The sequence below is a fragment of the Chryseolinea lacunae genome (assembly GCF_016735595.1).
Lineage (GTDB): Bacteria > Bacteroidota > Bacteroidia > Cytophagales > Cyclobacteriaceae > Chryseolinea > Chryseolinea lacunae.
On record NZ_JAERRB010000007.1, the window covers coordinates 57,672 to 173,014 of the forward strand.

Annotated in this window: 99 protein-coding genes (2 of these 99 cut by a window edge); 60 read left to right on the forward strand and 39 right to left on the reverse strand. The window is 52.2% G+C overall.

What is annotated here, in order from left to right:
- The 12 genes from JI741_RS19725 to JI741_RS19780 all read left to right on the forward strand — a co-directional run.
- Positions 1–818 carry the 3' portion of an MFS transporter gene (locus JI741_RS19725; protein ID WP_202012821.1) on the forward strand. It extends 727 nt beyond the left edge of the window, so the window shows 818 of its 1,545 coding nt (coding positions 728–1,545); the start codon falls outside the window, past its left edge; its stop codon occupies positions 816–818.
- 68 nt (positions 819–886) lie between these two features.
- The gene (locus tag JI741_RS19730; protein WP_202012822.1) at positions 887–1,432 is read left to right on the forward strand and encodes a hypothetical protein; all 546 of its coding nucleotides are present in this window, start codon (positions 887–889) and stop codon (positions 1,430–1,432) included.
- Between the two features lie 306 nt (positions 1,433–1,738).
- Positions 1,739–2,302 carry a carboxymuconolactone decarboxylase family protein gene (locus tag JI741_RS19735; RefSeq protein WP_202012823.1) on the forward strand — a complete coding sequence of 188 codons (564 nt, stop codon included), beginning with the start codon at positions 1,739–1,741 and terminating at the stop codon, positions 2,300–2,302.
- A 35-nt stretch (positions 2,303–2,337) separates the two neighbouring features.
- Positions 2,338–5,097: a TonB-dependent receptor gene (locus JI741_RS19740; protein WP_202012824.1), complete on the forward strand. Its 2,760-nt coding sequence runs from the start codon at positions 2,338–2,340 to the stop codon at positions 5,095–5,097.
- Between the two features lie 21 nt (positions 5,098–5,118).
- Entirely contained in the window at positions 5,119–6,369 is a 1,251-nt protein-coding gene (locus JI741_RS19745) for an MFS transporter (protein WP_202012825.1), read from the forward strand.
- Positions 6,370–6,411: 42 nt separating this feature from the next.
- The gene (locus JI741_RS19750; protein ID WP_202012826.1) at positions 6,412–6,966 is read left to right on the forward strand and encodes a carboxymuconolactone decarboxylase family protein; all 555 of its coding nucleotides are present in this window, start codon (positions 6,412–6,414) and stop codon (positions 6,964–6,966) included.
- 2 nt (positions 6,967–6,968) lie between these two features.
- Positions 6,969–7,517, forward strand: a complete 549-nt coding sequence (locus tag JI741_RS19755) for a carboxymuconolactone decarboxylase family protein (RefSeq protein ID WP_202012827.1) — start codon at positions 6,969–6,971, stop codon at positions 7,515–7,517.
- A 156-nt stretch (positions 7,518–7,673) separates the two neighbouring features.
- Positions 7,674–8,402 (forward strand): DUF4184 family protein, encoded by a 729-nt coding sequence (locus JI741_RS19760; RefSeq protein WP_202012828.1) that lies wholly within the window; start codon positions 7,674–7,676, stop codon positions 8,400–8,402.
- Between the two features lie 12 nt (positions 8,403–8,414).
- Positions 8,415–10,757, forward strand: coding sequence for a non-homologous end-joining DNA ligase (gene ligD, locus JI741_RS19765; RefSeq protein WP_202012829.1), 2,343 nt, complete (start codon positions 8,415–8,417; stop codon positions 10,755–10,757).
- A 156-nt stretch (positions 10,758–10,913) separates the two neighbouring features.
- The gene (locus tag JI741_RS19770; RefSeq protein ID WP_369411833.1) at positions 10,914–11,360 is read left to right on the forward strand and encodes a suppressor of fused domain protein; all 447 of its coding nucleotides are present in this window, start codon (positions 10,914–10,916) and stop codon (positions 11,358–11,360) included.
- Positions 11,361–11,418: 58 nt separating this feature from the next.
- Positions 11,419–11,955 (forward strand): hypothetical protein, encoded by a 537-nt coding sequence (locus JI741_RS19775; protein ID WP_202012831.1) that lies wholly within the window; start codon positions 11,419–11,421, stop codon positions 11,953–11,955.
- 226 nt (positions 11,956–12,181) lie between these two features.
- On the forward strand, positions 12,182–12,874 hold the full coding sequence (locus JI741_RS19780; RefSeq protein ID WP_202012832.1) for a DNA-binding domain-containing protein: 693 nt from the start codon (positions 12,182–12,184) through the stop codon (positions 12,872–12,874).
- A gap of 127 nt (positions 12,875–13,001) precedes the next feature.
- On the opposite strand, the gene JI741_RS19785 is transcribed toward JI741_RS19780, so the two are convergent.
- Positions 13,002–13,487: a helix-turn-helix domain-containing protein gene (locus JI741_RS19785; protein WP_236676180.1), complete on the reverse strand. Its 486-nt coding sequence runs from the start codon at positions 13,485–13,487 to the stop codon at positions 13,002–13,004.
- A 116-nt stretch (positions 13,488–13,603) separates the two neighbouring features.
- Here JI741_RS19785 and JI741_RS19790 point away from each other — a divergent pair, with 116 nt between their 5' ends.
- The 3 genes from JI741_RS19790 (at position 13,604) to JI741_RS19800 (ending at position 15,860) form a co-directional block, all read left to right on the forward strand.
- Positions 13,604–13,879 (forward strand): hypothetical protein, encoded by a 276-nt coding sequence (locus JI741_RS19790; protein ID WP_202012833.1) that lies wholly within the window; start codon positions 13,604–13,606, stop codon positions 13,877–13,879.
- A 918-nt stretch (positions 13,880–14,797) separates the two neighbouring features.
- Entirely contained in the window at positions 14,798–15,355 is a 558-nt protein-coding gene (locus tag JI741_RS19795) for a hypothetical protein (RefSeq protein ID WP_202012834.1), read from the forward strand.
- A 55-nt stretch (positions 15,356–15,410) separates the two neighbouring features.
- Entirely contained in the window at positions 15,411–15,860 is a 450-nt protein-coding gene (locus tag JI741_RS19800; RefSeq protein ID WP_202012835.1) for a hypothetical protein, read from the forward strand.
- A 316-nt stretch (positions 15,861–16,176) separates the two neighbouring features.
- Here the strand turns inward: JI741_RS19800 and JI741_RS19805 are convergent, their stop codons facing one another.
- The 3 genes from JI741_RS19805 to JI741_RS19815 all read right to left on the reverse strand — a co-directional run bounded on the left by JI741_RS19805 (position 16,177) and on the right by JI741_RS19815 (position 18,124).
- Positions 16,177–16,674, reverse strand: a complete 498-nt coding sequence (locus JI741_RS19805) for an endonuclease V (RefSeq protein ID WP_202012836.1) — start codon at positions 16,672–16,674, stop codon at positions 16,177–16,179.
- 63 nt (positions 16,675–16,737) lie between these two features.
- Complete coding sequence (locus JI741_RS19810) at positions 16,738–16,914, reverse strand: hypothetical protein (RefSeq protein WP_202012837.1); 177 nt, start codon at positions 16,912–16,914, stop codon at positions 16,738–16,740.
- A 4-nt stretch (positions 16,915–16,918) separates the two neighbouring features.
- On the reverse strand, positions 16,919–18,124 hold the full coding sequence (locus JI741_RS19815) for a tetratricopeptide repeat protein (RefSeq protein WP_202012838.1): 1,206 nt from the start codon (positions 18,122–18,124) through the stop codon (positions 16,919–16,921).
- Between the two features lie 67 nt (positions 18,125–18,191).
- Between JI741_RS19815 and JI741_RS19820 the strand changes: the two genes are divergently transcribed.
- Positions 18,192–18,872 carry a TetR/AcrR family transcriptional regulator gene (locus JI741_RS19820; RefSeq protein ID WP_236676181.1) on the forward strand — a complete coding sequence of 227 codons (681 nt, stop codon included), beginning with the start codon at positions 18,192–18,194 and terminating at the stop codon, positions 18,870–18,872.
- A 12-nt stretch (positions 18,873–18,884) separates the two neighbouring features.
- The gene (locus JI741_RS19825; protein WP_202012840.1) at positions 18,885–20,177 is read left to right on the forward strand and encodes an ABC1 kinase family protein; all 1,293 of its coding nucleotides are present in this window, start codon (positions 18,885–18,887) and stop codon (positions 20,175–20,177) included.
- A 435-nt stretch (positions 20,178–20,612) separates the two neighbouring features.
- Here JI741_RS19825 and JI741_RS19830 read toward each other — a convergent pair whose 3' ends face one another.
- The gene (locus tag JI741_RS19830) at positions 20,613–20,867 is read right to left on the reverse strand and encodes a hypothetical protein (RefSeq protein ID WP_202012841.1); all 255 of its coding nucleotides are present in this window, start codon (positions 20,865–20,867) and stop codon (positions 20,613–20,615) included.
- Positions 20,868–21,520: 653 nt separating this feature from the next.
- Here JI741_RS19830 and JI741_RS19835 point away from each other — a divergent pair.
- The 11 genes from JI741_RS19835 (at position 21,521) to JI741_RS19885 (ending at position 32,109) form a co-directional block, all read left to right on the forward strand.
- Positions 21,521–23,581: a M13 family metallopeptidase gene (locus JI741_RS19835; RefSeq protein ID WP_202012842.1), complete on the forward strand. Its 2,061-nt coding sequence runs from the start codon at positions 21,521–21,523 to the stop codon at positions 23,579–23,581.
- Positions 23,582–23,734: 153 nt separating this feature from the next.
- Complete coding sequence (locus JI741_RS19840) at positions 23,735–23,923, forward strand: 30S ribosomal protein THX (protein ID WP_202012843.1); 189 nt, start codon at positions 23,735–23,737, stop codon at positions 23,921–23,923.
- Between the two features lie 156 nt (positions 23,924–24,079).
- Positions 24,080–25,486 (forward strand): anthranilate synthase component I family protein, encoded by a 1,407-nt coding sequence (locus JI741_RS19845; protein WP_202012844.1) that lies wholly within the window; start codon positions 24,080–24,082, stop codon positions 25,484–25,486.
- A gap of 42 nt (positions 25,487–25,528) precedes the next feature.
- Positions 25,529–26,095, forward strand: coding sequence for an anthranilate synthase component II (locus JI741_RS19850; RefSeq protein WP_202012845.1), 567 nt, complete (start codon positions 25,529–25,531; stop codon positions 26,093–26,095).
- 103 nt (positions 26,096–26,198) lie between these two features.
- Complete coding sequence (trpD, locus tag JI741_RS19855) at positions 26,199–27,185, forward strand: anthranilate phosphoribosyltransferase (protein WP_202012846.1); 987 nt, start codon at positions 26,199–26,201, stop codon at positions 27,183–27,185.
- A 21-nt stretch (positions 27,186–27,206) separates the two neighbouring features.
- Positions 27,207–28,010 (forward strand): indole-3-glycerol phosphate synthase TrpC, encoded by an 804-nt coding sequence (gene trpC / locus JI741_RS19860; RefSeq protein WP_202012847.1) that lies wholly within the window; start codon positions 27,207–27,209, stop codon positions 28,008–28,010.
- A complete protein-coding gene (locus tag JI741_RS19865) occupies positions 28,010–28,648 on the forward strand; it encodes a phosphoribosylanthranilate isomerase (protein ID WP_236676182.1) in 639 nt (212 codons plus the stop codon). Before trpC ends, JI741_RS19865 begins: the two co-directional genes overlap by 1 nt.
- Positions 28,649–28,688: 40 nt before the next feature.
- On the forward strand, positions 28,689–29,870 hold the full coding sequence (trpB, locus tag JI741_RS19870; protein ID WP_202012848.1) for a tryptophan synthase subunit beta: 1,182 nt from the start codon (positions 28,689–28,691) through the stop codon (positions 29,868–29,870).
- Positions 29,871–29,918: 48 nt separating this feature from the next.
- Positions 29,919–30,701, forward strand: coding sequence for a tryptophan synthase subunit alpha (gene trpA / locus JI741_RS19875; protein ID WP_202012849.1), 783 nt, complete (start codon positions 29,919–29,921; stop codon positions 30,699–30,701).
- Between the two features lie 4 nt (positions 30,702–30,705).
- Positions 30,706–31,716, forward strand: coding sequence for a bifunctional 3-deoxy-7-phosphoheptulonate synthase/chorismate mutase (locus tag JI741_RS19880; protein ID WP_202012850.1), 1,011 nt, complete (start codon positions 30,706–30,708; stop codon positions 31,714–31,716).
- 42 nt (positions 31,717–31,758) lie between these two features.
- The gene (locus JI741_RS19885; RefSeq protein WP_202012851.1) at positions 31,759–32,109 is read left to right on the forward strand and encodes an ArsC family reductase; all 351 of its coding nucleotides are present in this window, start codon (positions 31,759–31,761) and stop codon (positions 32,107–32,109) included.
- Positions 32,110–32,112: 3 nt separating this feature from the next.
- On the opposite strand, the gene JI741_RS19890 is transcribed toward JI741_RS19885, so the two are convergent.
- The gene (locus JI741_RS19890) at positions 32,113–33,675 is read right to left on the reverse strand and encodes a sensor histidine kinase (RefSeq protein WP_202012852.1); all 1,563 of its coding nucleotides are present in this window, start codon (positions 33,673–33,675) and stop codon (positions 32,113–32,115) included.
- 34 nt (positions 33,676–33,709) lie between these two features.
- Positions 33,710–34,618: an oxygen-dependent coproporphyrinogen oxidase gene (gene hemF, locus JI741_RS19895; RefSeq protein WP_202012853.1), complete on the reverse strand. Its 909-nt coding sequence runs from the start codon at positions 34,616–34,618 to the stop codon at positions 33,710–33,712.
- 253 nt (positions 34,619–34,871) lie between these two features.
- Between hemF and JI741_RS19900 the strand changes: the two genes are divergently transcribed.
- From JI741_RS19900 to JI741_RS19910, 3 genes are all read left to right on the forward strand, one after another.
- On the forward strand, positions 34,872–36,959 hold the full coding sequence (locus tag JI741_RS19900; RefSeq protein WP_202012854.1) for an alpha-ketoacid dehydrogenase subunit alpha/beta: 2,088 nt from the start codon (positions 34,872–34,874) through the stop codon (positions 36,957–36,959).
- Between the two features lie 137 nt (positions 36,960–37,096).
- The gene (locus JI741_RS19905; RefSeq protein ID WP_369411834.1) at positions 37,097–38,059 is read left to right on the forward strand and encodes a 3-keto-disaccharide hydrolase; all 963 of its coding nucleotides are present in this window, start codon (positions 37,097–37,099) and stop codon (positions 38,057–38,059) included.
- Positions 38,060–38,221: 162 nt separating this feature from the next.
- Entirely contained in the window at positions 38,222–38,590 is a 369-nt protein-coding gene (locus JI741_RS19910) for a hypothetical protein (protein WP_202012855.1), read from the forward strand.
- Between the two features lie 75 nt (positions 38,591–38,665).
- Here the strand turns inward: JI741_RS19910 and JI741_RS19915 are convergent, their stop codons facing one another.
- The 4 genes from JI741_RS19915 to JI741_RS19930 form a co-directional block, all read right to left on the reverse strand.
- Positions 38,666–39,118 carry a hypothetical protein gene (locus JI741_RS19915; protein WP_202012856.1) on the reverse strand — a complete coding sequence of 151 codons (453 nt, stop codon included), beginning with the start codon at positions 39,116–39,118 and terminating at the stop codon, positions 38,666–38,668.
- Between the two features lie 10 nt (positions 39,119–39,128).
- Positions 39,129–40,574: an alpha-L-fucosidase gene (locus JI741_RS19920; protein WP_202012857.1), complete on the reverse strand. Its 1,446-nt coding sequence runs from the start codon at positions 40,572–40,574 to the stop codon at positions 39,129–39,131.
- 61 nt (positions 40,575–40,635) lie between these two features.
- The gene (locus JI741_RS19925) at positions 40,636–42,651 is read right to left on the reverse strand and encodes a thioredoxin domain-containing protein (protein ID WP_202012858.1); all 2,016 of its coding nucleotides are present in this window, start codon (positions 42,649–42,651) and stop codon (positions 40,636–40,638) included.
- Between the two features lies 1 nt (position 42,652).
- Positions 42,653–43,633: a GSCFA domain-containing protein gene (locus tag JI741_RS19930; protein ID WP_202012859.1), complete on the reverse strand. Its 981-nt coding sequence runs from the start codon at positions 43,631–43,633 to the stop codon at positions 42,653–42,655.
- A gap of 91 nt (positions 43,634–43,724) precedes the next feature.
- Between JI741_RS19930 and nagB the strand changes: the two genes are divergently transcribed.
- On the forward strand, positions 43,725–45,629 hold the full coding sequence (nagB, locus tag JI741_RS19935) for a glucosamine-6-phosphate deaminase (RefSeq protein WP_202012860.1): 1,905 nt from the start codon (positions 43,725–43,727) through the stop codon (positions 45,627–45,629).
- A gap of 195 nt (positions 45,630–45,824) precedes the next feature.
- Here nagB and JI741_RS19940 read toward each other — a convergent pair whose 3' ends face one another.
- The 8 genes from JI741_RS19940 to rpsF all read right to left on the reverse strand — a co-directional run bounded on the left by JI741_RS19940 (position 45,825) and on the right by rpsF (position 54,798).
- On the reverse strand, positions 45,825–47,048 hold the full coding sequence (locus tag JI741_RS19940; RefSeq protein ID WP_202012861.1) for a PepSY-associated TM helix domain-containing protein: 1,224 nt from the start codon (positions 47,046–47,048) through the stop codon (positions 45,825–45,827).
- 7 nt (positions 47,049–47,055) lie between these two features.
- Positions 47,056–49,521, reverse strand: coding sequence for a TonB-dependent receptor (locus tag JI741_RS19945; RefSeq protein WP_202012862.1), 2,466 nt, complete (start codon positions 49,519–49,521; stop codon positions 47,056–47,058).
- 536 nt (positions 49,522–50,057) lie between these two features.
- The gene (locus JI741_RS19950; protein WP_202012863.1) at positions 50,058–51,008 is read right to left on the reverse strand and encodes a transglutaminase family protein; all 951 of its coding nucleotides are present in this window, start codon (positions 51,006–51,008) and stop codon (positions 50,058–50,060) included.
- 22 nt (positions 51,009–51,030) lie between these two features.
- Positions 51,031–51,966 (reverse strand): alpha-E domain-containing protein, encoded by a 936-nt coding sequence (locus JI741_RS19955; protein WP_202012864.1) that lies wholly within the window; start codon positions 51,964–51,966, stop codon positions 51,031–51,033.
- A gap of 46 nt (positions 51,967–52,012) precedes the next feature.
- Entirely contained in the window at positions 52,013–53,461 is a 1,449-nt protein-coding gene (locus JI741_RS19960; protein WP_202012865.1) for a circularly permuted type 2 ATP-grasp protein, read from the reverse strand.
- A gap of 238 nt (positions 53,462–53,699) precedes the next feature.
- Positions 53,700–54,143 (reverse strand): 50S ribosomal protein L9, encoded by a 444-nt coding sequence (gene rplI / locus JI741_RS19965; protein WP_202012866.1) that lies wholly within the window; start codon positions 54,141–54,143, stop codon positions 53,700–53,702.
- Between the two features lie 26 nt (positions 54,144–54,169).
- On the reverse strand, positions 54,170–54,421 hold the full coding sequence (gene rpsR / locus JI741_RS19970) for a 30S ribosomal protein S18 (protein ID WP_202012867.1): 252 nt from the start codon (positions 54,419–54,421) through the stop codon (positions 54,170–54,172).
- Positions 54,418–54,798: a 30S ribosomal protein S6 gene (rpsF, locus tag JI741_RS19975; RefSeq protein ID WP_202012868.1), complete on the reverse strand. Its 381-nt coding sequence runs from the start codon at positions 54,796–54,798 to the stop codon at positions 54,418–54,420. Before rpsF ends, rpsR begins: the two co-directional genes overlap by 4 nt.
- A 381-nt stretch (positions 54,799–55,179) precedes the next feature.
- On the opposite strand from rpsF, the gene JI741_RS19980 reads away from it, so the two are divergent.
- The 6 genes from JI741_RS19980 (at position 55,180) to JI741_RS20005 (ending at position 62,400) form a co-directional block, all read left to right on the forward strand.
- A complete protein-coding gene (locus tag JI741_RS19980; protein WP_202012869.1) occupies positions 55,180–55,377 on the forward strand; it encodes a hypothetical protein in 198 nt (65 codons plus the stop codon).
- Between the two features lie 172 nt (positions 55,378–55,549).
- Entirely contained in the window at positions 55,550–58,276 is a 2,727-nt protein-coding gene (locus tag JI741_RS19985; RefSeq protein WP_202012870.1) for a DUF1553 domain-containing protein, read from the forward strand.
- 2 nt (positions 58,277–58,278) lie between these two features.
- Positions 58,279–58,548 (forward strand): zinc ribbon domain-containing protein, encoded by a 270-nt coding sequence (locus tag JI741_RS19990; protein WP_202012871.1) that lies wholly within the window; start codon positions 58,279–58,281, stop codon positions 58,546–58,548.
- Entirely contained in the window at positions 58,541–60,019 is a 1,479-nt protein-coding gene (locus JI741_RS19995; RefSeq protein ID WP_202012872.1) for a DUF1501 domain-containing protein, read from the forward strand. Before JI741_RS19990 ends, JI741_RS19995 begins: the two co-directional genes overlap by 8 nt.
- Positions 60,020–60,058: 39 nt before the next feature.
- On the forward strand, positions 60,059–60,979 hold the full coding sequence (locus tag JI741_RS20000) for a sugar phosphate isomerase/epimerase family protein (protein WP_236676184.1): 921 nt from the start codon (positions 60,059–60,061) through the stop codon (positions 60,977–60,979).
- Positions 60,979–62,400, forward strand: coding sequence for a c-type cytochrome domain-containing protein (locus tag JI741_RS20005; RefSeq protein WP_202012873.1), 1,422 nt, complete (start codon positions 60,979–60,981; stop codon positions 62,398–62,400). The genes JI741_RS20000 and JI741_RS20005 overlap by 1 nt, the downstream gene beginning before the upstream one ends.
- Before the next feature lie 161 nt (positions 62,401–62,561).
- Here the strand turns inward: JI741_RS20005 and JI741_RS20010 are convergent, their stop codons facing one another.
- From JI741_RS20010 to apaG, 3 genes are all read right to left on the reverse strand, one after another.
- Entirely contained in the window at positions 62,562–63,485 is a 924-nt protein-coding gene (locus tag JI741_RS20010) for a DUF8428 domain-containing protein (protein WP_202012874.1), read from the reverse strand.
- A gap of 68 nt (positions 63,486–63,553) precedes the next feature.
- Positions 63,554–64,339, reverse strand: coding sequence for an O-methyltransferase (locus tag JI741_RS20015; RefSeq protein ID WP_202012875.1), 786 nt, complete (start codon positions 64,337–64,339; stop codon positions 63,554–63,556).
- A 10-nt stretch (positions 64,340–64,349) separates the two neighbouring features.
- Entirely contained in the window at positions 64,350–64,736 is a 387-nt protein-coding gene (gene apaG, locus JI741_RS20020; protein WP_202012876.1) for a Co2+/Mg2+ efflux facilitator ApaG/CorD, read from the reverse strand.
- 161 nt (positions 64,737–64,897) lie between these two features.
- Between apaG and ung the strand changes: the two genes are divergently transcribed.
- Positions 64,898–65,560: a uracil-DNA glycosylase gene (ung, locus tag JI741_RS20025; RefSeq protein ID WP_202012877.1), complete on the forward strand. Its 663-nt coding sequence runs from the start codon at positions 64,898–64,900 to the stop codon at positions 65,558–65,560.
- 120 nt (positions 65,561–65,680) lie between these two features.
- Here ung and lepB read toward each other — a convergent pair whose 3' ends face one another.
- The 5 genes from lepB to JI741_RS20050 all read right to left on the reverse strand — a co-directional run bounded on the left by lepB (position 65,681) and on the right by JI741_RS20050 (position 70,128).
- On the reverse strand, positions 65,681–66,841 hold the full coding sequence (gene lepB / locus JI741_RS20030) for a signal peptidase I (protein ID WP_202012878.1): 1,161 nt from the start codon (positions 66,839–66,841) through the stop codon (positions 65,681–65,683).
- Positions 66,842–66,956: 115 nt separating this feature from the next.
- Complete coding sequence (gene dapB, locus JI741_RS20035) at positions 66,957–67,664, reverse strand: 4-hydroxy-tetrahydrodipicolinate reductase (protein ID WP_202012879.1); 708 nt, start codon at positions 67,662–67,664, stop codon at positions 66,957–66,959.
- A 112-nt stretch (positions 67,665–67,776) separates the two neighbouring features.
- Positions 67,777–68,382: a DUF5683 domain-containing protein gene (locus tag JI741_RS20040; RefSeq protein ID WP_202012880.1), complete on the reverse strand. Its 606-nt coding sequence runs from the start codon at positions 68,380–68,382 to the stop codon at positions 67,777–67,779.
- Between the two features lie 19 nt (positions 68,383–68,401).
- The gene (locus tag JI741_RS20045; RefSeq protein ID WP_202012881.1) at positions 68,402–69,358 is read right to left on the reverse strand and encodes a ParB/RepB/Spo0J family partition protein; all 957 of its coding nucleotides are present in this window, start codon (positions 69,356–69,358) and stop codon (positions 68,402–68,404) included.
- Entirely contained in the window at positions 69,355–70,128 is a 774-nt protein-coding gene (locus JI741_RS20050) for a ParA family protein (RefSeq protein ID WP_202012882.1), read from the reverse strand. The genes JI741_RS20045 and JI741_RS20050 overlap by 4 nt, the downstream gene beginning before the upstream one ends.
- Before the next feature lie 567 nt (positions 70,129–70,695).
- Here JI741_RS20050 and JI741_RS20055 point away from each other — a divergent pair.
- A complete protein-coding gene (locus JI741_RS20055; protein ID WP_202012883.1) occupies positions 70,696–71,409 on the forward strand; it encodes a hypothetical protein in 714 nt (237 codons plus the stop codon).
- Between the two features lie 219 nt (positions 71,410–71,628).
- Here the strand turns inward: JI741_RS20055 and JI741_RS20060 are convergent, their stop codons facing one another.
- Positions 71,629–72,747 carry a Gfo/Idh/MocA family protein gene (locus tag JI741_RS20060; protein WP_202012884.1) on the reverse strand — a complete coding sequence of 373 codons (1,119 nt, stop codon included), beginning with the start codon at positions 72,745–72,747 and terminating at the stop codon, positions 71,629–71,631.
- Between the two features lie 1,164 nt (positions 72,748–73,911).
- On the opposite strand from JI741_RS20060, the gene JI741_RS20065 reads away from it, so the two are divergent.
- From JI741_RS20065 to JI741_RS20080, 4 genes are read left to right on the forward strand one after another with little or no spacing between them, the layout of a single operon-like run.
- On the forward strand, positions 73,912–75,234 hold the full coding sequence (locus tag JI741_RS20065; protein ID WP_202012885.1) for a hypothetical protein: 1,323 nt from the start codon (positions 73,912–73,914) through the stop codon (positions 75,232–75,234).
- A gap of 13 nt (positions 75,235–75,247) precedes the next feature.
- The gene (locus JI741_RS20070; protein ID WP_202012886.1) at positions 75,248–75,796 is read left to right on the forward strand and encodes a condensin complex protein MksE; all 549 of its coding nucleotides are present in this window, start codon (positions 75,248–75,250) and stop codon (positions 75,794–75,796) included.
- The gene (locus JI741_RS20075; protein WP_202012887.1) at positions 75,774–79,451 is read left to right on the forward strand and encodes an ATP-binding protein; all 3,678 of its coding nucleotides are present in this window, start codon (positions 75,774–75,776) and stop codon (positions 79,449–79,451) included. Before JI741_RS20070 ends, JI741_RS20075 begins: the two co-directional genes overlap by 23 nt.
- Positions 79,451–80,323 (forward strand): DUF7281 domain-containing protein, encoded by an 873-nt coding sequence (locus JI741_RS20080; RefSeq protein WP_202012888.1) that lies wholly within the window; start codon positions 79,451–79,453, stop codon positions 80,321–80,323. Before JI741_RS20075 ends, JI741_RS20080 begins: the two co-directional genes overlap by 1 nt.
- Positions 80,324–80,348: 25 nt before the next feature.
- On the opposite strand, the gene JI741_RS20085 is transcribed toward JI741_RS20080, so the two are convergent.
- From JI741_RS20085 to JI741_RS20095, 3 genes are read right to left on the reverse strand one after another with little or no spacing between them, the layout of a single operon-like run.
- Positions 80,349–81,038 (reverse strand): DUF2306 domain-containing protein, encoded by a 690-nt coding sequence (locus JI741_RS20085; RefSeq protein WP_202012889.1) that lies wholly within the window; start codon positions 81,036–81,038, stop codon positions 80,349–80,351.
- A 4-nt stretch (positions 81,039–81,042) separates the two neighbouring features.
- Complete coding sequence (locus JI741_RS20090; protein ID WP_202012890.1) at positions 81,043–81,675, reverse strand: response regulator; 633 nt, start codon at positions 81,673–81,675, stop codon at positions 81,043–81,045.
- A 58-nt stretch (positions 81,676–81,733) separates the two neighbouring features.
- Complete coding sequence (locus JI741_RS20095; protein ID WP_202012891.1) at positions 81,734–83,695, reverse strand: tetratricopeptide repeat protein; 1,962 nt, start codon at positions 83,693–83,695, stop codon at positions 81,734–81,736.
- Positions 83,696–83,885: 190 nt separating this feature from the next.
- On the opposite strand from JI741_RS20095, the gene JI741_RS20100 reads away from it, so the two are divergent.
- The 5 genes from JI741_RS20100 (at position 83,886) to JI741_RS20120 (ending at position 90,211) form a co-directional block, all read left to right on the forward strand.
- Entirely contained in the window at positions 83,886–84,617 is a 732-nt protein-coding gene (locus JI741_RS20100; protein ID WP_202012892.1) for an ImuA family protein, read from the forward strand.
- 1 nt (position 84,618) lies between these two features.
- Positions 84,619–86,118, forward strand: coding sequence for a Y-family DNA polymerase (locus JI741_RS20105; RefSeq protein WP_202012893.1), 1,500 nt, complete (start codon positions 84,619–84,621; stop codon positions 86,116–86,118).
- Between the two features lie 12 nt (positions 86,119–86,130).
- On the forward strand, positions 86,131–89,340 hold the full coding sequence (locus JI741_RS20110) for an error-prone DNA polymerase (RefSeq protein ID WP_202012894.1): 3,210 nt from the start codon (positions 86,131–86,133) through the stop codon (positions 89,338–89,340).
- Positions 89,341–89,511: 171 nt separating this feature from the next.
- The gene (locus JI741_RS20115) at positions 89,512–89,850 is read left to right on the forward strand and encodes a putative quinol monooxygenase (protein WP_369411837.1); all 339 of its coding nucleotides are present in this window, start codon (positions 89,512–89,514) and stop codon (positions 89,848–89,850) included.
- A gap of 169 nt (positions 89,851–90,019) precedes the next feature.
- Complete coding sequence (locus tag JI741_RS20120; RefSeq protein ID WP_202012896.1) at positions 90,020–90,211, forward strand: hypothetical protein; 192 nt, start codon at positions 90,020–90,022, stop codon at positions 90,209–90,211.
- 24 nt (positions 90,212–90,235) lie between these two features.
- On the opposite strand, the gene tamL is transcribed toward JI741_RS20120, so the two are convergent.
- On the reverse strand, positions 90,236–92,728 hold the full coding sequence (gene tamL, locus JI741_RS20125; RefSeq protein ID WP_202012897.1) for a translocation and assembly module lipoprotein TamL: 2,493 nt from the start codon (positions 92,726–92,728) through the stop codon (positions 90,236–90,238).
- 10 nt (positions 92,729–92,738) lie between these two features.
- Here tamL and JI741_RS20130 point away from each other — a divergent pair, with 10 nt between their 5' ends.
- Positions 92,739–93,467 (forward strand): TrmH family RNA methyltransferase, encoded by a 729-nt coding sequence (locus tag JI741_RS20130; RefSeq protein WP_202012898.1) that lies wholly within the window; start codon positions 92,739–92,741, stop codon positions 93,465–93,467.
- A gap of 279 nt (positions 93,468–93,746) precedes the next feature.
- On the opposite strand, the gene JI741_RS20135 is transcribed toward JI741_RS20130, so the two are convergent.
- Positions 93,747–94,460: a LytR/AlgR family response regulator transcription factor gene (locus JI741_RS20135; RefSeq protein ID WP_202012899.1), complete on the reverse strand. Its 714-nt coding sequence runs from the start codon at positions 94,458–94,460 to the stop codon at positions 93,747–93,749.
- Between the two features lie 13 nt (positions 94,461–94,473).
- The gene (locus JI741_RS20140) at positions 94,474–95,514 is read right to left on the reverse strand and encodes a sensor histidine kinase (protein ID WP_202012900.1); all 1,041 of its coding nucleotides are present in this window, start codon (positions 95,512–95,514) and stop codon (positions 94,474–94,476) included.
- A 273-nt stretch (positions 95,515–95,787) separates the two neighbouring features.
- On the opposite strand from JI741_RS20140, the gene JI741_RS20145 reads away from it, so the two are divergent.
- The gene (locus JI741_RS20145; protein WP_202012901.1) at positions 95,788–98,007 is read left to right on the forward strand and encodes a carbohydrate binding family 9 domain-containing protein; all 2,220 of its coding nucleotides are present in this window, start codon (positions 95,788–95,790) and stop codon (positions 98,005–98,007) included.
- A 67-nt stretch (positions 98,008–98,074) separates the two neighbouring features.
- On the opposite strand, the gene ggt is transcribed toward JI741_RS20145, so the two are convergent.
- The gene (gene ggt, locus JI741_RS20150; RefSeq protein WP_202012902.1) at positions 98,075–99,766 is read right to left on the reverse strand and encodes a gamma-glutamyltransferase; all 1,692 of its coding nucleotides are present in this window, start codon (positions 99,764–99,766) and stop codon (positions 98,075–98,077) included.
- A 77-nt stretch (positions 99,767–99,843) separates the two neighbouring features.
- Here ggt and JI741_RS20155 point away from each other — a divergent pair, with 77 nt between their 5' ends.
- The 6 genes from JI741_RS20155 to JI741_RS20180 all read left to right on the forward strand — a co-directional run bounded on the left by JI741_RS20155 (position 99,844) and on the right by JI741_RS20180 (position 105,933).
- Positions 99,844–100,473: a TetR/AcrR family transcriptional regulator gene (locus JI741_RS20155; RefSeq protein WP_202012903.1), complete on the forward strand. Its 630-nt coding sequence runs from the start codon at positions 99,844–99,846 to the stop codon at positions 100,471–100,473.
- Positions 100,474–100,882: 409 nt separating this feature from the next.
- Positions 100,883–102,322 (forward strand): caspase family protein, encoded by a 1,440-nt coding sequence (locus tag JI741_RS20160; RefSeq protein WP_202012904.1) that lies wholly within the window; start codon positions 100,883–100,885, stop codon positions 102,320–102,322.
- 92 nt (positions 102,323–102,414) lie between these two features.
- Positions 102,415–103,329, forward strand: a complete 915-nt coding sequence (locus JI741_RS20165) for a hypothetical protein (protein ID WP_202012905.1) — start codon at positions 102,415–102,417, stop codon at positions 103,327–103,329.
- 6 nt (positions 103,330–103,335) lie between these two features.
- Positions 103,336–104,844: a caspase family protein gene (locus tag JI741_RS20170; RefSeq protein WP_202012906.1), complete on the forward strand. Its 1,509-nt coding sequence runs from the start codon at positions 103,336–103,338 to the stop codon at positions 104,842–104,844.
- 120 nt (positions 104,845–104,964) lie between these two features.
- The gene (locus JI741_RS20175; protein ID WP_202012907.1) at positions 104,965–105,279 is read left to right on the forward strand and encodes a phosphoribosylpyrophosphate synthetase; all 315 of its coding nucleotides are present in this window, start codon (positions 104,965–104,967) and stop codon (positions 105,277–105,279) included.
- Positions 105,280–105,522: 243 nt separating this feature from the next.
- On the forward strand, positions 105,523–105,933 hold the full coding sequence (locus JI741_RS20180) for a hypothetical protein (protein ID WP_202012908.1): 411 nt from the start codon (positions 105,523–105,525) through the stop codon (positions 105,931–105,933).
- Positions 105,934–106,070: 137 nt separating this feature from the next.
- Here the strand turns inward: JI741_RS20180 and JI741_RS20185 are convergent, their stop codons facing one another.
- The 3 genes from JI741_RS20185 to JI741_RS20195 all read right to left on the reverse strand — a co-directional run bounded on the left by JI741_RS20185 (position 106,071) and on the right by JI741_RS20195 (position 108,129).
- Entirely contained in the window at positions 106,071–106,937 is an 867-nt protein-coding gene (locus JI741_RS20185; protein WP_202012909.1) for an alpha/beta fold hydrolase, read from the reverse strand.
- 66 nt (positions 106,938–107,003) lie between these two features.
- Positions 107,004–107,657: an NAD(P)-dependent oxidoreductase gene (locus JI741_RS20190; RefSeq protein WP_202012910.1), complete on the reverse strand. Its 654-nt coding sequence runs from the start codon at positions 107,655–107,657 to the stop codon at positions 107,004–107,006.
- A 61-nt stretch (positions 107,658–107,718) separates the two neighbouring features.
- Complete coding sequence (locus JI741_RS20195) at positions 107,719–108,129, reverse strand: RrF2 family transcriptional regulator (RefSeq protein WP_202012911.1); 411 nt, start codon at positions 108,127–108,129, stop codon at positions 107,719–107,721.
- A 133-nt stretch (positions 108,130–108,262) separates the two neighbouring features.
- Between JI741_RS20195 and JI741_RS20200 the strand changes: the two genes are divergently transcribed.
- The 3 genes from JI741_RS20200 (at position 108,263) to xrtN (ending at position 113,111) form a co-directional block, all read left to right on the forward strand.
- A complete protein-coding gene (locus JI741_RS20200) occupies positions 108,263–109,078 on the forward strand; it encodes a class I SAM-dependent methyltransferase (protein ID WP_202012912.1) in 816 nt (271 codons plus the stop codon).
- 128 nt (positions 109,079–109,206) lie between these two features.
- A complete protein-coding gene (locus JI741_RS20205) occupies positions 109,207–111,750 on the forward strand; it encodes an XrtN-dependent VIT domain-containing protein (RefSeq protein WP_202012913.1) in 2,544 nt (847 codons plus the stop codon).
- Entirely contained in the window at positions 111,747–113,111 is a 1,365-nt protein-coding gene (xrtN, locus tag JI741_RS20210; protein WP_202012914.1) for an exosortase N, read from the forward strand. The genes JI741_RS20205 and xrtN overlap by 4 nt, the downstream gene beginning before the upstream one ends.
- A gap of 35 nt (positions 113,112–113,146) precedes the next feature.
- Here xrtN and JI741_RS20215 read toward each other — a convergent pair whose 3' ends face one another.
- Positions 113,147–115,343 carry the 3' portion of an FtsX-like permease family protein gene (locus tag JI741_RS20215; RefSeq protein WP_202012915.1) on the reverse strand. The gene runs 434 nt beyond the window's last position, so 2,197 of the gene's 2,631 nt are visible here — the last part of the coding sequence; its start codon lies beyond the right edge, outside the window — the gene reads right to left on this strand; the stop codon is at positions 113,147–113,149.

A 115,343-nucleotide genomic window follows, 5' to 3' on the forward strand; every position in this document is an offset into this window, starting at 1 on the left:
AGCTGGTACTCATTGCGTTGTTTGGTGCCACGGCAGGGCAGGGGGTTGTGTGGTATACGGGCCAGTTCTATGCCATGACCTTTATTGAGAAGACCTGTAGCGTCGAGTTTGTGCAAACGCGCAACATCATTGCCGTGGCCTTGCTGATTGGAACGCCGTTGTTCATTTATTTTGGCTGGCTCTCTGACCGGATTGGCCGAAAGATGATCATGATGGTGGGGCTCCTTATGGCGGTGGTGCTCTACCGGCCTGTCTATATGCAGATGTATGCCTTGGCCGATGTGACGCATCAGAAAGAAGCCACGGCCGACAAGCGTATCCAACGTACCCGAACCATCACCGATGCCGGCGACTCGCTGCTCACGGTGCAGACCATCCGCACGTTCGAGGAAGGCAATCAACAGAAAGAAACGGCCACCCACTTCGTTCCCAAGGCCGGCAGCGACAAGAAAGCGAAGGACGACGTGAAGAAGGAGATTGTGCTGGGCGACTATGCCTTCTGGGCCATGGTGGTGCTGGTGCTTGTGCAGGTGGTGCTGGTGGCCATGGTCTATGGCCCCATTGCGGCGTTTCTGGTGGAGTTGTTCCCCACGCGCATCCGCTACACATCCATGTCGCTGCCCTACCACATTGGCAATGGCATTTTTGGGGGGCTGACGCCGTTCATTGCCACATCGCTCTATGAATCCAGCAAGGAGCATACCCCCGGGGGCGACCCGTTTGCTGGGCTTTGGTACCCGATCATTGTGGCGGCCGTGTGTTTTGTGGTGGGTATGATTTTCCTGAAAAACCGGAAAGTAGCCGACGTAATCGATTGAAATTTATCCGGCTAACCATTGTTATTTTGAATTTTTTCGCGAAATATGCCTTATGATCATTGCCTGAGTTGAAAAGAATATTCTCCATAGCGCTCCTTTTTGTCTTCCTCTTCCAGTTTGTGGGGTACTATTTTGTCTATCTCGGCCTGCGTCATCAAGCCCGCACAGAAATGATTTCCCGTCTCGATGCGCGCCAATATTCCTCCGAAGAAACCATCACCCTGAAGATTCCCTTCTCATTGCCCTACTGGATGGACAGCAAGGACTATGAACGTGTGGATGGCGAGTTTCAGCACGAAGGCCAGTTCTATAAACTGGTGGAACAAAAGCTGGAACAGGACACACTCTATGTAGTGTGCATTCGCGACAACCACGAAAAGAAACTGTTCGACACCATGTCGGACTATGCGAAACTTGCCAACGACCTTCCCACATCATCGCATCAAACCCTGAAGCTGTTAAGTGGTCTCATGAAAGACTACGTGCCCAGCTTTCAGTTGGAAATAGCATTATCCCTTGGATGGAGCCAGCCATGTTCCTTTGCTGACCCGTCTTACTCCCTCTTGTCACAGTCATTTCCGGTATCATCACCCCCTCCGGAAGCTCTTTGTTGAGATCCTTCGGCAAAGACTGAATTCCTTCCGTTACATTTATTTGCATCGCCATCGGAGCCCTTTACTCTGAGGTTTGATGTGTGCACAGTTCAGGTCATTTTGCCGTCGCGGTCTTGATTATCCCTTTGGTCATTCTCTAGGTTCTGCTTCCGGTACAATATGCGTTTGGTTGCGCATAGCGAAGCAAACATAGACTGTCTAAATGAAAGGATTGTCTGTCGGCTCGTTTGGGTTGCCGGCAGACACCTTTACCCCTCTCTCACCTCACGCTTGGAGCCAACGTCCTTTTTAATAACCTAACTACCTATGCCCTACATTCCTGTTGAAGAGCATTTGCCCGGCATCACCGGCTTGCTCGAGTATCGAAAAGATTCTGCGGAACCGATCCGCGACCTCACCCAGTTCTTATTGCGCGGCCCCAACACCTTAACAGAAGGCGAGCGCGAACTCATTGCCACCATTGTGTCGCACAACAACCAGTGCAAGTTCTGCACCACGGCCCACACGGCTGCGGCCGATCTGTATTATGGTGAAACCGACACCACCCAAAAAATCAAACATGATCTTGAGCATGCACCGCTCAGCGAAAAGATGAAAGCCCTGCTGGTCATCGCGCGCCAGGTGCAACAAAGCGGAAAGAACGTCACCACCGAATCGGTCGACCGTGCCAAGCAAGCCGGTGCCACCGATCTGGAGATCCACGACACCGTGCTGATCGCCGCCCTCTTCTGCCTCTACAACCGCTACGTCGACGGATTGGCAACCCTGGAACCGGCCGACCCTGCCTACTATGGCACGCTCGCCGACCGCCTTGTCAACCATGGCTATACTCGTTTGCCCAACGGCTACGACCACCTGAAGAAGAAGTAAAAACCAAACCAACCAAACCATATACCCCTTCGTCTATGAAAAAACTTTTACTACTAGTCTTTCTTTCCTTTCCCACCTTTCTCTTCGCCCAAACCAAAATATCAGGAACCATCACCGACGCCGACAGCAAGCCGGTGAGTGGTGCTTCGCTGGTGATTAAAGGAAAGCTTATCGGCACCACCACCGATGAGAATGGAAACTTCAGCCTCAACACGTCGGCCGCATTGCCGTTGACCCTGGTGGTTACCGGTGTGGGCTATCAAAAACAGGAAGTGGCCGTCAGCACTTCAGGCGAGTCTGTGAAGATCGGCCTCACGCCACAAACCGAACTGCTCAACGAAATGGTGGTGACTGCTTCGCGCGTGGAAGAAAGCATTCTGGAATCGCCGGTGAGCATCGAGAAGATGGACACACGTGCCATTCGCGAAACCCCGTCCATCAACTTCTATGATGGCTTGCAAAACATCAAGTCGGTAGAGATGGTGACGAGCGGTCTTACCTTCAAACAAATCAACACCCGCGGCTTCAACGGCACCGGCAATTCGCGCTTCCTGCAGCTGGTAGACGGTGTCGACAATCAGACACCCGGGCTCAACTTTGCCGTGGGCAATCTCTTTGGCTCTTCCGACCTCGACATGGAAAGCGCCGAGCTCATTCCCGGATCGGCATCGGCCCTCTATGGCCCGGTGGCTTTCAACGGTGTGTTGATGATGCGTACCAAAGATCCCTTTCAATATCAAGGCCTCAGCGCGCAGGTGCGTGTAGGGGTGAATCACATCAACGAGCAGTATGCCGACCCGCATGGTCTGTATGACTACGCGTTGCGTTATGCCAAAGCGTTCAACAATCGTTTTGCCTTCAAGATCAATGCATCCTATTTCACTGGTCTGGACTGGTATGCCACCAACTATACCGACGTTGACGCAGGCGCAACCCCCGAACAACGCGGCGACAACAACCCTGCACGCAATGGCCTCAACATCTATGGCGATGACGATGTGCGCACCCTCACCGGCGTAGGTCGCGTGTCGCGCACCGGCTATGAAGAACGTTTCCTCATGAACTACAACTCCTATAGCACAAAGCTGAACGGCGCGTTGCACTATCGCCTCACCGACAACATGGAGTTGATCTATCAATACAACTACAACCAGGGCCGCGCTGCCTACACCGGCAGTAACCGTTTTATGTTGAACGATTTTAACTTCCAGCAACACCGCGTGGAGTTGAAAGGTAGCAACTACTTTATCCGCGGCTATGCCAACCTCGAAGATTCGAAGAACTCCTACAACGGCAAAGGTCTTGGCCAGTTGATTAACAAAACCTGGGTGCGCGACCTGAACGGCAACGTGGTGAGCGAAGCCCAGGCCGACGACACCTGGTATGCACGCTATCAGGCGGCCTTCACCGGCAACGTGAACAACGTTACGGCAGCCGACCATGCTGCGGCCCGTGCGTTTGCCGACCAGGGAAGATTCCTGCCCGGCTCTACCGAGTTTGAAGATCAAAAGGCGAGACTCATCGCAAAACAAGGATCGGGCGGCGCTGGCATCCTCAGCCAAAGCAAGCTCTATCACGCGGAAGGACAATACGACTTCTCCGACAAAATCAAAGTGCTTGATGTGCTGGTAGGCGGAAACTTCCGCATGTACGACATGTTCACCAACGGCACCCTGTTCGACGACAAGAACAACAAGATCACGATCAAAGAAGGCGGTGCCTTTGCGCAAGCCTCCAAGCGACTGCTCAACGAAAAGTTGAAACTCACGGCCTCGCTGCGCTACGACAAGAACCAGAACTTCGATGGTCGCTTCACACCACGTGCTTCGGCCGTGTATACCGTGGCCACCAACCATCACTTTCGCACTTCGTTTCAAACCGGTTTCAGAAACCCTACACCGGGCGATCAGTATATCAAGCTCGACGCCGGTGTTATTACCGTGCTGGGCGGTGTGCCGGACAACAGCCGCGGCATGACGGTGTATCAGAACTCGGTGACTACGCCGTCGCTCGGTGCGTTCCAGGCTGCGTTTATGCAAGCCATGGCCGGAGGTGCTTCGCCACAAGATGCTGTGATGCAAACCAAAGACATCATCCAGAAATCGAACGTGGCCTACATCAAACCCGAGCGCGTGCAGACGTTCGAGATTGGCTACAAAGGGTTGGTGAACAACAACCTGTTGATCGACGCCAACTACTACTTCAGCAGCTACAACGACTTTATTCTGAACCAGGTGGTGATGGAAATGCAAAGCCCTGTGCTGGGCCCCGATGGAAAGATCAACCCGGCCATCGTTGGCGATTTGCAAAACGGAAAGACCAGACTCTATCAATTGTATACCAACGCCAGCGACCGCGTGACCTCGCAAGGTGCCACACTGGGCCTCACGTATCTGCTGCCTGGCAACTACACAGTAGGCGCAAATGGCACGTGGGCCGATTTCAACCTGCGCAATGCTAACGTGAACGACATCCCGGCTTTCAACACACCCAAGTATAGAACAACGGTTACGTTTGGCAACAGCGCCATCGCCAAGAACTTTGGCTTCAACGTGGCCTGGCGCTGGCAAGACACTTTTGAATGGACCAGCACCTTCAACGGCATGCGTCCCGGCACCATCAAGGCCTACTCGATTGTAGATGCGCAGGTGAGCTACAAGATGTCGCCCATCAAGTCGATTGTGAAATTCGGTGCAAACAACGTGTTCAATAACCAGGTGTATCAGGCCTATGGCTCGCCTTCGATCGGTGCTGTGTATTATGTGAGCATCGTGTTCGATCAGTTAATGAAATAAGAACAGCAGACTTTTCTTTCTATGAAATCAGAACTTGAACTACCCGCCACGCCCCTGGCCGCCACCGAGAGTGTTACGGCCGGGCTGTGGATCACGTTTGGCATTTGCTTGCTGAGCAACATCTTTGGCGGCACCGTGTCGACTTTGATGTCGGTATACTTGCCCGTGGTGGTAAAGGAAGTGATGGGCGAAGTGAGCCCGGAGCGCCTCGGACAGGTGAGCGCCTACATTAACGCCCTCTATATTTTAGGATGGGCCTTTGGTGGATTCACCTGGGGCATCATCAGCGATCGCATAGGTCGTTCGAAGGCGCTGGTGCTGGCGGTGGGCTTATACGGATTGCTTACCGTAGCCACAGGCTTCTCGCGCACGTGGGAAATGGTGGTGGCTTGTCGCCTGCTGGCGGGCTTTGGTGTGGGGGGTGTGCTGGTGATATCGGCCACGCTGCTCTCTGAAGTATGGCCTGCGCGCACGCGTTCCATTGCCATCGGCATTTTGTCGATAGGCTTTCCCATTGGCGTGTTCTCGGCCGGGCTGGTCAACTACATTGTGTCAGACTGGCGCCAGGGTTTTCTCATTGGCGCGTTGCCGGTGGCCGTTTCCATGCTGGCCTATTGGGTGGTGCAGGAATCTGAAAAGTGGCGACTCTCACAAATTGAACCTGCGGCCAACAGCATGCGCAAGAACGCTCAGCTGCACAGCAGCAACCTCGTGAAAGGCTCCCTCATTTTCGGCTCCATGCTCATTGGCCTGTGGGCCATCTTCTCGTGGCTGCCCACCTGGGTGCAAAGCCTGGTGACCACCGACGGCCAAACCGAACGCGGACTGGCCATGATGTTGCTGGGCGCCGGTGGTCTTAGCGGAGGTTTCTTTTCCGGTTGGATAGCCAAAGGGTTGGGTGTGCGTCGCGCCATGATGCTGTGCTTTGGAGGATGCTGCGTGTTGTCGGTGCTGCTGTTCAAACTCAACACCACATTCTCGCCCATCATCTATGCCGAGATTGGATGCCTTGCATTGTTCTTTGGCATCAGCCAGGGATTGTTGTCGGCCTACATCCCACAACTGTTCCCCATCGACATCCGCGCCACAGCCACAGGCTTTTGCTTCAACATAGGTCGCATCGTTACAGCCGCCGCAGTGTTCTTCATCGGCGCGCTGGTGTCGGCCCTGGGCGGCTATGGCAATGCCATCCTCACGTTCTCGGTTGTATTTCTGATTGGACTGGTCACACTGTCGTTGACAAAGGATGATGGTGTGAACGTGAAGTCATAAACTACTAAAGACTCTTTACTAACTACTAAAGACTAACTAAAAATGGCACACATAAACGTACCCGAAGGAGTTCCCGGCATTCGCAGTCTGGTGATGTTTCGTCCGGAAACCGGGAAGCCACTCTATGCGCTGGCGCAGGTGTTGCTGCGCGATCCGTCGCCGCTCACACCGGCCGAGCGCGAGCTTATTGCCACACACGTGTCGGCACGCAATCATTGCATGTTTTGCATGAGCAGTCACGCTGCCGCGGCGCGTGAGCTGTTTGGTGCCGAACAGGAAGTGGTGGACTGTGTGATCGAAGACCCGTCTACCGCGCCCGTCACCGACAAGATGCGGGCCTTGCTCAACATTGCAGGCAAAGTGCAGCAGAGCGGAAAGTCCGTCACGCCCGAAGATGTGGCCGAAGCCCGACGCTATGGCGCCGGCGACCGCGACATTCACGACACCGTGCTCATCGCCGCCACCTTCTCTATGTTTAACCGCTATGTGGACGGCCTGGCCAGTCTCACACCAACCGACCGCGAAGCCTATGTGCCCATGGGCAAACGTATGGCAACGCTCGGCTATGTATTACCTCAACCTCAACCTGCATCCTAAGCATGGCACACATCACTTTAGATCCACAACTGCCCGGCATTCGCGGCCCCATGGCCTTCCGACCGGAAACAGCAAGGCCTTTGAATGAATTGGCCGAGGTGCTGCTGCGTAGTGACAACTCGTTGTCGCGTGGCGATCGCGAACTCATTGCCACTTATGTGTCGTCGCTCAACGACTGTTTCTTTTGCCAGAATGCACACGGCGGTCTCGCCCAGCACTATCTGCAATGCGACATGAAGTTTGTCGACGATGTGAAGAAAGACTATGCGGCCATGCCCTTGTCCGACAAACTGAAATCGCTGTTGGCCATTGCCGGTAGTGTTCAGAAGGGTGGCAAGAATGTTACGCCCGCGCAGATTGAGAATGCCCGCAGCCATGGCGCCACCGACCGCGAGATTCACGACACCGTGCTGATCGCCGCCGCCTTCTGTATGTTCAATCGCTATGTGGACGGCCTGGGCACCTGGGCACCACAAGACCGCCAGGTCTATATCGACCGCGGACCGCGCCGGGCAGAAGAAGGTTATATCAATTTTGATCTGTATAAATGACACGTAGCGTCGGCTCCAATATCTTGACGGGAATTGAGATAACTGCCGAAAGCGCGTAGCACACGATCAAAATACAGGGGTGTTCCGGAGGGCATGATCTTTCGGAATGCTCCTGTTTTGTTTTCCGTCTTTTCCTACCTTGCCGTGCAAAAAGCTATGCCCTTCACCCCGGCACATCCCGCCGTTGTTCTTCCGTTTCTACGCTGGCGCTATGCCTCCGCCACCGGCCTCATTGTGGGTAGCATGGCGCCTGACTTTGAATACTTTTTCAAAATGAGCGTGAGCGGTGTTCATGGTCACACGCTGTGGGGCATCTTGTATTTCGATGCACCCGTGTCCGTGTTTCTGGCGCTGGTGTTCCACAACATCGCGAAGCGCAACCTCATCCGAAACCTGCCCGCCTTTGTGCAGCCCAAGCTACAGGCGCTGGTGGCACTTGATTTTAATGCCTATCTCCGAACCCACATCGTCATCTTTCTGATCTCGGCCATGGTGGGATCGGCCTCGCATATTCTGTGGGACGGCTTCACGCACAACGACGGCTACTTCGCCCAGCGGCTGGCCATCTACAAGGAAGTGTTTGTGCCGTTTGGCGGTGTGCGCTATCCGCTGTTTCATGTGTTGCAGCAGGTCAGCACGGTGGTGGGACTCTCGATTGTGTCGGCCTATGTGATTGCTAAAAAAGGAGAGGAGGGAGCCGTGTACACACCGCGGTTGGTCTATTGGCTGTTGGTGCTGCTGCTGGCCGCGGCGATTGTGGTGTTGAGGTTTGTGTTGATTCCCGACCGGATCATGCTGGGCAACCTGGTGGTGAGCAGCATGTCGGGGTTGATGCTGGCGGTGGTGTTGTGTGGATTTATTAACTTTAAGAATACAACAGCGTAAGGTTAGGGCCGCATGGCGAAAAAGAAAACACAATGGGCCCAGGTAGGCAAACGCGAGGTGGAGCTTTCGAACCTCGAGAAGGTGCTCTTCCCCGAAGACGGCATCGTGAAAGCCGAGGTGATTGAATACTACCTGAAGATTGCCCCAACCTTGCTCAACTATGCCAACGGCCGCGCCCTCACGCTTATCCGTTTCCCCGACGGCATCACCGGCGAAAGCTTCTACCAGAAGAACCGCCCCGAGTGGGCCCCGAAGTGGATCGAGTTTGTGACGCTGGGCAAAGAAAAGAAAGACTACATCGTGGCCACCGAACCCGCCCTGCTGGTGTGGCTGGCAAACCTCGCCTCGCTCGAACTTCACCAGCTGCACAGCCGCAAGCCCACGTTCGACATGCCCGACTACATGGTGTTTGACCTCGACCCACCGGAAGGCTACACGTTCACCAAAGTGATTCCCATTGCCAAGGCCCTTAAAGAAGTCATCGAGACCTATGGCTACACTCCCTTTGTGAAAACCACCGGCGGCAAGGGCCTGCACATCTGCTGCCCCATTGAAGCCACCCACGACTTTCACACCGTGTTTGAAGCGGCCCAGGACATTGCCAAACCTTTTGTGGAGCGCTATGCCAACGACGTGACCCTGCACATCAAAAAGGAAGCGCGCAAGGGTAGGGTGCTGGTAGACATATTCAGAATACGCTCCGGCCAAAGCATTGTGTCGCCCTATAGCCTTCGCGGACGCAACGGTGCGCCCGTGTCGATGCCGCTGACCTGGGATGAGCTGGAGCTGGTGCAAGACCCGAAAGAGTTCAACATACGCACGGCGGTAGAGAAGGTGGTGCGCGACGGCGATGCGTGGCAAGGGTTCGATGCCTATGCCGTGGCCATCCACACGCACCGCCCCAAAGTGACGGCCAAGAAAAAGAACGTTAACCCCGAAGGCACCAAACACAAGTCGCCCGAGCAACTGGAAGCCTACAGCAAGAAGCGCGACTTCACCAAAACACCCGAGCCCGCGGCCGCTCCCGCAGACAACACCGGAAGCAAGTTCGTAGTGCACCGCCACCATGCGTCGCGCCTGCATTATGACCTGCGGCTGGAGAAAGACGGTGTGCTCAAATCGTGGGCCGTGCCCAAAGGACTGCCACCGTATCCCGGCGTGAAACGCCTTGCCGTGCAAACCGAAGACCACCCGCTGGAATATCTCACCTTCGACGGCGCCATTCCCAAAGGACAATACGGCGCCGGTGATATGTGGATCTATGCCCTGGGAAAATACCAGATCACCAAAGACAAAAAGGACGGTTTCTACTTCCGCCTCACCAGCAAGGAAGTGAATGGCGAATACCGCATCCACAAAATGAAAGACAAGGAGTGGCTGCTGGAACGTGTAGACGAACCGCAGGTGAACTACCTGCATGCGGACATCGAACCCATGCTGGCCGAACAAACCGACAAGGTGCCGACAAAAGACGGCTACATCTATGAGATCAAGTGGGACGGCATTCGCGCGCTGGTGTCGCTGGAAGATGGCCAGGTGAAAATCAAGACGCGCAGCCTTCGCGATGTCACGTCGCAGTTTCCCGAGTTGTGGGCGGGCGACAAAGCCTTTCGCGCCACCAACGGTTTGTTTGATGCCGAAATAGTGTGTCTCGATGCCGAAGGCAAGCCCATCTTCAAGCGCGTCATTAACCGCCTCAGCAGCACGGGCGAAACCAACATACTGAAGCTATCCAAGTCCAACCCCGTGCACTGCTACATTTTCGACTGTCTCTATCTCGACGGCAAAGCCCTGGTGAACGAGCCCCTCATCAAACGCAAAGAGTGGCTCGCCGATGCCGTTCGCCCCGAAACTCCCTATCGCGTGAGCGAGCACATGAACGAAGGCCAATCGCTTTTCGACGCCGCCAAGCTTCACAGCCTGGAGGGCATCATGGCCAAACGCGCCGACAGCAAATACATGCCCGGTCGCCGCAGCGACTTGTGGCTCAAAATAAAAGTGCGCGAGTCGGCCGAAGTAACGGTGATCGGCTTCACCCCCGGCAAGGGCGTGCGTGGCCAAACCTTCGGGGCCCTTCACATAGCCGAACGCATCGGCGACACCCTGCACTATCGCGGCAAAGTAGGAACGGGCTTCGACGATGCCACCATGAAAGACATAACCGCCGTGCTAAAGAAAGTGGACGTCATAAAGAAACCCAACGTGGTGGGCACCGTGCTCGACCCCAAGATAACCACATGGCTCGAGCCGAAGACAATTGCCGAGGTGAGCTATTCGAAGTTGACGCCGGATAATATGTTTCGGGAGCCGGTGTTTATTCGGTTGAGACCGGACCTGGAGGTTGCTGCTGAATGATGCCGACAATTTTTAAGTCAGTTCTCACAAGATCAAGTAGACTAGATAAATGCACAAGGAGGAAATTCAACTTCACTACGAACGTGTCTGAATAGCAAAGGAATTCCAAAGTACTGGTATAAAGGACCAATAGAAAAGCTTGCTCCCGATTTTTGTGTGCTTGAGTTTGAGCCTACCAAAAACAGAAGCATGTGGACCTACGCAACATGCTGTATGTCGGCGGAAGGCGACGATAGCCCTGTTGAACTTTATATGTTTTCGGCTACACAGGATCGTGGATTGGTTGAGTTGCTCACCGCCGCGGCATCCTATCACAGGAATAATGCAAAGCTGGATTTGAGTCACACCGTCAACTTTGGACAGCCCTGGCAGAAGGACTCGCCGTGCACCTATGGCTTCATATCCTTGCCCTACCTTGATGGCCCTGACCTTGAACATGCTGTGATTTCGGGATATGAACGCGAAGTGCAGTTTTATTGGTTGATCCCCGTAACAGAAGCCGAAGTGGATTTTAAGAAAAGCTGTGGTGTGGAGGCGTTGGAGATTAAATTTGAGGAGAGTGGATTTGATTATTTAAATCCGAACAGAGCAAGCGTGGTGTGAAAACACACGGATCAAGTACAGCATAGATGTATCATGTTGATCTATATCAGGAACAGACATGCAGTCACGACAACTAAACTTTTTTATACACCCCGATGACCTCCCGGAGATTGAAGTCTTTCTTCGCGAGGAAAACGCCCTGTTTATCAAGCAACCTACGTTTGAGATCGCCAACTTGTATTCGGACTCAATAGCCTTCGACGATCGCCATAAGTTCGATACCGTATTTTTGGTAAAGGCAGACCAAGCGAATCACGTGGTGACGCAGTGGATAGCGCCGCAAGGCTATTGGTTGGTTGACGCTCAATCCAGTTGCGCCATTCAATTCTCGCGCGGAGGTTTAACGAAAGATGGCAAGAAGTTGAACCGGGCGCGGTTCTACTACACGAGTTTCTACTATCATGAGGGAGAGAGAATTGAAAAGCCGAAGGAATTTGTGGCGTGGGCCGATCGTTTGAAAAGGAAGTTCAGAAAACGTTTTATGGTGCCGGGAGCTGGGGTGAATGGCAATTATTATAGTCCAAGGGTTGAAAAGATATTGCACCAGCAGCAGACGGGCGTTCATCTGTCCGGTTGGCATATTGATATTTCGTAGTCATTGGACGCGCGCATAAGACAACCTCCGCATTACCTCCTGTTTTGGACCACCAAGACCTCATCCTCACGCCCCATTCCATGCCAAACCCGACCCTCAGCCGACGAAATATCGTTCGCCCCAACGATATTTCGTCGGCTATCGTCTTAGCGATACCCCTAAAACCTCGATTCCAACCTAAAAACGCACTCCACGCGTTGGCACGCAAATAGTAAGGGGGGCTGGCATGGTAAAATACATGCTATTCGAAAATCCACTCACTCCTGATCCAGATGATCAGAAGGCGGTAGTGGTTCCCATCAGCACAAAGTCGATGGAAGAGGTGGTTGATATGATGATCAGCCGCGGGTCTACGGTTACGAAGGCGGAGGCGCTTTCGGTTTTGGAAGAGTTGTCGCTGGCAGTGGCGCAGCTCGTGAAAGACGGTCACAATGTTGTGTCGCCCTTGTTCAATGTTTCACTTTCTATCAGAGGCACGTTTGCCGATGCGAACGACTCGTTCGATGCGGCCCGCCACACCATCAGCGTTCGTGTGCAACCCGGCTTGCGTTTGAAAGAGATGGTTAGCCAGATCAGAGTAGAAAAGATAATGTCGTTCAAGCCGCTCCCCATTTTGCAATCGTTCAAAGATTTGACTTCAAAAGCAGACAGCACAGCAACTCCAGGTGGTGTAGCCCACATTGCCGGAAGCGCTTTGAAGTTTGATGCGGCCAACGCGGCGCAGGGTGTGTTCTTCACGGCATTGAATGGAACGCTCACCAAGGTAGATGTCATTGCCGATGCCAAACCTTCAAAAATCATCTTCATCATTCCCGCCACCCTGGCTGCCGGTGAGTACTCGATTTCGGTACGCACCCTCATGGCTGGCACGAAGGAAATGCGTGAAGGTTTTTTGATAAAAAACGTTACGGTGAAGTAAGCGAACGCTTTGCTCAACGCCCACCCGGGAGCCAGTCTGCTGCAGCGGACTGGTTTTTTTTTGTCCTGACGGATCGGCGGGTCTATGTGTTTCTGTCGAAAATCAGAACACAGTTGTGTTTGAGTTGCTACTTTTCAGATAGTCTTTGCAACAACGCTATTCGCTCGTCTTTCTCTTTTAGGAGGGAGTCCTTTTCTTTGACCAGCGCTTCATATAGTTTCTTGATATCCTGAAGCAACTCTTCGTTGGCAGCGTTTGAATTGTTTACAATATTGGTGCTAATTTGGGTTGACCCACTGTCGTGAGTATTGAATGTGTTTGAAATAACCGCGAGCATCTTTTCCCCATCAAAGTGTTCGATGGCTTCAGGAGTAACGTGCAACGCCGCGGCCAGTGGAGTCAGCAATCCCCGGTCAATCACTTCAGTCGATTCCAGTTGTGATACTTTTTTTTGCGTCCACTCTGGTCCGAGCAGGGTGGCCAGCGTTTCTTGCTTCATGCCCAACATATCGCGAAAACGCTTCACATTCCGACCCTGATGCGGGGCCGTTGATTTCTGAGAAACTTCGTGTTCATTCATATCAACAAATATAAAGAAAAACCCTACGCTCATTACCGGTCAAGGTTTTCAGGTCATAATTTATGCCGCACAGAGCATACAATATTCCGCCCACCGCAGGTCCATTTCAGTGCACGCCTCGTCATTTGGCGAAAACAAAACACCAACACATGACAGCACCCGACAAGATTGCCCCCGGGCTACCGCCGTTTCTCACGCCTGAAATTATCGAAAAACTGGCCCACCTCTTCGACGTTGCGTCGGCCAGCGACCTCCGCGAAACCCTTCTCGAACTTTATCACATCTACATCCGTCGCGAGCACGAAGCGCTTCACGTCCGGTTCGCAGACATGGCACTCCACGTAGACCTTCTTTCCGATCTCCTGAAAGCCATCGAAAAAACAGTCCCAACCCACCACCCCGCCAATGCGGCAATGAAGGGGTGAAGGAAAGCAACGTCTTTCGCGATGGTCCCTGTTGTTCGGCCACACAGTAAGGAAATTTGCATAGTGATGGGAATGCCAAGTTGCATAGTGATGGAAATTAAAATCCTATAGCGATGGGAAGGGGACTCCCATAGTGATGGGAAGGTATGTCCTATAGTGATGGGAATTGGAATTGGACGGTGATGGGAAAGAGTTTTCTATTGCAATGGGAGGGATCTCTCATGGCGACGGGGGTAGGAGTCAGACTTTGAGCCGATCATGGGAAACGCGCGAAGAATGTCCAAGCACAGTCTCTTGTCTCAAGGACTGTGCGTGTTCTTTAGCACCTCGCATAGTCCTTGATGCGAGAGACTGTGCTACGACGACAATAATCTGTATGAGGGCAACAAAACCGAGGTCAAGTCGTTTCCGTGTTAACTATCAAATAATAGAAATGAACTTAAAATTCCTGTTGACAACAATACTGGTAGCAGTGTCCGTTTATAGTAGCCCAGCTCAACATTTACGCAAGTCTTATCAAAAGCGTGGCACTGTAAATGCCGTCGGTGGAACAAGCCGATACCTTATTATGATAGAGTTGAAGGCAGGTGGTAATTTTGTCTACCACCAATTTATTTTCGCAGGTTCTGGCCGCAGGCTAACGGCCCCGTTATCTCAAGATTTAGATTCTGGGACGTGGAAAGTCAAAGGCGATAAACTCTTTCTTAATCGTAATTCAAACGAGGTACCTTCCAATGAAACCGTCGCGGATCTATATCTGATAAGAAGAAAGCAGTTAAGACGGATTACACGCTCCGGTGAGAAGGAGATCTATCGGGCAACGTCTCAGCGGCTAGACTGATGTGAGATAGAAGCTTAAGCAAAACAATTTCACCTCCGCGTGAAAGTATCTATTTTTGGCAATCTTGCCCCGAACTTATGTCAACTCTTGTACGATTCACTTTGATAATATTTTTATTGTCTGCCTGTAGGGAGTCTAATAAAGACAGTGAACGGGCATTAGACGATTTAAGTAGCTTTGCGAAACATTTTTGCCTCCTGGATCACGGGGTAAGTGGCGCTCATGAATCGAGAGATCAAAAGTCTCTAGTCTTTTCAAAAATGGGAAGATGGGAAAGGTCCTACATCTTAGTTTTAAGAGAACAAGACCGGGGTGTACGCGGTGTATTTCAAGAAGTAGATTTGGATAAGAATGCTTCGAACGACAAACCAACGGTAGGCTATTTTAGGGGATCTTTCTTCGCGCTGGAAAAGGAAAAGTGGGAAGAGTTGAAGGTGCAGGCGCAGGAGATAGTTACGAATGGGGCTGAGACGGAGTTTAATGAAGGAATGCTGGATCAGGTTGAGTACATTCTGTCATACAACGGCAGAACAATAAGACTCGGTGGGGAAGATGCTCGCATGAAGGTTGAGCACTTTTCTAAATTCTTATTAGACTCAGTTGTTGACGATCATCAATCCCAGTATAAGCAGTAAGTGAAGGGTAGATGCGTCGAACTGTTGCAACAGGATGTTTGATATTGGGAGATGTATGAAAAAAAGCATATTGGGAATTTTGTTAATTTCTATACCTCTAATTTGGTACGGAGAAAGTCGTAAATTTTTTAGATTGACAAATGGCAACTATGTTACCTTATGGAAGACATATGGCAATTTGTCTTTTATCATTCCAGGCAAATATTACGGAATAGTATTTCCGGGCCGCAGCCATATTGAAACGTCTAACGTCAACTTCATTTCAATTTATCAGCGAAAAAATAGCAGGGACACCCTCTTTTTTGAAAGCCGATATGATACTAAAATCAACAACGCTACACCAAATGAGCCTGTTCTTGCCAATGTTAAGTTAGCTTCTGCCAAGGATCTGTCGTTGATACTGGAAACCGAAAGAAGTCAGCGAGATTTTGACAATTGGAGTTTGTTGAATTTGGAGATTAAGGAGAGCTACGCGCGAGATGAAAATGGAGTAATTCAAAGATAATCGTATGAATAAAGTAGGTTGAATACTACTCCTTCTGTTTTTGACCTTCAACTCGTGCAGACGCGAGAACAACATTAGAAGTAAAGAGATAAGATATCGGAAGATCGATATGGACAACCTTTCGCGAATTGTCCAGCCAAAAGGGAAACGTGCGTGAGCGATGGGAACGGCACCCCACAGCAGCGTGGGTTGTGCGCGGCGCGAGGAGTATAGTGGACAGCGCGACCCGACGTGAGGAGGGGCACGCCCTGATCAGATTAAGTTCGGGAATAAGTGACTATGGATAGCGTGTAGGTATTTCCGTGACAAGCCCGCCTCACCTCCGCGTCTCCTGATCGAGCACCTTCAACAACGTGGGCATCCTGAACGGTCCATGCATGTTCTGAACACTCGCCGCCGCTGCCGGAAGCGCTGTGCCGATGGCCGTCACGAACAACGGGTTCTTGCTCGACCTGAGCACAGGCACCACGTTGCGCGTGTTGTTGTGGAACGATGTCTTGGCCACACCCACCACGGGAATCTTGCCTCCGAGTGCTTCGAAGAGGTGTGCGCCTAATCCTGCCTTGCCGTCGTCATTCAAATGAACATAGCCATCCACAACAATTACGTCAAGCGTAGTGAGATCGATTTGCTCCAGCAGTTTCAGGATGCAGGGTAGCTCGCGTTTGTAGAAGTTGCCGGGTTCGTAGTCTGCCACGTCATCAACATCTGTGCTAATTATCTGGGTGGGAGTAGCTGCCTGCCAGTCGTCGAACAAAACGCCAACGGCTTTTGCTGTGGTGTTGTGGTAGTAGACATCAATGGCGAGTTTCATTGGGTGTTACAGTTCTTTACAGAACTCCTTTTTCATCTTCTCCTGAAGAAGTCTGTCCTTGATTTAATGTTTGTTTGGAAGCTTTGTAACTGACCGTTTCTCTTCTGGCCGTGCAAAGATGTCCATCAAAGCCTTTGAGGCGGAGGCGCGTTTTTCTTCTGGAATGGAGGCCATCAACGCCTTTTCCAGCGCTTCCTTTTCCTCGATGCTGTGATATACAATGGGCTTGATCAGTTTCATGGTGTCACAATTCCTTGCAGAACTCCTTCTTCATCTTCTCCGGCACCGCCTGCCCCAGCGACTCCGCTTTCTTCAGATCCTCGCAGGCTTCGGGGGTGAGTTTCAGTTTTTGTTTGGCGATGGCGCGGTTGTAGTAGGCGCCGGCCGAATCGGGGTTGTAGAGCAGCACCACGGTGTAGTCGTCGATGGCGTCTTTGTAGCGGCCTTGTTTGTTGAGCACATTGGCGCGGTTCAGCCACGCCTTGTCGTATTTGTTGTCGAGTTCAATGGCCTGGGTGTAGTCAGAGAAGGCGCCTTTCAGGTCGTTGAGCTTTTCTTTCACCAGGCCGCGGTTCATCCAGATGCGCGGGTCTTTGTCGGTGATGGTGAGGGCCTTGTTGTAGTCTTCGAGGGCGCCTTTAAAATAGCCGCCTTCCATGCGTTGGGTGGCGCGCTCCAGGTAGGGGTAGAGCATGCTCGAGTCGCTTTCGATGGCGGCCTCCAGCTGGTCGCGCGACTCGGTGGGCTGCCCCTGTGTTTTCTTGAGGATGGCCACGTTGTGAAGCGCCACGGTGTGCTGGGGGTTGATGGTGAGCGCTTTTTTATAGTCGCCCAGTGCCGTGGAGTCTTTCGCCCCTTCTTTGGCAATGCCACGGTTCACATAGAAGTCGGGGTCTTTGCTTTCGAGGCGAATGGCCGAGTCGAGCCAGTGGATGGCGGTGGGGTAGTTCTTCAGTTTGGTTTCGACCATGCCCAGGTAGTTGAACAGCTGGGGTTTCATGGGGCCTTGCAGGGTCATGATCTGGTTTTTGCCGGTGGTGGTGGCTGCCTGGTTGAAGTAGATCTTGTTGGTTTCGCCCGGATGGAGGGAAAGCAGTTTGGTGAAGTCGTCTTTGGCCTGGGCATAGAGGCCGAGGCGGAAGCGGATGGTGGCCAGGCTATAGAGGGCGTCGGGCTGGTCGGGTTTCATTTCCAGGAAGATGGCGTAGTCGGTGTTGGCGCCTTGCAGGTCGCCCAGTTGTTCGCGGGTGGCTGCGCGCAGCAGGTAGGCATCGGCCTGGTCGGGCATTTCTTTGAGCACCTGGTTGAAGAGGGCGAGGGCTTCGGCATAGTGCCCGGCGTCGTAGGCCACCTGCGCCTGTTCAAAACGTTGGCGGGTGGTGGACCGTTTTTCCTGGCCGTGACCAACCAGGAAGGAGAGGAGGAATAAGGTGGTGAGGAGAATTCTCATGCCTGGAAATTTAACGAAATATTCATCCGCAAAGTGTAAACTCTTTGGCAGAATTACCGGTTTAAGTATGCGTATGGAAACTGCGAAGAAATCTACCCGAAAGACCGGCAGCAAAGCTTCTGAAGAACAGCTCCGGGCTGCCTATGTCGAGCACGTGCTCACCCACGGTCACCGCCCTGCGTCGGTGTACAAATTCTGTCTCGACCTCGGCATTAAAGAGGAAGAGTTCTATGCCCACATCGGCTCGTTCGACGGCCTGGAAAAACACATCTGGAAAGGCTTCATCGACAAGACCATAGCCCGCCTGCGCGACGACGAATCGTTTCAGGCGTTCAGCACCCGCGAAAAGATTCTCGCCTTCTATTTCACGTTGCTCGAAGAACTGAAAGCCAACCGCAGCTATGTGCTCTACCAACTGGAGCATTCCCGCAAACTTGAATTTATTCCCGACTACATAAAGTCCTTCAAAAGCACGTTCGAAACCTTTTTCGAAAGCCTGCTCAACGAAGGCAAAGGCAATGGCGAGGTGGCTACACGCCCGCTGCTCGACAAGCGCTATCCCCAACTCTTCTGGATGCACATGGGCTTCATCCTCTTCTTCTGGAAGGAAGACGACAGCCCCGGCTTCGAAAAGACCGACGCCGCCGTGGAGAAGTCGGTGAACCTCGCCTTCGACCTCATTGGCAAAGGCGCCGTGGACTCGGCGATGGACTTCGCCAAATTTTTATACCAGAACAAAAAGAACTAACCACCGCTATCCGTGAAAGAATACGATCGCATCCCCGTCACCAAAGTGCAACGGGCCTCTAAGTTTTTGTCTGCTGGCGCCAAAATCGGAACCAACTACCTGAAGCATTATGGCAAACAACTCGTGACCGGCGAAAGCGATCGCGACCAACTTCACGCCGACAACGCCAAAGACATCTACAACTCCCTGAGCGAACTAAAGGGCGGCGCCCTGAAGGTGGCCCAGATGCTGAGCATGGACAAGAACCTGTTGCCCACAGCCTACCAGCAGAAGTTTGCCATGGCACAATACAGCGCACCGCCGTTGTCGTTCCCGCTGGTGGTGCAGACTTTTCAGCGCTACTTTGGCAAAGGTCCCGACAAGATCTTCGACACCTTCACCACCAAGGCCATGAACGCCGCCTCTATGGGGCAGGTGCACCAGGCCACGCTCAACGGCAAGAAGCTGGCCGTGAAGATTCAATATCCCGGTGTAGGCGACAGTGTGAAGTCCGACCTCGCTATGGTGAAGCCCATTGCGCTGGCCATGTTCAAGCTGAACCCGGTGGAGTATAACGAGTTTATCCAGGAGGTGGAAACCCGCATGCTGGAAGAAACCGACTACACCCTGGAGCTGCAACGCTCCATCGAACTCTCCGAAAAGAGCCGCCACCTCAAGAACATTATTTTCCCCACATACTATCCCGACTATTCGTCGCCCCGCATCCTCACCATGGACTGGATAGAAGGCAAACCCCTGGGCCAGGCGCTGACGGAAGACATTCCACAAGAAGCCCGCGACACCATGGGCCAGGCCATGTGGGACTTCTACCACTTTCAGATGCACACCCTCAAAGCCGTGCACGCCGACCCACACCCCGGCAACTTCATTGTGACCCCCGACTACAAACTGGGCATCATCGACTTTGGCTGTGTGAAGGTGATCCCCGAAGATTTCTATCCCCTCTATTTCCAACTGATGAACGACAACGTGCTGACCGACCTCGACGTGCAGCGCAAAGCCTTTAGCGACCTCCGCTTCATCTACCCCGAAGACACACCCCGCGAGAAAGAGTTGTTCACATCCATTTTTGTGAAGCTGGTAGAGTTGTTAGGAAGACCCTTCCGCGCCGCAGAGTTTGACTTTGCCGACAATGCCTATTTCGAAGAGCTCTATGGATTTGGCGAGAAGTTGAGCACCTTGAAAGAGCTACGCGAGTCTAAGCGCGCACGTGGTGTGAGCGAGGCAGTGTATATCAACCGGACGTATTTTGGGTTGTATACCATTCTTCATGATTTGAAGGCGAAGATTAAGACGGCGTATTGATTCACAACGTTTGAGACGTGTGGGGGTGACGTTGTTAATGGTCATTGCCAAATTCATGTGTAATCTGAAGGCGTGCAATTCTTAGGCGGTCTTGCTTTAGGAGACTCCTATGGAGTCGGGTCATTGGGTTAGTTCGTCGTTCTATAGACAGGATGATTTCTATAGATCTACGCAAGCAGAATGCCCGATAGCTGTGTGCTGTTTTGCTCCGTCGGAGCACCTTGCCTATAGATATGTTCGGCTTTGTGTGGATTGACTCCGTAGGAGTCTCCTACGGTCGATACGGGTTCTTTGTGACTGGAAGGCGAAGGTCAGAACGACCTGGTGATTTTGATTTGTGTGAATGCTCTTGGGAGGCGTGTGGCGCCAACGTTACCAATAAAATGACTCTAAATGCTGGGGGATAGGCTTTTTGGGCGACGGGGTCGCGTGGGGTTATCTTCCGGGGATCAGCTTGTCGCAAAACTTGAGGAAGCTGTTGCGGCCTGCTTCCAGGAGCAGGAGTTGTTGGCTTTCGATGAGTTCGGCGAGATAGAGGTCCATGATGTGCATCGGTTGGCCGAGGCGCGTCACTTCATCGGCCGGGCTATAGGCCTCAACGGCATACAAATCGGCTCCCCATCCCATCCGTTGTACTCTCCAGACCTGATTGAAACCTTCGTGCTTGTACTTTCCTGAAAGATCTTTCATAACGTGTTTTTTATTGTGATGCGAAAGTAGTCAATCCCAACGTAATCTGATTTGGTTTTGTTAGGTGCGGTTGCAGCAGAATGTTTTCATGCCCGTGTTTTGGTTGTCCAAATTCAAATGACGACGTGTTGAGTGATGAAAAATATTATTTGGAACGGTATGTTTTGTCGATCATACTTCATAGAAAAGCAGTAGCCCATAAGTGATTTTGCCTGTGATGCTGTGACCGACCTGCTTTTTAGCATGATGCAACGGTGTGCATAGGGTGTTTGTTTAAGGAGCTTTGGTGTGAATGCGATGAAGAGTTGCGTTGAGATCTCGTTGCTGCGGTCAAGTGGTTGATGAATGGTGCATGGTGCGTCTTTCGTCATCCTTTTTGCGCAACCCTCATCATATTTTGATACCTAAATAAAGGGTGGGTGCAAGGGCAATACGGGGGCGGGTGATATTATCCAGTTGGATGTGAACAACGCCGCCGTTGGATGTAGCATCCACCAACCGTTAAAGGATTGATGGGCGTGGAAACACATGGTTTATATACCGCCAGATGGGTTAGCTTTCCCGACTAGCCATCACTTTTTAGCCGCTCAGGCACACATTCCTACCTAGTGTTAGCATAGAATATTATATTCGCGGATAACTCAATTAACCCTATGAAAAAACTAGCACTAGCGGTTTTAGCTGGCGTCGCGATGTCTGCGGTTTCGTGTTCTTCCGATAAAAAGAAGGACGAAGCTGTGGTGGATGTTGGTCTGAACCTTTCTTACGTCGACACCACCGTGCGGCCGCAAGACGATTTCTTTAAATATGTGAACGGTGGATGGATTGGCAAAACCAACATCCCGGCCGACCAGGGCCGTTGGGGGTCGTTTAACGAGCTCCGCGAATTCAACAACGATGTGGTGTTGAAGGTCCTGAAAAAAGCAGGCGAAGATGCAAAGCTCTATCCCGAGGGAACCGACCAGCGCAAGGCGGCCGATTTCTATTCTATCGGCATGGACTCTGCCCTGGCCGAACACGTGGGCGTTGGCCCCATCAAGCCGCTGCTGGCCAAGATCGAGGCCGTGAAAAGCAAAAACGATATTCAGACCTACCTGGTTGAAGATGTGATGACCGGCGGTGGCGCCTTCTTTGGTTTTGGCATCTTGCCCGACCTGAAGAACAGCAAGAAGATGGCCGCCTACCTGGGTTCGGGCGGACTGGGATTGCCGGAACGTGACTACTATCTGAACACCGACCCCAAGTCGGTGGAAACACGCGCCAAATATGAGGAACACCTCGCCACGCTCTTCAAGCTTTCGGGCGAAGACGAAGCCAAGGCAAAAGCCAATGGCGCCCTGGTGCTGAAGCTGGAAACACAGCTGGCCAAATCCATGCTCAGCAAGGAAGACCGCCGCAACCCCGTGAAGCAATACAACCCCAAGTCGTTGAAAGACCTGGCCAAACTCACGCCCTCCGTGAACTGGCCAGCCTATTTCGAAGGCCTGAAGGTGAAGGAAGACACTATCATTGTGTCGGAACCCGCCTTTTTGCAGGAATATGAAAAGGTGGTGAACAGCTACACCATCGACCAGGTGAAAACCTATCTGAAGGCGGCCCTGCTCCGTGGCGCGGCGCCCTTTCTTAGCCACGATTTTGTGGAAGCCTCGTTCGACTTCAACACCCGCTACATGCGCGGCACCGACAAGATGCGTCCCCGCTGGAAGCGCGTGCTGGATGTGACCGACAGCTACCTGGGCGAAGCCATAGGCAAGCTCTATGTTGACGATGCTTTCCCGCCTGAAGCAAAGCAGAAAGCCCTCGAAATGGTAGAGAACATCAAGCTGGCCTTTGCCGACCGCATCAAGAGCCTCGACTGGATGTCGGACTCCACCAAGCAACGCGCCCTGCATAAACTGAGCACGTTCACCGTGAAGATCGGCTACCCGGATAAGTGGAAAGACTATTCGGGCCTCGCCATCGAGAAGGCTCCCGAAAAGGCATCCTACTTTGGCAACGTGCTGAGCGCAGCGCGCTTCCAGGTGCAACACGAGATCGAAAAGCTGGGCAAACCAGTAGACAAAACCGAGTGGGAGATGACCCCGCAAACGGTGAACGCCTACTACAATCCCTTGTTCAATGAAATTGTTTTCCCCGCGGGCATTCTGCAACCTCCGTTCTATAACTACCGTGCCGACGAGGCCGTGAACTATGGCGGCATCGGTGCTGTGATTGGCCACGAAATCTCGCACGGCTTCGACGATCAGGGTTCGCAGTTTGATGCCGATGGCAACCTGAAAAACTGGTGGGCCTCGACCGACCTCACCAAGTTCCAGGAAAAAGGCGGTGCTTATGCAGGCCAGTTCGACAAGTATGAGCCGTTGAAGGGCGTGTTTGTGCAGGGCAAGTTCACGCTCGGCGAAAACATTGGCGACCTCGGCGGCCTTGCTGTGGCCTATGAAGGACTGCAGCTCTATTTGAAAAACCACGGCCGTCCCGAACTCATAGGTGGCCTCACACCCGAGCAACGTTTCTTCATGTCGTGGGGCACCATCTGGCGTGTTAAATACAGAGACGAGTCGTTGCGCACGCAGGTGCTCACCGATCCGCACTCGCCGGGCATGTATCGCGCCAACGGCCCGCTCTCTAACTTCGATCCGTTCTATAAAACGTTCGATGTGAAGGAAGGCGACAAGATGTTCCGCCCGGAAAGCGAACGTGTGAAGATCTGGTAAGCAGAAAGATATAGACCGCAAAGGCGTGAGCGTGCCCGGGTTTCGGCAACGAATGCTTGCAGGCTGACGGCTTTGCGGTTAAAATTTATTTCATCTGCAGTTTGTAATAAAACGATACTTTACTATTATTGCCCTCGCTAAGCGCAAACAAAAATGGGAAAAGGAGATAAAAAATCTAAAAAAGGAAAGATCTGGAGAGACTCTTATGGCAACTCCAGAAGCCGTGCAGCCCTGAAGGCCAAGTTGAAGAGAACAGCTTCGAAGAAGACTGTAGCAGATGCTGGCACAGGTGAAGCAGCAGCAAAACCCAAAAGAACGGCGGCTAAAAAGAAAGACGCATAAAATCACATGATTAGATTTACAAACATTGCATGGTGGTGGCACAGATCGGAACTCGATATGTGAACAGCCTTGTTATGACTTTTAAAATAAGCCGAAGGCCTGCTGTTCACAGCAGGCCTTCTTTTTTTGTCCAAACACAACCCTTTGAAAACGCAGATGAAGTATCAACTCAAGACCTACGCAAAGAAACTCCTGGCCGACACCCTCACGCCGGTGAACATCTACCTGAAGTTGCGCGATGTGTATGCCGGAAGCATTTTGCTGGAGAGCTCCGACTATCACGGCCACGAAAACAGTCTTTCCTATATATGTTGCGACCCCATCGCCTCCTTCCAGGTGAACGGCAACACCGCCGAGAGCCGCTATCCCGATGGCAAGATTGAAAAGCAAACCATCACCAAAATAGGGCAGGTAACAACACTGCTCGAAGACTTCAAGAATTGCATCGAGCCTGACCGAATTCCTTCTCAATATGCCAACTGCGGCTTGTTTGGCTACATGACCTACGACGCCATCCGCTTCTTCGAAGACGTGAAGATCAGCAAAGCCGACCAGGCCATTCCCGATGTGTTGTATAAGCTCTACCGCTACGTCATCATTGTGAACCACTTCAGCAACGAGCTCAGCCTCTACGAGCATTGCTACGAACAAGGCAAAGACACCTGCCGCAGCACGCTCGATCGCGTGGAGCAAATCATCTTCAGCAACAAATTCTCTACCTATAAATTCACCCTCACCGACAGCGAAACGTCGAACGTGGAGGACGAAGAATTCCTGAAGATCATCGAGAAGGGAAAAGAACATTGCTATCGCGGCGATGTGTTTCAGATTGTGTTGTCGCGTCGCTTCACCACGGGCTTCAAAGGCGACGAGTTCAATGTGTATCGCGCGCTGCGTTCCATCAATCCCTCGCCCTATCTTTTCTATTTTGACTATGGCAGCTTCAAGCTGTTTGGCTCATCGCCCGAAGCACAGTTGCAGGTGAGCAACGGCAAGGCTCATATCTATCCCATTGCCGGAACCTTCCGCCGCTCGGGCAACGACCAGGAAGACGCCGCGCTGGCCGAGAAACTCGCCGCCGACGAAAAAGAAAATGCCGAACACGTGATGCTGGTAGACCTTGCCCGCAACGACATGAGCCGCAACGCCGAACACGTGACGGTGGAAGTGTTCAAGGAAATACAATTCTACTCGCACGTGATTCACCTCGTATCAAAAGTAACGGGCGCACTCAAACCCGAGACATCGATCGTGAACATTGCGGCCGACACGTTCCCCGCCGGCACACTGTCGGGCGCGCCCAAACACATGGCCATGACGTTGATCGATAGCTACGAGAACGTGAACCGCAGTTTCTATGGTGGCGCCATCGGCTTCATGGGCTACGACGGGTCGTATAACCACGCCATCATGATCCGCACGTTTCTCAGTCGCGAGAACAAACTCATCTTCCAGGCCGGTGCCGGTGTGGTGTCGAAATCGAAAGCTGAGAGCGAACTACAGGAAGTGAACAACAAACTCGCCGCCCTGCGCAAGGCCGTGCAGCTGGCAGAGAAAATATAATCGCGAAGAAAACCTAAGACATACCCATCATACCGACACGACATGAAAATTCTGGTCCTCGATAACTACGATTCTTTTACCTACAACCTGGTGCACATTCTCCGCGCGCTGAAATATCCGCTCGACGTTTTTCGCAACGACAAGATTGCGTTAGAAGATGTGAAGGCCTACGACAAGATATTGCTCTCGCCCGGCCCCGGCATTCCCGACGAAGCGGGCATCATGAAAGCCGTGGTGCGCGAATATGGCGCCACCAAAAGCATCCTGGGCATTTGCCTCGGCCATCAGGGCATTGGCGAAGTGTATGGCGCGAAGCTGTTCAACATTCCCAAAGTGCTGCACGGCGTCACGTCGATGGCCACGGTGAAAGACCGCAGCGAATATCTGTTTGAAAATGTATCCGACACCTTTCAGGCCACACACTATCACTCCTGGGCCGTGGTGCCCGAAAGCATCCCCGCCGACCTGCGCGTGACGGCCGTGAACGATGAAGGCCTGGTGATGGGCCTCAGCCACGTGCGTCACGATGTGAAGGGATTGCAATTCCACCCCGAGTCCATCATGACACCCGAAGGGCCAAGGATGATTGAGAGCTGGCTGAAGCATTAGTATGTATATGTCTTATTATATAAAATGAATATCTGAAGAAGAAATAAACACGCAGCCCTAGAGCCGGTCACGGCCAGTCTGCGAAACCACAAGCATCAACACCATGAAAGAAATACTGAACGAACTCATCGACCACCGCTCGCTCACAAAAGATTCGGCGAAGAAAGTGCTGGTCGATCTGGCTTCCGGAAAATACAACCCCAGCCTCACCACGGCCTTTATGACGGTCTACATGATGCGCAGCATAACCGTTGACGAGCTACAGGGCTTTCGCGACGCCATGCTGGAGCTCTGTGTGCCCGCCCGCTTCGACCAACCTGTGATGGACGTGTGCGGCACCGGCGGCGACGGCAAGAACACCTTCAACATGTCTACACTCTCGTCGTTTGTGGTGGCCGCTGCGGGGCAGCCTGTGGCCAAACACGGCAACTACGGTGTGTCGTCCGCTTGCGGATCGTCGAACTTGCTCGAATATTTTGGCTACACCTTCACCAACGACATCGGCACGTTGAAGCGCAGCCTCGACCGCGCCAACATCTGCTTTATGCACGCGCCCCTGTTTCACCCCGCCATGAAAAATGTGGCGCCCATCCGCAAGGAGCTGGGCGTGAAAACATTCTTTAACATGCTCGGCCCTATGGTGAATCCGTCGTTCCCCACACGACAGCTGGTGGGCGTGTTCAGTCTTGAGCTGGCCCGTCAATACGGCTATCTCTATCAAAACACGGAGAAAGATTTCCTCATTCTCCACTCGCTCGATGGCTACGACGAAGTGTCGCTGACGGGCGCGTTCAAGTTCTTTCACAACGGTGGCGAGAAAGTGCTGGAGCCGACCGACCTGGGCCTGCCACAACTGAAGCACGACGACATTCGCGGCGGCAACACCGTGGAAGAATCGGCAAAAGTTTTTATGAACGTGCTGGAAGGAAAGGGCACACCCGCACAGGAAGCTGCCGTGATTGCCAACGCCTCGATGGCGCTCTTCACCGGTCACCAAAACGAAGGCTTGCCCCGCGCCGTGGAGCGTGCCACCGAAGCACTCCGGTCGGGCAAAGCCCTGCAGGCCTTTAAGAAACTGATGGAAAAATAAGAATCGCTAAACGTTTCATTCATGAACATCCTGGACCAGATTATCGAACACAAGAAAACGGAAGTGGAGCAACGCAAAAGTCTCTACCCCGTGAAGCTGCTGGAACAAAGCATCTACTTTGCCACACAGCCGGTGTCGATGAAAAAATACATACAACGCGAAGACCTGTCGGGCATCATTGCCGAGATCAAACGCAAGTCGCCTTCCAAGGGCGTCATCAATCCACACGTGTCAGTAGAACGTACGTCTATTGGCTATATGCAGGCGGGTGCGTCGGCATTGTCGGTGTTGACCGATACAAACTTCTTTGGTGGCAGCAACGACGATCTTACCACAGCCAGAAAGTTTAATTTCTGTCCCATTCTCCGGAAGGACTTCACCATCGATGAATATCAGATTGTAGAAGCAAAATCCATCGGTGCCGATGCCATTCTGTTGATTGCCGCTGCGCTGGAGCCAAAGCGTTTGAAAGCCCTGGCCGACTTCGCCCACTCGTTCAAACTTGAAGTGTTGTTGGAAGTGCACAACCTCGAAGAATTGCAGGCCAGCCTCGACGCCGGTGCCGACCTGATGGGTGTGAACAACCGGAACCTCAAGACGTTTGAATTGAGCGTGGAGATCTCGAAGCAACTGGCCCAACACATTCCCGACTCGATGGTGAAGGTGTCGGAGAGCGGCATCGAATCGGTAGAGACAATTATGGAACTGAAGAAGTATGGCTACGAAGGATTTTTGATGGGGCAGAACTTCATGCAACACAGTCGCCCCGAAGTGGCCTGCAAGGAGTTTATAGACGAACTGAACAAGGCATCACGACAAGCCTGATGGAACGCAACCTGAAGATCAAGATTTGTGGCATGCGCGAACCCGCCAACATCCTGTCGGTGGCGGCACTTGCACCCGACTACATGGGGTTTATCTTCTATGGAAAGTCACCACGCTTTGTCGGCGATACGTTCAGGGTCCCCACGGCATTTCCCGAAAGTGTGAAGCGTGTGGGTGTGTTTGTGAATGAGACGATAGAATCGATTCGCACACTCGCCACCATTCACCATCTGCCGTTTGTGCAGCTTCACGGCAACGAAGCCCCCGAGCAATGTGCGGCGCTGCAGGAGGCCGGTCTTAAAGTGATCAAAGTGTTTTCGGTGGGAGAGGGCTTTGACTGGGAAACAACCACACCCTACAAAACCGTGTCTGACTTCTTTCTCTTCGACACCAAAGGCAAACATTATGGCGGCAACGCGGTGACGTTTGACTGGAAGATTTTGAAACGCTACGACCAGGAGATACCGTTCTTTCTTAGCGGTGGCTTGACACCGGCCAACATCAAAGACGTAGCAACCCTGAAAGGCATGAACCTTCACGCCCTGGATGTGAACAGCGGTGTGGAAGATGCCCCGGGAAAGAAGGGCATTGTGAAAGTGAAGGCCTTGTTTAAAGAAGTGGAACTGCTTGCGTTCTAGAACGCAGACAGAAAATATACGATATCAAAAACATAACATCATGAAATACACAGTAAACGAAAAAGGATACTACGGCAAATTCGGTGGCGCATTCATTCCCGAAATGTTGTATCCCAACGTGGAAGAACTACGCACGCGCTACCTCGACATTATCTACGAGGCGGGCTTTCAGAAAGAATTTCAAAAGCTCCTGCGCGACTATGTGGGCCGCCCCACACCGCTCTATCTTGCCAAACGTCTCTCGGAAAAATACAACACCAACATTTATCTGAAGCGCGAAGACCTTTGCCACACGGGTGCTCACAAGGTGAACAACACCATTGGTCAGATCTTGCTGGCGCGCCGTCTGGGCAAGCAGAAGATTATTGCCGAAACTGGCGCGGGTCAACACGGCGTGGCCACGGCCACCGTGTGTGCCCTCATGGGCATGGAGTGTGTGGTCTACATGGGAAAGATTGATATGGAACGCCAGCGCCCCAACGTGGAGCGTATGCGTATTCTGGGAGCCACCGTGGTGCCGGCGCTGAGCGGAAGCATGACGTTGAAAGATGCCACCAACGAAGCGATGCGCCACTGGATCAACAATCCTACTGACACGCACTACATCATTGGCTCGGTGGTGGGCCCGCATCCCTATCCCGACATGGTGGCCCGCTTCCAGTCGGTGATCAGCGAAGAAATGAAAAAGCAATTGCAGGAAGAAATAGGCAACCCGTTTCCCGACTATGTGTTTGCCTGTGTGGGCGGCGGCAGCAATGCAGCGGGTGCCTTCTATCATTTCCTGAACGACGAACACGTGACGCTGGTCGCCGCCGAAGCCGCAGGCCACGGTGTGGACTCGGGCGAATCGGCCGCCACCACAGCCCTGGGCAAACCCGGCGTGCTGCACGGCAGCAAAACCATTCTGATGCAGACGGACGATGGCCAGGTGGTGGAACCCTATTCCATATCGGCCGGTCTTGACTATCCCGGCATCGGCCCGCAACACGCGCACTTGTTTGACGTGGGCCGCGCCAAGTTTGTGAGCATCACCGACGAAGAAGCCATGAATGCGGGCATCGAGCTGAGTCGCAGCGAAGGCATCATTCCCGCCATTGAGTCGGCCCATGCGCTGGCCGCCATGAACAAATTCACGTTCGAGAAAGACGATGTGGTGGTGGTGAACCTGTCGGGTCGCGGCGACAAGGACCTGGAGACGTATATCCGTTGGGGTAAGTACTAGGAATCCCGCATACACAAATCATCCCCAACCAAACGTAAAAACAACAACATGAAAAATAGAATCACAGATGTGTTTGCTTCCGGCAAGAAGAACATTCTTTCCGTTTACTACACCGCCGGATTCCCCACACTGAACAGCACCGTAGCGATTGCCGAAGCTTTAGAGAAAGGTGGCGCCGACATTATCGAGATCGGCATTCCTTACTCTGACCCCGTAGCGGACGGCCCCACCATTCAGGAGAGCAACAAGATTGCACTCGACAACGGCATCAACCTGCCCATGATCCTGGAACAGGTGAAGACCATTCGCAAAACGGTGAAGCTGCCGATCATCCTGATGGGCTATGTGAATCCCGTGATCCAGTATGGCATCGAGAAGTTCGCAAAAGATGCGTCCGCCGCAGGGGTAGACGGTGTGATCCTGCCCGACCTTCCTATGGATGCTTTCCTTGAAGAATATAAGCCGGTGTTTGATGCTGTGAACCTCAGCAACACATTCCTCATTTCGCCAACTACATCCGAAGAACGTATCCGGAGAATTGATGCCGTTACCGAAGGATTCATCTATGCCGTGTCGGCGTCGAGCATCACCGGTGCCAAGGCAGATTTTGCGGGGCCTCAACTGCAGTACTTCGACAAACTGAAACAGATGAAATTGAAGAATCCGTTTCTTATCGGGTTCGGCATTTCCAACAACGCCACGTTTGCCACGGCATCGTCATACGGCGCCGGTGCCATTGTGGGCAGCGCCTTCATCAACGTATTGAAAGCATCAACTAACATCAGCGCCGACGCGCAAGCCTTTGCCACGTCGCTGAAAACCAAGGCATGATCGTATGATTATAAAACTGAAACCGTCCATCGCGTCGCCCGAGAAAGAGGCGATTGTGAGCAACATCAAAAGCCTGGGCTACAAAACCACCGAGGTGAAAACGCAGCAGCATGTCTACCTCGTGGGCATTGGCAAGAAAGAATTCGATATCCGCCTGCTGGGCCACATGCCCGGCATCGCCGACATCCACCAGGTGTCTGACGACTACAAGCTGGTGTCGCGCAAGTGGAAAGTGCAACGCACGCATCTCGATTTGGGCGATGGTGTAGTGATTGGAAACGGCACACTGTCGATTATGGCAGGACCGTGTTCGATCGAAACCGAAGCACAGGTGCAGCAAACGCTCGATCACCTGGTGAAGAACGGTGTGCGCATCATGCGGGGTGGCGTGTTCAAACCACGCAGCTCACCCTATGCCTTTCGCGGGCTTGGGGTGGACGGGCTCAAGATGTGGCACACGCTGGCGCGCAAGGCCGGCATCAAAATCATTAGCGAGGTGATGCAGGTGAGCCAGATTGCAGAGATGCATGACTACGTGGATGTGTTTCAGGTAGGCGCGCGCAATACCCAAAACTTCAACCTGCTCGACGAACTTGGTCGTGTAGACAAAGCAGTGATGATTAAACGTGGCATTTCAGGGACCATCGAAGAGCTTTTGTACTCAGCAGAGTATGTGTTCGCTGCGGGCAACGAAAAGCTGATGCTCTGCGAGCGCGGCATCCGCACCTACGAGAAAGCCAGCCGCAACACCATGGACATCAACGCCATTCCCATCCTGAAAGAAAAAACACATTTGCCCGTCATCGCCGATCCTTCGCATGGCATTGGTATTCGCGAATATGTGGAACCGGTGGCCCTGGCCGCAGTCATTGCCGGCGCTGATGGTGTGATCTATGAAACACACCAGAAGCCCGAAGAAGCCGCCTCCGACGGACAACAGACGCTGGACTTTAAAGAGTCTGAACGCCTCATTCACAAACTGCGCAAGCTGCACGAACTGCGTGAGAATTTTTAGGAAGCGATAGTACATTTACGTTGACATAGAAACAGCACACCCATGACGGTTTACGGAATCAAGAATTGCAACACGGTGAAGACAGCCCTCGACTGGCTGAAACAACACCACGTGGACATCGACTTTCACGACTATAAAACCAAAGGCATCACCGCTGCCAAACTCAAAGCATGGAGCAAACAGGTAGGGTGGGAGAGCCTGGTGAACAAACGCGGCACCACCTGGCGCCAACTGGACGAAGTCGTGCAGAAGAAGATTACCAGCGAAGCTGCTGCCATCGAGTTGATGATGGAAAAAACGAGCGTTATCAAACGCCCGCTCATCGAAGAAGATGGCAAGGTGCTGGCGTTGGGATTCGACGAAGAGAACTACAAGACGACGTTCAAAGGCTAACCGCTACGCGGGAAGGGTGACGCGGAAGCGTGTGCCCTGGTGAAGCACGCTGTCCACTTCAATGGAACCATTCAGTTTTTCCACCTGCTGTTTCACCAGGTAAAGGCCCAGGCCCTTTCCGGGAATGTGGTCGTGGAAGCGCTTGTAGAGTTTATAGAGATCTTGACGGTAGCGCGCCAGGTCAATGCCCAATCCATTGTCGGTCACTTCCAGCACAAGTGTGTCGTTCTCCTGCAACGAAGCGATGTGGATATTGGCAGCGCGTTCGGGCGACCGGTATTGAATGGCGTTGCTGATGAGGTTGTAGAGAATGCTGCTCACGTAGGCACGAACCGACACGAACGAGTCGCCCTTCGAGAAATCGTGCGTGATGTTGATGTTGTTGTCGTCGATAAAAACCTTGAGCGACTCCGTGATGATCGACAGCACTTGTGGCAACTCCACGCGTTCGTTGATGTTGAACTTGTCGTGCCGGATGTCAATGATCTTGTTGAGGTCTTTGATCACCGTTTCGAGCGACATGGCCGACTGTTCGATGAGTTTGAGAATGTGCTTGCGATCGGCTTCACTCTCGGAAAGATTGGTGATGTTGATGAGACCCAGCAAGCTGGCCACGGGGCCGCGAAGGTTGTGCGATACGGTATACGAAAATTGTTCGAGTTCCGAATTGCGCGACACCAGTTGCTGGTTGGTCTGCAACAGGTCTTGTTTCTTTTCGGCCAGCAAGTGTTCGAGCAATTGATTCTGGTTTTCCAGTTCCACCTTTTGTTCCTCAATCTTGTGGTTGGCCATCATGAGGCTTTCCTGGCTTTGCATAAGCTCTTCGCTTTGCGCCTGTATTTCTTCATTCTGCGTTTCGATGTCCTGGTTCAGTTGAAACAGCTCGCGGTTGTTTTTTTCGAGCAGCTCGTTCTTTTCGTTCAGGTTGTCGATGAGACGTTCGTTCAGCAATTCAAAATCTTCGAACAGGTTCTTCAGGAAGATCACACTGCCCATCAGGAAGAGAGCGGCCACGAGTGTGACAAGATTGTTTCCCAGGTAACGCGCCAGGCTATAGGCCGTGTAGCGATCGGAGCTAAAGTAGAATAACGCAGGGTCAAGCAAAATAAGAATGGCCATGTTGATGAACACGGCCGCGATCAGCAGCTTGCGTTCGCGGATGCTGAACACCATGAGCGGCACAATGCAGGTGGCCAGAATAATGCAAAACACCTGTGGGCTACGGGGCAGGTAATGAAAACGGTTTGGGTCGAGCACCCGGGGCAGGAGTATGATCACACACGCCGCGATGGGCACCAGAATGCCCAGAATGAAACGGCTCACGTTGAACCACCGGCTGTCGTTCAGGATCAGAATGAAACACAGCACCACCAGCATGGTGAGGTTGATGGTTGCGCTGGCGTTGAGGTGCCATTGGTTTCGGCTGAGCTGGTGAATAAACACGATGCTGGCCAGCACCGCCGTGATCAGCACCAGTGCGTTGGTGAGCACAATGGTGCGCATGAGCGACCGCGAAAGCTTACGGTGAATGCCCGCATACAGGATTCTCTGGATAATTCTTTTCAACGGAGATCGTTCAGGTTTTGGTGGCAAGGTAATTTCACGACGGAATCCAGTCAATACCTTTCGTCAACAATGCCAGTGTGTTTGCCTCGGCCGATGCAGGCTCAGGCGTGTAGTTATAAACCCACTGGGCCTGCGGCGGAAGGCTCATCAAAATAGATTCCGTGCGACCATCGGTGTCCAGTCCGAACTTTGTGCCGCGGTCCCACACCAGGTTAAATTCTACGTAACGACCACGACGCAGGTATTGCCAGTGCTTTTGTTTCTCGGTGAAGGGCAACGCATGATTCTTTTTCATGAAGTGCGTATAGACCGGCGCGAATGCCGAGCCCACACTCTTCACAAAGTCGAAGCGCGAAGCCTTGGTGAAATCCTGATCGGCCTTCAGATAGTCGAAAAATATGCCGCCGATGCCGCGGGTTTCGTTCCGGTGTTTAATGAAGAAGTAGTCGTCGGCCCAGCGTTTGAAGTCGGCGTAGTAGGAGGGATGATGCCGGTCGCAAGCGGCCTTGATATGTTCGTGAAAGTAACGGGCGTCGTCTGCATCCACATAGTGTGGTGTGAGGTCGATGCCGCCACCAAACCACCATGTGCCGTTGCTCATTTCGAAATAGCGCACGTTCATGTGAATGATGGGCACCAGGGGATTAAGCGGATGCAACACGATGGATACACCCGTGGCAAAGAAATCGGGATGCACACCGGGCTCCAGGTTCATGGTCTTCATGACGGGCTCGGGAGTCTTTCCCCACACGGCCGAAAAGTTCACGCCGCCTTTCTCAATAATCTTGCCCTCGGTGAGCACGCGGCTCACGCCACCGCCACCACCCGGACGTTCCCAGGGATCGCTAATGAATTTTGCTTTGCCATCGGCCGCCTCCAGCTGCTCACAGATGCTTTGTTGAAGCCCCGTGAACCAGTCTCGTATTTCTTCTTTCGTGGGCATTGATAAATATTCGCGGGGCAAAGGTATGAAAGCGCCCGCCAATTCGAAAGGTTGCCCTGAAATTAGCCCTCAACCTATGGGATGAACGGTAAGCCCGAAGGAAGTTTTTTAACGGCATTATCTCGGAGGATTGTCGCGCATGCATTGAACACAACGCACGTCATTTCTCAGGCATACTTCAACGGTGTTTCAATCGTTTGAATATTGTGAAATGTGTATCTTTAGCGTGAGACCAACCCACACCCGCATGTCCATGGCAACACCCTCCCAGGCCCGGCGAAAGCTGAAGCCTGAAGTCGATCGCAATGTCCTGTTGAAAGCCTACGACCTCATGAGTCAGGCTGCGCGCATGGCCGCCACCTACGACGAGAAACGCGATGTCTGCGGCAAGTATGTGCACAGCACCTCGCGTGGTCATGAAGCCATTCAGCTGGCCGTAGGGTTGCAACTTCTTCCCATCGACTACCTGTCGCCCTACTATCGCGACGAGTCCATCCTGTTGGGCCTCGGGCTGACACCCTATGAACTCATGCTCCAGCTCATGGCCAAGCGCGACGATCCGTTCAGCGGAGGCAGATCCTACTACGGTCACCCGTCGCTGCGGCGCGAAGGCTTCCCCGTCATACCCCATCAAAGTTCAGCCACCGGCATGCAGGCCATTCCCGCCACGGGCATGGCACAGGCCGTTGCGTACCTGGAGTCGCAGGGCCTGCGCGAACAGCGGCAGTCCGTTGTGGTGTGTTCGCTGGGCGATGGCTCGGTGACGGAAGGCGAAGTGGCTGAAGCATTTCAGATGGCCGTCCTGAAGAAGCTGCCCATCCTATACCTGGTGCAAGACAACGGCTGGGGTATCTCTGCCACGGGCCCCGAGATGCGCACCATGGACGCCTATGAATATGCCGCCGGCTTCAAAGGCATGGAGCGCATGGCCGTGGACGGTGCTGATTTTATTGACTCCTACCTCGGCATCAAAAAAGCGATAGACTTTGTTCGCAAGAAAAGAAGCCCCATGCTGGTGCATGCCACGTGCCCGCTGCTCGGCCACCACACGTCGGGCGTGCGAAAGGAATGGTATCGTGGGGAAGATCTGGACCAGCACAAACAAAACGATCCGCTCCTTCGACTGCATCACTACTTGCTGGAGCATGGCGAAACCGAAGAAACGCTGTCGGCCATACAAGAAGATGTCTATGCCAAAATTGAAGCCGCCTACGAGCAGGCCAAAAATTCACCCGACCCCACGGTAGCCGAGTTTGACACACACGAGTTTGCACCAACGCCCATCACCACCGAACAAGGCGAGCGCACACCGCCATCGGCTGAGAAAGTGATTATGGTTGATGCTGCGTTGCATGCCGTGGATGAGCTGTTGCAAAAACATCCCGAAGCTTTGTTCTATGGACAAGACGTGGGCCGACGCCTGGGAGGTGTGTTTCGCGAAGCGGCAACACTGGCACAGAAGTATGGCGACGAGCGCGTGTTCAATACACCAATACAGGAAGCTTACATCGTGGGGTCCACCGCGGGCATGTCGGCCGTGGGAGCAAAGGCCATTGTGGAAATTCAGTTTGCCGACTATGTGTGGCCGGGTATGAACCAGTTGGTGGAAGAGCTTTCGAAAAGCTGTTATCTCTCCAAAGGAAAGTTTCCGGTGCAGGCGTTGATTCGCATTCCCGTGGGTGCCTATGGTGGCGGCGGACCCTATCACTCCGGTAGCATAGAGTCTACGTTGCTTACGGTGCGCGGCATCAAGGTGGTCTATCCGTCTAACGCGGCCGACATGAAGGGACTGTTGAAGGCGTCGTTCTATGATCCCAATCCCGTTGTGTTGCTGGAACATAAAGGATTGTATTGGTCAAAAGTGCCCGGCACCGCTGATGCCAAAACCATAGAACCCGATGCCGACTATGTGTTGCCGTTGGGAAAAGCCAACATTGTGCAGCACGCGTCTGACGATAAAATCAGAGAAGGGGCCACGGCGGTGATCATCACCTATGGCATGGGTGTGTACTGGGCCCGGGAAGCCTCGCGGGATTGGGATGGACAAGTCGAGATCATGGACCTGCGCACGCTGAACCCGATCGACTGGGAAGCCATTGTGGCCTCGGTCCAGCGCCATGGACGCGCATTTGTGTTGACAGAAGAACCACTGCTCAACTCGTTTGCAGAATCGCTTGCAGGTCGCATTCAGCGCGAATGTTTCCGAAGCCTTGACGCTCCCGTGTGGACGCTCGGCGCGGCCAACCTGCCCGCCATTCCCTTGAACGTGGACCTGGAGAAAGCCATGCTTCCCAACGTCAACAAAGTGAAGGAAGCCCTCCAGGCTTTGCTTTCGTTCTAGCCTTTGTTGACTGATGTCGCACCTAAAGGCGACATCACAAGACGGTTTGAACCGGTTGTGTATCGGGCCTTACATTTATTCCAAAATAATTGCATATTTGACTGACGCTGACGACAGCTTTACCAATAGAACTGAACATGAAAAAACAACGCAACCCGCAATCCACCCTCCGCAAGTTTTTCTTCGCGACCACCGCCACGGCCATGGCCATAGCCTCTTCGTTCACCACGTTTGCACAGGAAGCCACGCGCCCCATTGAAGGACGCTGGGATGTGACTGTTGAAAAAGACGGCAAGCAATTGCCCTCGTGGCTGGAAGTGGAACACTCCGGAACACACACGCTGGTAGGACGCTTCTGCTATGCCTTTGGCAGCGCCCGCCCCATTTCGAAAGTGAACTATGCCGACGGCAAATTCGACTTCGCCATTCCCCCACAATGGGAACCCGGCACCTCCGACATGGTGTTTGAAGGCACCGTGGCCGACGACAAGCTCACCGGAACCATGGTCTACACCGATGGCCAGAAATACAACTGGACGGCTGTACGCGCTCCGTTGCTCAAAGCTACCGCACCCGCATGGGGCGCCGCCATCACCCTTTTCAACGGCAAAGACCTCACCGGCTGGAAGGCCATGGGCGATAACCAATGGATTGTGGAAAAGGGCGTGTTGCGCAGCCCCAAGTCAGGCTCGAACCTGGTGACCGATAAAAAATTCACTGACTTCAAACTGCATATCGAATTTCGCTACGACAAAGGCAGCAACAGCGGCGTGTATCTGCGCGGTCGCTATGAAGTGCAAATCGAAGACAGCAAAGGCAAAGAACCGTGGTATGGTTTCCTGGGCGGCGTCTACGGATTTCTGACCCCCAACGAAATGGTAGCCAAAGCTCCCGGCGAATGGCAGACCTACGACATCACCTTGATTGGCCGCCAGGTCACCATTGTGGCCAATGGCAAAACCATCATCAGCAACACAACCATCCCCGGCATCACCGGCGGTGCACTGGATAGCAATGAAGGCGAACCCGGTCCGATTTTGCTGCAAGGCGATCATGGTCCCGTAGACTATCGTAACATTGTGATCACGCCCGTGAAGTAATAAAAGAACAATCTCAATTCGAAGAGGATGCAGAACATTGTTTTGCATCCTCTTTGTTTTTTATGTCCGCCATAAGCAAGTCTTATTGATAAAAGCAAAGTCAATAAAGCTATTCCAACTTTAGCTGAGAAACTGGTGTCTAAAACAACAAACACCAACCCTATGAAAAGAATATTCCTCCTGATGTTTGTTGCGATTGCCGCCCTGAGCTTTTCTCGATGCGATGAAGACGACGATACCAAATCGAAATCGGATTCAACAATTGAAGGCACGGTGAAGAACAATGAGGTCTATACGCACGACTTCGGAACAATGGGTATCGAAGACGGCGCCACACTAACAAAGTCACCCCAACACGCCAAAGCTTTCTCTCTTCAACGAAACAATGTGGGGCATTTGGTTTTTACCTATGAGGCCGATGGAAGCTTCAAGGGAAAGGACGAAGCGGAGATTGAGTTTTGTTACAGCATCGGAAGCGCGGCGTGTTATAAGAAGGAGACGGTGGAGATTGATATTCTGGTAGGGAAGTAAGAAGCAGCGCTGAGTTTTATTTGTTACATATTTCTGTTGATACTTAACAGGATTACCGTTATGCGTGTGTATTTCCTACGGCCTCAGCGTCTTCAAAACCTTATGCACCTCTGTCAGATCTTTTAAGTTCAAATCATATCCCATCCGGAAAAACCGTACGGTAATCTCCGACTCCACCTTCACCACACAGATCACTTCGTTCTTCATAACAAAGGCGTAGCGATTGTTGGGGAGGGAAGCAAAGCCGCGGTTCAAGGTTTGCACCGCGGCCGAAGACAGGCCGATGTCTACATAATGTTTTTTTATGACGGGATCGTATTGAATGTCGGAGATGTATTCCACTTCGCTCAGCTGGATGAGCGGCTTCTTGGAAATGCAAATTTTGCTTTTGCCGATCAGCATGAGCAGCTCATTGTCGCACGGCATCTTTTTCACTACCGCCGACAGCATATAGATGCCTTCGTTCTGTGCCTGCGCACCGGCGAAGCACAAAAGCCAAAGCAACATGCAGGTGATCGACGCCTTCACAATTTGGTGTTTAGTATACGTCTATGGCGGAGAGCAACGGACACGCTTTCGACGCCGTGATGCTCACCCGTATTTTATCGGTGTCAACAGACTGCAAGGGCAGAATGCGTTTGTAGCCAATGGTTGTTCCGTTTGCCACGGTGTGCCAGGCATCGTTTTCCCAGGCTTCTACCGTGAACGATTTCACGCGTTGTCCCAGTTTGATGTATTCTTGAATAAGCACATAGCGAACGGGTTGCTTTTTGGCCAGGTGAACTTCTACGGAGCCGGTGGTCACCTCGTCGTTGGTGGCCCAGTAGGTTTCCGGGTTGGCATCGGTCACGTTGGCCGGTGCATAGGCATCGGCGTCGCCACGATGTGATGAGGCTTCTGTTTTTGCGTGCAGTGCGAGGTTGGTTTTGAACGCAGCGTCCAGTAAAGCGCGCCATCCTTTGAGGGCCTTTATGTCGTTCTCATGCACGAGTCCACGACGATCGGGAGGGATGTTTAACAGCAAGGTGGAACCGCGACCAACCGAGGTCAGGTAGATGTCGAAGAGGCGTTCGGGCGTTTTCACGAGCGAGTCTTCTTCTGCATGATAGAACCATCCCGGACGGATCGAAACGTCTACTTCGGCAGGCACCCATTTTGTGCCGTCGGCTTCGCCTTCATTCAGCAATTTTTCAATGCCCGCTTTGCCGGCAAACAGCGTATCGGTAGAGATGGTGTTCCAGTTGGTTTCGCCGGCCAGTCCTTTTTCATTGCCTACCCAACGCACACCCGGGCCTGCGTCGCTGAAGAAGATGATGTTGGGTTCCATGGTGCGCACGAGGTCAAGTGTTTTGGGCCAGTCATAATAGGTTGAGCCTTGTATCTTTCTCGTTTCTTTGGCGCCGCCATAATAACCATCGCCGCCGTTGGCGCCGTCGAACCACATTTCCACCACAGGACCGTAGGCCGCGAAGAGTTCGCGCAATTGGTTTCTGTAGTATTCAATATAAGCAGGCGATCCGTAGTCGGCGCGATTTCTATCCCAGGGCGAAAGGTAGATGCCGAACTTCAGGCCGTGTTTTTTGCACGCTTCCGATACGGCTTTCACCACATCGCCTTTGCCATTCATGAACGGACTGTGTTTCACCGAATGTTCGGTGTATTGACTGGGCCAGAGACAAAAACCATCGTGGTGTTTGCACGTGAGAATGGCGGTTTTGAAACCGGCGTCTTTCAGCGTGGTGATCCATTGGTCAGCGTCGAAGGCCGAAGGATTGAACACGGATGGACTCTCGTCGCCATAGCCCCATTCCTTTCCGGTGAACGTATTGGTGGTGAAGTGAATAAAAGCATTGGTCTCCATTTCGTGCCACGCCAGTTGACTGGCCGTAGGCACAGGCCCAACGGCAAGAGGCACCGTCACCTCTTTTTTAGGCGTGCACGAAAACAAAAGAATACTTACAAGAACAAGAGAACTATAGCGCATACATGACATTTTCGTGAATATACAGAAAATGCATTTTATGCAAACAAGATGATGTTCTGATTTATTGAAGTTGTGCGATCGCGTCTTCCACGCGGTGCACAGGCAGCTGACAGGTTTTGTTATAACACACGAATAGGGTAGGGCCATCCCCCGACGCAATTTTGTCGTGCAGCAAAGGAAGTTTGCTTTGGTGTTCCGTTCCTTGCAGCAGCGCATACGGCGCATACTGTTGCATCCACTGCTGGCGAACTGCATGAAGATCTTTTCCCACAAGGGCAACTTCTGCCATTCCTTTTTTGATTTCCGTGTGCGCTATGGCCCACTGCGACATGTAGTTTGGCTCCGATTTGATGAGGTGTGCCAACGAACCCGCCATCGCCACTGCCAACGATTTCCACTCCTCCCGTTCCAGCAACGTGCCAGCCTGAAAAAGATTCTGCGCCATGATGGCGTTGGAAGATGGAATCACGTTGTCGAATATTTCTTTCTTGCGCGACAACAACGGCTCGGCCGACGTTGATGAGTAATAAAAGAAGCCATCGGTGTCATCATAAAATTGGTCCATCACATAGTCAATCAACACTGCGGCCTTTTCTATCCACCGCTCGTCGAACGTTGCCTGATAGAGTCGCAGTTGTGCCTGGATCACGTAGGCGTAGTCGTCGAGAAAGCCGGTGGTTACGGAGTGTTTCCCTTTCCACGAACGATAGAGCACATTGCCTTGCTGCACTTCGCGCTCCATGAACAGCATGTTCCTGATGGCGGCGTCCAGAAACGTTTGGTCGGCAAAAAAACGATAGGCATCCACCAGCCCACACACGGTCATGGCATTCCACGCGGTGATAACCTTGTCGTCGAGGCCGGGGCGAACGCGTTTCGAACGGGCTTCGTGCAGGGTGTGCTTGGCGCTATCCTGCAGCGTCTTCCATTCGTCGTCGCTCAGGCCATGGGCTTGTAGAAAAACATCGTCGGCTTTGTGCCGGGTAAGAATGTTGTTGCCGAATTCCCAGTTTCCGCCAGGCTTCACGTTGTAGTATTCGGAGATGAGTGGTTCGTTTTCGCCAAGCAGTTTCTCTAACTCTGTTTTTTTCCAGACATAGAACTGACCTTCTTCGCCTTCGCTATCGGCATCGAGTGCCGAATAGAATCCGCCAAGTGGATGCGTCATCTCTAGCTGCAGCCAGTCGAACGTTTCGTAGACAACACGTTTAAAGATTTCTGATTTTGTGATGGCATACGCTTCGGCATAAAGGCTGAGAAGCTGGGCATTGTCGTATAACATCTTTTCAAAGTGCGGGGCAAACCAGTAGGCATCCACCGAATAGCGGGCAAACCCGCCGCCAATCTGATCGTAGATGCCGCCGGAGGCTGTGCGTTGCAACGTGAGCACTACCTGCTCAAGGCTGGCGTGGTCTTTTGTGAGGTAGTGGTGGCGCAACAGAAAGAGCCACACCGAGGGCATAATGAATTTTGGCGCGCGGTCCATGCCTCCCCATTGTTTGTCGAAGTGGGCCTGAAGTTTGGTGAAGATGTCCGAAAGGTCGGCTTGCAATGCGGAGTCCGACGGTGTTTGCTTGAAACGTTGCACATCCGAACGGAGCAGGTGCAATCTCAATTCCTCGGCAGTGTCTTCAATCTGCTGCCGGTTTCCTTCGAACGCCTTGTGAATATTTTGCAGCACCTGCACCCACGACGCGGGCGAGAAATAGGTGCCTCCAAAAAACGGTTTCTGTTCCGGGGTGAGGAAAACATTCAATGGCCAACCTCCATTAACGCCCAACGCCTGCACGGCTTCCATATACAGGGAATCAATATCCGGACGTTCTTCGCGATCCACTTTAATGCACACATACGACGCGTTCATCACGGCCGCAATGTCGTCGTGCTCAAACGACTCGCGCTCCATCACATGGCACCAATGGCACGACGAGTAGCCAATGCTAACCAATATGGGTTTCCCTTCGGCCTTCGCTTTTTGCAACGCTTCGGGGCCCCACTCAAACCAGTCGACGGGGTTGTGTGCGTGCTGAAGCAGATAGGGTGACGTGGAATGAATCAAACGATTGGTATGCGGCATGTTAGGGGAGAAGTTGGGATTGAACAAAGTTTATTTCCGTTTCAACAGGCACCGTGGATTTTAGTTCTTCCAGCTTCTTCAAAAGGTCTTTCAGAAATTGCTGGTGCGCCGCTGTCGCGGGATGGAAAGGCTTGTGGGCCAGGGCGGCACGGATGTCGCGCCAGCGGATCAAAAACTTCTGAAGGTCGGCCGTGAAATATCGTTCGCCAAACGCTTTCCAGATATAGTCTTCGGCCACTTCCGTGGGATGAATCATGTCGGCTTTGTAGAAACGATAGTCGCGCAGGTCGTCCATCATGATTTCGAAAGCCGGAAAGTAAGAAACCTCGGAATGCCGTTGAGTGAGGTTGTGACAGGCAGAACGGAGAATGGCCTTGCTCACACTGTTAAGCTCAAGCGTATCCTTCACATGTCGCACCGGGCTCACGGTGAGGATAACCTTCAGCGATGGATTGAAGGCCAGCAGCTCTGCATATAATGCGGAGAACGACGCGGTGATCTCCGCTTCCGTCAACAGCCTTTTCGTGAATTGATGATTCGGCACCTTATGACAGTTGGCCACAATCTCGCCCGTGTCCTTCCGCTCATAGACCCACGCCGTGCCATAGGTGAGAATGAGCCACCCAGTGTCTCTTAGAAAATAGTGGACGGCGCCAAGGCTGTCTTTGATCTGGTGCTGAAGTTTATCGAACGACGGTGCTGAGATATCTGAATGAAAATCATAATTTAGGAACACGTCTTGGTTTTGGAGGAAGGTATGCTGCGGCACAGATTCGTTGAAGAGGGCATACCGAATCGCTTTGTGAATGGCAGCGGGGTTATAGATTACCCCAAACGGATTGGCCAGGGCATTCATTTTCGACAGCAGCATGCGTTCGCCCATGCTGTGCGCAAAACAGGACCCCAACGTAATAATTTTGTCGTGCAAACGGATGTCAGGATGCCCGGGGCCTATGCTAACGACTGTTCGAAAGTGTTCCATAAAAATAATGTTTCCGCAAACACTTGAAAATTTAGAGCTTTTTGCGATACTTTAACCTTTGATAAGCAACAGATCAAAACCTGTCAAAATTATGAATAACGACCTTACGGCCTTTGAGAAAATCCCTGTAAAAATCTTCAACACCTCCGAAGACGGTTCTGTGCATGTGGCGCGCGAAATCGCGGCCCTCATCAAGACCCGCCAGAAGGAGAACAAACCTTGTGTGCTGGGATTGGCCACAGGCTCGTCGCCCACCAGGCTTTATGCAGAGTTGGTGAAAATGCACCAGAAAGATGGTCTCAGCTTCAAAAACGTCTACACCTTCAACCTCGACGAGTATTATCCCATGCCGCCCGATGCTCTGCAAAGCTATGTGCGGTTCATGCGCGAGCACTTGTTCGATCACATCGACATCCCCAAAAAGAACATTCATATCCCCGACGGAACCATCGCCAAAGAAGACGTGGCCGAGTTCTGCCGGAGCTACGAAGAAAAGATAGACAAACTTGGCGGACTTGACATCCAGATTCTGGGTATCGGCCGCACGGGTCACATCGGGTTCAACGAACCCGGTTCGTCCGAAAAGTCATTGACCCGCCTCGTCACACTCGATCAGGTAACGCGCATCGACGCCGCCAGCGATTTCTTTGGCGACGAGAACGTTCCCCGCAAAGCCATCACCATGGGCGTTGGCTCGATCATGAAAGCCAACAAGGTCTACATGATGGCCTGGGGCGAAGGCAAAGCTTCCGTGATCTTCAAAGCCGTGGAAGGCCCTATCTCGGACCAGATCCCGTCGTCATTCCTCCAGAAACACCGCGACTGCACCGTCATCCTCGACGACGCATCGTCTTCGGGCCTCACACGCATCAAAACACCGTGGATACTCGACAGTGTGAACTGGAACGATAAACTCATACGCAAAGCCGTGGTGTGGCTGTGCCAGAAGGTGAAGAAGCCCGTGCTGAAGCTCACCAACCACGACTACATGGAGCACGGCATGAGCGACATCATCACCGAATACGGCTCGGCCTATAAAGTGAACATCAAAGTATTCAACTTCCTGCAGCACACCATCACCGGTTGGCCCGGAGGAAAGCCCAACGCCGACGACACCAACCGTCCCGAACGCGCCAAGCCGTTCCCGAAACGTGTGGTATTGTTCTCGCCACACCCTGACGACGACGTGATTTCGATGGGCGGAACGTTCATCCGCCTCGTAGACCAGGGTCATGAAGTGCACGTGGCCTACCAGACCTCGGGCAACATTGCCGTGTTCGACGACGACGCCATCCGCTTCGCCGACTTCGTGCGCGACTTCAACGACCAGTTTGGATTGAGCAAAGCCGACGGTGCACGCTTCTACAAAAAGGTGGTGCAGTCGCTTCAAAAGAAAGGCCCCGGCCAGCTCGACAGCCCCGAAGTGTTGAAGATCAAAGGCCTCATCAGAAGAGGAGAAGCCAAGGCGGGTGGCCGCTACGTTGGCATTCCCGACGAACAAATGCACTTCCTCGACATGCCGTTCTATGAAACCGGCGCCGTGAAAAAGAAACCATTGGGCGAAGAAGATATTAAAGTGGTGATGGAAATTCTCGAGCGTGTGAAACCCCATCAGGTATACGCCGCCGGCGACTTGTCCGATCCGCACGGCACACACCGTGTTTGCCTCGCGGCCATCTTCGAAGCGCTGCGTCGCCTCAAGAAAAAGCCCTGGGCAAAAGATTGCTGGGTATGGCTCTACCGTGGTGCATGGCAGGAGTGGGACATCGACCAAATTGAAATGGCCGTGCCCCTCAGCCCCGACGAACTCATGCGCAAGCGCCGCGCCGTGTTCAAGCACCAGTCGCAAAAAGACAGTGCCATGTTCCCCGGCAGCGACAAGCGCGAATTCTGGATGCGCGCCGAAGACCGCAACCACGCCACAGCAAATGCCTACAATGCATTGGGACTTGCTGAGTACGAAGCGATGGAAGCGTTTGTACGATACAAGTTCTAGTATATAGTCTTTAGTCTTTAGTATTGAGTCCTGAGTATTAAGTCTTGAGCATGCTGCTCGAGACTCAATGTTCAGGACTTTTATTTTTGCCAATACCGTTTCCTGCATTACACGATATCCTTAGCTTTTCACGATCTCAGCATCCATTTACTGACGAATACTCAGGACTAAAGACTCAATACTAAAGACCAAGAACTATGACGTTCCTCGACGCGCCGGTTGAGGTCGGAGTGCTTTTCGTGGTCGGGCCACATTGGCCACTGGCCTTGCAACGACTTCTTTGTTGTTTGCCGATTTCTTGTTGAGCCTGCCATACCAGATGAGGAAGCCGGTTATGGGGAGTGAGGCTGAGGTGAAGGATGCAAAGAAAGCCAGCAGTTTGCCGGGCAACCCCAGGATGGCGCCGGTGTGGATGTCGTAGTTCATAGCGCGTAGTTTTTCGCCGGCATTCTTCTCGTCGAAGGGTTCGGACTTCAGGAGGCGGCCACTGAAGCGGTCGAACTGATAGCGTTGTGAGAAGTAGCGCGTGCGAGTGCCATAGCGGGCAAGGGCGTTGATGGCACCATTGGTTTTTTCGGGTAAGCTGATGGTGATGAAGTCTGCATCAGGATTTTCAGCCAACACTTCTGCGTAGATCTTGTCGATAGTGGTGGTTGCGGCGGCGGTTGAATCGGAGAATAGAGTTTTCGGCTTTTTGTATTTCGTTCCGCCATTGGCCATCCACTGCACGCCATGGTCAAACCATTCGAACGACCACACAAGTCCTGTCAAAGCAATGGCCAACAATATGAAAAGGCTATAGAACCCTAGCACATTGTGAAGATCATAGTTTTTTCGTTTCCACCGTGTGGTGCTCTTCCAGGGGAAGGAGAAGCTTCTTTTCACGGTTCCTTTCTTGGGCCACCACAGTACAATGCCGGAGATGAGCAAGATCACAAACATGAGCACAGCCGAGCCGACAATCACCGAGCCGATGGCCCGGTTGAGAAGCAGGTTACGGTGAATGCGGAGCACGATGGAAAAGAACTCATACTTTGTGTTCTCGTTGTGCACAATGTCGCCGGTATACGGGTTGACGTATAGCTTTCGGTTATACACCACTTCGCCAAAATAGGTCTTGGCTTTTTTGTTTCGAATCTGCAATGGCCTGAAGGTGTAGGCATGGTCGGCGGCAGCAGGAACTTCAATGCTTTGTATGGGATGTCCTTCGCCCGCCGCTTGTTCCGCGCGCTGCAATAACTCAGACAAAGGTTTCCGGATGCCATCGGCCGATATTGAAATGGTTTCCCGATCGTGATAGACCAGCGCCTTGATCTCGTCCTCAAAAACATAGATGCATCCTGTCACGCTTATTATAAACACCACTAGCCCGGACAGTAGTCCGAGCCAGAGGTGTATTTTGCCGATTGCTTTTTTCATCCGCGCATCAGAAGGTGTATCCTACACTGAACATAAAGTTGCGGGGAGCGCCGGGGTTCACAGTAACGGAAGATCGCCCGCGACCAAGCCAGTAGGTTTTGTCGGTCAGGTTGTTGATGTTAAACGACAGCTTCACCTTTTCAATTTTGTAGAACAGCGCAGCGTTGAACACGGAATAGCTGGGAAGTGTGATGTTGCCATACTGCCCGGTGTTTTGTTCGGCCACATAGTTGCCACCAAAGGCAACTCCCGCGCCGCTAAACATACCGTTGTAAACATTGTACTTGAGCCAGATGCCGCCCATGTTGTTGGGTGTATACTCCTTGTCTTTGCCAACCAGTTCGGGGTCGTCGCTTTTGGTGATGGTGGCTTCGTTGTGTGCATAGTTGGCCGAGACAGAAAGGTTCGGCAGAATTTTTCCGTTGATGTCCACCTCAAAACCTTTCGATACCTCCTGGCCGCGTTGGGTCAGCAGGTCGGGGTTGTTGGCGTCGAGCGCGCTAACCAGAATGTTGTTTTGCTCAATGCGATAGATGGCCGTGGTAACGGTGAGGCGGTTGCTAAGCCAATCGCTCTTTGCGCCAAACTCGATCATGTTGCTGGTGAGGGGATCGAACGGGCCACCATACAAATCCGGATCGCCAATCACACCGGCAGTCTGCGGTTGAAAGCCTTCCACATACGTGCTGTAGAGGTTAATGTTCTTCGCGATGCCATACACCAGACCTACTCGCGGAATGAGGGCAGTTTGTGTTACTTTCTTCTCGTCGGCTTTCTTGTAGTTTTCGAAATCTGAATAGAACTCCTTGCGCAGGCCCAGCAACACTTGCAGTTTGCCCACCTTGATCTGATCCTGCAGGTAGATGCCGCTGGTGTAGTATAGTGTTTGATCGCGGGGCGTCACGGCCGTGAAGTAGCTGGTGATCTCTTGTGGCGTGTAGTTGGGGTTGGCCAGGTCGAAGTGCGGCATGTTGGGCACGGGGTTTCCGTTTTTGTCGAGCAGATACTGCGACGCCTTGGCGGGATTGTAGGAATTGAGCGCCTTGGTGTTGTCGGCCGTGCGATAGGCACCTGCCAGGGCGGTCTGCCATGTTCCGGCCGGAGTAGTTTGCCGTGCAAAATCATAGCCCGCCAGGATGGTGTGTTTCACCGGGCCGGTTTGCAAGGCCACGTTGAAATAGGACATACTGTTGAAGTTGGCATTTTCCTGTGTGCCACGCTGCAAGCGCATCTCCACCAGGGTGGGCATTTCGTTGCCCGCACCATCGCGACCATAGGCGTTGTTAACACGATGTTCCAGATAATCTCTGTTGTAATGATAGGAAATGAACGACGTGGTAAACGATACCCTGTCAGTGAATTTATGATTCAGCGAAGCCAGCAGGGAAAGCCCTTGTTCTTTGTTGTAGCTGTTGGAATATGTGGCGATGAGCGAGATTGGGGTGGAGTACAAAAGTCCTTTTCCGTCGGCTCCGCCCAGAAGAGGCTGACCGCGGTCCACACGTCCGTTGATCGAACTGTAGATCAGATCAACATCAACCCTGGTTTTGTCACTGGGCAAAAACGACAGTGACGGTGCAATCAGAATGTCTTTGCTGGCTTGCAAGTCGCGGAAGGAACCGGCATCCTGATAGGCCAGGTTCACGCGATACAAAACGTTTTTCGATTCATTCACGGCGCCGGTAAAATCACCTTCGGCGCGGATGGTGTTGAAGCTGCCGGCCGAAATGCTGAAGGCTTGTGCCGCCACATCCAGCGGTCGCTTGGTCACGCTGTTCATCGTGCCACCGGGATCGGCGTAACCATACAGGGCCGAGTTGGCGCCTTTGATCACTTCCACACGTTCGAGGTTGCTGATGAGTGTGGGCGTCCATCCTTTGCTTATGCGCAGGCCGTTGATCATCACATTGCTGCCCGTGGCAAACCCGCGGATCATGAGGTCGCCCGTGATGGACTCCTGGTTCACACCGCTGATGTTTTTCACTACGTCGGTGATGCGAAAGGCTTTCTGATCCTGAATCAACTCCTTGGTCACGTAGCTCACGGTTTGCGGAATATCTTTCAACGGCGTGGGCGACTTCGATGCCAGCGACGACGACTCGGCCTGGTAGGAACCTTCGCGGATGCTGGTGATCACAACCTCGTTCAGCTCGCTGGTGTTTTCGTGCAACACCATGTCGGGCAAGGTGGTGCTTTCACCGGCCTTCACGTCAACCGATTGTTCTACCGAAAGCAGGCCCACAAACGACGCGATCATGGTGTAGTTTCCGGGAACAATGTTTCGGATTTCGAATTCACCATTGCTGTTCGATACGGTTCCTTTGGTGGTTCCCTTCAGGGCAATGTTGATGTGTTCGGCGGGTAGCCCGTCGGATGATTTCACAATTCCTTTTACCGAACCCGTCTGAGAATGTTGGGCGTTGGCAAAGAATGTGAGCGTTATAAAAAAGACGAGTAGATAAATGTTACGCATAGGGGGAAATGCTTTTTATAATTTCGGCAAAGGTGTTTCGGCCGCAGGAGATGCGAAAGCATTGTTTCGAAAACTTCAGAATTTTACCCTTTGTAAGTGAAGGGTCTAGCTTGGAGAGGGTAGGGATGGGTAGACCAGATATCCTGCCCGGCCTTTGTGTATACCCTGCGTTGAGTCGCTTTGTTAACGTGTAGGACTAACACATAGCGAATCGAAGTTGTCACGTGTTTAAACTTTCAATAGCTATTTGCAGTCTCTTGATTTTAGCTGGTGAAAAGATGATGCAAGTCAAAGATAAATTCATTGTTGAATTGATGATGCTATCGTTTGGAAATCCTTCACACGTTTGCGGATATGTAGAACAAAATGCTCGGCACTTGTCTCGTTTCTTTATAGGCATCACATCGTCTTTATGGCAAGACAACAGCCGTCGGCCACATTGCAGGGAGGTTTCGTCAAAGTCGACCAAGACAAAACTGCTGCTGAACCATTAAACTGTTCAGCATGCTTTTGAAACATTTAGAAAGGTGAAACGGTCACTGCTGCATCTGCATCTCCTGATGTCGTCTGAAAGAGTTACGCGACACCGATGTGAGTGGTTCTTTTTGTTGGATTTCGATTTCGCCATCGGCCACCTGACCGTCTTCGTAGGCCACCGTCACAATCACGTCGAGCGTGTGGTTGGACGAGCCGCGGTAGGTTCCTTTCACGGGCGAGCAGTCAGAAAAATTCTTTCCAACGGCGAGGCGAACGTGCGTGTCGTTCACCACAAGATTGTTGGTGGGATCAAGGCCAAGCCAGCCATAGAACGGAACGTAGGCTTCCACCCACGCGTGGGTTGCACCTTCGCCGCGCATGCCGTTTTTCTTCGGGCAGATGTAGCCGCTCACATAGCGCGCCGGAATGTTCATGAGCCGAAGCATCACCAGCAGAATGTGGGCAAAATCCTGACACACTCCCGAACGCAGTTTCCACACTTCGTCGAGTGTGGTTTCCACCGTGGTGATGCCTTTCTTATAGGCAAACGTCGTGTATACGTACTCGCAAAAATGTTTAGCAGACTGAAGGGGCGAGCAGTTCTTGCAACGCTCGTCTTCAATGATCCGCTGCATGTCGGGCAGCGCGTCAAATTGTTCAAGCCTCAGAAAGTCGATAAGCTCGGGGCGGTACTTCAATTTCAACAATTCCTCCCACTGAAGATCCTGGGGAATGTTGTCGTCTGGCATGGGCCGTGCAAACGGCGTAACCACAATGCGCGAGTCGATGATCAACTCCGGGTGGGGCCGCGCGTGCGTGAACGTGCCCACGCTGTTGCCGTAATAATCTTTATAGATGTCCACCACAGGATTTCCCGTGATGGCAATGGTCTGTTCAATCACGTCCTGGTAGTCGTCCTGGATGGGGTAGAGCATGATCTGGTTGGCGCTGTCGCGCACGAGCCCTTCGTACGTGTATTTGGTGATGTGCCGTATTTTGAATTTTGACATAGCTGTTTTTTAGCATTAAGAATCAACTATAGGCGAAGTAGTACTTGTTTAAGGTGCTGCCAATATCGTCAATTTCTGTGGTGATCTCTGTCAAATAATCGTGAAGTCCTATGCGCGACACGCTTTGCACGTTGGAGTATTGCACCTTGCTGCGCAGCTTCCCGATCATGAACTGCACTTTGGCAAAACCTTCCTGGTTTTGCTCGCCCTTCAGCCGTTCGAAATAGCGCGTCAGCTGGTTAAGGGAATACAACACCGACCTTGGGAAATCTACGTTGAACAACACCTGGTCGATGACGTTGCGTGCCTCAAAACCGGATTGGTAGCGCTTCAGGTACAGCGAATACCCCGAGATCGACATAAGCAGGTATTTCCAGTAGGCCGTGTCTGTCGGCTTGTCTAGATCGTAGGAGAGGTTGCTCAGCTTCACATCCAGGATGTCGGCCGACTGAATGGCGCGTTCCATATACTTGCCCACGTTCATGAAACACAGGCCTTCGCCGCGAAACATGGTGATGTCGGTCACGCCAAAATAGATCATACACTCTTTGATGAGGGCATCGAGCACCGTCACCGGGTCTTCAAACTGCAACGCATATTTGAGCCGTTCTTCGCGCACCACGTGATAGAATTCGTTGAGGCATTTCCAAAGCTCTGTGGTGATGTTGTCTTGCACGCCGCGGGCATTTTCGCGGGCAATGGTCACCATGTTGAACACGGAATTTGGATTGTCGCGGTCCAGCACCATGTATTGCAGCACCTTGCGGCCATTGTTGTCGAGGTCGGAAACGGCGTCATCGTCCAGGCTTCCAAAAATCCGGAGCACAGGCTGCCACGAAAAATCCTCGGGGCTATCCTGCGAAGAGGCATAGTTTATTTTTAGCATTCTCAGAATGCTATCGGTTCGCTCCATATAGCGAGACATCCAGTAGAGTGAATCAGCAACTCGGCTCAGCATCGGCGTATGATTGTCATGAAGTTAGTTAAAAAAATGAGTTGGGTTTTTATTTGGCCAGCACCCAGGTGTCTTTGCTGCCGCCCCCTTGCGAAGAGTTCACCACCAATGATCCTTCTTTCAGCGCCACACGGGTCAGTCCTCCCGGCACAATCTCGATGCCGTTGGGCCCGCACAGTGCGAACGGCCTCAGGTCGATGCGTCGGGGCTGCGCCTTGCCATTCACATAGCACGGTGCGTTGGAAAGACTGATGACGGGCTGCGCAATGAACTCGCGCGGTGCCTTCAATATCTCTTTCTTGTAGTCGTCTATTTCTTCTTCTGACGCGGCGTGTCCCATCAGCATGCCATAGCCGCCCGAGCCGTTGGTTTTCTTCACCACCATTTTGTTGATGTTCTTCAGCACGTGCTCGCGCTCGTCGGGCTTCTCTAATTGATAGGTGGGAACGTTTTTCAGGATGGGCTCTTCGTTCAGATAATAGCGGATCATCTCCGGCACATACACATAGATCGCCTTGTCGTCGGCCACACCATTGCCCACGGCATTCACGATGGCCACATTGCCTTTGCGATAGGCAGACATAATTCCCGACACGCCCAGCACACTTTGAGGATTAAACACGAGGGGATCGAGGAAGTCGTCGTCCACGCGGCGGTAGATCACATCCACCTGCCGAAGCCCTGCCGTGGTCTTCATATACACTTTGTGATTCTCCACCACAAGGTCGCGTCCTTCCACCAGCTCAATGCCCATGAGGCGTGCCAGCGTGGTGTGTTCGAAGTAGGCCGAGTTATAAATGCCGGGCGTGAGCAGCACCACATTGGGCGACGACACCTGTCCGGGGCTCAGCGACATGAGGTTGTTGTAAAGAATGTTGGGGTATTGCGTTACCGGCCGCACATAGTTCTGGGGAATGAGGTCGGGAAAAATGCGCTTGGTGATCTCGCGGTTCTCAATCATATACGACACACCCGACGGTGTGCGAAGGTTGTCTTCCAGCACGTAGAATGTGCCGTCGTGGTCGCGTATCAGGTCGATGCCGGCAATGTGCACATAAATATCGTGAGGCACATTCACGCCTTGCATTTCGCGCAGATAGTGTGGGCACGAATAGATGAGGTCGATGGGCACAATGCCGTCTTTGAGGCTGAACTGCTGGTGATAGACATCTTTCAGGAACAGGTTCAGCGCCCGCAGCCGTTGTTTGATGCCGCGCTCTATAAAGTCCCACTCAGACGCGGTGATGATGCGGGGAATGATATCGAACGGGAAAATCTTCTCGATGCCTTCGCCGCTGGAGTAGACCGTGAACGTGATGCCCTGGCTCATGAAGAGGCCTTTTGCCAGTTCTTCTTTTTTGCTGAGCTCGTCGGCGGGAATGCTGGACAGGGAGTTGAAGACATTCTGATAGTGCGATCGCACGCGCTCTTCATCGTACATTTCATCCCAGGTATTGCCAGCTAAAGGGTACTTATGAAAGAGTTCGGTTGCCTTCATGGGCTACGGGTTAAGGTTAGGTTAAAACTAAAATACCAACCGGATAACGTATTTATGAAGTTGTTGATATAATTATTTACGCAATCGAATGTTGCGGCAGGAGCGCCAGCGCTAAGAGATAGGGGGGTGGAGGGAACGCAAAAGCGAAAAATGCTTGCGGATTGATTCGTTTTGTCGACGTATGAAAACAAAAAAGCCACCGGGTAGGTGGCTTTTTTGTCAATGTGTAGTGCTGCGATTATTCGGCAACAACTTTCACCTGGAGTTCGTGCTTCACTTCTTTGTGAAGATCAAGCGTCACGGTGTAGGTACCGATTTGCTTAGGGATTTCCTTCAAGTGAACTTTCTTGCGGTCGATATCGAAACCTTTTGCTTTCAATACGTCGGCAATTTGCAGGGCGGTTACCGCGCCGAAGATCTTTCCGCTCTCACCGGCTTTCGTTCCGATTTCGATGGTCAGGTCGCCGATTTTGGCTGCCAGTGCTTCTGCATCTTGTTTCACCTTAGCCGCTTTGTGAGCTGCCTGGCGTACGTTTTCTGTGATCAGTCTTTTGTTAGAATCGTTGGCGATCAGCGCGAAGCCATTGGGGATAAGGTAGTTGTTACCGTATCCAGCCTTCACTTTCACGATGTCGTTTTTATAGCCAAGTCCTGTTACGTCTTGTTTCAAAATTACTTCCATGTCGTTTTTCTTTAAGGGTTCAACGATTATTTCAACGAATCACCAACATACGGAAGCAAAGCTACGTGACGGGCACGTTTCACAGCTTGAGCCACTTTCTTCTGAAACTTCAGGCTGGTGCCGGTAAGTCTGCGAGGAAGAATTTTGCCTTGCTCGTTGATAAACTTCAGGAGGAAGTCAGGATCCTTGTAGTCAATGTACTTGATCCCATTCTTTTTGAAGCGGCAGTATTTCGGTTTGATCTCTGCGCGCTTGATCGGTTCATTCATCAATGTCATCGTGTTGTCTCCTCAGCTTTTTTTACAGGTTTTCTGTTTTCCTTGTTCTTGAATTCGCCTTTGCGTCTCCGTTCGTTGTACACCACAGCGTGTTTGTCCAACACTGTAGTCAAAAAGCGCATTACCGATTCATCCCGTCTGTACTCTGTTTCGAGCGTGTCGATTGCCGTACTGGGTGCCGAGAATTCGATGAGGTTGTAGAAGCCAGTTGACTTCTTGTTGATAGGATACGCTAATTTTTTAAGGCCCCATTGCTCATTATTGAGAATTTCGGCGTTAGCTTTCTTCAACACTTTCACGAATTTTTCGACAGCATCCTTTGCCTGTTCTTCAGACAAAACGGGATTTAAGATGAATACCGTCTCGTAATTGTTCATGTTTACTGTTTTAGTTTTTGAGGTTGCAAAAGTAGGAAAAACAACCATACTTTAAAACATCTGGCCGAAAAATGAGGAAAATGCAGGGCGAGAACTTGTTTCATAATGGGATTTTTTGCTATTTCGGGTGTCCCTCGCATTTTAGGCATTTAACTATTTTGGTTGTGCGTTTAAGCGATCAGCAGAAAGAACAGATCCGGTTCAACACCGAAATGATCAAGCTTTTAGTAGCCTTGATTTTTGGAACCGTAGGAGGGCTTGTTTCGTTCCTTGTAGAAGGAGTGGACACAGGCAAAGAGGCGTTTTTCACAGCAAGTTGCCTTATTGTGGCCGCGCTGTGCATAGTCTTAGCATACTCCCGATATTCAATAACCATAAACAATGGAATTCCCGAACGAAACGATTGATGCGATCCTGATGGGCGGAGCCGTTTTGGTCATTTTAGCCATAATTGGCGCTCTCATTGCCCTTCTGAGGCAGACCATTCACGATGGCCGGATGCTCAACAAAGGAAAAGTAGAAACTCATCGCATAGAGAAAGAAGCAAAGAGGCTTCAACCCCTGGTGAAGCACTCCTAAATCCTTCCCGCTGCGCAGGTTGTCCGTGCGTTCTTTTTTGTTATCAAGGTATTTTTGTTCGTCAGTTTTCCACTCATCACCTCCGAAACGTTGCCGTTAATTGTTTTGACTCCTTCCGTGTTTTATCCTGTATATTTCCTCTTTCAATCGATTGAGCTTATTTTTGTAAAGGATGATTCGGTCAAACAAAATAGTATTCTTCATTCCCCTGTTGGTGGCTTTTGCGGCTTGCCGCGAGAAGAAAATCGACTTTAGCGCACAGGTCAAGCCCATTCTCAACAAACATTGCATCAGTTGCCACGGTGGCGTGAAGCGAAATGCAAACTACAGTCTCCTTTTCCGGACCGAAGCCCTCGACACCGCCGAATCCGGCAAGCACCCCATCGTTCCGGGGCATCCCGAGCAAAGCGAATTCATCCGCCGCATCACATCAACCGATCCGGAAGTGCGCATGCCCTATAAAGAACATCCACTCAGTGCCGAAGACATCGAAATCCTGAAGCAGTGGATTAAAGAAGGGGCGGAGTGGGGCGAGCATTGGGCCTACATTGCTCCCAAGCCGGTGGCCATCCCCGAGGTCACAACGCTTCAGGCGGGCTTTGGAGAAAGTGATACGCCCTGGGCAAAAAATGAAGTAGACCATTTTGTGCTGGCAAAATTGGAGGAACAAAAGCTTTCTCCTTCGGCAGAGGCCGACAAAGCCACCTTGGTTAGAAGGATATATCTGGACCTTATCGGCCTGCCGCCCACGCCGGAACAAGCTTCGCGGTTTGTGAACGATGCGGGCGCCGATGCCTATGAGAAGACCGTAGATGAACTTCTTGCCTCGCCGCGCTTTGGCGAAAAATGGGCGTCGTGGTGGCTCGACATGGCCCGCTACTCCGACACCAAGGGATACGAACGCGACGTGGGCCGATCCATCTGGCGCTATCGCGATTGGGTTATCAATGCCTTCAACAAAGACATGCCGTTCGATCAGTTCACGGTGGAACAACTGGCGGGTGACCTGCTTCCCAATCCCACCGACGATCAACTGATCGCCACAGCATTCCATCGCAACACCATGAACAATGATGAGGGCGGAACTGAGGACGAGGAGTTCAGGGTGGCCGCGCTTATCGACCGTGTGAGCACCACATGGCAAGTGTGGCAAAGCACCACCATGGCCTGCGTGCAATGCCACACCCATCCCTACGACCCCTTCCTGCACGATGAATACTACAAGTCGTTGGCATTCTTTAACAACACCCGCGACGAAGACACAGAAGGCGAGCATCCTAACCTGAGAATTTACAAACCCGAAGACGAACAGAAGCTCACAGCCATCAAGGAATGGGTGAAGACGCATGCTGGTTCAACACAGGAAGCCGAAGTGACCCGGTTTCTCAAAACCCTCGAGCCCAAATTTCACCCGCATGATTTCGATCAATTTGTGAACGGCGAACTGATCGACACCAAATGGCTTGGCGTTCGACCCGGCGGAAGCGCCCGTCTCAAACAAATTGACATGGCCGGAAAACGAAACCTGATCGTCAACTACTGGTCCGATTCGGAGGGAGGTTCGTTTGAGATTCGTCAGGACAAATTGAATGGCGATGTTGTGGGAACGTTGCAGGTGAAGAAGACCTCGGGCAGACAAATCGTTTCCATTCCGTTGAAGGCAGCTTCCGGAAAACACGATCTCTATTTTGTGTTTCATAACAGCAAGATCAAACCTGACAAAGCCGTTTGTGGCATCGAGTGGTTTGCCTTCCGCGACGACCTTCCCGGTAAAGGTGATGCACACTATGACGGCATACGCTCAAACTTCATGACGTTGCTCAACACAAGCGTTGACAACACACCCATCATGATTGAGAACAATGCCGAGCAACATCGCGCCACACACATTTATGAACGCGGCAACTGGGTGGTGAAGGGAGCGGAGGTGAAGCCCGGTGTGCCCGCGTCGCTGAATCCATTTCCCAAAGATCAACCCTACAACCGATTGGGATTTGCACATTGGCTGCTGGAGAAACAAAATCCGCTCACGGCGCGCACCATGGTGAACCGTTTCTGGGAACAGATCTTTGGCGCCGGCATCGTGGAAACGCTGGAAGATTTTGGAACACAAAGCGCCTCCCCAACGCACCAGGAACTGCTCGACTATTTGTCGCTGCAATTCATGAACGAAGATCGGTGGAGCATGAAGAAGCTCATCAAAACCATGGTGATGTCGGCGACCTACCGCCAGGACTCCAGGCTTACGCAGGAGATGTTGGAGAAAGATCCGGGCAACCGCTGGCTGGCGCGTGGCCCCCGCGTGAGGCTTTCGTCGGAACAGGTGCGCGATCAGGCGCTGGCGTGTGGCGGTATGCTGAGCAACAAGATGTTTGGAAAAAGTGTGATGCCCTATCAGCCCAACGGCATCTGGAGTTCGGTGTGGAACGGAGACTATTGGAAAGCGAGCGAAGGCGAAGACCAATACCGTCGTTCGCTATACACCTACATCAAACGCACAAGCCCGTATCCCTCCATGATGATGTTCGACGGATCGAGCCGTGAGGTTTGTGTGATCCGACGCATTCGCACAAACACGCCGCTGCAAGCACTTGTCACCTTGAACGATTCGTCGTATGTAGTGGCCGCCCGCGGACTGGCGCTGCGCATGATGAAAGACAACGCCACACCGAAAGATCAAATCAATGCAGGCTATCGCATGATTCTGGTGCGCGACATGCCCGCCCAAAAGCTGGCCGTTATGCAAGGGTTGTATGACGACGCTTTGAAGCAGTATACCACAAACAAAGAAGCTTCGCGCAAGCTGGCCGCCACCCAGAACGATTCACCACAATTGGCGGCCCTGACGCTTGTGGCCAGTGCCATGTTGAACCTTGACGAAGTATTAACCAAGGAATAGCAATGGAAGCAGCATTCAAAAATTGTCAGTCGTGCGGCATGCCGCTGAAGCGCGATCCGAAAGGAGGAGGCACAAATGCAGACGGCAGCAAGAGCGTGATGTATTGTTCATATTGCTATGAGGACGGAAAGTTCACGCTTTCCAACATCACGGTCGACGAAATGAAAGCACGGGTGAAAGACAAAATGAAAGAGATGGGCTTCCCGGGATTTCTCGCCGGCTTTTTCACGAAAAACATTCCCACACTAGAACGCTGGAAAAATCATGTTTAATAATCCATTGGACTTCGAAAATCTGAAAAACATTTCGCGTCGTCACTTCCTGTGGGAGAGTGCCGCAGGACTCGGGGCCGCAGCGCTGGGTTCTTTTCTTGCGGGATGCGAGTCGCGATCCGCGGGCATAAAAAATTTGGCAACTGCCACAGATCCGATGTTACCCAAGCCGCCGCATTTTCCCGGCAAGGCAAAACGAGTGATCTACCTTCACATGGCCGGCGCGCCGTCGCAGTTGGAGTTGTTTGACTTCAAACCCGAGTTGCAGAAGCTGAACAACCAGTTGTGCCCGCCGTCGCTGCTGGAAGGAAAACGTTTTGCGTTTATACGCGGCACACCCAAGATGCTGGGGCCGCAGGCTGACTTCAAACAACGCGGTCAGTCCGGCGCCTACGTATCTGAGCATCTTCCGCACTTTGCCAAGATGGCCGACGAGGTGGCGTTTCTCAAAGGTGTATATACCGATCAATTTAATCACGCGCCCGCGCAGCTTTTTGTGCACACGGGTTCGCCACGACTTGGTCGGCCGAGCATTGGCTCATGGGTAACGTATGGCCTGGGCTCGGAGAACAACAACCTGCCCGGCTTCGTGGTGCTCACCTCCGGGGGCAAGACACCCGATGCCGGCAAGAGCGTGTGGGGCAGTGGTTTTCTGCCATCGGTCTATCAAGGTGTGCAGTGCCGTTCGGAAGGCGATCCGGTGTTGTTCCTCAGTGACCCCGAAGGTGTTGACCGCGATCTGAAAAAGAAAACGATCGATGCCATCAACGATGTGAACCGCCAGCACTTCAAGGAATTTAACGACCCCGAAACACTGACGCGCATCGCCCAATACGAAATGGCGTTTCGCATGCAGGTGTCTGTTCCCGAAGTGATGAACATCAACAACGAACCCGACTACATACACCAACTCTATGGCACCACGCCGGGCAAGGCCTCGTTTGCCAACAATTGTCTGCTGGCCCGCAAGCTGGTGGAACAGGACGTTCGGTTTGTTCAGTTGTTCGACTGGGGATGGGATAGTCACGGCACCGACGAGAACCTGGCCATCGACATCGGCTTCCGGAACAAATGCCGGGAGATCGATCGCGCCATGACCGCCCTGCTGCTCGATTTGAAACAGCGTGGATTGCTGGAAGAAACCCTGGTGGTGTGGGGAGGCGAGTTTGGTCGAACACCCATGCAGGAAAACCGCGAGAACAAAAACAATCCTTTCCTCGGACGCGATCACCACGTGGAAGCGTTCACCATGTGGATGGCAGGCGGCGGCATAAAACCCGGCACAACCTGGGGCGAAACAGACGAGATTGGATATTATCCCATCAATGGAAAAGTTTCTGTGCACGATGTGCAGGCCACTATCCTTAACCAACTTGGCATGAACCACGAAAAGTTGACGTATCATTTCCAGGGCCGACCGTTCCGTCTCACCGATGTGGCCGGCAAGGTGATAGAAGAAATCATTGCGTAACTTTATTTTTTAATACTTTATTCACGAGGTCCACATCGCATGCCTATTACCCGTAGAAATTTCATAGCGCTTGGCGCATTGTCAGGTAGTGCCCTGGCGTTGAATCCGCTTGATTCTCTGGCCACGCCGTTGCTTCGTTCGCAAGCGGCAGCCGGTTTTGAATTGTTAATCTTCGCCACCAACTGGGGCTACGCCGGCAGTTGGGATAGCTTCTGTGCCGCCATCAAAAAAGAAGGCTACGATGGTGCCGAAGCGTGGTATCCAACCGACCCGACAGAGCGCAAGAATTTTCTCGATGCGTTTCAGAAACACAATCTGAAGTTCGGATTCCTGGTTGGCGGATCGGATGCTGACTATCAAAAACATTTTCAGCAATTCAAGTCGGCCCTTGAACCGGCCGCAGCGCTGAACCCCGTATACATCAATTGCCATTCGGGCCGCGACCACTTTTCGTTCGAACAAAACAAAACGTTTATCGACCTGACCACCGAAGTGAATGGTCGCACGGGGGTGAACATCTACCACGAAACCCATCGCTCGCGCATATTATACGCTGCGCCGGTGGCCCGGCAATACATGGAAAAGATTGCCGCACTTCGCCTCACACTAGACATTTCGCATTGGTGCAACGTGTCGGAAACATTGCTGGCCGACCAGCCCGAAACCGTGGCGCTTGCCTTGAGCCGCACGGGTCACATTCACGCACGCGTGGGCCATGCCGAAGGACCACAGGTGAATGACCCGCGCGCACCGGAATGGAAAGACGCAGTGAATGCGCACTTTGCCTGGTGGGATAAGGTGGTGCAACGACACCGCAGCGAAGGCAAACGCCTCACCATGCTCACCGAGTTCGGCCCCATCGACTATATGCCCGCGTTGCCCTACACGCGGCAGCCTCTGGCCAACCAATGGGAGATCAATGCCTATATGTTGAAAACCTTGCGCACCCGCTACGCCTGATGCTCTGGTTAACACAAATTTTCGGACGCTTCCATCCACTGCTGGTGCACTTGCCCATCGGCATACTCATCATCGGGTTTCTGTTCGAGTGCCTGGCATTCTGGAACACCTATCGCATGTTGCGCAGGGCGGTGCAGCCCACACTGTTTCTCGGTGCGCTGTCGGCCATTATTTCGGCAGTGAGTGGATTTTTTCTTTCGCGCGAGGGCGGCTACGACGATCGCCTGCTGATGCTTCATCAGAATTTTGGAATTGCCACAGCGGCGTTCGCCACACTGCTGTTCTTTGTTCGCAAAAGCGTGGTCACCTATTTCCCCGATAAGAAGCGGCGGAGGATCGTTCGCATTTTCATGTATGCTCCTTTGATGGGATTGCTTTCTATAACCGGCCACCTCGGTGGCTCGATGACCCATGGCGAAGACTATCTCTTCGCGCCCCCCGCACAAGATGAGAAAACGGCTACCCCCTCGGTAAAAATAACGTCCATTGCCGCGGCCGATAGTGCCGTGCTGTATGCCGATGTAATTGAGCCAATCCTGGAAGCCAAATGCTACAGCTGTCACAGTTCGGCCAAACAAAAAGGACAGCTCAGGCTCGACAGCGAAGAACACATTCGAAAAGGAGGGAAGCACGGCGAGGTGTTGGTGCGCGGTGTGGCCGATTCGAGCAGCCTGTATGGTCGTTTGATGTTGCCGCTGGAAGACGAAAAACACATGCCCCCAAATGAGAAGCCCCAGCTTTCATCGTCAGAAATTGCATTGGTGCAGGCTTGGGTTGAAGACGGTGCAAGCTTTAACAAACGCATCGGAAGTTTTCAGCAACACGACAGAATCAAAGGATACCTGGCTGCGTTGCTCACACATCCCGACAAGGACGAAAGCATCCCCGAATGTGATGTGAGCGCCGCCGACGACAACGCCGTGCGTGCATTGACCTCGCGCGGTGTTTTGATTTTGCCCGTGGGCGAAGAGAGCCACTATTTGTCGGTCAGTTTTGTAAATGCCCGCAACACCGGCGACGCCGATCTGCAAACCCTTTTGCCGCTGAAACAACAGATCGTATGGCTCAATCTGAGCCGCTCCAAGATTACCGACGAAGGCCTCAAGACGGTGGCCCAACTCTCCGGCATACGCCAGCTGCAACTGGAATACACGGCAGTAGGCGATGCGGGCCTCAATCACCTGACATCGCTCGAACAGCTGAGATTGCTCAACGTCGTGGGCACAAAAGTGACCGACGCCGGCGTGGCCAGTCTCTCGCCATTAACAAATCTGAAAAAGCTTTTCCTCTATCAAACCACCGTCACCGCCGAAGGCATCCGCAAGTTTCAGTCATCAACGCCCGCTGTGATTGTCGACACCGGAAGCTATCAATTGCCGGTGCTGGCAACGGACTCTGTGGTTTACAAGCGCAAGACTTAGATACCATTTAATCATCTTTAGAAAAAGCCATCACTGTCGTTGGCAACAACGGTCGTAGCATAGTCTCTCGCCCCTGAGTTGCCCAAAATAGATGAATAAAAAAACAACCCCGCCGCTGTTGCCAACGCCGGGGTTTGTCTTGTAGAAATGATGTTCCTGTTTTATTTCACCGTGAACTGACCGCTACCCATCAGGTAGTCGTCGGTATACACTTCGAGTTTGTAGGTTCCAGATGTATATTCCGAGCCTTTGTCGTAGAGGAAGGAGAGTTTCTGGTGGGTGTTGTCGAACAACACTTCCTGTGACTCGGTGTAGAATTCTTCTTTACCGTTGAGCAGGAAGGTTCCGGAGCCGCGGGCCACGTCGAACAGCACCTGGCCGTTTTCGTCAACGATGCGGATCATGATTTTTTTGCCTTCGATGGGGGCCACTTTGTTTTCGGCGATGTTAAATTCCACTTTCAGTTTTCCAACCTGGCGGCTTTTGAAAGGCGACTCGCGTTCCTTGCCACGGTCCGATAGTGCCACAATGTGCATGTTCTCCACCTTCAGTTGTGAGGCGATGGCCACTTTGGTTGCCAACTCCTCTTTCGTTTGGCTGAGGCGGTTAATGGAATCGCCCAGTTGATTTTTCTGAGTCTTCAGCGTCACGTTTTCCGACAGCAGTTCTTTGTTCACAGACTTGAGCTTCACGATTTCTTCGTCCTTCACTTTCAACAGGGTTTCGTAGCCCTCCACTTTATCTTTCAGTGCTTTGATCTCTTTGCCGGTGGCGCGTTTGGAGCGTTTCAATTCGGCTTCCACTTCGCTTTTTGCTTTCTGCAGGTCGGTCACATCGCCGCCCAGTTTTTTCACCTCGGCTATTTTCTGGTCGAGCTCTGCGTTGATCTCGGTCATGCGTTGCATGGTGGTGGCCAACTCCTGTTCGGTAGAGGTGAGGTCGGTTTTGATTTCCTGTTTCTCCTGTGAGTCGAGATAGATCTTGATGCCTTGCACCACAATGACCAGCGAGAGCAGGGCAATGATGATGGCGTTTTTATTACTTTTTTTCGGAGCTTCCGTTGGCTCGGTTGTCAATTCGCTCATGGCAATGGATAGGGTATGGATAAATGGATGAGAGCAAAAATAGGTTTTCTTGCCATGCAATTCAATGGCTAGTGTTGCAAAACAACGTGTTGTTTGTTCAACGATGGATCGAAGAACACAAGGCCGCAGCGAAACAGGTCGGCCGTGGCATAGACCAGCGAATGGTTTTGAATGTCTTTCCAGGCCCGGGCCATCTCGGGCGAGTAGTGAATGTCGTCGATCACCAGCACGCTCCGGCTATGCACTTTGCGGGCAATGGTCTCGAAGTATCTGAGGGTGGGGGCATGGCGGTGGTTTGCATCCAGCAGGGCAAAGTCGATGCGCTTCAGGGTTTCGAGCTGACGCGGCAGGGTGTGGTCGATGTTTCCCCGCACCAACGTGATGGCCCGGGCGCCGGCCTGCTCAAATCCCGCCTCGGCAATGTTGGCGATGGGCTCCGCGCCTTCGAAAGTGGTGACGGCACAGTCGTTGCCCAGGGCCAGATACTGCGTGTTTATCCCCAGGGAGGTTCCTAGTTCCACCACGTCGTGGCAGTCAAACGCTTTGATGATGCGTGCGTATAAACGCGAATACTTTGCCGGGCTGGCGCTGGTGCGCGCCACGGCACTGATCTTCCGTTTTGTTCCCGACAGGGCCTGTGAGGTGGCACCGAGGTCGGGCACGTCGATGACCCGGTGGTCGGCCAACAACTGTTTCCGGAATTGCTCGATCGTGCGATAGGGGGCCGTGTCTGATTTTGCGCAGACGACTTCCTTGTAGAAATCAAAAAAAAAGGGAGAGTGAAGGGAGTGTTCGCCTACGGCATCGAGCCAATAGGTGAAGTACGATTGAAGTTGAAAGAAAGTATTCGCCACTCAGATGCGCTCAGTTGAGCCGAAGCGGAGCCACCATGGTGAACTCGGGAATGTTGACTTGCATGGTTGTGCCGTCTACCACGCGTTCCATGAGGTAGGTGCCCACCATTTTGCCGATGCCCGACTTGAGGTTGCAGCCCGACACATATTGATGTGCCTGACCGGGTTCGAGCACGGGTTGCTGGCCCACCACGCCTTCGCCTTCCACTTCGCGTTGGGTAAAGCCGGCGTCGAAGATGTGCCAGTGACGGCGCAACAACTGGATGGTGTATTCGCTATGGTTTTCGATGGAAATGCGGTACGTGAAAACGTAGTGATACTGGCTCGGGCTGGAGTATGCCGGCTGGTACTCAGTCTCTACGCTTACCTTGATCCCTTGTGTGATTTCCGTTACCATACGATTCAAAAATATTAATTTTTCTCAATTCTAGTCACGATGCTTTTTATTTACTGTCAATGATCTGTGAATCAATCGATTAATTTACATTTTTTGCCGGTAGCCCGCGGTTCAGAAAACGGTTTTTTGCACATTTCGCGATTGACACTAGTTTTGAATGTATGGATGTTAAAATTGCCCACAGCTGGAAAAGCAAGCTCACCCCAGAATTTGAAAAACCGTATTTCCTTCAACTCATCGAGTTCGTGAAGCAGGAGTATAAAACCCAAACCGTCTATCCTCCCGGCAAAGAGATATTCCGCGCGTTCGACTGCAGCGACTTCAGCGATGTGAAAGTGGTCATCATTGGGCAGGATCCCTATCATGGTCCGGGGCAGGCCAACGGGTTGTGTTTCTCCGTGCGCGAAGGCGTAAGAAATCCGCCGTCGCTGGTCAACATCTTCAAGGAGATCAAACAGGATTTGGGTAAGCCCATTCCCACCTCGGGCGATCTGGAACGCTGGGCCACACAAGGCGTGTTGCTGCTCAACGCAACGCTCACGGTACGCGCATCGTCGCCGGGGTCGCATCAGAACAAGGGGTGGGAAGTTTTTACCGATGCCGTCATCAAGAAGATATCCGATGAGAAAGAAAACGTGGTCTTCCTGTTGTGGGGGGCCTATGCGCAGAAGAAGGGAGAGATCATCGATCGAAACAAACACCTCGTGCTGGCGTCGGCGCACCCGTCGCCGTTCTCGGCCGACCGTGGCTTTTTTGGAAGCAAACACTTCAGCAAAACAAACGACTATCTGAAGCGGAAGGGCATCGCGGAAATTGAGTGGTAAGCATCGTGTGATGCACAGATCATAAATAAGAAAGCCTGAAGATGAAGCGATGTTGCAATCTTCAGGCTTTCTTATTTTATGGATGGAACCGCTTTCGCATCTCCACCATGAAGTTCGGTTTTACCGGATCAGGTTAAAGAATCTGCTCCAGCGAATTTTGTGAATAAAGTCTGCATTCTTGTCGATCGACAACCAGATGAAGAACGCTTTTCCCACGATGTGATCTTCCGGAACAAAACCCCAGAAGCGTGAGTCGAGCGAGTTGTGGCGGTTGTCGCCCATCATAAAATAATAGTCTTGTTTGAACGTATACTCTTTCAGTTCCTGGCCGTCGATGAAAAGTTTTCCGCCTTCAATCTTCACGTCTTTGTTGTGATCGTAAAGCTTGATGGTGGCGCCATAGAAGGTGAGGGTCGAATCGTTGATGGCGATGGTGGCGCCTTTCTTGGGAACCCACAGCGGACCAAAGTTGTCGGTGGTCCAATTGGAGTAACGTTTCTCTGAGCCGCCTTCCCAGTCGAAGAAAGATGAGTAGGGGATCTGTCCTTCCACTTCGTCGCGTTTCACTTTCTCTACCGCTTTGATGTAGGACAGTTTCTTGAGTTCGGCCGCGCGTTCGTCGGTGAGCCACATCATGTAATAGAACTTGCCGTCCTGCTGGCCGCCGCCCTGATAATCTTCCGGACCCGAAAGTCCCAGTTTGTTCAGGTTGCGTTCGTTGATGGGGCTGTCTGACATGACCTTATAGCTGTATTGCATCTCAGGAGGATTGGGCATGGCCTCGCCGTTGGTGAACACCTGCTGATCTTTGATGGTGATGATGTCGCCAGCTACGGCCACACACCGTTTGATGTAGTTGGTCTTGAGATCAACCGGGTAGTCGATGTTGTCGTTCAGGCCGCGTGGCGGAACGTTAAACACCACCACGTCGCCGCGTTTCACATGGCTGATGCCGGGCAGTCTGTATTGGGGCAGTTTAACCCACTCCAAATAGGAAGGGATGTTGGTGAACCATATTTTCTGATGGGTCAATGGAACCTGCAGAGGAGTGGTGGTGGTGCGTGTGCCGTAGTGAAACTTGCTCACAAACAAGAAGTCGCCCACCAGCAGGGAGTTTTCCATAGAAGGCGTCGGAATGGTGTAGGCCTCCATGATGAGCCAGCGGATGAGCGTGGCGGCGATCACGGCAAACAGGATGGCGTCCCACCACTCGCGTGTTTTCGACTTGGGGGCTTCCTTTTCTTTTTCTTCTGACGACTTTTTCCAAAACTGCCAATTCATAGGGATAGTGTTCTAAATAAAAAACCTGCAAATAAAGGTAAAATTATCGACCTGTGGATGAGTCGCCCGCGAGGGCTCAAAATTTCAGCCACGGCCATTCTTTTGGGGGGATTCTTCAGAATTTAAGAAAGTCGTCCATGCCCAGCACGCCTTTCTTGTCCTTCAGCCATTCGGCCACCATCACGGCACCCAGCGCAAATCCTTCGCGGGAGTGGGCGATGTGCTTGATTTCCAGGTCGTCGATGGCCGATTCGTATTTCACAACATGGGTGCCGGGCACCTGGTCGATCCGGAATGATTCTATAAACAAGTCTTCGGATTTCCCGGTCTGGTCATTTACCCAGCTTTTCTTGCGGGTCAGGTGTTTCATCACACCTTCGGCCAGCGTGATGGCCGTGCCGCTGGGGGCGTCGCGTTTTTCGGTGTGGTGCACTTCGTCCATGCGGATGTCGTATTGCGGGAAGTTGTTCATCAGCTTCGCCAGAAACTCATTCACCTTAAAGAACACGTTCACGCCCAGACTGTAGTTCGACGCATAGAAGAACGTGCTGTTCTGCTGGCGGCACAGGGTTTCAATTTCAGGTTTTCGGGCCAGCCATCCGGTGGTGCCACACACCACGGGCAGTTGCCGCGACAAACACCGGCGGATGTTGTTGAAGGCGGCATCGGGATGCGAAAACTCGATCGCCACATCGCCTTCTGCGGTGTCAAACGCATCGCTGTTGTCAACGTCTATCCGGGCTGTCACCACGTGGCCACGTTCGAGGGCGATCCGTTCAATGATCTTTCCCATTTTACCGTAGCCGAGGAGAATTATGTTCATGCTGCTGAAGTCAGATTTTATTCGGGGTTAAAAATGCATTTTTTATTGGAATGCGCAATAAGCATTTCAACGCAGGGGAAGATCCGGTTTTTGATAGGAGAAAAGGCGTTCCTCAGAACTTGAGCACCAGCGACACACCCGAGGTGCGACCCACAAGGTCGTTGTATTCCACGCTGGGGTACCAGCTCACTTTGAGTTGGGGATTGAGATCGAACTCTTTCAGGTGAGCATCTACGTGCGCATCGACCAGCTGAAGTAAATACATGCCGCCCATGAGCACAATCATGAAGTCGCGCTGGCGGCGATAGAGGTCCACCACATTTCGATAGGTGGAGGTGGTGTAGACATCGCCGGGTGCAATGTCGCTGTCACCAGTATAGCCATTCTCCAGATTAGAGAATAGTTTTGCTTTGTAGTTGATATAGCCATCCTGATAGAAATTGATGGCATAGCCCAACGCGATGAAACCTCCATACACGAGGGGAAGCTTCCAGTATTTTTTATTGTAGATCTGCCCAAGCCCGGGCAACACGGCGGCATAGAGCAAAGCCTTGCGCGGATTGTAGCGGGCGGCATAGGTCTTGAGCAACACGGTGTCCTGACTTTCCACAATGAGGCTGTCGCTCTCACGGTCGACCGCCGCCTTTGTGCCCTGCGCGAAGGCCGCGCCGGCACTGATGATACAGATTGCAAATGCAAGGACTACGTGTTTCTTCATGCGCGTTTGATAACGCAAGTTAGGAATACATCTTGAGGATGTCCAATATCCGGTTCAGATCCTCTACGGAGAGGAAGGGAATGCGGATGTCGCCCTTCTTGCCGTCGCTTTTCACTACAACACGAGTGCCAAAGTGTGACGAGAGTTTGGTTTGAAGCTGTGCTATTTCGCGCGAGGCGGGTGCCGATGATGCTGTTTCTGCCGATTCGCTCTTGGTCGATGCCTTGCGTTCGGAGATTTCGCGCACCAGTTCTTCCACTTTGCGCACCGACAGGTCTTCGTTCACAGCCTGCTTGAATATATAGAGTTGCTGGTCGGCATTCTCCACGTTGATGATGGCGCGGGCATGTCCCATCGACAGTTTGTTGTCGCGCACGGCGATCTGGATGTCGGGGGGGAGTTTCAACAGGCGCAGGTAGTTGGTCACCGTGGTTCTGTTCTTGCCCACGCGCTCGCCCAGTTCGTCCTGCTTCAGGCTACACTCCGTCATGAGGCGTTGGTAGCTGAGGGCAATTTCGATGGCATTCAGGTTTTCGCGCTGAATGTTTTCGATGAGGGCCATCTCCAGCATCTGCTGATCGTTGGCCGATCGCACATAGGCCGGAATGGTTTCGAGGCCGGCAAGTTTCGACGCCTGAAAACGTCGCTCACCCGAGATCAACTGGAATTGATGCTCCGACAGTCTCCGCACCGTGATGGGTTGGATGATGCCGTGCACGGTGATGGACTCGGCCAGTTCCAGCAACGCTTCCTGATCGAAGTGGGTGCGGGGCTGGAAAGGGTTCACTTCAATTTCCGATACCGGAATCTCCGTCATGCCATTGGTGGGCGTGGCGGCTACGGGGGCAACTTCGGGTGTGGTGGCACTTTCGGCCTCCAGGTTCACCGGCATGCTGTCCACTTCCAGTCTATCGTCTGCGGGGCTGTCGCTTAGCAAAGCGCTCAAGCCTCTTCCTAATGCTTTCTTTTTGCTCATTTCGACATTCCATTTTTATCCAGAACTTCGTGCGCCAGGTTCAGGTAGCTGATGGCGCCTTTGCTTTCGGCGTCGTGCACAATCACGGGCAACCCAAAGCTGGGCGACTCGCTGAGCTTCACGTTGCGGGGGATGATAGTTTTGAACGTCATCTTCGAGAAATGCGTTCGCACTTCTTCCACCACCTGGTTGCCCAGACTTGTGCGCGAATCGTATAACGTCAACAGAATACCTTCTATTTCAAGCCGCGGGTTCAATCGCGTTTGGATGATCTTTATGGTGTTGAGGAGTTTGCCCAACCCTTCCAACGCGAAGTATTCGCATTGCACGGGAATGATCACCGAGTCGGCGGCAGTAAGCGCGTTGATGGTGATGAGGCCGAGCGACGGCGAGCAGTCAATGATGATGAAGTCGTAGTCGTCTTTCACCTTGCCCAGCGCATCGCGCATTTTTTCCTCGCGACGTTCGATGTTCACCATTTCCACTTCGGCACCTACAAGGTCGATGTGAGAGGGAAGCACGTCCAGGAATTTCAGGTCATTTTTGACAATAGCGTCCTTGGGATCTACACCGTCTACCATACATTCATAAATACCCTGGCTGATGTCTTTGGGGTTGAGACCAAGACCCGAGGTGGAGTTGGCCTGAGGGTCGGCGTCTACCAGCAACGTTTTGCATTCCAATACAGCCAAACTTGCTGCGAGGTTAATAGCCGAAGTGGTTTTACCAACACCCCCCTTTTGATTTGCTATCGCAATAATTTTTCCCATTTACTTTAGTTGACGGTTTATAAAAACAAAAAATCCGGTCTGAGGGAACGGCCGGGCTGCAAATATATGTGAAAACTGACGCCATCGTGGAACGTCGTGAAACAGGTTATCCACATTCGTTGCACAAACGATGCTCATTTTCGGGGATAAAATCGCCCTGCAGCATTGCACTGGATGTGTATAGCGCACTGGTTATGAGACGGCTAGGTTTGTTCACATGACAGCGTCGGGAAGTTAGTGCTCCATCGACGCGTGCGAAGGCCAGGAAGTTTTGTTGAGCGCACAACGCGTGCTGCGCCGAACATTTTCATCAACAGAGTATGCGGCATTACGCAGCCAACATCGGCCTATGAGGGCGCAGCACGTCGATCAATTTTTTGGCTCTGCCTGGCGCTAATGTGGCTGTATCCATCCTGCGTTTATCCTCCGTTTCAAAACGGAGGATAAACGCAGGATGAGTACAGGCACCATAGACCCATCTTAAGCCCTACCCCCTGAGAGCATCCTACCCGCAACGAAGGCAGGCGACTCAAATTTTCACAGGACCTTTCGTATTTTTGGAAAAGCATGCGCACAAGAAATCCTGTTGGCACAATCCTGATGTTGGCGATCGTATTCGCCCTGGCGATGCATGTGCAGTCGCAGTCGCTTGTGGAAGGCGACGTGATAACCCTGTCGTCAGACACCGTCAAACATAAATTGAGGTGGCCCCAAAAACGGGCCGAGCAAACAAAGCAGCGTTTCACTGCCCTCGAGGTGAGCGACGATCGCGGCGTGCACACGCTCTATCCCCGCGACATCCTGGGCTATATAACCAACGGCACCGTGTTCCGCAGCCTGGTGACACCCGAGGTGAGCTTCTTTATGCGACTGGAAGCCGACGGACCCACCGAGCTCTACTATTATCCCGGCTACGTCCTCGACGAAGGCGAAGTCTACATCTTCAAGAAAAAACAGGAATCGGAATTTCACATGATGCGCACACCCTTCCGGGTAACCAAGATTGGCGGCTTCAACTCAGGCTCGTTCGCCCGGCAGAACGATTTGCTCCCGATGATTCCAAAGGAGAAAGACTTCGTCAACTTCTTTTCGGACTACATGAAAGACTGCCCGATGTTGGTCCGGAAAATCAAATCGGAGTTCTATACCAGTGCCGATGTGGTGGCCATCTTTAGAGAGTACAACAAAAACTGCGGCGGCGTGAACGTGAAATCTTCTTCGCGCATAGATTCAAGCGATGCTAGTGGGGCAGTTGATAGTCAGGTAGATCACGCGTTTTGATCAGTTCATTGAAAGACTGCGTTGTATCCGAATATTAGTTAAGCGTCCAAGCACAGTCTCTCGCTTCGAGGACTGTGCGTTTCATTCTAGAACCCGCATAGTCCTCAACGAGAGACTATGCTATGACAGAACATTGCCTAACAAAAAAATGACTTCGGCTGGCCTGTCCGTTATTGATGACATGACCAACCGAAGTCAGCAAAGTATTTTAGATAATGCCTAGAGCTTAAGGTCCACTTTCTTTCCGGTTTGCACAGCCAGGAAGATGCCGTCCACGATCTTCATGTCCTTCAAACCTTCTTCGCCATCAACAGGCACAATGGGTTGCTTGCCTTGCAGGATGATGTCCGACATCTCGTCCATCTGCACGGTTTGGTGTGTCACGTGGGGATATTCCAGTTCGCCTTTGTTTGTTCTGCCTTTGATGGGTCCATAGCCTGTTGAAGGGGCCATTTCGGCAAAACCCTTGTCGCCGTTCAGGAAGAAGCGGTCGAGGTTGTTCATGCTGTAGGTCGACAAGCACGATGCCACGGCGCCACCGGGAAAGCCCAGTTGAAACTGGATGGTCTCGTCTACGCCTTCTTTAAATTTCTGTGGATTGTTTTTTGTTTCCTGGGCCGTTACCCAGATGGGGTCTTCGCCAATCATGTAGCGCGAGCCGTTGATGGAGTAAACGCCGATGTCCATCATGGCACCGCCGCCTGCCAGCTTCTTGTTGAGGCGCCACTGTGTTGGGTCGCCAATGATGAAGCCCGAGAGGCCTTGAAAGAAAAGTACTTTTCCGAACTCGCCCGCTTTGCGCTGACGAATAATTTCCAGCGTCTTTGGCTCGAAGTGCATGCGGTAGCCGATCAGCAATTTCACCTTGGCGGCCTTGCACGCATCCACCATCTCCTGTGCTTCTTTGGCGTTGACGGCCATGGGCTTTTCGCAGATCACATGCTTGCCCGCCTTGGCCACACGAATGGATTGTTCCTTGTGAAGACCGTTGGGCGTGATCACATAGACCGCGTCGATGTCTGGATTGTTTTTGATCTGATCATAGTTCTCGTAGTTGTAGCAGTTCTTTTCCGGAATGCCATACTTGGCCTGCCAGGTCTTGACCTTGGATGGCGTGCCGCTGATGACACCCACCAGCTTGGCGCGCTTGCAGTCTTTCATAGCCTCGGCCACACGTTCGCCATAGCTGCCCAGGCCCAGGATGGCCACACGCAGCACCGGCCCCTGATAGGGCGTTTCGTCGGCCTGCATCAGTTCGCGCGGGGCAAACGACGACAACACGGGCAAGGCCAGCGCCGAGCCTGCTATTTTCTGAAGGAAGTCTCTTCTTGAGTTCATGATAAATTGAGTTTGGGTTGTTTGGGTATTGTTTGAGATGTAACCAAGATGCTAAATAGAAACCACTCTTCACAGCACTTTTGTTTAGAGGCGGATAATTATGGATGTGTGGTGGCGATGGCGGGAATGGGGTGGGCTTTAAAAGCGCGCTGGCAAATTGTTAAAACGTGGGCTCTGTAGATTCGGCCGATGTGTTTTGCACGCGCGGGATTGTTCCATTCGGCATTGCAGGAATGCACGTTGCATTGTAAAGGGTGCGCGTTGCGCGCCATGAAGAACGAGTGCCACGAGAACGTGCGAGCATGGCGCTTTGGTTTTGATGCTTGTACTTTCCGCCGGAGACCGGCGGCTATAAACAGGAGACCCCTGCCGGGGTCGGTGGGGAACAATTGAATGGTTCAGGCCCACGTCAGGCGATGGTGGTTGTAGCTTGCTTTGTATTTTTTCCACGGATGATGTGGGAGAGTACCGGGGTTGGTGAGGAACAATTCCAACATCATTCCACAAAACAAACCGAATCGATGACACACTTCTTATAACATCGTACTCAACTCTCTAGTGGAATCATTCATAATTTTCTTCTAACATCGTTCACACACTTCTTATAACATCGTACCTCACGATAAGCCGAATAGTTCATACACTTCTTCTAACATCGTTACCACACTTCTTCTAACATCGTACTCACACATCTTATAAGATCAGACCTTCATTTCTCCATAACAAAATCCCTCCATTTCCCGGGCAGAAATGGCTGCCCTCTGTTATAACAAAGTTTCGCGCTTTCTCTACGAGCACATTCAAAATGCCTGTTTTTACCCCCGCCGACCGCATATTTTATGTTTGCGACTCAATACATTGCCGACGCGTTCTGTTTGCGCAACGGCTCGTTTCCGGACCGGAAGACCGCAGGCAAGGTGATAGCCCGAATTAAACGGACATCCATACCTGGCAACCTTCGCAAATCCTGCCTTGCCAACGTCCGGAGCGCGGCGGTGAGAATGCATTTTTGTATGAAAAACCGTCGAAAAATGCATGTTTAACGTGCTCCTTACTCTACTGAAAATCAAACACTTAAAACTTTTAAAGCGAGATTTGGCTTTGCCCTCCCGATTTATGCCCGGCACTTTATCTCAAATTCTTATTTTCGCAAAATAATCCTGTTTGAAAGCCCCCTTAACCATAAAAGATCTCGTGAACCTGCTCTACCAGAGCCGGGAAATCATTGAGATGCTTTTTGGGAATAAGGACTCCATCAACAAGTCGGAAATCCTGGCCCGCGAGGACATGACCGACGAACGGCTTGAGAAACTCGTGATGTATGAGATCATCCACGAGAACGACAACATCATCGGGCTCGACGACCGCATCCTCACCTTCATTGAAGAGTTCCTGGAGATTGGCGAGGTGACCACCAGCTTCATCAACGACAACATCCAGGCGTTGAATGAAAACCTGCGCTACTACCGCATCGACAGCAACCCGAAGTTCCTGCGCAATATCAAGCGGTCGCTCAAAAAAATCAACTCCACCACCTCGCGCGAGGTGATGAAGCTGCACAAAAACATCGACGACACTTACAAGAACCAGGACAACTACCTCATCAAATTGCAGGAGTTGGATAAGTATAAGCGCAAGCGCGACGACATCATCAACCTCATCAAAGAGTCGGAGCAGATAGTGTCGGATGCGCAGGGCTTTTTCAACACCATCATCGATCCCGAGCTGAGCTCTATCGTGCTGGACCTGCGCTATGTGCTGGTGCGCAACCGCGACTATCTGAACGAGATCCAGTCGCAGATCATCGACTACATCAACAAGATTCAATACCAGGCGGTCATCTACAAAAAAATACAGCGCCTCAAGGAATTGAAGGACTATGAAGAACTGAAATACAAGACCGACTTTGTGGATGTGGTGGCGGGCACCAAGGCGCTCATGTTCCAGAAACGCAATCCACTGAAGTCGCGGCTGTCGCTCGATTTCCTGCACACCGACCAGGGCTATGCCCTTGCGCGCAAGGTGGCCGTGAAGCTGGACTTGCTCCGGAACAACACACGCAAGCCGGCCGGCAAGATGGCCGCGGGGTTTGACAACGACAACCGCGAGGAGTCTGCCAGCATGAACATTGCCGGGCTGGTGGAGAAGTTTATGCAGAGCGACTCCGACTTGTTTCAGTTTGTGATGCAATACAAGTTTCCCGAGAAGGTAGGGGAGTTGAGCATCGAGAAAAGAATATCGCTCTATGTGGGCATCTCGATCGACTATGATGCCAAACTGAAAATATCGGGCAAGCTGGTCAAGATAGACTATGTGAACGAGAAGAAACAACGCATGAAGATCGGCTATGCGGTGATCAAGCCCGCCAAACAAAAGGCGTTGGCCGAACCCATGCCAGTTGAGCCACCGGCACCGCCCATGGAAGCAACGGCACAACCCGAACCGGTTGTGGTGAAAACAAAAAAAGTGAGAACGCTAACAAAATGAAAAGGCCAAGCGCATGAACGTTCCCAAACAGACACCTGAAATCTTTGCCATCCTGAGCCGTGGAAACTTCATTAGTTCCAATGGCAGCAAGGGCAAGTTGTTTGACGTGATCAGCTATGAAGAAAACTACAGCCTGCTGAAGGAGTTCTTCTCGCACACCGGCTATGTGCTGGAACGCGGGCACAACTATTTCTACTTCAGCCAGCCCGACGAGCAAAACCTGATCATGGAAAAGAAGCTGGAACAATTTTCCTACTACATCGACGTGATGGACTTCTTTTCGTCGATGGACACGAAGCCCAGCGTGGGCACACGCTACCGGGTGACGCAGATTGCCGAAGAGTGTTTTTCGAACGAACGCCTGAAGATGAAACTGCTGAGCCTGTCGCGCCGCGAGAAGATGGTAGACAAGGTGGCCGAGATTGCCGGAACACTCACACAAGCCGGATTTTTTGAACAAGAGGACGAAGATACCTACAAGGTGATGGATGCCATTCATTACCTCGAAGAAGTGATCTCGCTCATAACGATTGAAGAGGATGGAGAACAGAAGAATCCTTAACCGGATCATTTTTATCAACATAGCGAACACGGACTACAGCGCAGTAGAAATTGCGGGCAACACGTGCTTTGTGGGAACCAACAACATGGGCAAAACCACGCTGCAACGGGCCATTCTTTTTTTCTACAGCGCCAACACGCGCGGCCTGGGCATCTCGTCGTCGCAGAAGTCTTTTGAAGATTATTATTTTCAATTCCCAAACTCCTACATCATCTATGAAATTGCCACCGAAGAAGGCCTCTTTCATGTGATGGTGTATCGCAACAACAAACTGTTCTACCGGTTTGTGGAAAGCGAGTTTGTGCAGGAGCACTACATCTCCGAAAGCGAAGCGCTGGTGCCCAAGGCCGTGCTGGGAAAATTTAATGAAAACAAAGTACTCTATAGCGACCAGGTAGAAACCTTTGAGCGCTATCGCAACATCATCTACGGCGCCGACCCCGACAAGAAATACAAGAAGTTCGGGTTGATGAAGGGCAACGCCAACTACCACAACATTCCGCTGGCCATCACGTCTATCTTTCTCAGCTCGGAGTCGGTTATCAAGGCTGAGTTTGTAAAAGAATGTATTGCCAACTCTATCAGCTCGAAGCACACCACCATCGAGCTGAAGACCATCGAGCGGCAGCTGCGCCAGTTCACGGAGCGTTATCACGACATCGAGACCTTCTTCCGAAAGGAGAACGCACAGCGCAGCGACCTGATCCGCGACAACTTTGCACACATCCAGCAACTGAAAATAAAACAACGTGTGCTGGCCGGCGAGCTTGGCGGTGCGTTGAAATATGCCGCCCTGCAGAAGGAAACCATCAGCGTGCAGGTGCACGAGAAAACAGAACTGATTGCGCGATTGGAAGCCGAGTTTCGCGAAAAGGACGAACAGCACCGCGAACGCAACAAGGAGTCGAACCAGGAAATCGGCGCACTGAAATCGAAGCTCAAAGAAGCCGACAAGAAACTGGCCGACTACGAAGACAAAGGCATTGTGGACCTTTTGCGCGAAGCCGAAGAGAAACCACAACTGCAAATCGAACTGCAGGCCCGCGAACATGAGTATGCCACCCTCACCGCCGGCTTCAGCGATGTGGAGCAGCAATTCAAAACCCTGTTCGACGCCCTCGAAAACGAACGCAAGGAGTTTGAGCACATGCTTAGCACGCAAGGCCTTCAGCTCGACAAGAAATATCACGACGACAAGAACCAACTGCGCGATGCCTATCGCAAGGAAGAAAGTGAGCTAAAGGAAAGTCACGCCGCAAATGCCGAACGCTTCCGACAGCTGAAGACAACGCATGAGCTGGAATTGAAAGACGCCGAATTCAAGGAACGCGAGCTGCGCACACGCAAATATTTTGCCCAGGAGGTGAAGCTGCTCAATGGCCACCTCGAAGACATTCGCGTGCGCAAAAGCGACCGTACCTCAGCCCTTGCCGTGAAGAACAACACCATCGATTCGCTGAAGAAAGAAGGCGACCACATCCGCGAGAAGAACCGGATCACGTCTGAGCAATATATCGAGAAGAACAAACAGGAGGTGGTGAGCCTCGAAGCCCAGATCGCCGTGATTGACGAGAAGCTTGCCGTTCACCAGCATGCGTTCTTTGGTTATCTGCAAGAGCATTACCCCAACTGGTATGAAACCATTGGCAAGGTCTGCAACGAAGAAATCCTGTTCAACAAAGAACTCAATCCCAAACAACTGAAGAAGGGCATCGAGTCGTTGTATGGCATTCAGCTCGACCTCTCGAATGTGAAGGTCTATTCGAAAACACTGGAAGAATATGAGCTTGAGCGCAGCGGCTATCGCGACCGCATTGCCGTGTTGAACCAGGCCTTCCTCGACTTCCGCGAAGAACAAGCCCGCGACGAGCAAGCCAAGCTCGCTTCTATAGGCAAGAAGACCGCGCACCTCAAGAACGAGATCATGCAGCTGGACTATGAAGCAAACCAGGACGAACAGAAAGAAAAACAATACGGCCTCGACCTGCACGACTGGAACCGGAAGGCCGAAGCACAACGCGAGAAAGATCTAATTGAAGTCTATACCGCGCAGGAAACCCTGAAGAAGGAAATGGCCACCGTGAAGCAAACGCTTGACGAACTGCAGGCCGTGCTGAAGAAGGAGCTGTCTAAACTCGACGAGACGTTCAACGACAAACTGGCCAAGCTCACCAAAACCTTTAGCAAGGAAGCCGAAAAGATCACCTCACAAAAGGAAGACCGGCTGGCCGACTTTGAAGAACGCAAGGGCAAGTGGCAAAAGGAAAAGTCGACCGTGCTGAAAAAGAAAGGCATCGACGACACGCGCATCAAAAAGCTGAAGAAAGAAATCGAAGATATCAGGGCCGCATTGCAAAACCTGGAGAAGAACGCCGAACTGCTGAACGACTATCGCAAAGACAAACGCGAACTGTTCGACAAAGTGGGGGAGTTCAAGCACGAGAAAGAAAAGCTGGAAGAGCGCATCCGGCAAACCGACAACGAGTTTTCGCACGAGAAAGAAGCCTACACCAAACGCAAAAAGCAACTCGACAACGAGAGCCGCGACCTTTCGGGCTCTCTGAAAAACTTTGTGGACGGCATCCACCATTTCGAGCAGCACTTCATGGGGCGTACGCTCTACGACCGCTTGCGTCACCTCATTGAACCTGCACCCGCGGAGCACGCCGAAGCCGGCATCATTGGTCTATGCTCGCAGTTGCTGGCCAACGACACGGAGTTTCACAACCAGTTCGAAAAGTTCAGAGACAACATCAGCGAATTTGCCGGACGTTTCCGTCCCGACAATCACCTCAACTTCAAGATTGGCGGCACAGGAGGGGAGGCGGAATACGAACGTTTTGCGGCCTACCTCCAGGAGTTCTATACCGAAAACAAAATCCAGATCTCTATTGCCGAAGTGGCCAAAAGCCACGGCATGCTCATCGACGCCATCTCCAGCAAAATGAAAGCGCTGACGGAACACAAGGGCCGCATCAACAAAATGATCGGCAAGATGGAAGCCGACTTCAGCAAAGCCTCGTTCGAAGATTCGAAGCTCATTGAATACATCAAGCTGAAATCGGAAGACAGCGAAAACAAAGTGCTGCGCAAGCTGCAACGCATCACCGAGTTCAGAGAACAGAACCCGTTCCTCTACGGCGAAGCCAACCTCTTCAACACCAACAACAAGGCCAAGAGCGAAATCGACAAACGTTCGGTGGAGCTATTGGGCGATCTGCAACGCACCATCAACGAAGAGAAACACGAAGAGATTCGCGTACAGGACCTGTTCGAGCTGCGCTTCCGCATCAAGGAAGGCAAGAACGACACAGGCTGGATCGAGAAGATCGACAAAGTAGGCTCCACCGGAACCGACATGCTGGTGAAGGCCGTGATCTACATCACCCTGCTGAACGTGTTCATCAAAGAATCGACCGAGAAGACGGCGCGCAACTTCAGCGTGCATTGCATCATCGACGAGGTGGGCCAGATTTCGGCACCTTACCTGAAGGAGCTCATCAACTTTGCGGAAGAGCGCAACATCTGCCTCATCAACGGTTTGCCCAACGAGAGCAAGTTGGAGACGCATTATAACTACACCTATAAGTTCCGGAAGGATTCGAATGGCTATGTGAAGGTGGTGCCTTTGTTGACGATGACGATTGAGCCGTGATGAAGATAAACTCCCGCTTCGCAAAGTTACTGCTCGTGTTGCACGATGGACATGTCGTGAACCGTGGGGAATTTTCAGGAAGTGCGCTAGAACATTTGATTAGATTTATTAACGATGGGATACTTGAAGAGTTACCCGCGGGCGCTCAACGACGCAAAGTACGTTGCCCCGATGCCGTCAACCTGATTCGTTATCTTCAACATAAATACGACATACCCTCCCTGTCGGAGTACATTGCATTCCAGGAAAAGGAAACCGTAGAGCGCAGTGAGTCCGTAAAAGCAGCATCTGATTCAAAGAACAGGAAGACCAGAGTGTTCAAAGGCTTTCTTATCAATGCGTATGAGGAAATACCCTATGAATTGAACGGTGAACGTTTAGTGCTGAAGCATCAGCCTGGAATTTTCTCCTTTGTGCACGACTTTGAAACGTTTCGAATACCTCCAGACGTTCGGGTGGTGGGAGTGGAGAATCATGAGAACTTCAAGTATATTGAACGTCAGCGTCATTTATTTGAGGGCATGCGCCCCCTGTTTGTGTGGCGTTTTCTGAATAGCAATTCCATTGCTGAATGGCTGAGAGGAGTTTCAAACCAATATCTCCATTTTGGAGATTACGACCCGAAGGGACTGAGCATTTACATTTCTGAATTCAGAGACAAAATTGGCAGTGATCGGTGTGATTTTCTGGTTCCGAATCAACTCGAATCATTGTTTCAAAACAACGGCACAAGCCAGGCATACGACGATCAGCTACAATTTCTACCCAAGCTCCGCCAGGAGAATTGTCCTGCAATACAAAGCGTTGTGAAACTAATCGACAAGTATAAAAAAGGTGTAGCGCAGGAGATTTATATTGATCAAGGATATTGACACTTGAAACTCTGTCAGTCCCTTCTCACTTGCCCTTCAGCTTAAATGTTGACATCGCGGCAGGCCACCACGTCATAACGATCTCACCCACCAGCAATGGCACAAACGAAAAGAAGTATTCGTTCACCGTTCTCCTGAACATGGGGTCTTCGAGCGTGCCGAAGAAGAAATCTAAAGACAGGATATCGTCGATGCGGACTGCCACGAATGAAAGCACACAGATATAACTCCGGGTCATGAACTGCCGATGGGCTTTGAGGTTGTGGGCTTTGATGGCCTTCCACGCAAACGCCGTGGAGATCAGCACCAGCACCGCGAGTATGAACAACGACACCCGGCAAGGTTCACAAAAGCTGAGGAGCGACAGCCTCAGTGCAGACAGTCCGATCAGCAACACACCCGCCATATAGAGCTTGCCCGCCAGCCGGTGCAAAGACAGAAACCGGTTTCGTAACCACGGCCAGAACTGCATGGGCCCCAGCAACAACGCAAACGTGCCACCAACAAGATGCATCACCACCCAAGCCTGGTTGTGAAAAAGTGAATCACCAAAAATCCTGCTACGAAAGCCGCGAAGGTAGACCAGCACGTTGGTGTAGTAAAACCACAGCGACAGCGCGATGATGGCAAGCCACGCTGTGAATAGCAACAGCATGCGGAGCAAACTTTGCCGCGACGCGTTTGAGGTGGGCTCGCCCGGGGAAGAATAGGCCATGGCCTTACACCAGTTTCTCGTTGATGGCTTTAGACACGGCTTCGGTCTGCGAGTGTACCTGGAGTTTCTCGTAGATCTTCTTTATGTGCGTGCGCACCGTGTCGATGCTGATGTCGAACTCGGAAGCGATGAGTTTATAGCTGTTGCCTTTGCTGAGTGAGGTCAGGATTTCTCTTTCGCGCGACGTGAGCTGGTAAGGATTTTCGATCACCGTTTTGTGTTGCATGGACGCCAGCACCATGCGGGCAATGCTGGGCGACATGGGGGCGCCGCCGTCGAGCACATCGCGGATGGCATCGAACAGTTTCAGGGAGATGTGTTTCTTGAGCAGGTAGCCCGATGCGCCGGCGCGAAGGGCTTCAAACACCCGGCCGTTGTCGTCGAACACGGTGAGCATGATGATGGGCACGGTGGCGTTGAACTTCCGGATCACCTGCAACGCCTGGATGCCGTTGAGTCCGGGCATATCGATGTCCATGAGGATAATGTCGGGCTTCAGGGTTTTCACCTGCTGCTCTACGTTGAGCACATTCTCAAATGCCGAAGCCAGACTGAAGGAGTCGCTTCGCCTGATCATGTTGCCCACACTTTCGCGCAGCAAGTCGTTGTCCTCAAAAATGAGCACCGATGATTTCATAACATCCTGATCAATTGGGTAAATGTGATTATTTCTCATGGCTGTGGAAATACCCCGATCATGTGATGGGGAGGGAGAGTTGCACTTCTGTTCCCTGGGCAGACGAGGCCAAAGCCAGCGTTCCGCGAAGGAAGCGAGCCCTTTCCTGCATGTTGCGCAGACCGTTGCCCGACGTGGCGCCGGTGGTGTCGAAGCCTTTGCCGTTGTCGGTAATGGTGAGCTGAACGGCGTGGCCTTTCTTTGAAAACGCAATCCGGATGTGACTTGCGGCGCTGTATTTGGCCGCGTTGTTCACGGCTTCCTTGAAAATAAGAAATACATTCTTGCGAACGGCCGCGTCCATGGCGAACCCTTGAAGGGCATCTTCTCCTGTGAACGAATATTCAATCTCCAGCGGGTCCAGTATTTCGGAGGCAAACTCTTTCATCTTGCTCACCACCTGTTCGAGCGTGTCGTTGTTGGGATTGATCGACCACACAATGTCAGACATGCTTTCCATCATGGTCGACGAATGTTGCGCGATGCGTTGAAACAGGGGAGCGCTGCCATTGGCATCCTGCAGAGCCAGCTGGCTGATGATGTTAATACTCGACAGTGTTGAGCCGATGTCGTCGTGCAGGTCGCGGGCAATGGCGTTTCGCATGCGTTCCATTTCCACCAGCCGTTTTGTGCGGCTCTTCACGCGGTAGCGATTCACCAGCAAGGCACTGATGATAATCACCGAAACCAACACCACAAAAATGATGACGACGTTGGCCCTTTGTCGGCTTGCCTCCAGGCGATGCAACTCCTGGTCTTTCTTGAGGAGGGCGATTTCCTTTTCCTTCTTCTCGCTTTCAAACTGCTCTTCCAACTGCTTCATCTGCAGCAGCACATTTTTTCCCTGCACGCTGTCTTCCAACAAATGGAATTTCAGAAGATACTGGTAGGCCTTGTCGTATTGCTTGCTCAGGGAATAGAACTCGCCAAGCTGGCTATACGCTTCCGACTGGGCTTTGCGGTCGCCCGAAAGCATCACGGTGTTGAGGCTGTTCAGCAGCGATTGCTCGTCGGTCTTTTCTTTTTTCTCCAGCAGGTCCAGTCCCAGCAGTTCGGATTTCACCTGGGCTGTGATGGTGCTGTCGCCGGTTCGTTGCACCAGCTTCAGGCCGCTCATGAGTGTGGCGCGGGCTTCCTTCAAATTGCCGGTGGTTTTAAAGAACAATCCCTTCTGAAACAGGCCTCTAACCTCTTCGCCCGGCAATTGCATTTGCTGTGCCAGTTGAATGGAGCGGTTATAGTAGCTTTCGGCCACGGCATATTGTTTCAGTTCCGTATAGATATCGCCCAGCGCCATCAGTGTTGGAATGGACCCACGTTTGTCTTCGAGCGCTATTTTCATTTTTAATGAACGCTCAAAATATTCCTGCGCGCGGTTCATCTGCTTTAGGGAATAGAAATCCCTTCCCAGGCTGTTCAGGCAGAAAGATTGACCACGCTTGTTTTGAAGTTTCTCGAAGAGGCTCAACGATTGCAAGTGATAGTGCACCGCGCTCTTAAAATCGCCAAGGTTGTTGTAGGCGTTGCCAATATTGAGGAACAGACCGGCACGGTTTTCATTTTCGGCTGTGAGCAGCTTCAGGTTGCTGAGCAGATAGGGGATTGCTTTTTTATACTGTCCCTGATTCTTGTAGTAAAGCCCTGCCGTGGTGTTGAACTGCGTCAGCACTTTGGTGTAGGTTGGATTATCCTGAGTCACTTTTTCCAGCTTGGAAAACCAGGTGTTGGCGCTGTCGGGGAAGCCCAGGTTTTGGTTGGTGGTTACGAGGTAGGAGTAGGCTGAACTTATGCCATAAACACTTTGGCGGGTCTTTGACAGCTGAAGGGCTTCGCGGGCATAAGCCTTGGCCTGCTGCAAATCCCGTCGCATAAATTCGTTTGTCAGGTCCAGGAGGGCCTCCATCTCAAGGCTGTCGTGTCGCTGCAAGGCCACCACGCGTTGCAAACTGTCGATGACGTGACTTTGTGCGACAGCTGTCATGGCAGAAGCCACGAGCAAGACTATGGAAATACTTTTTTTCAGAGGGAGGGTCGTTTAGACTAATATCCTAATCTTTTGACTCCTGAGCAAGTTTAGGATGGGCATTCCTTACTTTAAATAACTAAATGTATTAGTTTTGTAAACTAATTAAATTAGTTTATTACTTTTGAGCCTCACTCACCTCAAGCTCATGGTACCCCTAAATAAAGCTGATGCCTTTGCCGCGTTGCAAATGGATATTCTGCGGCTGCAGGGATTTAAATCCTCTAAAGGCAGCGCTGTCGATGTCGGGCTTGGGCCTATCCTGCACGCTTTTCCCAAGGCCACATTCCCGGTGGGTGCGGTTCACGAATTTCTGGCTTCGCAGTGTGAAGAGGCAGCGGCCACCAGCGGCTTTGTGGCTGGACTTCTGTCAGCACTTATGGGGCCCTTTGGCACCGCGCTTTGGATCAGTGCCTCGCGAACACTTTTCCCACCGGCTTTGAAAACTTTTGGTATACAGCCCGATCGCTTTGTGTTTGTGGATTTGCAAAAAGAAAAGGATGTGTTGTGGGCCATGGACGAAGCTTTGAAATGCGGCGCATTAACAGCCGTGGTGGGAGAGGTCCATGACATTAGTTTCAAAGCTTCTCGACGTTTGCAATTGGCCGTGGAGCAAAGTCAGGTCACGGGATTTGTTTTGCGCAACAATGCCCGGAAGCCCGGCACCACCGCCTGCGTTTCGCGATGGCAGATCACACCCCTGCCGAGCGACCCGGTAGACGATTTGCCCGGTGTGGGCTTTCCACAATGGAAGGTTGAGTTGTTAAGAATCCGAAATGGCAAGCCGGGTGTGTGGGATCTTCAATGGACCAACGGAAGATTTCAGCAGGTCTACAAACCGCATTCTGTTTCGCACGAACAATCGAAGAAAGTCGGATGACATGGCAAAACGTTTTGTATCCATATGGTTCCGGCACCTCACCACAGACTGGTTCACCATCGGCCAGCCGCACCTGAAGAAACTGCCTTTTGTGTTGAGAGCAAACTCCCGTGGCCGCATGGTCATCACAGCGGCCAATGCCGAAGCCGAAAGCAAAGGCATTCGTAGCGGCATGGTGCTTGCCGATGCCCGCGCCATTATTACTACGCTAGAGGTGCAGGATGATAAGCCGGATCTTATAGAAAGACTATTGAAGCGACTTGCGGAATGGTGCATTCGTTTCACACCGTTTGTCGCGATAGATCCGCCCGATGGTTTGCTGTTTGACGTCACCGGTTGTCCGCATCTTTGGGGTGGTGATGTGCCGTATCTGGAAGAGATTGTTAAAAAACTGAGCGGCCGCGGATACGATGTTCGTGCTGCCATGGCCGACACCGTGGGCACAGCCTGGGCCGTTGCGCGTTTTGGGCGTGCACCCCTTGTGGTTGCCAAAGGCCAGCATATTGAAGCGTTGCTTCCATTGCCTCCGGAAAGTCTGCGCCTGGAAGTGGATGCCGTGGAGCGTTTGCACAAACTGGGGCTTCATCGCATCGGCCAGTTCATCAACATGCCACGCGCCTCACTGCGCCGCCGCTTCGGTCCGCATTTCATTCTCCGCCTGGACATGGCGTTGGGTCAGGCCGAAGAAATGATCGAGCCCGTACAACCCATAGTGCCCTATCAGGAACGACTGCCGTGTATGGAACCTATTGTGACTGGCCCAGGCATAGAGATCGCTTTGCAGCAGTTGTTGGAAACTTTGTGTCTACGCTTGCGGCAGGAACAGAAAGGACTTCGCACAGCGGTGTTCATGGGCTATCGGGTAGATGGGAAAGTGGAAAAGGTTGATATCGCAACCAATCGTCCCTCGCACAGCGTCCGGCATTTGTTCAAACTGTTCGAGATAAAACTGCCCACCATCGAGCCGGCATTAGGCATCGAGCTGTTTGTGTTGGAAGCTCCGAAGGTGGAAGATCACTTTGCGCAGCAGGAAAAAATGTGGGAAGGATCGGGAGGTCTGGAAGACACGCGCGTGTCGGAACTGATTGATCGGCTGACGGGCAAGCTTGGCATGCACACCATTCGCCGCTATGTGCCCGACGAGCATTACTGGCCGGAGCGTTCGTTCAAACTGGCCACGTCGCTCCACGAGAAGCCAGCCACGCTGTGGCGCGCAGACAAACTCAGGCCGTTGCAACTTCTGTCAACCCCCGAACGCATCGAGGTGACTGCGCCCATCCCAGACTATCCGCCCATGCTGTTTCGCCATAACGGAAAGATACACAAGATTGTGAAAGCCGATGGCCCCGAGCGCATAGAGCAGGAGTGGTGGCTTCAGCAAGGACAGCATCGCGACTACTACCGCGTGGAAGATGAAGCGGGCCATCGCTACTGGTTGTTCCGCCTGGGACACTATGACGACAAAACGTATCAATGGTTCATCCACGGATTTTTTGCATAACAGGAGGGAAGCATGCGCTACACAGAACTACAGGTCACTACAAACTTCAGCTTCCTCAGAGGAGCATCTCATCCCGAAGAAATGGTTGAGCAGGCAGCGATCTTTGGCTACGATGCCATCGCCATAACCGACCGCAACACTTTTGCCGGCATTGTTCGCGGACATGTTGCCGCCAAAAAGAAGGGGATGCGAATCATTCCGTCGTGCAGGCTCGATTTGCTGGATGGTCCCAGTTTGTTGGCATATCCCACCGACATTTATGCCTATGCACAGCTGTCGGCGTTGCTCTCCACCGGCAACCTTCGTGCAGAGAAAGGAGAATGTCATCTCTTTAAGGAAGATGTATACAATCATGCGAAAGGGCTGAAGTTTGTTGCGTTGCCACCTTCTTCACTGAACGATGTATTTGATTTTGATGATGATTTCAAGAAAACCTTGCGCGAATATCGTGAGGCATTCGGAGAACATCTTTACATCGCAGCCTCGCGAACCTATGGAGGCGACGACGGCAAGCAGTTGCATCGCATTGCACAACTGGCCACAACACTTCACATGCCGATGGTGGCCACCAACGATGTTCACTATCATCACCCTGCACGTCGCGAGCTGCAGGATGTGGTCACGTGTGTGCGCGAGAAGTGCACGATCCATAACGCCGGGTTCCGACTGCATCCCAATGCCGAACGTTATCTGAAACCCATCGTCGAAATGGAGCGATTGTTCCGGCACTATCCCGATGCCATCCGCCAAACCCAGGTCATTGCCGAAGCCTGTTGCTTTTCACTTGATCAATTGAAATATCAATACCCGAAGGAAGTAACCACGCAGGGACGCTCGCCCCAGGAAGAACTTACCTTTCTCGCGTGGGACGGAGCGAAGAAAATTTTTGGTGATCACATCCCGGAGAAAATCAGGAAATCGATTGTCTACGAATTGAACTTCATGCAGGAAATGAATTATGCGGAATATTTCCTCACGGTATACGACATTGTGCGGTATGCACGCGAAAAGAAAATACTGTGTCAGGGGAGAGGCTCGGCGGCAAACTCAACGGTGTGCTATTGCCTTGGCATCACATCCGTAGACCCCTCCAAGTTTGATCTGTTGTTTGAGCGTTTCATTTCCTCGGCACGCAACGAACCACCCGACATCGATGTTGACTTCGAGCACGAGCGGCGCGAAGAAGTGATTCAATATATTTATCAAAAGTATGGACGCAATCGTGCCGCGATCGTTGCCACCGTCACACAACAACATCACAAAGGTGCCATCCGCGATGTGGGCAAAGCCATGGGCTTGTCGGTCGACACCATCAACCGGCTGTCGGGCCTCATCTGGGATTTTGCCGACGAAGGTTTTGATCGGTCACGCATCGCCAGCCAGGGACTAAACCCTGACGATCCAAATCTTTTGAAGGTGCTGAACCTCACATCGCAGTTCATGGGGTTCCCTCGTCAGCTTGGCCAGCACACGGGTGGCTTCGTGATCACACAAGGTGAACTGTCGGACCTTTGCCCGATCATGAATGCGCGCATGGAAAACCGCACCTGCATTGAGTGGAACAAAGACGACATCGAAGCCCTGGGCTTCCTCAAAATAGACGTGCTGGCTCTGGGAATGCTCACCTGCATCCGCAAAGCCTTCGACCTGGCGAAGAACCACTATGGAAAAGAACTCACCCTCGCCAACATTCCCCAGGACGACCCGGCCGTGTATGAAATGGTGAGCCATGCCGACACCATCGGCGTGTTCCAGATTGAAAGCCGCGCCCAGCAATCGATGCTGCCAAGGCTGCGACCAAACTCTTTTTATGACCTGGTGATTGAAGTCGCCATCGTGCGTCCTGGCCCTATACAAGGCGACATGGTGCATCCTTATTTGCGGCGGCGGAATGGTGAAGAGCGTGCAGAATATCCATCAAAAGAGCTGGAAGAAATTCTAAAACGTACACTAGGCATTCCATTGTTTCAGGAGCAGGCCATGAAGATCGCCATTGTGGCGGCCGAGTTCACACCCGCCGAAGCGGACGAGCTGCGCCGAAGCATGGCCACCTTCAAATCGAAGGGCATCATGGCGCATTTCGAACACAAGCTAATCAGCGGCATGACCCGCAAAGGCTATAGCGAAGACTATGCGCGTCGTGTGTTCCGGCAGCTGGAAGGATTTGGTAGCTACGGTTTCCCCGAAAGCCATGCGGTGAGCTTTGCGCTTCTGGTCTATGTGTCGTCATGGCTCAAGTGCTACCATCACGATGTGTTTGCGTGCGCGCTGCTGAACAGCCTGCCCATGGGCTTCTATCAACCAGCCCAACTTGTAAGCGACGCTCAAAAGCACGGCGTGGATGTTCGCCCGGTAGACATCAACTATTCAGATTGGAACAACCTGCTGGAAGAAAAGTCAGGTAACCATAACGCGCTTCGGCTAGGCTTTCGCCAGGTGAAAGGACTGCGCGAAGAAGACATGAAGGTGTTGATCGCTGCCCGCAAACAACGCTACACCTCCATCCCCGAACTTCGCGACACAGGATTGTCGGACACGGTTCTGGAAAAACTTGCCGATGCCGATGCCTTCCGTTCGCTCGACCACGACCGGCGTGAAGCCCTGTGGCAAGTGTCCACAAAAGATCGGCCGCAAGCTCTTTTTGCAAACCAACCCGCAAGAGGGGAAGCCGAAGAAAAGATAGCGCTGCCCACCATGACATTATCCGAGCACGTGGTACATGACTATGCCAGCACATCGCTTTCTCTAAAAGCACATCCCGTGAGTTTTGTCCGCCAACAACTGAATCAGCTTCACGTGCTCACCACCGCACAACTCGCCAACGCAAAAGACGGCGACCCCGTGAAGGTTGCCGGTCTCATTTTAGTGCGGCAAAGACCAGGCACAGCCAGTGGCATTTGTTTCATAACACTTGAAGACGAAACCGGCACGGCCAACCTTGTGGTGTTTCAAAAGCTGTTCGATAAATTCCGCAAAGAAATCATCCAGTCGAAACTGCTGATGGTGGAAGGTCAACTGCAGCGCGAAGGCGAGGTGGTGCACGTGATTGTGAAACGCTGTCATAATTATTCGAGGCTGCTGGGCAAGCTCACTACTAATGATGAAGAACTATCGATGCCATTGTCGCGGGCGGATGAGAAGACGACGCCATTTTTGTCGGTGATGAAGGAGCAGGGAGGCGTGCAGAGGAAGATCTTTCCGGAGGGGAGGAATTTCAGGTAGATTGTCGACGGCACGATGAGACAAGGTCCTTCCTGACATAGGGTTGTCATCTCATCAAGGCAACTTTCCACCAACGTCAAGAATCATCCTGAACATGAACACCAACACCTTCTCACTTCGCGACCTTCTGTCAACAGCAATGTTATTGACAAGCCTGGTCACATCTGCACAATCTCAAAACCTAAATACAATGACACAACCCAAGACCTCTACGGCCTCACCGGCAAATTCAAAACCAAGCCCGGCAAGGGAGGCGAGATGGTGGCCATTCTGTTGCAGGCTGCCGAAGGTGTTAAGGCCGCCAAAGGCTGTCACCTCTATGTGGTTTGCCAGGACGCCACCAACCCCGACACGATCTGGGTGTTCGAAACCTGGGACTCGAAAGAAGACCACGACAATTCTCTGAAGCTTCCGGGCACACCCGAAATGATCGCGAAGGCCATGCCCCTCATAGATGGCAAACCGGAAGGCACGCCGCTGGTTGTGGCCGGTGGCCTGGGACTTTTTTAGTCTTTAGTATTTAGTCCTTAGTATTGAGTACTTTGAGTTGGCTCTCTTGTCCATAGTCCTGGGCTATTAAGTACCTTTGAGTTTATCCATAGCCGTGGATATTAACTACAAAGACCAAGGACCGAAAGACCAAGTACTCAATACTAAAGACTAACTACTAAAGACTTATATGCTGATTTCCACGTTTGTGAAATACCTCATCGTTCTGCTGGGCTGGGCTGCTTCGGCCTGGTTTCTGGTGCAGGGTGTGCAAAACAAGGGCGAACGGTCTTTCCTCAAAGCCATTCTCATTTTTGTGGGCACGGCTGCGGCCTTCGTGTTGTATTCCATTATAGAGTTCTACGTGCTCATGCATGTGTAGGGCAACGCATGGCGAAATGTCGCGTTAGAAGGGGAAGCCGATACCTACGTTGTAGATAACCGGTTCGCGATAGCCAAAGTAGGTGCCGTCGCCGTTTTCTTTGGCGTAGGGTTTCCAGAATCGTACTTTGTCAAGCACAAAGCGATCGCCTTCGGGGCGGGCGGGGTCGTATACTTTCATGCCCACGTCGAAGCGGAGAATGAGGAAGGTAAAGTCGAAGCGAAGACCAAAGCCCGTGCCGACGCCAATCTCTTTATAGAAACGGTCTATGCTGAACTGCGAGCTCTTGTCTTGCACAATCTGGCCGTCGCCGTTCACCACGTTCAGGGCCCTGAAGCTCCACACGTTGCCAGCGTCGATGAACACGGCGCCGTTCACAAAGCCAAACAACTTCTGGCGCAGTTCGATGCTGGCTTCCAGCAAAATCTCCGAAGGCTTTTCAATGCTGTAGTCATACAACCCGTCGGCTACCGGGTTGGGGCTTTCGGGTGGCTTGGCCGAGCCGGGTCCGAGCCTGCGCGGGCGCCATGCACGAATGCTGTTGCTACCGCCCGCAAAGAAAAACTTTTCGTAGGGCAAGCTGTGATTGTCGGAATATGAGTAGGCAAAGCCCGAGTTGAGGCGGTAGGCGAGAATAGTGTTCTTGTTGAGCGGGTCTGTTTTGCGCACGTCGAGACTGAAGCGAAGATACTTGAAGTATTCCAACTCGAAGTCGCTGATGAACTTGGGGCTGATCACATTCCAGATGGTGCCGCCACTTTCCAGCTGGGTGCGGATATACCACGAGTCTCGTTCCTTGTTGCCGTAGTTGTTCAGGTTCCAGGTAATACCAAAGATGATACTGTTCACAAACGAAGGGCGGAACGAGTTGATAAGACTGTTGTTCCCCAACGCTGCCTGGTTGCGAAGAAGCTCCCGGAATGTGGGCGACAGCTTTGATGTGTCGATCACGCCAAGGTTGAGCGGTGTGAGTGAATAGGTACGTTTCCGGTTGGCGCTTTGCCAGGTATAGGTACCGTTGAACGAAATCACTGTGCGGCGATATTCGGGGCGATCGGTGTAGGTGTAGCCCGCTACGAATTTTGTTTTCGGGTTATACTGCGCAAACTTGTAGCGGAGGCGTTCCTTGAAGGGCCAGATAAATTGGGGAAACGTCATGGCGGCATTCACACCGGCTTCGGTGCTCTTATACACGTTCATGCTGCTAGTGGCCGATGCCACCCCTTCAAATCCGAAGCGACCGTTCAGGTCGAACGTTTCCATGCCTTTGAACACGTTGCGTTTCTTGAACGATATATTATAGAACGGACCGGGAAATCCTTGTGTCACGCTCACACCCGCTTCGTTGGTCCACTCATAGCGCGACAGCGGACTGGCAAAGATGTTGGCCACAAACTTTCCTCCGGTGGTGTCGTAGTTAATGTTGATGAACTTGAACGCTTCCACGTTGCCCAGCTGCTGCTGTGTGCGCAGGGTTTTGGTGCGGCTATAGACTTCGCCCGGCTGCAGGAACACACGCTGGCTAAGAATCTTCAGGTTGTAGTTGTTCTTATAGTACTGATAGTGAATGTCGCGATAGGAGCGGGTGGTGCGTTCGCGGTTGGGCACGTTGGTGCCCACATCGGTGGTGAAGTTCACTTCGTCGATGGTGAACTTCTTGTGATAGCCGCGCCGCGCCGGGTCTTTGATGGAGATGATGACGGCCACTTTTCGTTCGGGCGTGCGAAACGTGGTGTCGATGTCGAAGTCGATGTATTGACGGCTGAAGTCATAATAGCCGTAGTCCTTAATGAGCAGGTCAAGGCGCTCGCGCTCTTTGGCAAAGTTGTCCTGGTCGTAGCGCGAGTTTTTTACGATGAAGCTGGTGCGCACATTGTCGTTCACGATGTGGAGCAAGGCGGTGTCGGCCACGTCGTGGAAGATGGAGTCGATGAAGTAGGCCTGGCCGGGTTCTACTTTATAGGTCACGGTCACCAGCTTGCCGCGGTTGCTGATCTTGTGGGTTACTTTGTTCTTGAAATAGCCTTTGCCAAAGAGATAGTCTTTGTAACGTTCCTGGGTTAACGCGGCCTTGGCGCTGTCGTAGACCGACACGGGTTCGCCCCATTGCATCCAGATGTTTCCGTTTTCGATGAAGCCGTTCAGCTTGTCGATCTTCTTCAGTTTTTTGAACTGGTAGTTGTTGATTTTCCGTTCCGAGCTGGTGCCCGCAATCTTGTCGTCATACTTTTTCTCGACAGCGGCTTTGCGACGGATGTATTTCTCCTGATCGTAGCGCCGTTCGCCAAAGTAGTAGATGCTCACCAGGGGTGTGACGGGCAGGCCGAGTATTTTCCGGTTGGGTCGTTGAATGTAAAGATTGCGCAGGTCTTCCTCGCTGATGTTCTTTGGCGCCTGCACGGTTTGGCGGAACAACAGTTTTTCGTTTTCTTTCAGGTGCTTAACGCCCAGGCATCCGGAGAGGGACACAGCAAGCCAAAGCGTGAAGAGAATATATTTACAGTTCGATGTCCTCAAGGGGTGAAAAATGCTATCAAAAGCTAAAATCAAGTTTGTTAAATCTTTGCAAATAAAGAAATACCGGAAACAGGAACAATGTTTTCTGGTGGAAGGAGCAAAGAGTGTGCAGGAATTGCTGGCGTCCGACTTCGAGGTAACGATGTTGGTGGCTACGGCCGAATTCCTTTCCGGCCGCCGTGTTGCCCCGGGCATTGAGGTGGTGGAAGTGAAGCCCGCCGAGCTGGAAGGCCTCGGCGAGTTTCAAACAAACTACACCGCCCTGGCCGTGGCCCGCCACAAGCCCAACATACCTATACACGTGACGGCCAGCGAATTTGCGCTGGTTTTGGATGATCTAAGAGATCCGGGAAACCTCGGCACCATCGTTCGCACAGCCGATTGGTATGGCATCACCAAAGTGATTGCCTCACAGGAAACCGCCGACTTCTACAGCCCCAAAGTGATCAGCTCCACCATGGGCTCCTTCACCCGCGTGTCGGTCTATTATACTGATCTCGCCCCTTATCTCACCGCCCAGTCGCTCAACGTGTTCGGCGCCTACCTCGACGGCCAGGATGTTCACCGGGTTGACTTCGGCACCGGCGGCCTCATCGTGATCGGCAACGAATCAAAAGGAATCTCCCCAGCCCTCGAACAGTTCATCACCCACAAAGTCACCATCCCACGCTACGGCCACGCCGAATCGCTCAACGCCAGCATTGCAACGGCAGTGATATGCGACAATCTTAGGAGATAGTCTTTAGTATTGAGTCCTTAGTCCTGAGTATTAGGTCTTAAGTCCTTAGTCTTGAGTATTTAGTATTTTTCTTTGTTGACGCCATGCACACTCAGGCCATCAATACCTACGATCTAATGCAAAGACAAACCGTACCCAATACCCAATACTTAATACTCAATACTCAATACTATTCTGTACATGTGTATGACCGGACGCAAAAGACAAACTGTAGTCAGACTCGTTGCGTCAGTACTTAATACTTAATAATACTCAATACTCAAGACTAAGGACTAAGGACTAGAACACTTTCTTCGTCAGTGCCTTCATCACATCGTTCTTATAGTTCCGGCCGATGGGAATAGTGTGTTTGCCGATTTCGATGTCGGTGGCCGAGTAGGCGTCGATCTTGTCGATGTTGATGATGAAGGAGCGGTGGATGCGGAGGAACTGGTGGCGCGGGAGTGATTCTTCGAGATAGCTTATTTTTTGTTGGGTAATGATTTCGCGTTCGCCGGTTTTCACTTTCACATAGTCTTTAATGCTTTCAATAAAGAGCACGTCGGCCATGCGGGTCTTGATCATCTTTTTGTCCACTTTAAAGTAGACATAGTCGTCGGTGGTGGTGTCGGCTTTGGGTGCGGGTGCTGTAGACGCTGCGGGTTGGTGCATGAACTTGGCCACGGCTTTCAGGAAGCGATCGAAGGGGATGGGTTTCAGCAGATAGTCTACCACTTCAAGTTCAAAGCCTTCGATGGCATAGTCGCGATAGGCTGTGGTGAAGATCACGCGGGGTGGGTTCTTCAGCGTCTTTAGAAACTCGATGCCGTTCAGCTTGGGCATCTGGATGTCGAGGAAGATGAGGTCCACCGTGTGTTGTTGCAGGAAGGCAAAGGCGGAGATGGCGTTTCGAAACGTGCCCGCCAGTTCCAGTTGGTCGATGCGGGTCACATACGATTCAATGATTTCGATGGCCAGCGGTTCGTCGTCAACAATAATGCATTTCACCGGCATAGCACGTTGGGGTTTATTCTTGTATCGTAAGAATTACGAGGAAGGTTTCTTCGCCGTTCATGATTTTTAGTTCATGCCCGTTGGGATACAACAGGTCGAGCCTGCGCCGCACGTTCTGGATGCCAATGCCCGGCTTGCGGTCCACGTCGTGACCGGCCGCCTTGTTGTTTTCAACTTTAATGAGCGTTACCGAAGGTTGCACGTCTATGGTGATCTTTACCCACGAATGCTGAAGCTCTTCGCTGGCACCGTGCTTGAAACTGTTTTCCACAAAGGGAAGCAAAATGAGCGGAGCAATCTTGCGGTCGCCTACCTCGCCGCTAATGCGCAGGTCCACATCCAGCTTGTCGCCATGCCGCATCTTTTCGATGTGAATGTAGTTTTGGATAAACTTGATCTCCTTGCTCAGCAACACAATCTCGCTCGTGCATTCATAGAGCATGTAGTTGATCAGTTCCGAAAGCTTCAACACCGTGTCGGGCGCCTTGTCCGATTTCTTCAGGGTGAGTGCATAGAGATTGTTCAGTGTGTTGAACAGGAAGTGCGGGTGAATCTGTGTCTTCAAAAACTTCAGCTCGGCTTCCAGTTTCTCCTGCGTGAGCACCTGCTGGGCCTGCTGGTTGGCATACCAGTATTTTAACAGCTTGATGGCCACGGCCACAAACGTGACGGGATAGATGGCCACAAACATCTTCACAATCTTGGGAATATAGAAGAACGGATCTTTTAGCGCTTCGGGATAATAATACGGATAGTCATAGTTGAACGCCACATAACGCTGCAACAGCCCGGCCACGAACGAGGAAACAAAGAGCCATCCAAAGAAGCTTGAATACTTCCCCGGCAACAAATAGCGCGGCAGCAGGAAGTAGAGTGTGAAGTAGGTGAAGACGATTTTGCCTGGCAGATACAGCAATTCCTCAATGAAATACTGCCGGTAGTGGTCTTCAAAACTGCCGTACAGCACGCCATAGAAAACCACGTGCGCCAACCAGAACAGGATGTGTTGCAGGACGCGGTTCTGCCAGAGCCAATCGATTTTTCGTTTCAGCACGCGGGTTTGGTTAATGAAGGATGCGCTACGCTTTAAAGATAGAAACACAGGGGCACTATCAAAATCGCTACAGCAAAAGTAACGCAAAGGTTCACGCCCGCCATGGGCCTCAGCACCAACGGAGTGCTGTGGCCCCTCAACGTCGCGCGGTTCCCCACCAATCGCACCGGTCGGGCCATCGATGTTGTATGACGCTGCACCGCGCGTGTCAGGCAGCACCTGAAAAAGAGGAGCGGCCGGTGACGTATGCAGGGGTAAACCTACGCTACCAGCATGAAACCTTTCTACTGCCTCGTCCTTCTCTCGCTATGGCTGGCACCCAGCCGCGCCTGGTCGCACCAACAACCAACTCAACCCACCACGCAGGTGCTGACCGCCAACCGCACCCCCTCGCTTCTAAAGATCGACGGTGTGCTGGAAGAAGAATGGAACGCCGCCCCAGCCACCGGGCCATTCACCAACCAATGGCCGCTCGACTCCGGCTTTGCCGAAGCCCGCACCGAAGTGAAGGTGCTCTTCAACGATCAGTTTCTCTATGTGTCGGCCGTGAACTACCAGCGTCGCGAAGACCTCATCATCCAAAGCCTGAAGCGCGACCAGCTCGAACCCTTCTGGCGCAGCGACGGCTTTGCTATTCTGGTGGACCCGCTTCGTCAGAAAAGCACGGGCTTCCTCTTTGGTGTGAATGCCGGCGGCGCCCAGTTGGATGGGGCTGTTACCCAAACCAGCGCGTGGAGTCAGACCAACGAAAACTGGGACAACAAATGGTTCTCGGCAGTGAAAGTCTATGATGACTATTGGATTGCCGAGATGGCCATTCCGTTCACGGCACTGCGGTTCAAAGAAGGTGCCGACGGCTGGGGCCTGAATTTTATACGCAACGACATGAAGCGCAACGTGTTCGCTACCTGGTCGCCCGTGCCCGTGCAGTTGGCGGGCACCGACCTGGCCCACCTGGGCACGTTGCAATGGGGACAGCCACTGCATCCCGTGCGCAGCCGCGTGACGCTGGTGCCCTACATGGCCGGCGGCCATTCGCGCAACCACGAAGAGGGAGAACCGGCCAAGACCCGGGGCGATGTGGGCCTTGACGCCAAAGTTTCGCTCACCTCGTCGCTCAACCTCGACCTAACCCTGCGTCCTGACTTTTCGAATGTGGAAGTGGACCGGCAGATGACCAACGTGACACGCTTCTCGCTGCTCTATCCGGAGCGCCGTAATTTCTTTCTCGAAAACGCCGACCTCTTTGCCAACTTCGGCTCCTGGAATGTGAAGCCGTTCTTCTCGCGCACCATTGGCCTGCACGATGGCGACCCGGTGCCCATTGCGGCAGGTGCACGACTGAGTGGCAACCTTACAAACTCACTTCGCATTGGCCTCATGGATGTGCAGACCGAAACAACGGATGAGGTATCGGCCAACAACTACTTCGTGGCCACGGTGCAGCAACGGGTGCTGGCGCGGTCGGTCATCAAAGCGCTCGTCACCAACCGTCAAACCACGCGAGCCACCGGAGGCGACACCCAGCTTGACTACAACCGCACCCTTGGCGGAGAGTTTCAATACACGGCACCCAAGGCATCGTTCAATGTTTACCTTCGCGCACACACGGCGCAGACCCCGGAGAAGCTCTCTGAAAACAACTACATCAGCACACAAGTATCGTACTTGACCAAGAAATACTACGGCGGTCTGATGCTGGAAAAAGTAGGAGAGAACTATGTGAACGACTTGTCGTTCATTCCGCGGCTTCATAACTACGACGCTGCCCGCGACACAACGGTGCGCATCGGTCACTACACCGTCAATCCCTGGTTTGGGTGGCTCATCTATCCTAAAAATTCGAAGACCAATATCATCGAGCTAAACACGTGGAGTGTGATCAACTTCCGCAGCGATGGTTCTTTCCTGGAACGCTACACATCGCTCAACGTGTCGTTCGCTTTCAAAGACACGCGCAAGCTCTACGTGGAAGCCACCAACAACGAAGTGAACCTGCCGTTTCCCAGCGACATTCTCGACAACGACCAACCCATTCCCGTAGAGCACTACAATTTCACCCAATATAGTGCCCGCTACACCACCGACACGCGCAAGGCGTTTAATGGCAGCGTGAATGCGAGCTTTGGAAATTTCTATAACGGCACACGCCTGGAATATGGCATGACCCTTAACTTCCGCAGTCAGCCCTGGGGATTGTTTGGGGTGAGCTTTCTGCAGAACGACATCCGGTTGCCCGAAGCCTATGGCAAGGCACAGTTCACGCTGGTGGGACCACGCGCCGAAGTGAGCCTCCGGAATAATTTATGGTGGACAACGTTCCTGCAATACAACACACAAGCCGGCAATTTCAACATCAACAGTCGCGTGCAATGGCGATTCAAACCCATGTCAGACATCTTTGTTGTCTACACTGACAATTATGCCACCACCGACATGCGCGTGAAGAACAAAGGTGTGGTGTTCAAGCTGACGTATTGGTTGAATTTGTGAACGTAATCACATGCCCGGGCACGTGTCGGCCAGGGTATGCGTTGTAAACGATGTAAAGGATTGATCGTCAATAGCCGTCGGCCACATCGTCGCCGCGTGGATCTGCGCCGCCCTCGAGTTTCCCGTTGGGCAACACCAGGATAGCGTCTACGCGACCAAGGCCCCAGCTTTTCTTAAAGGCATGTCCCATTTTCACCAACGCAAGGCTGTCGTCCGACAGCAAGGCATTTTGTTCGGCGTAAATAGAGTCGGGAAGCCACTGACTGTGGAAGCGTCGTGAGGCCACGGCTTCCTGCATCGTCATGCGATGGTCCAGCACGTTCACGATGGTTTGGAACACGGATGTGATGATGGTGGTGCCGCCCGGCGTACCCACTACCATAAAGAGCTTTCCGTCCTTTTCCACAATGGTGGGGGTCATGGAGCTGAGCATGCGTTTGCCCGGCTCAATTTTGTTGGCCGCGCCGCCAATGGCGCCATACATATTGGGCACACCCGGCTTCACGCTGAAGTCGTCCATCTCGTCGTTGAGAATAAAGCCCGCGCCGCTCACCACTACCTTCGATCCATAGCTGTCGTTTAGGGTGGTGGTCACGGCCACGGCGTTGCCTTTGGCATCGACCACCGAAAGGTGCGTGGTTTGTGTGGATTCAATTGCCGCGATGAGACCTTCTTTTATGTTCTTGCTGGGTGTGGCATGTTCCGGATCGTAGTCGCTCATGCGCTGGTCGATGTAGAGTTTGTCGGTGAGCCTGGCCACGGGCACGGCGTAGAAATCGGGATCACCCAAATACACGGAGCGGTCGGCATAGGCGCGACGTTCTGCTTCGGTCATGAGGTGAACGGCCTTTGCACTGTTGTGTCCCCAGTCGTTGAGGGGATAGGGTTCAACAGATTTCAACAACTGCAGCAACGCCACGCCACCGCTGGAGGGTGGGGGCATGGCTATGATTTTATATTCCTTATAATGTCCTGTCAACGCGGTGCGCCACACGGCTTTGTAGTTCAACAGATCGTCGTGGGTGATGAGGCCACCGCCGCGTTTCATTTCGGCCACAATCGAGTCGGCCGTGGGGCCTTCATAAAATCCTTCGGCGCCATGGTCGCGGATGCGTTCCAGTGCGTGGCCCAGGTCAGTGAACTTAATGCTGTCGCCGGCTTGCCATTTCTCTTTGATGAGGAACAGGGGAGCGACGGAGTTATACTTCTTCAGGTCGTCCTGAATATAGTTCAGTCCCCTGGCTTCTCTTTCGGTGAGTGTGAAGCCGTTGAGCGCGAGGTCGATGGCGGGCTGCACCAGTTCCTTCCAGGGTAGCTTGCCATATTTGGCGTGGGCTTCTGCAAGACCGGCCACCGTGCCGGGAACACCCGGCGAATGATGACCAAGAGCACTGAGGCCGTTAATGATGTCGCCCTTCTCGTCGAGATACATATTGGTGGTTGCTGCGGCCGGCGCCATCTCGCGATAGTCGAGGGAGTTGGTGTTGCCGTTGTGTTCGCGCAGCAGCATGAAACCGCCGCCGCCAATGTTGCCCGCTGCAGGATAGACCACGGCCAATGCCAGTTGTGTGGCGATGGCAGCATCTACCGCGTGGCCGCCTTTGCGCAGGATGTCGGCACCCACTTTTGCCGCCAGCGGATGTGCGCAAACCACCATGGCCGAATCGGTTATGCGTCCCACAGCGCTTTCCTTTTTTGAACCGGGCATACAGGCAACCAGCGTTACGGCAATCAAAAGCGGAAATAGGCGATTCATCATTGGGGCTATTGGTTTAGTCGTTATAAAAGTATTAATTCCAGAGAAACTTTATAAAAACTTTATTACCCATATAGTACATGAGCCTGCGAAAAGAAAAGGCCGCCCGACTGAAAGTACACGTGCTGGATCATACCCTGAGACTCATTGGCCGGAAGTCGTTCGACGACCTGTATGTAGAAGATATTTGTGCGAAGGTGAAAATTTCCAAGGTGACACTGTTCAAATATTTCCCCCAGAAAGAAGACATCCTGTTATATTATTTCCGGGTGTGGTGTCTCACACGTTCTGTAGAGCTTGTGCAGAAACCCAAGGAAGGATTGCCCGGCATCTATTCGCTGTTCGACAAGCTCAGCGAATCGTGCGACGAGCACCCCGGTCTTTGGCTGAGCCTCATCGGCTACCTTTCTGACTACAAGCGTCCACCCAAGCCTTTCCCCGTGAAGCCCGAAGAAAAGCGGCTGCTGTTTCCGGAGATATCAAACATCACGTCTATTGAAATTATGTCGATGGATCAGATGTTCGAGAAGTTTTCGCTGGAGGCCATCTTCCGCAAGGAGATCACACGCTTCATCAACACCCGCGAAATCACCAACCTCATCATGTCGGTGTTCATTGGCAGCGTGGTGATGGCGCACCTGAACCAGCAGAGCCCGCTCAAATTGTTTTTCAGGAAGAATGTGGATTTGCTGATGAAAGGAATTGCGTGAGATCCTTTGAATTGCCGGGTAGAATCCGGCAATTTTTCGCGTACTAAATTACTGTTGAGCCAATCATCCATTCCAGGAATTAGGCGATCAATTTGCTTGTAGCTTTTTTAAACAACGGTCAGTTCCTGACCCTCAAACTCTTTGTGCGTTTGGTTTTGCGATCCTTCTTGCGGTCATACCACCGGTGGTGGTATTTTGGTTTCACCACGGAAATGGTGGAGCCTGATTTGGGGGAGCAGGAGGGAAGGAGGACGGCTAGAACGATAACGAATAGAAATAGTCTTCTCATGGATTCCAAATCGCTTAAAAATAGCACTTTTTGAGTTAAAGGGGCGATAACTCTTTTTAGAAACGGTTCTTTAATTTTTGCCGTATACTTACCTTTGATATAACCTTCTATCCTTCAAGTATGAAACAGATCTTGCTCAGTCTGTGTCTTTTGATTTTTATCACCACACTATCGCCCGCCCAGGACTCAAAAGAATTTGACGACGGGGTGGCCAAATTCAAGGCCAAAGAATATCAGCAGGTCATCGACCAGTTTTCGACCCTGCTCAACAAGGCCTCGCATGACAAACGCCTCGACGAAGACCTTTATTTCTATCGGGGTCAATCCTACTACCACGTCAACCAATACGAGAACGCGCTGACGGACCTTGATAAGTGCCTGACGCTCAATCCTTATAACAAGGGCGTGGTGTACCTCTACATGGCCCGCAGTTCAGACAAGCTTGGACGCAAGCCGGAAGCCACCTCATACTACAAAAACGCCCTCGACGCCGCCCAGAACAACAAAAAGACTACTGCCCGCATTCTGGCCGACCGCGCCCAGTTTCTGGCCCGCAACGGCGACAAGAGCGGTGCCAACGAAGACCTTGCCCAGGCCAAACTGCTCGATCCGTCGAACTCCGAAATAACCGGCACCAGCGTGGCTGCTGCCGGACCACCCGCAAGCCGCACGGCAGGCGAGGAGCGCAAAACGCAAGTGATCGTGAAAGGCAACAGCCAGGCCAAGAAACCTGAAGCAAAACCCGCGAAGGAAACCGCCGCCAACCCACAACCCGCATCACCCCCCGTAACACAGCCCGCGCCCGCAGCACAGTCGGTGAACACCGAACTGGTATCGGCATTGGCGGGCGCCTATAAAGACGAAAAGCGCTACGCCCTCGTGATCGGCAACAGCAACTATTCCAAAGACATTGGCATCCTGAAGAACCCCGTGAACGACGCCACCGATGTGGCCACCGAACTACGCCGTTCAGACTTTGAAGTGCAACTGCTCACCAACGCCACCTACGTGCAGCTGCGCGAGGCCATGCGCAAATTCCATGAGAAACTCACCAACGGCCCGCGCGACCAAACGGTAGGGCTATTCTATTATGCGGGCCACGGTGTGCAATACCAGGACGAAAACTACCTGGTGCCCGTAGACGCCGACGTGAAATTTGAAGACGACATCGCCCGCATGTGTTTCCCCGTGCAACGCATGGTGCTGGCCAACATGGAGCGATCGAACTCGCGCATGAACATCGTGATACTCGACGCCTGTCGCAACAATCCTTTCCCGGCCACCTCGCGTTCGCTGGGCTCCGGTCTCGGCGAAATGAAGCGTGCACGCGGATCGTTCATTGCCTATGCCACGGCCCCTGGCTCGGTGGCATCAGACGGCAGCGGCCGCAACGGCCTCTACACGCAGGAGCTGTTGAAAGCGCTGAAGAAACCGAACCTCACCATAGAACAAGTGTTCAAAGATGTTCGCATGAACGTGCTGCGCCTTTCGGGCGACAAGCAATACACATGGGACAGCTCGAACATTATCGGTGAGTTCTATTTCAAGTTGCCTCAGTAGAAAAGCGCTTTGCCAGTCTTGGCGTTAGGAGCACGCAAAGGCAGCGCACCCACTGTTTGTGTTTTCTTATTTAAACTAATAATAGACCCTCTATGAAGTATTCTACACGATTGGTATGTGCCATTTTTTTGGTGATGACCGGTTTCTCAGTGATGGCACAAGATGAAGGAGCCATTGTGAAGCGCGAGCGGATTGATAAGAGCAAAGGTATCTTCCTTGGTCTCGGCCCATCCTTCACATTTGGAAAGAACATCGGCGATTATAAGAATGGGATAAATGCAGAAATAGGATTTCTGAAACGACTGAACCGGATATTCTCGGTAGGGCCATCCGTGTCTTATGTCAATTTCAAGTATGACCCTGAAGTGACAAGTTTGAAAAGTGGAAATGCCTACATCGGTTCGGGCGATCCGAACGACTGGCGCACAAAATATGGACTTCCCTCTCTGAACTACCAGTATGGATACGTTTTGAATTTGGAAGGCGGTGACTTAAGCCTTATCTCTTTGGCGGTGAATTTGAAACTTAATTTCATTCCTGTGAAAGACGACACAAAGTTTTCGGTCTATGGCTTTGCGAAACCCTTCATCAGTATAGCTTCCAGAAAAGAAGTGAAGGGGTCTGATGCGCGCTACACCTACGAAACCTATGAAGATACAGGGGGCACGCAGAGCACGGCCGACGATTATTTGTACTACAATCAAGACGATGACACCTGGTATCCCGATGGTTACGAGAGCAATTGGGGACCATCGGACTATGAGGCTTTGAAGTCTGAAACCAAAGTGACGGGTGGGATTTTTATCGGGCCCGGTATTGAAATAATGCCCGCAAAATCATTTTCGTTTTACCTGCAGGCCGCGTTGGGCTACACTTTTCCGGTGAGCTATGTGAGCACGGCAGCGTATGACAAAACGGTTACATCTTATGTGAATGAAAAATTCCCAATGGTCACAAAAGGATTCCCTTCGGTAAACGTGCAGGTGGGGGCTTCTTATAATTTCTAGCGCATCATGGTTGACGTCGTCATATTGAATGTGGGAAAGATGAAAGCAAGAAGGATATTCATAGTAATACTGATTTCGCTGGCCGTCCTGAACAACGCCATGGCGCAGTTCAAGCTGTATGAAAAAGGACACGACAGCTACACTGCCGGCAAGTTCGACGATGCCATCAAAAACTTTTCCGAATACCTCACCAAAAGCACCCGCGACAAATCGCTGGACGGGGAGGTGTATTACCTGCGCGCGCTCTCATACTACAAAACCAACGACTTCAAAAGCGCTATCGCTGATTTTGAAGAAACCATCTTGCTCGATCATCCCAACAAGGGCAACATCTACTGGTTCATGGCCAAAGGCTATGACAAATCCAACAGCCTGGCCGAATGTGTGGGTGCCTACGACCACGCCATTCGCGAGCTGAGCGACAACAAGGAATCGAAAGGCAAGTTGCTCTATGAGCGCAGCCAGATTCACACCCGCATGGGCAACCTCACCCCAGCCTATGCCGACCTGAAAAGCGCTGCCGCCCTGCAACCCAAAAACGATGACATCCGCCATGCCCTGGAGGCATTGGAAAAACAAAACGTGGCTGGACGAAACACGGAACCCGCGGCAACACAAACAGCGCGACCAACCGAAACCAAGAAGGACGATGCCGTCAAACCTGCTGCCACCAAGCCTCAACCTGTGGTGACTAAAAGAGACGAACCCGTGACGACTCCTGTCAAGCCTGTGGTGACCACTCCGTCCGTTGAAGAAAAGGTGGTAGTAACGCCTCCGGTGGCGGCTACGCCCACCATTGCCGAGTTCTACAAAGACGAGAAACGCTATGCCCTCGTGATCGGCAACGGCGGCTATCCAAAATCCATAGGAGTGTTGAAGAACCCCGTGAACGACGCTACAGATTTTGCCAAGGAATTGCAGAACTCCAACTTCGAGGTGCAGCTGCTCACCAACGCCACCTATGGCCAGATGCGCGCCGCCATGCTCAAGTTCAAGGAAAAGGTAGATGCCGGCGACCGCGACAAAACGGTGTCGTTGTTCTACTATGCAGGCCACGGCGTGCAGCGCGACGACGAGAACTACCTGGTGCCCATCGATGCCACCATCGAGTTTGAAGACGACATTGCGCGCTATTGCTTCCCCGTGCAGCGCATGGTGCTGGCCAACATGGAGCGCTCCAACTCGCGCATGAACATCGTGATACTGGATGCCTGTCGCAACAACCCGTTTCCGGCGCTGAACCGCTCCATGGGCGACCAGGGGCTTGTGGAGATGCGCCGCGCGCGCGGATCGTTCATTGCCTATGCCACGGCCCCGGGCTCCATCGCGTCCGATGGGTCGGGCCGTAATGGGCTCTATACGCAGGAGTTGCTCAAGGCCATGCGCAAACCGGGGCTCACCATCGAGCAGGTTTTCAAAGATGTGCGCCAAAGCGTGCTGCGGCTTTCGGGCAACAAGCAAAACACGTGGGACAGCTCCAATATCATCGGCGAATTCTACTTCAAATTTCCCTGACACGCGTCCGAAGATGCCGGGTGCCGTTCATGTTTTATTTTACACGGGATTGATAAAAGATCTTATCTTTGAAGATATGGATGGCTCGCATTTTTTGCCAATTACCCTACCGCGATCAACATGAATACATTTGAAACACTCTCCCAGGCCATTAACGCCCTGAAGGAACAAGGCTACACAAACGATTTCAACCTGCATCCTGAATGGATTGAATGCGCCGCCCTGAGCGTGAAATTTCGTCCCGAAGAATTCCACGTAGACGCCGTGTACCGTTTCGAGGGCATGACCAATCCCGACGACAGCTCGGTGCTCTATGCCGTGTCGTCGACCAATGGCACAAAAGGATTGCTGGTGGATGCTTACGGCGTTTATGCCGAATCGGTGAGCCAGACCATGATTGAGAAGCTGAAAATTGATAGAAACACCTATTCATAAAAAAGGGACGGTGATAACCACCATCCCTCTTCCTGGGCTTAAAAATAAATCGAAGCGAATCAGAACAACGGTTAACGTAAATGCGTTATTGACACAACACTCATCTATACAATTGCACGGTGTTGTCATTTTTTCCAGCCCTTCTGTTAGAGGGGCGTCGAATACGCTGCAATATTTATAAAAAAAACTAATCTCGAAATCCCTATTTTCCGACAATAGCTTAAACTCGACTTTCGGATATTCATGATGATGGAAGACACTTTATTGGAGTTGAACAAGAAATTCTCCCTGGAAGAGTACAAAAAACTCAAGCCGGCTCAAGCCACGGCATTCAAAAACAATCTCAAACAAGCCATTGGCAACCTCAAGGGTCGTCACACACTGAAGGTGCTTGATGATGACTACCTGTTTTCGATCGCCGCCACCAAACCCAGCTATTCCATGATGGAGATGGTGAACGACTATCGCGAACTCATCTTCAAACAGCGCAACACCAAAGACGACCGCGCGCAAACCAACCTGCTGCAAGAGAAGAAAGTGGATCTTTGGAAAAAAATGCTGGAAGCCATGTTCGGCGGCTATTCGTTGTTCTACGTGGTGGACAAATCAACCATTGCGATGAATCAGCATATTCTCAACGCCATCGTTGGGTAGAACTCGCGCACGCGCGTTGCTTTTGATATCACCTTGCCTTGCGGCAAGAGCATATTATATATAACAACTATTCTGAAACAGAAGGCCGGACCATCAATGTGGTCCGGCCTTCTGTTTTGTAGAGCCATTGATGTGCTTCACACGATGTTGTGCTTACGCAGAAAGGCATCGATATAGTCAGCAATCTGTTCGTGAAATTCCTCCAGTGCGAAGTGTCCCGTGTTCAACAAATGTACCTCAGCGTTGGGCAGGTCGCGAAGGTAGGCGAGCGCACCTTTGTCGGTGAAAAACGGATCGTTCTTTCCCCAGGCAATAAGAGCCGGCGGTTGACGGTCGCGCAGAAACTGTTGCCACGCGGGGTAGAGCGTCAGGTTATTCCGATAGTCATACAACAGGTCGAGCTGTATCTCGGCGTTGCCCGGACGATCGAGAAAATATTGATCGTGATGATAGGCATTGGGGTTGATGCGCGAAGCATCTTCGGTGCCGTGCAGGTATTGAAACGTTGTGCCCTCCAGTGTCAGGGCGCCGCGCATGGCGTTTTCAGTTTCTGCATTCCGGTTTGCCCAAAACTTTTTGCCATCGTCAATCGCGGGGCCAAGACCTTCTTCATAGGCATTGCCGTTTTGCAACACCAGGGCCTGAATCAATTCCGGTCTGCGCAAGGCAACGCGATAACCCACGGGCGCACCATAGTCCTGCATATAGACCGTGAAGTGCGTCAGTTTCAGAGCATCGATAAACTTCTCGATCACCACCGACAGATTGTCGAACGTGTAGGCAAAGGCGTTGCGCGCGGGCATGTCGCTCAACCCAAACCCGGGATAGTCGGGAGCCACCAGGTGATAGCGATCGGCCAGGTTGCGAATGAGGTCGCGATACATGTGCGACGAAGACGGGAAGCCGTGCAGCAGGAGCAGGGTGGGGTGTTGGGGATTGCCGGCTTCGCGATAGAAAATGGAAAGGCCGTCGATCGCAATTTTTTTGTATTGAATGTTCAGCATAAGGGTAGGGGAAAAAATGTAGAAAGAACTTCCGTGTGAAGAGAAGTTCTTTCTATTAGATAAATATCAATACGCTGCCGTGAAGCGCTGGCGGATAAAGTTTTTGTTTTCCAACTCGTCAACGATGGCCACGCTCAGGTCTTCAACCGACAGACGGCTCTCGCCTTGTGCGTTGAACACGGGTTGGTCTGTGCCGGTGCGATACTTGCCTGTGCGGCCGTCGGTGATGCCGGGGTGCATCAAAATGGCGGGGCTCAGAAAGGTCCAGTCCAGTTGATCTTCTTTGCGCAGAATGTTCAGGAAGTCGCGGGCACCCTGTGCACCGGCTTTGTATTCGGCGGGAAACTCGGGCGTGTCTACCAATTGCAAACCGGGCGCAATTTCAAGACTGCCTGCGCCACCCACAACCAGCAGACGCTTCACGTTTGCTTTCTTCACACCGCGTTGAATGGACTGCGATCCCGCCAGAAACTCGCTATAGATTTCCGGATTTGTCCAGCCGGGATTGTAGGCACTCACCACCACGTCATGTCCTTTCACCAACGCGGCCACTTCATCTTCGTTCCGCACGTTGCCGGCTTTGGCCGTGAGGTTGGCATGCTGGGTTTGAATCTTTGAGATGTCGCGGGCGATGGCCGTTACCTGGTGGCCCCGTTGCAAAGCTTCTTTCAAAATTTTTGTGCCCACAAATCCAGTGGCGCCGATCAATGCAATTTTCATAGTTGTACGTTTTAGTTTGTTGTATTGTAATGTTTATTGTTACAGTTAAGTTCAAAAAAAATCAGGAGAACTTCTTCGAGAAATCGGCGAGCGTGCTCTTTCCCAATTTCTTAAGCAACGCATCTTCCGCTTCAGTATACAAGGTGTCGAGATGTTTATTGATTTGTTTGCCCACCACACACGCCGGGTTGGGTGAATTGCGGGTAGAGCCCAGCAACGGCACTTGTCGCACTGCCGTGTAGACATCCGACAACAAGATCTGGCGTGCAGGTTTCGCCAAAGCATAGCCGCCCGTTTTGCCTTCCTTGCTTTCTACCAGCCCATGCTTTTTCAGGTTGCTGATTTCCTTTCGAACCAGCACCGGGTTTATGTTGATGCTGCCGGCAATCACTTCGGACGTAAGCAACTCGTCCGACAGGAGATCCAGCAACGTGAGGATGTGCATGGAGATGGAAAAGCGGCCGTTGTTCATCTGTAATGTTATTTATTACAGTACAAAGGTAGACTTCTTTTGGTTCACGAGGCAAGAACAAAGCGAAGATTTATTTTAGGATGGGGGCGTCGGTATCGGTAAATTGACCAAAGACCTCTAAAATCCTCTCTGTATGAAAGCCGTATCGAAGACTGCCTACTATTGCTGTGGTGTGCGAATGCAGGACGCCGAATCGAAACATCCGATTGTCGGCGACCGCTATGCCCGCGCGCTGCTGGGAGCCGATGGCCTGCGCTACTGGGAAGACTTCAGGAAGTTCAAGTTCCCCAACGCCAGCTGCATTGCCCGCCACTATATTATAGACGAGCATGTGCGCGCCGTGTTGAAGCAAAAGCCAGATGCCACCTTCGTGCTGGTTGGGGCCGGGCTCGACAGCCGGGCATTTCGTTTTCGAAGCGGAACCTGGTTGGAGTTTGACGCGCCGGAGGTGATGCAATACAAAAACAACATCCTGCCACAGCAGGAATGCCCGAACTCGCTGCAACGCGTCGCCATCGACTTTGAACGCGAAAAGCTGCGCGACAAACTTGCACCCTACGCCACCGCCGAACACGTGACGGTGATTGTGGAGGGCGTGCTTATCTATTTAACACGCGATCAGAAACGCGAACTGATTGCTGCCCTCACCACCATCTTTCCCCACCACACGTTGCTTTGCGATTTGATGACGGCTGAGTTTTTTGAAAAGGCCGGCAGGAAATTTCACTCTAAGATCGTCGCCGCCGGCACAACGTTTCTCGACATCGCCGCGCGGCCGGAACAGATTTTTCTCGATCATCACTACACCGAGAAGGCACGCGAGAGCAACATGATCACCGCCGTTCGCAAGGGCGTGGTGTACATGCCCAAATTCCTGGCCGAGCGCGTGTTCAAACGACTCTTTATGGGATACGCCGTCTACACATTTGACTTTACCCAAAAAAATTGAAAACGACAGTAGTCCTACTGTTCGAAGGAGACGACAGCTAAAAATATATGTGGGTGGATGTAGCGTATGACAAAAATAGCTATTTACTTTGAAACACAAAGTACTTTTAATTCGTTTTGTCAACTACTATGAAAGAACATTCCACAACGCTTGCCGAGCCCTTGGTAGGGAAGGGCACAGACAAGGCTGCATCGGCGCCCGCTCGTTTTCTTTTGTTGGGCTACGTGATGCTAGCCGCGTCGCTCATTCTTTTCGTCCTCTATGATTATGTCGGTGGCAAGCGTGACGACGCCATGACCGCGTTTGTGGCGCACTATGCACTCGCGATAGTCTATGCCATTTTATTGATCGCCGATCGCGCCTATGGCATCTCCAAGAGCTGGGACGAGGCGAACCTGGACAGGAACATCGTGCTCATCAACCTGTTTCTGGTGGCGGCCTTTTCATTGAACCGGCAGTTCTCCGTGTTCGAAGACTCAACGCCCTGGTTTTCGGTCTACCTCATTCTGGCCTCGGCCACCCTCATGAGTTTTCAATATTTCGATCGCCTGCCCAAATGGTTCAACAGCATTCAATTTGTGTTGCTGGGAAGCAGCTTTTTACTTTATCTCTACGCGTCATTATATATGTTGCCCTACTATCCCTTTGGGTTCATTGGGCTCCTTTTTCTGGGGCTGGGTGCACTGGTGATGGTGCCGCTCACGCTCATGACGGCCAGCATATTTTTATTCAAGTATCACTTTAAAAAAAGTAAAACGGCAATTGCCTTGACCGTGAGTGGTCTTGTGGCGCCACTGTTGTTTGCCGCGGGGTTTGTTTCGGAATGGACCAAGCGCGTGAACGACATCGAATACCTTTCCAACAGGTCGGTCATCTATCGCGATGCACAGTTGCCGGCCTGGGTCAAGATCGGGCAGTCGCTGCCAAACGATGGTATGACGCAACGCATTTTGAAATCGGATCTTGTCTACACCACGGCCCATGATCGGTTGAGCAGCTTCAACCGGTTTCCGGATTCATGGGATGAGACGAGAAAGCACGACCCGTTGGTGCTCTTGTCGTCTTATTTTTCAGAATGTTCCCTGTCGAACGATGACCGCGTGAAGGTGCTGCATGCCCTCGGCACGAACTCACACCGCACCGACGAGCGCTTGTGGAGTGGGGCAGACCTCTCTACTTCGTATGTGGTGAGCGACGTGGATATCTATCCCGAGCTACGCCTCGCGTATACTGAAAAGTATCTCAACGTAAAGAATCATTCCGGCAGTGACTGGAGCAACGAGGAAGCGATCTATACCTTCCAGTTGCCCGAGGGATCGGTGGTGACATCGTTGTCGCTTTGGGTGAACGGGAGGGAAGAAAAAGGAATTTTAACCTCCAAACAAAAAGCAGCCAAAGCCTACGAAACCATTGTGGGCGTTGAGCAGCGCGATCCATCGGTGATCCATTGGCAGGAGGGGAACACGGTGTCGGTGCGTGTGTTTCCCTGCACCACATCCGAAGAAAGGAAGTTCAAGATTGGTGTCACGTCGCCGTTGGCCGTGCAGGATGGGCAGATCGTTTATCGCAACATCGTGTTTCAGGGACCCGACCCTTCGCAGGCTAAAGAAACCACGCGCGTTCGCTTCATCGGAAACACCGAGCTGCAACTGCCGTGGACGTTTAAGAAAGACAGCAACGGCGACTTTGTTGCCGACGGAAAATATGATCCGGACTTCAACCTCGAAATGAAGGAGGTTTCGCTAAAGCCCGACAACGGTTTCACATTCGACGGATTTCAGTATGCGCTTCAACCGTATAAGCCCACGCATCAACCCTTCGAGGCCAAACGGATTTATCTCGACATCAACAGCAGCTGGACTCACGATGAGCTTAAGGCTCTGCAACCGCTGGCGACCCAGCGAAACGTTTTTGTTTATCACAACGACGACTTCCTGAAACTCGATGCCCAAAACTGGGACATCGCCGAACAGTTGCAAACCCGAAACTTCAGCCTGTTCCCCTTTCACCTGCTGAAAAACGTTGACGACAATTTGGTGGTAACAAAAGGCAAACCGCTGTCGCCACACCTCAGCGACATTACCGACAGCGAGTTTGGCGTGAAGCTGCGGTCGTTCTTTGCAGCGGGAAATAAAGTTCACGTCTACAATCTTGGCAGCGAAGTGTCAACGTATGTGCGGTCGTTGCGTGAGTTCAGATCGTTGCAGTTTGGCGAGGGAAGCACCAAACAATTACTGATGTTGCTGGAAGAAGACCGCTTTCCCGAAACGCTTGAGAGCGACAACAGCCTTGTGTTGCACGACGCCGGCATGCGCCTCACCCGAACCCCGGCCGGAGCCGTACCACTCAAAAACACTGCGCCCGATCACCTCGCCCGACTGTTCACCTACAACGACATTATGCGTCGCGTGGGCACAGGCTATTTCAACGACAGCTTTCAAAACGACGCCCTTGTGGCAGATGCAGCCAAGGCTTATGTGGTCACTCCCGTGTCGAGCCTCATTGTGCTGGAGACGCAAAGTGACTATGAGCGGTTTGGTATAGAAGATTCTGAGAACAGCCTGCACAATGCGTCCAAAGATTCGTCGGGTGCTGTGCCCGAGCCGCATGAGTGGGCGTTGATCATTCTGTTTGGATTGTTTGTGGTCTACCTGAAGTTTAGAAATCCGTGAACATAAATCTCGTTTCGATTGGAGTTGAATCGTGGCGCAGCGGCGTGCACCGGCATCACCTGTTTTTCATGGTGTTGCTCGCGGCGGGAGTTGTAGGGGCTTCCGTCGCCTTGCCGCTGTCGTATGTCAGCGTCAGCAATTTTTTGGTGGGCCTGGTTTTGTTGCCGTTTGTTATTTTCCGGCAGGGTGCACCGAGAGTGAATGCGGTCTATGTGCTGGCACTGCTGTGTTGTGGCGTGCTGGCCTATCGCTATCAGTTGAAGATATTTTATTTTCTGGCGCTGGCGTTCTATTGCATTGTGTTGTATGAAGCCCTGCTGGGCCGGCTCAACACCCTTGTGTTGTTTCAGGTCGTGCTCATGTCGCCGGTGTTTCTTCAGGTGGCGACCATTCTGGGGTTCCCCATTCGGTTACAGTTAAGTGAATGGGCAGGAAGCGTGCTGTCGCTGGCCGGGTTAGACATTGCCGTGGAAGGAAACGTGATGATGCTGAACGGCTTCACCTTTGCTGTGGACGAAGCCTGCATGGGATTGAACATGCTCACCATCTCCATGCTCATGGGCGTTTTTGCCATCACCCATCACTACCGCACACAGCGACGCACCCTCCGGTTGGGACCTTTGTTGTTGTTCTTCTCTGCCGTGTTTTTGCTGAATGTGGTGTCGAACCTTTTCCGCATCATCCTGCTGGTGCTCTTCAAGATTCTTCCCGACAATGTTTTGCATGAAGGCACCGGGGTGTTGTGTCTCTGCGCCTATGTGATGGTGCCGCTCTATTTTCTGGCGCGCATCATGGTGCATCGCTTTGGTCATTCTTGCAACGTTCCCCGTCACTCGTCCATCCAGAACCGGGGCACCACAGTGTTTCTCGCTGTGCTTGGAGCCACCGTGTTGTGCCTGGGGTTGGGTATGCGGCCGGAAGGTGGAGAGCTTTCCGTTAGGCATGCCACAGTGCACTACAAAAATCTGAAGCCCGAGAATCTGAATGGCGGCATCACCAAGCTGGCCGATGTCGGTTTGTTGCTCTATGTGAAACCCATTCCCGAGTTCTTCACCGGCGAGCACACCCCGTTGTTGTGCTGGAAGGGAAGTGGCTATCAATTCAAAGGCATTCGAAAGTCCATCGTCGGGGGGCATGAGATTTATCGTGGCACGCTGGCAAAAGACGGCGCCATGTTATACACTGCATGGTGGTATACCAATGGCGCCGTGCAAACCATCGATCAACTCACCTGGCGCATGGAAATGTTGAAAGGCAACGCCGCATTTTGCCTGGTGAACGTGACGTCCGAAAAGGAAGAAGTGTTAGTGAAAAATCTTCAAGACATTCTGGAGAAAGAGATGCTTGTCATTGAAAACTAGGATGTCGTTTGGTTCCTGAATAGCAGCGTATTGTTTCAGGTTTTGATTACGTCCACGGGGTTCATGCGTCCGGCTTTCCAGGCAGAATATCCCGCGGATGCGATCACCAACGGAAATGAAATGCCCGCCACCACAAAAAACAGTGTGCCGTTCAACGGTGTTCGATAGGCAAAGACGCTAAGCCATTCCGTCATCAGCCAATAGGCAAGTGGCAAGGCCACGGCGTTAGCAAGCAAAACGATCCGCAGGAAATAACCAATGTGCAACACAGCGATCTGGTGCGTGGTGGCACCCAATACTTTGCGGATACCAAATTCTTTCATGCGACGGATCGACAAGTAGACCGAAAGCGAAAAGATGCCCAGCAGCGAAACGATCAGGATCACAAACGTGCTGAACTCCAACGTGGCAAAGGCTTTGTCTTCGCGCGCATGCGAACTGTTGTAGAGCTCGTCCACAAACCGATAGGCGAGGGGGTAGCCCGGCATCAACTCCCTGTATTTTTTTTCGATGGCCTTCACCACCGTGGGGGCATCGCCCACATAGCGCACATAGACAAAATATTCCGGATACACGTTTTGCCAGGGCAACCGCATAACGAGCGGGCGCACTTTTTCATAGAGTTCGTTGATGTGAATGTCGTTCACTACACCCACCACGGTGCCATCCCATTTTCCTTTTTCTTCGGGATGCGTGAAGATGCGTTTGCCAATCGGGTCTTTCCAACCCAGCTCGCGCATGGCCGTTTCGTTTATCACAAAGGCTGCGCCACTGTCGGCAGGCATGTCGGCCCGAAAGGTTCTTCCCTGCAATAGTTTTATGCCCAGCGTACTGAACAATTCGTCGTCGGAAAATACTTCGTAAAGTTCCATCGATTTCATTTCGCCATTCACCTCCACGGTGTACCAGTCTTTCCAATAGCCACCACTGATCCTGAACGAACTGTTGCTCACCCCCGTCACGGCGGCAATGGATTTGACGCCTTGTTTCAAGGCTTGCATTTTCTTCACGTCAAAGTCTTCGGGCATGCTCAGCACGAGCAGGTTGTTGCGATCAAAGCCCAGCGCTTTCGTGTGAATGAAATGAATTTGCCGCTGCATGGTGAGCGTGCAGCACAGGCAAATGATAGAGATGGTGAATTGAACAAAGAGCAACCCGCGGCTAAGGGATGAGTTGTAGCTCGCGCCTTTTGATTTCAGATTCTGCGTGATGGCGGTGGTGGTGTATTGGCGCGCCGGAAAGTAGGACGCGAACACCAGCAGGGTGATCAATCCCATAGCCACAATCATCACCACGCCGCGGTCGAGAAGCATGTTTAACCGAAGGTGCGACTCCAGCAGCATCAACACCTGGGGGAAGAGCACGTAGAGCAGCAAAACACTTAGCACCAGCGCCACCGCGCTGTAGAGAATGGTCTCTAATGCTACCTGCACCACCAACTGTCGCTTGCGTGCACCCAGCACCTTGCGAACACCCGTCTCGCGCGAGCGACCATTGAAGTCGGCAATCGACAGGTTGATGTAGTTGATGCCCGCCACCAGCAGCAATAACACACCCAACACCGAAAACGCATAGACATAGGTGGCGTTGCCTTTTTGGGCGATCTCAAATTTGTAGTAGGCGTCCAGGTAAATGTCTTTGATGGGTTGCAGCGAAACGCTGAAGCCGCTCTCGACCCGGTCCGACTTTTTTATGTAGGCATCGAGAAGCGTTTCTATTTTTAATGTAAACGCCTGGGCATCCGAAGCCTGGTGGAATTTCAGAAACAAACAGGCCGAACGTTCGGCAAAATCGGTAGGCGAGTTTATGCTGCTCAGGTTGAGATCATGTTCCTGGCGAATAGGAATGATGGCGTTGATGCTCAGGTGGGAGTTGGGCGGAAAATCTTCTACCACGGCCGTTACTTCATAGACCTGTTTTTCGTGATTGATGCTCAGCAGTTTTCCAAGCGCGTCGGCGGTTCCAAAAATGATGGTGGCGGCCCGGCGGGTGAGCACGATGCCGTTTGGCTTTTTCAACGCGTCCTTGCCTCCGCTGAGGAAGCTGAAGGTGAGCACATCAAAGAGTGAGCTGTCGGCAAGAAGAACTTCACAATCGGTCACGTTGTTGTCGGTGCGTATATAGGTTCCGTTTGCCGTCTGTATGCGGGTGAACGCCGCGATCTCCGGGAAGTGCTGTTTCAATAGTGGCCCAAACGCCATCGGCGCTATGCCATACTTTTCTGACTGCCCA

What these genes read in the sequence shown, in the direction of transcription:
- JI741_RS19735 (WP_202012823.1), top strand. Translation starts at nt 1,739, where the DNA reads ATGCCCTACATTCCTGTTGAAGAGCATTTGCCCGGCATCACCGGCTTG.
- JI741_RS19740 (WP_202012824.1), top strand. Translation starts at nt 2,338, where the DNA reads ATGAAAAAACTTTTACTACTAGTCTTTCTTTCCTTTCCCACCTTTCTC.
- JI741_RS19745 (WP_202012825.1), top strand. Translation starts at nt 5,119, where the DNA reads ATGAAATCAGAACTTGAACTACCCGCCACGCCCCTGGCCGCCACCGAG.
- JI741_RS19750 (WP_202012826.1), top strand. Translation starts at nt 6,412, where the DNA reads ATGGCACACATAAACGTACCCGAAGGAGTTCCCGGCATTCGCAGTCTG.
- JI741_RS19755 (WP_202012827.1), top strand. Translation starts at nt 6,969, where the DNA reads ATGGCACACATCACTTTAGATCCACAACTGCCCGGCATTCGCGGCCCC.
- JI741_RS19760 (WP_202012828.1), top strand. Translation starts at nt 7,674, where the DNA reads ATGCCCTTCACCCCGGCACATCCCGCCGTTGTTCTTCCGTTTCTACGC.
- ligD (WP_202012829.1), top strand. Translation starts at nt 8,415, where the DNA reads ATGGCGAAAAAGAAAACACAATGGGCCCAGGTAGGCAAACGCGAGGTG.
- JI741_RS19775 (WP_202012831.1), top strand. Translation starts at nt 11,419, where the DNA reads ATGCAGTCACGACAACTAAACTTTTTTATACACCCCGATGACCTCCCG.
- JI741_RS19780 (WP_202012832.1), top strand. Translation starts at nt 12,182, where the DNA reads ATGGTAAAATACATGCTATTCGAAAATCCACTCACTCCTGATCCAGAT.
- JI741_RS19785 (WP_236676180.1), bottom strand. Translation starts at nt 13,487, where the DNA reads ATGAGCGTAGGGTTTTTCTTTATATTTGTTGATATGAATGAACACGAA.
- JI741_RS19790 (WP_202012833.1), top strand. Translation starts at nt 13,604, where the DNA reads ATGACAGCACCCGACAAGATTGCCCCCGGGCTACCGCCGTTTCTCACG.
- JI741_RS19795 (WP_202012834.1), top strand. Translation starts at nt 14,798, where the DNA reads ATGTCAACTCTTGTACGATTCACTTTGATAATATTTTTATTGTCTGCC.
- JI741_RS19800 (WP_202012835.1), top strand. Translation starts at nt 15,411, where the DNA reads ATGAAAAAAAGCATATTGGGAATTTTGTTAATTTCTATACCTCTAATT.
- JI741_RS19805 (WP_202012836.1), bottom strand. Translation starts at nt 16,674, where the DNA reads ATGAAACTCGCCATTGATGTCTACTACCACAACACCACAGCAAAAGCC.
- JI741_RS19810 (WP_202012837.1), bottom strand. Translation starts at nt 16,914, where the DNA reads ATGAAACTGATCAAGCCCATTGTATATCACAGCATCGAGGAAAAGGAA.
- JI741_RS19815 (WP_202012838.1), bottom strand. Translation starts at nt 18,124, where the DNA reads ATGAGAATTCTCCTCACCACCTTATTCCTCCTCTCCTTCCTGGTTGGT.
- JI741_RS19820 (WP_236676181.1), top strand. Translation starts at nt 18,192, where the DNA reads ATGCGTATGGAAACTGCGAAGAAATCTACCCGAAAGACCGGCAGCAAA.
- JI741_RS19830 (WP_202012841.1), bottom strand. Translation starts at nt 20,867, where the DNA reads ATGAAAGATCTTTCAGGAAAGTACAAGCACGAAGGTTTCAATCAGGTC.
- JI741_RS19835 (WP_202012842.1), top strand. Translation starts at nt 21,521, where the DNA reads ATGAAAAAACTAGCACTAGCGGTTTTAGCTGGCGTCGCGATGTCTGCG.
- JI741_RS19840 (WP_202012843.1), top strand. Translation starts at nt 23,735, where the DNA reads ATGGGAAAAGGAGATAAAAAATCTAAAAAAGGAAAGATCTGGAGAGAC.
- JI741_RS19845 (WP_202012844.1), top strand. Translation starts at nt 24,080, where the DNA reads ATGAAGTATCAACTCAAGACCTACGCAAAGAAACTCCTGGCCGACACC.
- JI741_RS19850 (WP_202012845.1), top strand. Translation starts at nt 25,529, where the DNA reads ATGAAAATTCTGGTCCTCGATAACTACGATTCTTTTACCTACAACCTG.
- trpD (WP_202012846.1), top strand. Translation starts at nt 26,199, where the DNA reads ATGAAAGAAATACTGAACGAACTCATCGACCACCGCTCGCTCACAAAA.
- trpC (WP_202012847.1), top strand. Translation starts at nt 27,207, where the DNA reads ATGAACATCCTGGACCAGATTATCGAACACAAGAAAACGGAAGTGGAG.
- JI741_RS19865 (WP_236676182.1), top strand. Translation starts at nt 28,010, where the DNA reads ATGGAACGCAACCTGAAGATCAAGATTTGTGGCATGCGCGAACCCGCC.
- trpB (WP_202012848.1), top strand. Translation starts at nt 28,689, where the DNA reads ATGAAATACACAGTAAACGAAAAAGGATACTACGGCAAATTCGGTGGC.
- trpA (WP_202012849.1), top strand. Translation starts at nt 29,919, where the DNA reads ATGAAAAATAGAATCACAGATGTGTTTGCTTCCGGCAAGAAGAACATT.
- JI741_RS19880 (WP_202012850.1), top strand. Translation starts at nt 30,706, where the DNA reads ATGATTATAAAACTGAAACCGTCCATCGCGTCGCCCGAGAAAGAGGCG.
- JI741_RS19885 (WP_202012851.1), top strand. Translation starts at nt 31,759, where the DNA reads ATGACGGTTTACGGAATCAAGAATTGCAACACGGTGAAGACAGCCCTC.
- hemF (WP_202012853.1), bottom strand. Translation starts at nt 34,618, where the DNA reads ATGCCCACGAAAGAAGAAATACGAGACTGGTTCACGGGGCTTCAACAA.
- JI741_RS19900 (WP_202012854.1), top strand. Translation starts at nt 34,872, where the DNA reads ATGGCAACACCCTCCCAGGCCCGGCGAAAGCTGAAGCCTGAAGTCGAT.
- JI741_RS19905 (WP_369411834.1), top strand. Translation starts at nt 37,097, where the DNA reads ATGAAAAAACAACGCAACCCGCAATCCACCCTCCGCAAGTTTTTCTTC.
- JI741_RS19910 (WP_202012855.1), top strand. Translation starts at nt 38,222, where the DNA reads ATGAAAAGAATATTCCTCCTGATGTTTGTTGCGATTGCCGCCCTGAGC.
- JI741_RS19920 (WP_202012857.1), bottom strand. Translation starts at nt 40,574, where the DNA reads ATGCGCTATAGTTCTCTTGTTCTTGTAAGTATTCTTTTGTTTTCGTGC.
- JI741_RS19925 (WP_202012858.1), bottom strand. Translation starts at nt 42,651, where the DNA reads ATGCCGCATACCAATCGTTTGATTCATTCCACGTCACCCTATCTGCTT.
- JI741_RS19930 (WP_202012859.1), bottom strand. Translation starts at nt 43,633, where the DNA reads ATGGAACACTTTCGAACAGTCGTTAGCATAGGCCCCGGGCATCCTGAC.
- nagB (WP_202012860.1), top strand. Translation starts at nt 43,725, where the DNA reads ATGAATAACGACCTTACGGCCTTTGAGAAAATCCCTGTAAAAATCTTC.
- JI741_RS19940 (WP_202012861.1), bottom strand. Translation starts at nt 47,048, where the DNA reads ATGAAAAAAGCAATCGGCAAAATACACCTCTGGCTCGGACTACTGTCC.
- JI741_RS19945 (WP_202012862.1), bottom strand. Translation starts at nt 49,521, where the DNA reads ATGCGTAACATTTATCTACTCGTCTTTTTTATAACGCTCACATTCTTT.
- JI741_RS19950 (WP_202012863.1), bottom strand. Translation starts at nt 51,008, where the DNA reads ATGTCAAAATTCAAAATACGGCACATCACCAAATACACGTACGAAGGG.
- JI741_RS19955 (WP_202012864.1), bottom strand. Translation starts at nt 51,966, where the DNA reads ATGCTGAGCCGAGTTGCTGATTCACTCTACTGGATGTCTCGCTATATG.
- JI741_RS19960 (WP_202012865.1), bottom strand. Translation starts at nt 53,461, where the DNA reads ATGAAGGCAACCGAACTCTTTCATAAGTACCCTTTAGCTGGCAATACC.
- rplI (WP_202012866.1), bottom strand. Translation starts at nt 54,143, where the DNA reads ATGGAAGTAATTTTGAAACAAGACGTAACAGGACTTGGCTATAAAAAC.
- rpsR (WP_202012867.1), bottom strand. Translation starts at nt 54,421, where the DNA reads ATGACATTGATGAATGAACCGATCAAGCGCGCAGAGATCAAACCGAAA.
- rpsF (WP_202012868.1), bottom strand. Translation starts at nt 54,798, where the DNA reads ATGAACAATTACGAGACGGTATTCATCTTAAATCCCGTTTTGTCTGAA.
- JI741_RS19980 (WP_202012869.1), top strand. Translation starts at nt 55,180, where the DNA reads ATGGAATTCCCGAACGAAACGATTGATGCGATCCTGATGGGCGGAGCC.
- JI741_RS19985 (WP_202012870.1), top strand. Translation starts at nt 55,550, where the DNA reads ATGATTCGGTCAAACAAAATAGTATTCTTCATTCCCCTGTTGGTGGCT.
- JI741_RS19990 (WP_202012871.1), top strand. Translation starts at nt 58,279, where the DNA reads ATGGAAGCAGCATTCAAAAATTGTCAGTCGTGCGGCATGCCGCTGAAG.
- JI741_RS19995 (WP_202012872.1), top strand. Translation starts at nt 58,541, where the DNA reads ATGTTTAATAATCCATTGGACTTCGAAAATCTGAAAAACATTTCGCGT.
- JI741_RS20000 (WP_236676184.1), top strand. Translation starts at nt 60,059, where the DNA reads ATGCCTATTACCCGTAGAAATTTCATAGCGCTTGGCGCATTGTCAGGT.
- JI741_RS20005 (WP_202012873.1), top strand. Translation starts at nt 60,979, where the DNA reads ATGCTCTGGTTAACACAAATTTTCGGACGCTTCCATCCACTGCTGGTG.
- JI741_RS20010 (WP_202012874.1), bottom strand. Translation starts at nt 63,485, where the DNA reads ATGAGCGAATTGACAACCGAGCCAACGGAAGCTCCGAAAAAAAGTAAT.
- apaG (WP_202012876.1), bottom strand. Translation starts at nt 64,736, where the DNA reads ATGGTAACGGAAATCACACAAGGGATCAAGGTAAGCGTAGAGACTGAG.
- ung (WP_202012877.1), top strand. Translation starts at nt 64,898, where the DNA reads ATGGATGTTAAAATTGCCCACAGCTGGAAAAGCAAGCTCACCCCAGAA.
- lepB (WP_202012878.1), bottom strand. Translation starts at nt 66,841, where the DNA reads ATGAATTGGCAGTTTTGGAAAAAGTCGTCAGAAGAAAAAGAAAAGGAA.
- dapB (WP_202012879.1), bottom strand. Translation starts at nt 67,664, where the DNA reads ATGAACATAATTCTCCTCGGCTACGGTAAAATGGGAAAGATCATTGAA.
- JI741_RS20040 (WP_202012880.1), bottom strand. Translation starts at nt 68,382, where the DNA reads ATGAAGAAACACGTAGTCCTTGCATTTGCAATCTGTATCATCAGTGCC.
- JI741_RS20045 (WP_202012881.1), bottom strand. Translation starts at nt 69,358, where the DNA reads ATGAGCAAAAAGAAAGCATTAGGAAGAGGCTTGAGCGCTTTGCTAAGC.
- JI741_RS20050 (WP_202012882.1), bottom strand. Translation starts at nt 70,128, where the DNA reads ATGGGAAAAATTATTGCGATAGCAAATCAAAAGGGGGGTGTTGGTAAA.
- JI741_RS20055 (WP_202012883.1), top strand. Translation starts at nt 70,696, where the DNA reads ATGCGCACAAGAAATCCTGTTGGCACAATCCTGATGTTGGCGATCGTA.
- JI741_RS20060 (WP_202012884.1), bottom strand. Translation starts at nt 72,747, where the DNA reads ATGAACTCAAGAAGAGACTTCCTTCAGAAAATAGCAGGCTCGGCGCTG.
- JI741_RS20070 (WP_202012886.1), top strand. Translation starts at nt 75,248, where the DNA reads ATGAACGTTCCCAAACAGACACCTGAAATCTTTGCCATCCTGAGCCGT.
- JI741_RS20075 (WP_202012887.1), top strand. Translation starts at nt 75,774, where the DNA reads ATGGAGAACAGAAGAATCCTTAACCGGATCATTTTTATCAACATAGCG.
- JI741_RS20080 (WP_202012888.1), top strand. Translation starts at nt 79,451, where the DNA reads ATGAAGATAAACTCCCGCTTCGCAAAGTTACTGCTCGTGTTGCACGAT.
- JI741_RS20085 (WP_202012889.1), bottom strand. Translation starts at nt 81,038, where the DNA reads ATGGCCTATTCTTCCCCGGGCGAGCCCACCTCAAACGCGTCGCGGCAA.
- JI741_RS20090 (WP_202012890.1), bottom strand. Translation starts at nt 81,675, where the DNA reads ATGAAATCATCGGTGCTCATTTTTGAGGACAACGACTTGCTGCGCGAA.
- JI741_RS20095 (WP_202012891.1), bottom strand. Translation starts at nt 83,695, where the DNA reads ATGACAGCTGTCGCACAAAGTCACGTCATCGACAGTTTGCAACGCGTG.
- JI741_RS20100 (WP_202012892.1), top strand. Translation starts at nt 83,886, where the DNA reads ATGGTACCCCTAAATAAAGCTGATGCCTTTGCCGCGTTGCAAATGGAT.
- JI741_RS20105 (WP_202012893.1), top strand. Translation starts at nt 84,619, where the DNA reads ATGGCAAAACGTTTTGTATCCATATGGTTCCGGCACCTCACCACAGAC.
- JI741_RS20110 (WP_202012894.1), top strand. Translation starts at nt 86,131, where the DNA reads ATGCGCTACACAGAACTACAGGTCACTACAAACTTCAGCTTCCTCAGA.
- JI741_RS20120 (WP_202012896.1), top strand. Translation starts at nt 90,020, where the DNA reads ATGCTGATTTCCACGTTTGTGAAATACCTCATCGTTCTGCTGGGCTGG.
- JI741_RS20130 (WP_202012898.1), top strand. Translation starts at nt 92,739, where the DNA reads ATGCTATCAAAAGCTAAAATCAAGTTTGTTAAATCTTTGCAAATAAAG.
- JI741_RS20135 (WP_202012899.1), bottom strand. Translation starts at nt 94,460, where the DNA reads ATGCCGGTGAAATGCATTATTGTTGACGACGAACCGCTGGCCATCGAA.
- JI741_RS20145 (WP_202012901.1), top strand. Translation starts at nt 95,788, where the DNA reads ATGAAACCTTTCTACTGCCTCGTCCTTCTCTCGCTATGGCTGGCACCC.
- ggt (WP_202012902.1), bottom strand. Translation starts at nt 99,766, where the DNA reads ATGATGAATCGCCTATTTCCGCTTTTGATTGCCGTAACGCTGGTTGCC.
- JI741_RS20155 (WP_202012903.1), top strand. Translation starts at nt 99,844, where the DNA reads ATGAGCCTGCGAAAAGAAAAGGCCGCCCGACTGAAAGTACACGTGCTG.
- JI741_RS20160 (WP_202012904.1), top strand. Translation starts at nt 100,883, where the DNA reads ATGAAACAGATCTTGCTCAGTCTGTGTCTTTTGATTTTTATCACCACA.
- JI741_RS20165 (WP_202012905.1), top strand. Translation starts at nt 102,415, where the DNA reads ATGAAGTATTCTACACGATTGGTATGTGCCATTTTTTTGGTGATGACC.
- JI741_RS20170 (WP_202012906.1), top strand. Translation starts at nt 103,336, where the DNA reads ATGGTTGACGTCGTCATATTGAATGTGGGAAAGATGAAAGCAAGAAGG.
- JI741_RS20175 (WP_202012907.1), top strand. Translation starts at nt 104,965, where the DNA reads ATGAATACATTTGAAACACTCTCCCAGGCCATTAACGCCCTGAAGGAA.
- JI741_RS20180 (WP_202012908.1), top strand. Translation starts at nt 105,523, where the DNA reads ATGATGATGGAAGACACTTTATTGGAGTTGAACAAGAAATTCTCCCTG.
- JI741_RS20185 (WP_202012909.1), bottom strand. Translation starts at nt 106,937, where the DNA reads ATGCTGAACATTCAATACAAAAAAATTGCGATCGACGGCCTTTCCATT.
- JI741_RS20190 (WP_202012910.1), bottom strand. Translation starts at nt 107,657, where the DNA reads ATGAAAATTGCATTGATCGGCGCCACTGGATTTGTGGGCACAAAAATT.
- JI741_RS20195 (WP_202012911.1), bottom strand. Translation starts at nt 108,129, where the DNA reads ATGAACAACGGCCGCTTTTCCATCTCCATGCACATCCTCACGTTGCTG.
- JI741_RS20200 (WP_202012912.1), top strand. Translation starts at nt 108,263, where the DNA reads ATGAAAGCCGTATCGAAGACTGCCTACTATTGCTGTGGTGTGCGAATG.
- JI741_RS20205 (WP_202012913.1), top strand. Translation starts at nt 109,207, where the DNA reads ATGAAAGAACATTCCACAACGCTTGCCGAGCCCTTGGTAGGGAAGGGC.